Annotated in this window: 105 protein-coding genes and 1 riboswitch; of the genes, 37 read left to right on the plus strand and 68 right to left on the minus strand. The window is 69.4% G+C overall.

All coding sequences use genetic code 11. The features are described 5' to 3' along the window. Positions 1-181: 181 nt before the first annotated feature. Entirely contained in the window at positions 182-1,249 is a 1,068-nt protein-coding gene (ssd, locus tag AB0E90_RS16305) for a septum site-determining protein Ssd (RefSeq protein ID WP_360405150.1), read from the minus strand. 215 nt (positions 1,250-1,464) lie between these two features. On the opposite strand from ssd, the gene AB0E90_RS16310 reads away from it, so the two are divergent. Both AB0E90_RS16310 and AB0E90_RS16315 read left to right on the plus strand, forming a co-directional pair. After that, positions 1,465-1,833, plus strand: coding sequence for an STAS domain-containing protein (locus AB0E90_RS16310; protein ID WP_360405153.1), 369 nt, complete (start codon positions 1,465-1,467; stop codon positions 1,831-1,833). A gap of 307 nt (positions 1,834-2,140) precedes the next feature. Beyond that, complete coding sequence (locus AB0E90_RS16315) at positions 2,141-2,938, plus strand: HAD-IB family hydrolase (protein ID WP_360405156.1); 798 nt, start codon at positions 2,141-2,143, stop codon at positions 2,936-2,938. Between the two features lie 567 nt (positions 2,939-3,505). Here AB0E90_RS16315 and AB0E90_RS16320 read toward each other — a convergent pair. Together AB0E90_RS16320 and AB0E90_RS16325 are read right to left on the minus strand one after the other, a co-directional pair. After that, positions 3,506-3,982, minus strand: coding sequence for a PH domain-containing protein (locus AB0E90_RS16320; protein ID WP_360405159.1), 477 nt, complete (start codon positions 3,980-3,982; stop codon positions 3,506-3,508). Positions 3,983-4,041: 59 nt separating this feature from the next. Beyond that, on the minus strand, positions 4,042-4,773 hold the full coding sequence (locus AB0E90_RS16325; RefSeq protein ID WP_360405162.1) for an oxidoreductase: 732 nt from the start codon (positions 4,771-4,773) through the stop codon (positions 4,042-4,044). A gap of 224 nt (positions 4,774-4,997) precedes the next feature. On the opposite strand from AB0E90_RS16325, the gene acs reads away from it, so the two are divergent. The 5 genes from acs to AB0E90_RS16350 all read left to right on the plus strand — a co-directional run bounded on the left by acs (position 4,998) and on the right by AB0E90_RS16350 (position 11,687). Then, positions 4,998-6,986: an acetate--CoA ligase gene (acs, locus tag AB0E90_RS16330; RefSeq protein WP_360405165.1), complete on the plus strand. Its 1,989-nt coding sequence runs from the start codon at positions 4,998-5,000 to the stop codon at positions 6,984-6,986. A gap of 269 nt (positions 6,987-7,255) precedes the next feature. Then, on the plus strand, positions 7,256-9,589 hold the full coding sequence (locus tag AB0E90_RS16335; RefSeq protein WP_360405482.1) for an immune inhibitor A domain-containing protein: 2,334 nt from the start codon (positions 7,256-7,258) through the stop codon (positions 9,587-9,589). Positions 9,590-9,703: 114 nt separating this feature from the next. Next, complete coding sequence (locus AB0E90_RS16340; RefSeq protein WP_360405168.1) at positions 9,704-10,168, plus strand: hypothetical protein; 465 nt, start codon at positions 9,704-9,706, stop codon at positions 10,166-10,168. Positions 10,169-10,254: 86 nt separating this feature from the next. Beyond that, complete coding sequence (locus tag AB0E90_RS16345; RefSeq protein ID WP_360405171.1) at positions 10,255-10,725, plus strand: hypothetical protein; 471 nt, start codon at positions 10,255-10,257, stop codon at positions 10,723-10,725. Between the two features lie 47 nt (positions 10,726-10,772). After that, on the plus strand, positions 10,773-11,687 hold the full coding sequence (locus tag AB0E90_RS16350; RefSeq protein WP_360405174.1) for an alpha/beta hydrolase: 915 nt from the start codon (positions 10,773-10,775) through the stop codon (positions 11,685-11,687). On the opposite strand, the gene AB0E90_RS16355 is transcribed toward AB0E90_RS16350, so the two are convergent. The 5 genes from AB0E90_RS16355 to AB0E90_RS16375 all read right to left on the minus strand — a co-directional run bounded on the left by AB0E90_RS16355 (position 11,674) and on the right by AB0E90_RS16375 (position 17,007). Then, a complete protein-coding gene (locus AB0E90_RS16355; protein ID WP_360405177.1) occupies positions 11,674-12,420 on the minus strand; it encodes an MBL fold metallo-hydrolase in 747 nt (248 codons plus the stop codon). The genes AB0E90_RS16350 and AB0E90_RS16355 overlap by 14 nt on opposite strands. 9 nt (positions 12,421-12,429) lie before the next feature. After that, positions 12,430-12,795: a hypothetical protein gene (locus tag AB0E90_RS16360; protein WP_360405180.1), complete on the minus strand. Its 366-nt coding sequence runs from the start codon at positions 12,793-12,795 to the stop codon at positions 12,430-12,432. Beyond that, positions 12,792-16,049, minus strand: coding sequence for an SseB family protein (locus AB0E90_RS16365; RefSeq protein WP_360405183.1), 3,258 nt, complete (start codon positions 16,047-16,049; stop codon positions 12,792-12,794). The genes AB0E90_RS16360 and AB0E90_RS16365 overlap by 4 nt, the downstream gene beginning before the upstream one ends. A 310-nt stretch (positions 16,050-16,359) precedes the next feature. Next, on the minus strand, positions 16,360-16,656 hold the full coding sequence (locus AB0E90_RS16370) for a WXG100 family type VII secretion target (RefSeq protein WP_360405186.1): 297 nt from the start codon (positions 16,654-16,656) through the stop codon (positions 16,360-16,362). A 30-nt stretch (positions 16,657-16,686) separates the two neighbouring features. Further along, positions 16,687-17,007, minus strand: a complete 321-nt coding sequence (locus AB0E90_RS16375) for a WXG100 family type VII secretion target (RefSeq protein WP_360405189.1) — start codon at positions 17,005-17,007, stop codon at positions 16,687-16,689. 287 nt (positions 17,008-17,294) lie between these two features. Here AB0E90_RS16375 and eccE point away from each other — a divergent pair, with 287 nt between their 5' ends. The 3 genes from eccE (at position 17,295) to rarD (ending at position 20,632) form a co-directional block, all read left to right on the plus strand. Further along, positions 17,295-19,151 carry a type VII secretion protein EccE gene (gene eccE, locus AB0E90_RS16380; protein ID WP_360405192.1) on the plus strand — a complete coding sequence of 619 codons (1,857 nt, stop codon included), beginning with the start codon at positions 17,295-17,297 and terminating at the stop codon, positions 19,149-19,151. A gap of 72 nt (positions 19,152-19,223) precedes the next feature. Then, positions 19,224-19,607: a phage holin family protein gene (locus tag AB0E90_RS16385; protein ID WP_360405195.1), complete on the plus strand. Its 384-nt coding sequence runs from the start codon at positions 19,224-19,226 to the stop codon at positions 19,605-19,607. Positions 19,608-19,687: 80 nt separating this feature from the next. Beyond that, positions 19,688-20,632 (plus strand): EamA family transporter RarD, encoded by a 945-nt coding sequence (gene rarD, locus AB0E90_RS16390; RefSeq protein ID WP_360405198.1) that lies wholly within the window; start codon positions 19,688-19,690, stop codon positions 20,630-20,632. Between the two features lie 15 nt (positions 20,633-20,647). On the opposite strand, the gene AB0E90_RS16395 is transcribed toward rarD, so the two are convergent. Next, entirely contained in the window at positions 20,648-21,307 is a 660-nt protein-coding gene (locus tag AB0E90_RS16395; protein ID WP_360405202.1) for a hypothetical protein, read from the minus strand. Between the two features lie 125 nt (positions 21,308-21,432). Beyond that, positions 21,433-22,227 (minus strand): IclR family transcriptional regulator C-terminal domain-containing protein, encoded by a 795-nt coding sequence (locus AB0E90_RS16400; protein ID WP_360405205.1) that lies wholly within the window; start codon positions 22,225-22,227, stop codon positions 21,433-21,435. 161 nt (positions 22,228-22,388) lie between these two features. Between AB0E90_RS16400 and AB0E90_RS16405 the strand changes: the two genes are divergently transcribed. Next, a complete protein-coding gene (locus AB0E90_RS16405; protein WP_360405485.1) occupies positions 22,389-23,567 on the plus strand; it encodes an MFS transporter in 1,179 nt (392 codons plus the stop codon). On the opposite strand, the gene AB0E90_RS16410 is transcribed toward AB0E90_RS16405, so the two are convergent. Next, a complete protein-coding gene (locus AB0E90_RS16410) occupies positions 23,564-24,565 on the minus strand; it encodes a polyprenyl synthetase family protein (protein WP_360405488.1) in 1,002 nt (333 codons plus the stop codon). The genes AB0E90_RS16405 and AB0E90_RS16410 overlap by 4 nt on opposite strands. A gap of 217 nt (positions 24,566-24,782) precedes the next feature. On the opposite strand from AB0E90_RS16410, the gene AB0E90_RS16415 reads away from it, so the two are divergent. Beyond that, positions 24,783-25,580 (plus strand): inositol monophosphatase family protein, encoded by a 798-nt coding sequence (locus AB0E90_RS16415; protein WP_360405208.1) that lies wholly within the window; start codon positions 24,783-24,785, stop codon positions 25,578-25,580. Positions 25,581-25,806: 226 nt separating this feature from the next. Here the strand turns inward: AB0E90_RS16415 and nuoN are convergent, their stop codons facing one another. The 18 genes from nuoN to mqnC all read right to left on the minus strand — a co-directional run bounded on the left by nuoN (position 25,807) and on the right by mqnC (position 45,912). Then, on the minus strand, positions 25,807-27,339 hold the full coding sequence (gene nuoN, locus AB0E90_RS16420; RefSeq protein ID WP_360405211.1) for an NADH-quinone oxidoreductase subunit NuoN: 1,533 nt from the start codon (positions 27,337-27,339) through the stop codon (positions 25,807-25,809). 2 nt (positions 27,340-27,341) lie between these two features. Beyond that, the gene (locus tag AB0E90_RS16425) at positions 27,342-28,886 is read right to left on the minus strand and encodes an NADH-quinone oxidoreductase subunit M (RefSeq protein ID WP_360405214.1); all 1,545 of its coding nucleotides are present in this window, start codon (positions 28,884-28,886) and stop codon (positions 27,342-27,344) included. Next, positions 28,883-30,808: an NADH-quinone oxidoreductase subunit L gene (nuoL, locus tag AB0E90_RS16430; protein WP_360405217.1), complete on the minus strand. Its 1,926-nt coding sequence runs from the start codon at positions 30,806-30,808 to the stop codon at positions 28,883-28,885. The genes AB0E90_RS16425 and nuoL overlap by 4 nt, the downstream gene beginning before the upstream one ends. 12 nt (positions 30,809-30,820) lie before the next feature. Continuing rightward, complete coding sequence (gene nuoK, locus AB0E90_RS16435) at positions 30,821-31,120, minus strand: NADH-quinone oxidoreductase subunit NuoK (protein ID WP_360405220.1); 300 nt, start codon at positions 31,118-31,120, stop codon at positions 30,821-30,823. Beyond that, a complete protein-coding gene (locus tag AB0E90_RS16440) occupies positions 31,117-31,866 on the minus strand; it encodes an NADH-quinone oxidoreductase subunit J (RefSeq protein ID WP_360405223.1) in 750 nt (249 codons plus the stop codon). Before AB0E90_RS16440 ends, nuoK begins: the two co-directional genes overlap by 4 nt. Further along, positions 31,866-32,459: an NADH-quinone oxidoreductase subunit NuoI gene (nuoI, locus tag AB0E90_RS16445; RefSeq protein ID WP_360405226.1), complete on the minus strand. Its 594-nt coding sequence runs from the start codon at positions 32,457-32,459 to the stop codon at positions 31,866-31,868. Before nuoI ends, AB0E90_RS16440 begins: the two co-directional genes overlap by 1 nt. 1 nt (position 32,460) lies before the next feature. After that, the gene (gene nuoH, locus AB0E90_RS16450) at positions 32,461-33,813 is read right to left on the minus strand and encodes an NADH-quinone oxidoreductase subunit NuoH (RefSeq protein ID WP_360405491.1); all 1,353 of its coding nucleotides are present in this window, start codon (positions 33,811-33,813) and stop codon (positions 32,461-32,463) included. Between the two features lie 124 nt (positions 33,814-33,937). After that, positions 33,938-36,421: an NADH-quinone oxidoreductase subunit G gene (locus AB0E90_RS16455; RefSeq protein WP_360405229.1), complete on the minus strand. Its 2,484-nt coding sequence runs from the start codon at positions 36,419-36,421 to the stop codon at positions 33,938-33,940. Further along, a complete protein-coding gene (gene nuoF / locus AB0E90_RS16460) occupies positions 36,422-37,738 on the minus strand; it encodes an NADH-quinone oxidoreductase subunit NuoF (RefSeq protein WP_360405232.1) in 1,317 nt (438 codons plus the stop codon). Continuing rightward, positions 37,735-38,811 (minus strand): NADH-quinone oxidoreductase subunit NuoE, encoded by a 1,077-nt coding sequence (nuoE, locus tag AB0E90_RS16465; RefSeq protein ID WP_360405235.1) that lies wholly within the window; start codon positions 38,809-38,811, stop codon positions 37,735-37,737. Before nuoE ends, nuoF begins: the two co-directional genes overlap by 4 nt. Then, positions 38,812-40,137, minus strand: a complete 1,326-nt coding sequence (locus AB0E90_RS16470; protein ID WP_360405238.1) for an NADH-quinone oxidoreductase subunit D — start codon at positions 40,135-40,137, stop codon at positions 38,812-38,814. Next, positions 40,134-40,859 carry an NADH-quinone oxidoreductase subunit C gene (locus AB0E90_RS16475; RefSeq protein ID WP_360405241.1) on the minus strand — a complete coding sequence of 242 codons (726 nt, stop codon included), beginning with the start codon at positions 40,857-40,859 and terminating at the stop codon, positions 40,134-40,136. The genes AB0E90_RS16470 and AB0E90_RS16475 overlap by 4 nt, the downstream gene beginning before the upstream one ends. After that, the gene (locus AB0E90_RS16480) at positions 40,856-41,527 is read right to left on the minus strand and encodes an NADH-quinone oxidoreductase subunit B family protein (RefSeq protein WP_360405244.1); all 672 of its coding nucleotides are present in this window, start codon (positions 41,525-41,527) and stop codon (positions 40,856-40,858) included. Before AB0E90_RS16480 ends, AB0E90_RS16475 begins: the two co-directional genes overlap by 4 nt. Positions 41,528-41,533: 6 nt before the next feature. Beyond that, complete coding sequence (locus AB0E90_RS16485; protein ID WP_360405494.1) at positions 41,534-41,899, minus strand: NADH-quinone oxidoreductase subunit A; 366 nt, start codon at positions 41,897-41,899, stop codon at positions 41,534-41,536. Between the two features lie 79 nt (positions 41,900-41,978). Further along, positions 41,979-43,244: a geranylgeranyl reductase family protein gene (locus AB0E90_RS16490; protein ID WP_360405497.1), complete on the minus strand. Its 1,266-nt coding sequence runs from the start codon at positions 43,242-43,244 to the stop codon at positions 41,979-41,981. A gap of 143 nt (positions 43,245-43,387) precedes the next feature. After that, complete coding sequence (locus AB0E90_RS16495) at positions 43,388-43,666, minus strand: hypothetical protein (RefSeq protein ID WP_360405247.1); 279 nt, start codon at positions 43,664-43,666, stop codon at positions 43,388-43,390. Between the two features lie 48 nt (positions 43,667-43,714). Continuing rightward, entirely contained in the window at positions 43,715-44,410 is a 696-nt protein-coding gene (locus AB0E90_RS16500; RefSeq protein WP_360405250.1) for a demethylmenaquinone methyltransferase, read from the minus strand. Positions 44,411-44,682: 272 nt separating this feature from the next. Beyond that, positions 44,683-45,912, minus strand: a complete 1,230-nt coding sequence (gene mqnC, locus AB0E90_RS16505) for a cyclic dehypoxanthinyl futalosine synthase (protein ID WP_360405253.1) — start codon at positions 45,910-45,912, stop codon at positions 44,683-44,685. A 124-nt stretch (positions 45,913-46,036) separates the two neighbouring features. Between mqnC and AB0E90_RS16510 the strand changes: the two genes are divergently transcribed. Beyond that, positions 46,037-48,943 carry a DEAD/DEAH box helicase gene (locus AB0E90_RS16510; protein WP_360405256.1) on the plus strand — a complete coding sequence of 969 codons (2,907 nt, stop codon included), beginning with the start codon at positions 46,037-46,039 and terminating at the stop codon, positions 48,941-48,943. A gap of 1 nt (position 48,944) precedes the next feature. Beyond that, the gene (locus AB0E90_RS16515) at positions 48,945-49,790 is read left to right on the plus strand and encodes an SWIM zinc finger family protein (RefSeq protein ID WP_360405259.1); all 846 of its coding nucleotides are present in this window, start codon (positions 48,945-48,947) and stop codon (positions 49,788-49,790) included. 9 nt (positions 49,791-49,799) lie between these two features. Here AB0E90_RS16515 and AB0E90_RS16520 read toward each other — a convergent pair whose 3' ends face one another. Further along, positions 49,800-51,359 (minus strand): beta-1,3-glucanase family protein, encoded by a 1,560-nt coding sequence (locus tag AB0E90_RS16520; RefSeq protein WP_360405500.1) that lies wholly within the window; start codon positions 51,357-51,359, stop codon positions 49,800-49,802. 190 nt (positions 51,360-51,549) lie between these two features. Here AB0E90_RS16520 and AB0E90_RS16525 point away from each other — a divergent pair, with 190 nt between their 5' ends. After that, a complete protein-coding gene (locus tag AB0E90_RS16525; protein WP_360405503.1) occupies positions 51,550-52,497 on the plus strand; it encodes an aldo/keto reductase in 948 nt (315 codons plus the stop codon). A gap of 370 nt (positions 52,498-52,867) precedes the next feature. On the opposite strand, the gene AB0E90_RS16530 is transcribed toward AB0E90_RS16525, so the two are convergent. Then, a complete protein-coding gene (locus AB0E90_RS16530) occupies positions 52,868-53,719 on the minus strand; it encodes a menaquinone biosynthesis protein (RefSeq protein ID WP_360405262.1) in 852 nt (283 codons plus the stop codon). A 121-nt stretch (positions 53,720-53,840) separates the two neighbouring features. Between AB0E90_RS16530 and AB0E90_RS16535 the strand changes: the two genes are divergently transcribed. Together AB0E90_RS16535 and AB0E90_RS16540 are read left to right on the plus strand one after the other, a co-directional pair. After that, positions 53,841-55,568 carry an ATP-binding protein gene (locus AB0E90_RS16535; RefSeq protein ID WP_360405265.1) on the plus strand — a complete coding sequence of 576 codons (1,728 nt, stop codon included), beginning with the start codon at positions 53,841-53,843 and terminating at the stop codon, positions 55,566-55,568. 322 nt (positions 55,569-55,890) lie between these two features. Further along, positions 55,891-57,891: an AAA family ATPase gene (locus AB0E90_RS16540; RefSeq protein ID WP_360405268.1), complete on the plus strand. Its 2,001-nt coding sequence runs from the start codon at positions 55,891-55,893 to the stop codon at positions 57,889-57,891. On the opposite strand, the gene AB0E90_RS16545 is transcribed toward AB0E90_RS16540, so the two are convergent. After that, complete coding sequence (locus AB0E90_RS16545; RefSeq protein WP_360405271.1) at positions 57,878-58,291, minus strand: GNAT family N-acetyltransferase; 414 nt, start codon at positions 58,289-58,291, stop codon at positions 57,878-57,880. The two genes, AB0E90_RS16540 and AB0E90_RS16545, sit on opposite strands and share 14 nt — an antisense overlap. A gap of 268 nt (positions 58,292-58,559) precedes the next feature. Here AB0E90_RS16545 and AB0E90_RS16550 point away from each other — a divergent pair, with 268 nt between their 5' ends. Continuing rightward, positions 58,560-59,324, plus strand: a complete 765-nt coding sequence (locus AB0E90_RS16550; protein WP_360405274.1) for a VOC family protein — start codon at positions 58,560-58,562, stop codon at positions 59,322-59,324. An 85-nt stretch (positions 59,325-59,409) separates the two neighbouring features. Then, positions 59,410-60,237, plus strand: coding sequence for an SGNH/GDSL hydrolase family protein (locus AB0E90_RS16555; RefSeq protein WP_360405277.1), 828 nt, complete (start codon positions 59,410-59,412; stop codon positions 60,235-60,237). Here AB0E90_RS16555 and AB0E90_RS16560 read toward each other — a convergent pair. From AB0E90_RS16560 to mqnE, 6 genes are all read right to left on the minus strand, one after another. Beyond that, positions 60,234-61,079: an ABC transporter ATP-binding protein gene (locus tag AB0E90_RS16560; RefSeq protein WP_360405280.1), complete on the minus strand. Its 846-nt coding sequence runs from the start codon at positions 61,077-61,079 to the stop codon at positions 60,234-60,236. The two genes, AB0E90_RS16555 and AB0E90_RS16560, sit on opposite strands and share 4 nt — an antisense overlap. After that, a complete protein-coding gene (locus AB0E90_RS16565) occupies positions 61,076-62,149 on the minus strand; it encodes an iron ABC transporter permease (RefSeq protein WP_360405283.1) in 1,074 nt (357 codons plus the stop codon). The genes AB0E90_RS16560 and AB0E90_RS16565 overlap by 4 nt, the downstream gene beginning before the upstream one ends. Beyond that, positions 62,146-63,081 carry an ABC transporter substrate-binding protein gene (locus AB0E90_RS16570; RefSeq protein ID WP_360405286.1) on the minus strand — a complete coding sequence of 312 codons (936 nt, stop codon included), beginning with the start codon at positions 63,079-63,081 and terminating at the stop codon, positions 62,146-62,148. Before AB0E90_RS16570 ends, AB0E90_RS16565 begins: the two co-directional genes overlap by 4 nt. Before the next feature lie 118 nt (positions 63,082-63,199). After that, a riboswitch (cobalamin riboswitch) is annotated at positions 63,200-63,281 on the minus strand. A 61-nt stretch (positions 63,282-63,342) separates the two neighbouring features. Then, positions 63,343-63,648, minus strand: coding sequence for a DUF4229 domain-containing protein (locus AB0E90_RS16575; RefSeq protein WP_360405289.1), 306 nt, complete (start codon positions 63,646-63,648; stop codon positions 63,343-63,345). A gap of 9 nt (positions 63,649-63,657) precedes the next feature. Beyond that, on the minus strand, positions 63,658-64,089 hold the full coding sequence (locus tag AB0E90_RS16580) for a hypothetical protein (RefSeq protein WP_360405292.1): 432 nt from the start codon (positions 64,087-64,089) through the stop codon (positions 63,658-63,660). A gap of 26 nt (positions 64,090-64,115) precedes the next feature. Then, on the minus strand, positions 64,116-65,285 hold the full coding sequence (gene mqnE, locus AB0E90_RS16585; protein ID WP_360405295.1) for an aminofutalosine synthase MqnE: 1,170 nt from the start codon (positions 65,283-65,285) through the stop codon (positions 64,116-64,118). 274 nt (positions 65,286-65,559) lie between these two features. Between mqnE and AB0E90_RS16590 the strand changes: the two genes are divergently transcribed. From AB0E90_RS16590 to AB0E90_RS16600, 3 genes are all read left to right on the plus strand, one after another. After that, positions 65,560-67,134 (plus strand): C40 family peptidase, encoded by a 1,575-nt coding sequence (locus AB0E90_RS16590; protein WP_360405506.1) that lies wholly within the window; start codon positions 65,560-65,562, stop codon positions 67,132-67,134. 363 nt (positions 67,135-67,497) lie between these two features. After that, a complete protein-coding gene (locus AB0E90_RS16595) occupies positions 67,498-69,270 on the plus strand; it encodes a hypothetical protein (RefSeq protein WP_360405298.1) in 1,773 nt (590 codons plus the stop codon). Between the two features lie 239 nt (positions 69,271-69,509). Next, positions 69,510-71,240: a DEAD/DEAH box helicase gene (locus AB0E90_RS16600; RefSeq protein WP_360405301.1), complete on the plus strand. Its 1,731-nt coding sequence runs from the start codon at positions 69,510-69,512 to the stop codon at positions 71,238-71,240. Here the strand turns inward: AB0E90_RS16600 and AB0E90_RS16605 are convergent. Beyond that, positions 71,234-72,658 (minus strand): MDR family MFS transporter, encoded by a 1,425-nt coding sequence (locus tag AB0E90_RS16605; RefSeq protein WP_360405304.1) that lies wholly within the window; start codon positions 72,656-72,658, stop codon positions 71,234-71,236. The genes AB0E90_RS16600 and AB0E90_RS16605 overlap by 7 nt on opposite strands. Before the next feature lie 43 nt (positions 72,659-72,701). On the opposite strand from AB0E90_RS16605, the gene AB0E90_RS16610 reads away from it, so the two are divergent. Together AB0E90_RS16610 and AB0E90_RS16615 are read left to right on the plus strand one after the other, a co-directional pair. Then, the gene (locus AB0E90_RS16610) at positions 72,702-73,421 is read left to right on the plus strand and encodes a TetR/AcrR family transcriptional regulator C-terminal domain-containing protein (RefSeq protein ID WP_360405307.1); all 720 of its coding nucleotides are present in this window, start codon (positions 72,702-72,704) and stop codon (positions 73,419-73,421) included. 10 nt (positions 73,422-73,431) lie between these two features. After that, complete coding sequence (locus AB0E90_RS16615; protein ID WP_360405310.1) at positions 73,432-74,055, plus strand: putative glycolipid-binding domain-containing protein; 624 nt, start codon at positions 73,432-73,434, stop codon at positions 74,053-74,055. Here AB0E90_RS16615 and AB0E90_RS16620 read toward each other — a convergent pair. Next, entirely contained in the window at positions 74,045-74,497 is a 453-nt protein-coding gene (locus AB0E90_RS16620) for an Lrp/AsnC family transcriptional regulator (RefSeq protein WP_203804914.1), read from the minus strand. The two genes, AB0E90_RS16615 and AB0E90_RS16620, sit on opposite strands and share 11 nt — an antisense overlap. A gap of 210 nt (positions 74,498-74,707) precedes the next feature. Here AB0E90_RS16620 and AB0E90_RS16625 point away from each other — a divergent pair, with 210 nt between their 5' ends. Then, positions 74,708-74,983: a BldC family transcriptional regulator gene (locus tag AB0E90_RS16625; protein WP_360405313.1), complete on the plus strand. Its 276-nt coding sequence runs from the start codon at positions 74,708-74,710 to the stop codon at positions 74,981-74,983. Here the strand turns inward: AB0E90_RS16625 and AB0E90_RS16630 are convergent. The 5 genes from AB0E90_RS16630 to AB0E90_RS16650 form a co-directional block, all read right to left on the minus strand. Continuing rightward, entirely contained in the window at positions 74,956-75,594 is a 639-nt protein-coding gene (locus tag AB0E90_RS16630; RefSeq protein WP_360405316.1) for a UbiX family flavin prenyltransferase, read from the minus strand. The two genes, AB0E90_RS16625 and AB0E90_RS16630, sit on opposite strands and share 28 nt — an antisense overlap. Positions 75,595-75,611: 17 nt before the next feature. Further along, a complete protein-coding gene (locus AB0E90_RS16635) occupies positions 75,612-76,718 on the minus strand; it encodes a hypothetical protein (RefSeq protein ID WP_360405320.1) in 1,107 nt (368 codons plus the stop codon). Continuing rightward, a complete protein-coding gene (locus tag AB0E90_RS16640) occupies positions 76,705-77,223 on the minus strand; it encodes a SigE family RNA polymerase sigma factor (RefSeq protein ID WP_360405323.1) in 519 nt (172 codons plus the stop codon). Before AB0E90_RS16640 ends, AB0E90_RS16635 begins: the two co-directional genes overlap by 14 nt. A 229-nt stretch (positions 77,224-77,452) precedes the next feature. Beyond that, positions 77,453-78,349: a menaquinone biosynthesis prenyltransferase MqnP gene (gene mqnP, locus AB0E90_RS16645; protein WP_360405326.1), complete on the minus strand. Its 897-nt coding sequence runs from the start codon at positions 78,347-78,349 to the stop codon at positions 77,453-77,455. Continuing rightward, positions 78,346-79,806, minus strand: a complete 1,461-nt coding sequence (locus AB0E90_RS16650) for a menaquinone biosynthesis decarboxylase (RefSeq protein ID WP_360405329.1) — start codon at positions 79,804-79,806, stop codon at positions 78,346-78,348. The genes mqnP and AB0E90_RS16650 overlap by 4 nt, the downstream gene beginning before the upstream one ends. Positions 79,807-79,894: 88 nt before the next feature. Here AB0E90_RS16650 and AB0E90_RS16655 point away from each other — a divergent pair, with 88 nt between their 5' ends. Next, on the plus strand, positions 79,895-81,019 hold the full coding sequence (locus tag AB0E90_RS16655) for a hypothetical protein (RefSeq protein WP_360405332.1): 1,125 nt from the start codon (positions 79,895-79,897) through the stop codon (positions 81,017-81,019). A 31-nt stretch (positions 81,020-81,050) separates the two neighbouring features. On the opposite strand, the gene ccsB is transcribed toward AB0E90_RS16655, so the two are convergent. Genes ccsB through hemL form a run of 6 tightly spaced genes read right to left on the minus strand, consistent with a single transcriptional unit; the run spans position 81,051 to position 86,940 of the window. Beyond that, positions 81,051-82,022 (minus strand): c-type cytochrome biogenesis protein CcsB, encoded by a 972-nt coding sequence (gene ccsB, locus AB0E90_RS16660; protein WP_360405335.1) that lies wholly within the window; start codon positions 82,020-82,022, stop codon positions 81,051-81,053. After that, positions 82,022-83,611, minus strand: a complete 1,590-nt coding sequence (locus AB0E90_RS16665) for a cytochrome c biogenesis protein ResB (RefSeq protein WP_360405338.1) — start codon at positions 83,609-83,611, stop codon at positions 82,022-82,024. Before AB0E90_RS16665 ends, ccsB begins: the two co-directional genes overlap by 1 nt. Further along, positions 83,608-84,408 carry a cytochrome c biogenesis protein CcdA gene (locus tag AB0E90_RS16670; protein WP_360405341.1) on the minus strand — a complete coding sequence of 267 codons (801 nt, stop codon included), beginning with the start codon at positions 84,406-84,408 and terminating at the stop codon, positions 83,608-83,610. Before AB0E90_RS16670 ends, AB0E90_RS16665 begins: the two co-directional genes overlap by 4 nt. Further along, complete coding sequence (locus tag AB0E90_RS16675; protein WP_360405344.1) at positions 84,408-84,962, minus strand: TlpA disulfide reductase family protein; 555 nt, start codon at positions 84,960-84,962, stop codon at positions 84,408-84,410. Before AB0E90_RS16675 ends, AB0E90_RS16670 begins: the two co-directional genes overlap by 1 nt. Positions 84,963-84,964: 2 nt before the next feature. Further along, positions 84,965-85,612, minus strand: a complete 648-nt coding sequence (locus AB0E90_RS16680) for a histidine phosphatase family protein (protein WP_360405347.1) — start codon at positions 85,610-85,612, stop codon at positions 84,965-84,967. After that, the gene (gene hemL, locus AB0E90_RS16685) at positions 85,609-86,940 is read right to left on the minus strand and encodes a glutamate-1-semialdehyde 2,1-aminomutase (RefSeq protein WP_360405350.1); all 1,332 of its coding nucleotides are present in this window, start codon (positions 86,938-86,940) and stop codon (positions 85,609-85,611) included. Before hemL ends, AB0E90_RS16680 begins: the two co-directional genes overlap by 4 nt. Positions 86,941-87,074: 134 nt before the next feature. Between hemL and AB0E90_RS16690 the strand changes: the two genes are divergently transcribed. The 3 genes from AB0E90_RS16690 to AB0E90_RS16700 are packed head-to-tail and all read left to right on the plus strand — an operon-like array spanning position 87,075 to position 88,150. Continuing rightward, positions 87,075-87,404 (plus strand): STAS domain-containing protein, encoded by a 330-nt coding sequence (locus AB0E90_RS16690; protein WP_360405353.1) that lies wholly within the window; start codon positions 87,075-87,077, stop codon positions 87,402-87,404. 42 nt (positions 87,405-87,446) lie between these two features. Next, the gene (locus tag AB0E90_RS16695; protein ID WP_360405356.1) at positions 87,447-87,830 is read left to right on the plus strand and encodes a MerR family transcriptional regulator; all 384 of its coding nucleotides are present in this window, start codon (positions 87,447-87,449) and stop codon (positions 87,828-87,830) included. Then, positions 87,809-88,150: a thioredoxin domain-containing protein gene (locus AB0E90_RS16700; protein ID WP_360405359.1), complete on the plus strand. Its 342-nt coding sequence runs from the start codon at positions 87,809-87,811 to the stop codon at positions 88,148-88,150. The genes AB0E90_RS16695 and AB0E90_RS16700 overlap by 22 nt, the downstream gene beginning before the upstream one ends. On the opposite strand, the gene AB0E90_RS16705 is transcribed toward AB0E90_RS16700, so the two are convergent. Both AB0E90_RS16705 and AB0E90_RS16710 read right to left on the minus strand, forming a co-directional pair. Continuing rightward, a complete protein-coding gene (locus tag AB0E90_RS16705) occupies positions 88,147-88,695 on the minus strand; it encodes a response regulator (protein WP_360405362.1) in 549 nt (182 codons plus the stop codon). The two genes, AB0E90_RS16700 and AB0E90_RS16705, sit on opposite strands and share 4 nt — an antisense overlap. 11 nt (positions 88,696-88,706) lie before the next feature. Beyond that, on the minus strand, positions 88,707-93,095 hold the full coding sequence (locus tag AB0E90_RS16710; RefSeq protein WP_360405365.1) for a HAMP domain-containing protein: 4,389 nt from the start codon (positions 93,093-93,095) through the stop codon (positions 88,707-88,709). A 114-nt stretch (positions 93,096-93,209) separates the two neighbouring features. On the opposite strand from AB0E90_RS16710, the gene AB0E90_RS16715 reads away from it, so the two are divergent. Together AB0E90_RS16715 and AB0E90_RS16720 are read left to right on the plus strand one after the other, a co-directional pair. Then, positions 93,210-95,237 carry a SpoIIE family protein phosphatase gene (locus AB0E90_RS16715; RefSeq protein ID WP_360405368.1) on the plus strand — a complete coding sequence of 676 codons (2,028 nt, stop codon included), beginning with the start codon at positions 93,210-93,212 and terminating at the stop codon, positions 95,235-95,237. A gap of 28 nt (positions 95,238-95,265) precedes the next feature. Next, positions 95,266-95,877 carry a dihydrofolate reductase family protein gene (locus AB0E90_RS16720; protein ID WP_360405371.1) on the plus strand — a complete coding sequence of 204 codons (612 nt, stop codon included), beginning with the start codon at positions 95,266-95,268 and terminating at the stop codon, positions 95,875-95,877. Here AB0E90_RS16720 and AB0E90_RS16725 read toward each other — a convergent pair. Further along, positions 95,874-97,001, minus strand: coding sequence for an FAD-binding oxidoreductase (locus tag AB0E90_RS16725; RefSeq protein WP_360405374.1), 1,128 nt, complete (start codon positions 96,999-97,001; stop codon positions 95,874-95,876). The genes AB0E90_RS16720 and AB0E90_RS16725 overlap by 4 nt on opposite strands. Positions 97,002-97,120: 119 nt before the next feature. On the opposite strand from AB0E90_RS16725, the gene AB0E90_RS16730 reads away from it, so the two are divergent. Further along, on the plus strand, positions 97,121-99,199 hold the full coding sequence (locus tag AB0E90_RS16730; protein ID WP_360405377.1) for a S9 family peptidase: 2,079 nt from the start codon (positions 97,121-97,123) through the stop codon (positions 99,197-99,199). Here the strand turns inward: AB0E90_RS16730 and AB0E90_RS16735 are convergent. The 9 genes from AB0E90_RS16735 to AB0E90_RS16775 all read right to left on the minus strand — a co-directional run bounded on the left by AB0E90_RS16735 (position 99,185) and on the right by AB0E90_RS16775 (position 107,514). Then, positions 99,185-100,666 carry an FtsX-like permease family protein gene (locus tag AB0E90_RS16735; RefSeq protein WP_360405380.1) on the minus strand — a complete coding sequence of 494 codons (1,482 nt, stop codon included), beginning with the start codon at positions 100,664-100,666 and terminating at the stop codon, positions 99,185-99,187. The genes AB0E90_RS16730 and AB0E90_RS16735 overlap by 15 nt on opposite strands. Then, positions 100,663-101,346: an ABC transporter ATP-binding protein gene (locus tag AB0E90_RS16740; RefSeq protein WP_360405383.1), complete on the minus strand. Its 684-nt coding sequence runs from the start codon at positions 101,344-101,346 to the stop codon at positions 100,663-100,665. Before AB0E90_RS16740 ends, AB0E90_RS16735 begins: the two co-directional genes overlap by 4 nt. Further along, on the minus strand, positions 101,346-101,873 hold the full coding sequence (locus AB0E90_RS16745) for a PadR family transcriptional regulator (protein WP_360405386.1): 528 nt from the start codon (positions 101,871-101,873) through the stop codon (positions 101,346-101,348). Before AB0E90_RS16745 ends, AB0E90_RS16740 begins: the two co-directional genes overlap by 1 nt. 64 nt (positions 101,874-101,937) lie before the next feature. Further along, positions 101,938-103,467 (minus strand): SpoIIE family protein phosphatase, encoded by a 1,530-nt coding sequence (locus tag AB0E90_RS16750; protein ID WP_360405389.1) that lies wholly within the window; start codon positions 103,465-103,467, stop codon positions 101,938-101,940. Then, positions 103,464-104,786 (minus strand): ATP-binding protein, encoded by a 1,323-nt coding sequence (locus AB0E90_RS16755; RefSeq protein WP_360405509.1) that lies wholly within the window; start codon positions 104,784-104,786, stop codon positions 103,464-103,466. Before AB0E90_RS16755 ends, AB0E90_RS16750 begins: the two co-directional genes overlap by 4 nt. A 35-nt stretch (positions 104,787-104,821) precedes the next feature. Further along, the gene (locus AB0E90_RS16760) at positions 104,822-105,850 is read right to left on the minus strand and encodes a SpoIIE family protein phosphatase (RefSeq protein WP_360405392.1); all 1,029 of its coding nucleotides are present in this window, start codon (positions 105,848-105,850) and stop codon (positions 104,822-104,824) included. Beyond that, a complete protein-coding gene (locus AB0E90_RS16765) occupies positions 105,847-106,251 on the minus strand; it encodes an ATP-binding protein (RefSeq protein ID WP_360405394.1) in 405 nt (134 codons plus the stop codon). The genes AB0E90_RS16760 and AB0E90_RS16765 overlap by 4 nt, the downstream gene beginning before the upstream one ends. Next, positions 106,248-106,673, minus strand: a complete 426-nt coding sequence (locus AB0E90_RS16770) for an STAS domain-containing protein (RefSeq protein WP_360405397.1) — start codon at positions 106,671-106,673, stop codon at positions 106,248-106,250. Before AB0E90_RS16770 ends, AB0E90_RS16765 begins: the two co-directional genes overlap by 4 nt. 1 nt (position 106,674) lies before the next feature. After that, positions 106,675-107,514, minus strand: a complete 840-nt coding sequence (locus tag AB0E90_RS16775) for an STAS domain-containing protein (protein ID WP_360405400.1) — start codon at positions 107,512-107,514, stop codon at positions 106,675-106,677. Between the two features lie 161 nt (positions 107,515-107,675). Between AB0E90_RS16775 and AB0E90_RS16780 the strand changes: the two genes are divergently transcribed. From AB0E90_RS16780 to AB0E90_RS16790, 3 genes are all read left to right on the plus strand, one after another. Further along, positions 107,676-108,029, plus strand: coding sequence for an STAS domain-containing protein (locus AB0E90_RS16780; RefSeq protein WP_360405403.1), 354 nt, complete (start codon positions 107,676-107,678; stop codon positions 108,027-108,029). Between the two features lie 100 nt (positions 108,030-108,129). Further along, on the plus strand, positions 108,130-108,582 hold the full coding sequence (mscL, locus tag AB0E90_RS16785) for a large conductance mechanosensitive channel protein MscL (RefSeq protein ID WP_360405512.1): 453 nt from the start codon (positions 108,130-108,132) through the stop codon (positions 108,580-108,582). Positions 108,583-108,646: 64 nt separating this feature from the next. Further along, positions 108,647-108,880 (plus strand): hypothetical protein, encoded by a 234-nt coding sequence (locus AB0E90_RS16790; protein ID WP_360405406.1) that lies wholly within the window; start codon positions 108,647-108,649, stop codon positions 108,878-108,880. Here the strand turns inward: AB0E90_RS16790 and AB0E90_RS16795 are convergent. Beyond that, complete coding sequence (locus AB0E90_RS16795; protein WP_360405409.1) at positions 108,877-109,647, minus strand: zf-HC2 domain-containing protein; 771 nt, start codon at positions 109,645-109,647, stop codon at positions 108,877-108,879. The genes AB0E90_RS16790 and AB0E90_RS16795 overlap by 4 nt on opposite strands. Positions 109,648-109,702: 55 nt before the next feature. Continuing rightward, positions 109,703-110,341 carry a CGNR zinc finger domain-containing protein gene (locus AB0E90_RS16800; protein WP_360405412.1) on the minus strand — a complete coding sequence of 213 codons (639 nt, stop codon included), beginning with the start codon at positions 110,339-110,341 and terminating at the stop codon, positions 109,703-109,705. Positions 110,342-110,503: 162 nt separating this feature from the next. On the opposite strand from AB0E90_RS16800, the gene AB0E90_RS16805 reads away from it, so the two are divergent. Further along, positions 110,504-111,322 (plus strand): L,D-transpeptidase family protein, encoded by an 819-nt coding sequence (locus tag AB0E90_RS16805; RefSeq protein ID WP_360405415.1) that lies wholly within the window; start codon positions 110,504-110,506, stop codon positions 111,320-111,322. Here the strand turns inward: AB0E90_RS16805 and sthA are convergent. Together sthA and AB0E90_RS16815 are read right to left on the minus strand one after the other, a co-directional pair. Then, a complete protein-coding gene (sthA, locus tag AB0E90_RS16810) occupies positions 111,319-112,722 on the minus strand; it encodes a Si-specific NAD(P)(+) transhydrogenase (RefSeq protein ID WP_360405418.1) in 1,404 nt (467 codons plus the stop codon). The genes AB0E90_RS16805 and sthA overlap by 4 nt on opposite strands. 64 nt (positions 112,723-112,786) lie before the next feature. After that, positions 112,787-113,194 carry a hypothetical protein gene (locus AB0E90_RS16815; protein WP_360405421.1) on the minus strand — a complete coding sequence of 136 codons (408 nt, stop codon included), beginning with the start codon at positions 113,192-113,194 and terminating at the stop codon, positions 112,787-112,789. A gap of 133 nt (positions 113,195-113,327) precedes the next feature. On the opposite strand from AB0E90_RS16815, the gene AB0E90_RS16820 reads away from it, so the two are divergent. Next, on the plus strand, positions 113,328-114,020 hold the full coding sequence (locus AB0E90_RS16820) for an MFS transporter (RefSeq protein ID WP_360405424.1): 693 nt from the start codon (positions 113,328-113,330) through the stop codon (positions 114,018-114,020). Here AB0E90_RS16820 and AB0E90_RS16825 read toward each other — a convergent pair. Beyond that, positions 114,008-115,261, minus strand: a complete 1,254-nt coding sequence (locus tag AB0E90_RS16825; protein ID WP_360405427.1) for a cellulose-binding domain-containing protein — start codon at positions 115,259-115,261, stop codon at positions 114,008-114,010. The two genes, AB0E90_RS16820 and AB0E90_RS16825, sit on opposite strands and share 13 nt — an antisense overlap. Positions 115,262-115,343 lie beyond the last annotated feature (82 nt).

A 115,343-nucleotide genomic window follows, 5' to 3' on the forward strand; every position in this document is an offset into this window, starting at 1 on the left:
ACGTCATGCCGAGCCCTCCTTAGGCATGCTCTTCTGGCCCTCGCCTGCGGCCTCGGCGAACAGGTTGCGGAAGTGCCGCTCGGTGCAGGCGGTCATGCCGAGCCCTCCTTAGGCATGCTCTTCTGGCCCTCGCCTGCGGCCTCGGCGAACAGGTTGCGGAAGTGCCGCTCGGTGCAGGCGGTCATGCCGTCGCCGGGCTCTCGCTGAACAGATCTCGGAGCAGCCGCCGGCACAGTTCGGCCAGCGGGCCCTTGCCGGTGGCGGCGGGTGGGGCGCCGCGTTCCATTGCCTGGCACATCGCCGGCTCCGGCCGCAGTGAACCGGCCAGGGGCAGATGAAGGGCCGCCGCGATGTCGCGGGCCTTCAACCGGCCGGGTGCCGGACCGCGCACCACCACCGACAGCTCGTCGCGGTGGAAGCGGATCGTCTGGGCGATCCGGGCCGCGCCCGCGGTCGCCCGCAGCTCGGCCGGAACGATCAGCACCGCCCGGTCGGCGGACTGCAGCGCCAGCACGGAAGCGTCGTCCAACTGCCGAGGTAGGTCCGTGATGATCACGTCACGACCGCGACGGCCGGCGTCGAGGGTGGCGGCCATCGCCTCGCCGGGCACGACCGGCGACTCGTCCCGGGCGAACGACAGCAGCACCAGGTCACCGCGGTGCGGCAAGGCGCGCAGCAGGCTGGGCGGGTCGACCCGGCCGCCGGCGCCGGTGAGGGCGGGCCAGCGCAGGCCGTCGATCCGCTCCCAGCCGAGCAGCAGGTCGAGGCCGCCGCCGAGCGGGTCGGCGTCGACGAGCAGAGTGCGGTGCCCGGACGAGACCGAGGTGATGGCGAGCCCACCGGCGAGGATGCTGGCGCCCGCGCCGCCGCTGCCGCCGATCACGGCGAGAATCCGGCCCAGCGGCCGGCCCTGGTCCTCGGCGAAGCGGTCGACCAGCCACGGCTCGCCGTCGGGCAGCATGCACGCCTCGACCGGCCGCAGTTGGAGGATCGCGTCGGGCACATCGGGTGGCCAGGACCGGCTGCCGACCACCACGACCCGGGAGCGGCGCGGTAATCGGGCGGCCGAGCAGGCGACGGCCTGGTCGGCGCCGATGACCACGAGCGGGGCCGAGCTGTATCGGGAGCGGGCCGCGGCCGGATCGGCGGCCACCACGACCTCGGTGCCACCGGCGGCCGCGAGCCGGAGCAGATCGTCGAGCAGGTCGGGGTCGGCGGTCACGACGAGTGGCAGGTGCGGGACGGGCATCGTGGCTCCAACTCGGCGTCGGTCAGGTGAGGCGCCCACCTTCGCGGCGTCGCGTCGGGCCGGGCAACGCCGCGGCCGACTGCCTGTGGATAACTCGCGGTTCTGTGGATAACTCCCGCCCAGCAAGTCGATCTGCTACGCGAAAGGGAAACGAGGGGAGTGAAACTCGATGCGGTTGGGTATGTTCGGCCGCACACAGACCGATGGGGTTTTGCATGGAAAGCTCAATCCAACGCACGCGCGCCGACGACGAGACGGCCACGGTCACCGTGCACGGAGAGATCGACTTCGCGAATTGCGATGAGCTGGCCGCGTGCATGCGCGAGGCCGTCGAGGAATGGTCCCCGCAACTACTGCGGGTCGATCTGCACGACGCCACGTTCATCGATTCGACCGGCTTGGGCGCCCTCATCGAGGGTTACAAGGCAGCCGTCGGCGCCGAGAGCCGCTTTACAGTCGTAAATCCGACACTTGCCTTTCGCCGCGTGCTCGACGTGACCGGCCTGTCGGACTTGTTCGGACTGAGCGTCATCGAAGAGCAGACCTTGGAGCAACCCGAAACCGCGCAGGCGACAGGCGCATAGGGAACGACCCCCGTCGGGGGAGACGGGGGCCGTCCGAGGATTCGGCTCCGGGGGGGTCGAGCCGAATCGACTCGGTGATCGCGGGGGGCGCAATCACCGAGGGTTCAGGTGCTTGAACGCGATCGTGCAACATGAATCCCGATCGCAACAGGACTAGCATGCCTCACGGAACCGCACCCGTCGAGTACCGATTGTTGCTCACTGCGAACGTGCTGCCCGTCTGACCGATTTCACAGCGCGTCACCGCCGTCGCCCCGGCGCGCCGGGGAACGCGCCGGGGCGCGACTTCCGGCTACACTTTCGGCCCGTGGGCCGCAGCGCCGCGTTTTTCGACCTCGACAAGACCGTCATCGCCAAGTCCAGCGCGCTGGCCTTCGGACGGCCGTTCTATCGTGACGGCCTCATCAGCCGCCGTGATGTCGTCAAATCCGCTTACGCACAGCTGATGTTCCGGCTGGGTGGCGGCGGCGACGAACAGGCCATGGCCCGCACCCGTGACTACCTGGCCGCGCTGACCAAAGGCTGGCGCGTCGAGCAGGTGCAGCAGATCGTCGCGGAAACGCTGAACGAGCTCATCAACCCGTATGTCTATGCCGAGGCGGCCACGCTCATCAGCGAGCATCAGGCGGCCGGCCGAGACGTGGTCCTGGTGTCGGCGTCGGGCGACGAAATGGTCCGCCCGATCGGTGCGCTCCTCGGCATCACCGACGTCATCGCCACTCGCATGAGCATCGTCGACGGTCGATACAGCGGAGAAATCGAGTTCTATGCGGCCGGCCCCAACAAGGTGGTCGGCGTCGAGGAGTTGGCCGCATCGCGCGGTTACCAGCTGGCCGACTGCTACGCGTACTCCGATTCCGCGAGCGACCTTCCGCTGCTGGAGGCGGTCGGTCATCCGAGTGCGGTGAACCCCGATCGCCCACTGCGCCGGGCCGCCATCGAAAACGGCTGGCCGATTCTCGATTTCCGCAATCCGATCCCGGTCGGGAAACGGCTTCGAGACCGCCCGGCCGTCCCGGTGGCCGCCGCTCTGGGCGTCGGCGTGGGCGCCGCAATCGGCTTCGTCCTCTACGCCCGCCACCGCCGTTCCCGAGCCCTCGCCTGAGGCATTCCAAACCGACTGCAAACCCTTCGGAAGTACGCGGTGGACAAGCCCCCGCCGCTTCGCCCGGGCCGGTTGCAACTCACCCTCCGCGCGCCGCCGTCGGGCGGCCCGCGACAAGACCGAGGCCCGGAGCCAAGCGGCCAAAGGTCGGACGTAGCCGCGCAGTGAGCAGCGCGAATGGCTTTGGTCTGACTAATCTGAAACGCCAGATTTGCCGGGCTGAAGCCCTGGCGATCAAGCCGCGACGGGCGTAGAAAGAAACGGCGAGACCGGAAGCGGAAGACCTGGAGCAAGCGGGCCTGATCGAGAGAAAAGGCCTGGCCAGGAGATCGGGAGACAGGCACGTCGAGGGTCGGGATACCTGACTTGTCGGCGGTGCGGGCCACCCGGTCGCGGCGGACGGATCTCGCGCACGGCCACCGGGAACCCACGCGCGATCAGCCACGGCAGGCACGTTGCGACGGGACCTCAGCCGAGAGGCTTGTGGACTGTCGACAACGACTCAGGTGCACGCTTGATAGCCCGGTCCGGACGCGCATAGCCGGCGCCCCTCGCGGGACGCCGGCTCTACGCGTTCAGGGCTTCCAGATGCCGGGAGCGCAGCTCCTGATAGACGGCCCGGAAGACGCTGGGGCGGGCGTGGAAGTCGACGCCCTTGGCCCAGAGCTCGGTGTTCACCGTCGAGCCGTCACGGCGGTCCAGCAGCACGGTCATGCCCGACTCGATCTCGAACGGGCCGACCCGGTGGGTGGCCCGATGCAGCCGCACATGCGCGATGTCGTGCCAGCGGAGTGTGCGCGATCGGATCAGGCCGTGGATGCGCAGACCCTCGGCGCCGACGTAGGCGCCCATCTGCAGGATCCGGTGGGCGCCGATCACCCACACGGCCGCCATCGCGCAACCGACCAACCGGACGCCGTGCCCGGCCAGATCGAACTGACGAATGGTGGCCCAGGTCAGGAAAGCCAACGCGACCGCCTCCCAGGCGATCACCAGCCAGCGACCGGGGCCGGGAGTGTAAGGGCGGGTGAAGGTCTCGTCCACTCGAGCGAGTATTCCAGCGGTCGGGCGGGCCCGGACATCCCCAAACAAGGTCTGACCATTCAGACAGACGCCAGTACGCCATCACCGATGCGGCTGATCTCCTCCGCGGCCACCGTGACCGCCGAGGCGTAGTGCCGCAGCCACGAGCGAACCCCGTCCGGGGTGCCGGTGGCGTAGGCGCCGGCCGATCCGACGTACTCCGGCTCGCGCTCGCGGTGTCCGACCTCGACCGCCACCAGGCCTCTCGGGTCGAAGCCACGGTTGATCAGGGTGAGCCGGGCGGCCGCCCGGGCCACCACGCCGGCCGGGCCGGCGAACGGGCGCAGCGTGATCAGCTCGGCGTGCACGATCGCGGCCAGCAGCAGCGGCGGGGTCCGGTCGTTGCCCGCCACCAGCGCGGACAGCGCGTCGATCCGCTCGGCGCCACCGGTCAGCCGGCCCAGGTCGTCGGCCGGCACCACCCCGCGGGCGGCCAGCACGTGCAGTTTGGCCAGGGCCTGGCGGGGAGCGCGGGGCCACAGGTCGACCAGGCCGCCGATGCCCTCAGCGACCCGCAGAGCGCCCTGGACGACCGGATCGGTGACCGTGCCACCGCGTACATCATCAAGGTCGTAAGCGTTGCCCTCCAGCGCCGCGCTCGCCACCGCTGCTCGCAGGCTGGCCTCGGCGGCCACCTGGCCGCCGTGCCGCCGCAGCGCCCGATGCCGCATGGCGGCATCCACCCGGTCACGGGCCTCGGCCAGGGCCGGAGCGACGTCAGCAAGATCAAGCAACGGTGCGAGAGGGTCCACCCGAACACCGTAGCCGGAAAAAGGCTGGAAACATGGGGTGCGCAAACGGGCTCACAACTGGCAAGATTCGCGCAGTATCAAGCACCAACCGGTCATCCAGCGCGCCCATCGGACCACCGGGCGCGCTGGTCGACAGCAATTCTCGCCGGTCGTCACCGGCGGAACTAGTGTCAACAACGAAGCCCCGGTCACGCATTGAAGAGCAGTGAAGAGGAGCCGCCCTCATGAGCGATAGGACCCTGGAGAACCTCTCTTCGGAGACGCGGACGTTCCCGCCGCCGGAACAGTTGGCCGCGAACGCGAACGTCAAAGCCGGGGAATATGAGGAGGCCGCCACCGACCGGCTCGCCTATTGGGCGAAGCAGGCCGACCGCCTCACCTGGGCCAAGCGCTGGGACGAGATCCTCGACTGGTCCAACCCCCCGTTCGCGAAGTGGTTCATCGGCGGTGAGCTGAACGTCGCGTACAACTGCGTCGATCGGCACGTCGAGGCCGGTCACGGCGACAAGGTCGCGATCCACTGGGAGGGCGAGCCCGGCGACACCCGCACGATCACGTACGCCGATCTGCTCAAGTCGGTCAGCCAGGCCGCCAACACGCTCACCGAACTGGGCGTGAACGCCGGCGACCGGGTCGCGATCTACCTGCCGATGATCCCGGAGGCCGCGGTCGCGATGCTGGCCTGCGCCCGGATCGGCGCCACCCACAGCGTCGTGTTCGGCGGCTTCTCGGTCGACGCGCTCTCCACCCGGATCCAGGACGCCGACGCGAAACTGGTCATCACCGCGGACGGCGGTTACCGGCGGGGCAAGCCGTCGGCGCTGAAGCCGACCGTCGACGAGGCCGTCGCGCAGTGCCCCAGCATCGAGAACGTGCTGGTCGTGCGCCGCACCGGGCAGGACGTCGCCTGGACGGACAAGGACAAGTGGTGGCACGAGACGGTCGAGCAGGCCAGCGTCGAGCACAAGGCGCAGCCGTTCGACAGCGAGCACCCGCTGTTCATCCTCTACACGTCGGGCACCACCGGTAAGCCGAAGGGCATTCTGCACACCACCGGCGGTTACCTGACCCAGACGTCGTACACGCACAACGCGGTCTTCGATCTGAAGCCGGAGAGCGACGTCTACTGGTGCACGGCCGACATCGGCTGGGTCACCGGCCACTCGTACATCGTCTACGGCCCGCTCTCCAACGGCGCCACCCAGGTGATGTACGAGGGGACGCCGGACACCCCAGGTCGCGACCGGTTCTGGCAGATCGTCGACAAGTACAAGGTGTCGATCCTCTACACCGCCCCCACCCTGATCCGCACGATGATGAAGTGGGGCGACGACATCCCGGCCGGTTACGACCTGTCGTCGCTGCGCATTCTGGGCAGCGTGGGCGAGCCGATCAACCCGGAGGCCTGGATCTGGTACCGGAAGAACATCGGCCACGACAACACTCCGGTCGTGGACACCTGGTGGCAGACCGAGACCGGCGCCGTGATGATCTCGCCACTGCCCGGCGTGACCGCGTCGAAGCCGGGGTCGGCGATGACTCCGCTGCCCGGCATCTCCGCCGATGTGGTCGATGACACCGCTGAATCCGTACCCAATGGTGGTGGTGGGTTCCTGGTTCTGCGCGAGCCGTGGCCGTCGATGTTGCGCACCATCTGGGGCGACGACAAGCGGTTCCTCGAGACTTACTGGTCGCGGTTCGGCGCGGGCGCCGGCCAGGGCGACGAGTGGATCTACTTCGCCGGCGACGGCGCGAAGCGGGACGACGACGGCTCGCTCTGGCTGCTCGGCCGGGTCGACGACGTCATGCTCATCTCGGGTCACAACATCTCCACCACCGAGGTGGAGTCGGCCCTGGTGTCGCACCCCTCGGTGGCCGAGTCGGCGGTGGTCGGCGCGACCGACCCGACCACCGGCCAGGCGATCGTGGCGTTCGTGATCCCACGCGGCAATGTGGACACTTCAGACAATAAGGGCGAGGAGCTCACCGTCGAGCTGCGCAACCACGTGGCCAAGAAGCTCGGCCCGATCGCCAAGCCGCGCCAGATCATGCTGGTGGCCGAGCTCCCGAAGACCCGCTCCGGCAAGATCATGCGGCGGCTGCTGAAGGACGTTGCCGAGCACCGCTCGCTCGGCGATGTGACCACGCTGCAGGATTCGGCAGTGATGGATCTCATTTCGGCCGGGATGAATACGGCAAAGTCCGAAGACTGACCTTATTTCGGACTACAACAGCCGGTGACGCGCAAAGCGTCACCGGCTTTTGTCCTTTATGCCGGTCCTCGTGTTATGACCAGGGCATAGTTTGTAACTGATCTCTATCGATTCACTGTGCGCACGCCGTGCATCGCTGTGTTTGCATACGTTTACCTCCAGCCCCGAATCCCGGGGCCGTTTTTTATGCCGGGCCCACCCCTGCGCCCGGCCATATAACGGAGGTATGCGTGGTGCGCAAGGTGGTCGCAGGACTGCTTGGCGCCGCGATGGTCACCAGCGTCGGAGTTCTGCTCCCCGCGGTGGCTCAGGCGGCACCCCCGGTTGATCCGGCTCCAGCGGCGAGCTCCCGCGAGAAGTCGGCTCCCGCCATCGACGATCTGCCCAACCCGCTGGAGGACAAGCGCCGCGCACTGCGCGAGCAGGCGGTGTCCGATGTGGTCAGCGGCAAGGCGAAGCCGATCGAGAAGAACGGCAGCAAGGTCGTCAAGGTCGGGCACACCAAGGGCGGTCCCGGCAAGAACGGCAAGGACCAGTACGTCGAACTCGACAACCAGCGCACCGACCGGATCTTCGTGATCCTGGCCGAGTTCGGTAACGAGCGGTCACCCAGCTACCCCGACGTCGACTCGGACCCGGCCACGCCCGGTCCGTCCACGTTCGAGGGTCCGCTGAACAACTCGATCCCCCAGCCCGACCGGACCAAGGACAACTCCACGGTCTGGCAGGCGGACTATTCCCCCGACTTCTACCGCAACCAGTACTTCGGCACTGGCGCGAACACCGAGTCGGTCAAGAAATACTTCGAGGCGCAGTCGTCCGGCCGGTACAGCGTCGACGGCGAGGTCACCGACTGGGTCAAGGTGCAGTACAACGAGGCCCGCTACGGCCGCGACGTCTGCGGAAGCCACGTCTGCACCAACGTGTGGGCGCTGGTTCGCGACGCCGCCAACAAGTGGGTCGCCGACCAGCAGGCCGCCGGCCGCTCCGAGGCCGACATCACCGCCGACCTGAAGTCGTTCGACCAGTACGACCGGTACGACTTCGACGGCGACGGCAACTTCAACGAGCCGGACGGTTACATCGACCACTTCCAGATCGTCCACGCCGGCGGCGACCAGGCCGACGGTGACCCGCAACAGGGTGAGGACGCCATCTGGAGCCACCGGTGGTACGCGTACTCCACGCTCCAGGGCACCGCGGGCCCGTCGGGCAACCTGCTCGGCGGAACCCAGATCGGCAACTCCGGCATCTGGATCGGTGACTACACCATCCAGCCGGAGAACGGCGGCCTCAGCGTCTTCGTGCACGAGTACACGCACGACCTCGGCCTGCCGGACGACTACGACACCAGCGGCCTGGGCGACAACAACAACGAGTACTGGACGCTGATGGCGCAGAGCCGTCTCGGCGCAGCCGGCGACCAGGCCATCGGCACCCACCCGGGTGACCTCGGCGCCTGGAACAAGCTCCAGCTCGGCTGGCTCAACTACACCGCGGTGGACGCCGGTAAGAAGAAGGTCGTCCAGCTCGGCCCGGAAGAGTTCAACTCCAAGAAGTCGCAGGCCGTCGTCGTGAACCTGCCGCCCAAGGAGGTCACCACCGATCTGGGCACGCCGTTCGCCGGAACCAAGCAGTATTTCTCCGGCAACGCGGACGGTCTCAACACCACCGCGACCAAGGACATCGACCTGACCGGCAAGACCTCCGGCAGCGTCAGCGTCAAGGGCCGCTACAACATCGAGCAGGACTACGACTACCTCTACTTCGAGGCGTCGGCGGACAACGGCACCACCTGGACGCCGCTGAACGGCACGGTCGACGGTGCTCCGCTGCCGGTCGACGCGAGCGACGTGCCCGCGCTGACCGGTGACTCGGGCGGCGCGTGGAAGGACGTCTCGATCCCGCTGGACGCCTACGCGGGCAAGGCGATCAAGTTCCGCCTGCACTACATCACCGACGGTGGTGTCTCGGCCGGCGGCTTCTTCGGCGACGAGCTCACGGTGATCGCGGACGGCGCCACGGTTTCGGTCGACGGCGCCGAGGCCACCCCGACCTGGACCCTCGCGGGCTGGTCGGTCGTCGGGTCGAGCGTGACCAACGACTACGCGCACTACTACATCGCGGGCAACCGCAGCTACACCTCGTACGACAAGTACCTGGCGACCGGCCCGTACAACTTCGGCTGGCCGTCCACGAAGCCGGACTGGGTGGAGCACTACAACTACCAGACCGGTCTGCTGATCTCGTACTGGGACACCTCGCAGGCCGACAACAACACCAACGAGCACCCGGGTGAGGGTCGCAACCTCTACATCGACGCGCACCCGAAGCCGTTCAACAACGTCAACGGCGTCCCGTTCCGGTCGCGTGTCCAGGTCTATGACGCTCCGTTCAGCCTGTACCCGACCGACGGCATGCTGCTGCACGTGGACGGCAAGCCCTCGGTGGTCTGGCCGCAGCTCCCGTCGCCGGTCTTCAACGACAAGTCGACGTACTACTACGACACGCTGCCGAACCAGGGCGTCAAGCTGCCCAAGGTCGGCGTCAAGATCGGTGTCGTCAGCCAGAGCGGCACGTCCATGACGGTTGCCGTTTCCTGACACCTGCACCATCCAGCGACAGCGCCCGGGGAGTGATCTCCCCGGGCGCTGTCCCTTTTCGAGGAACGTCACGCGCCGCCCGCGCGTCTGATGAGGTGCGCTTTGGAGGTGCTCATGAACGGCAAGATGTTGGTCGCGGTGGCGGTGACGGCCGCGTTGGCCGGGTGCGGTGCTCAGGACGTACACACGGAAAGCGGTGCTTCTCCCCCAGCTGTTGAGTCGGCCTCGCCGGAGACGTCCTCGTCTCCGGCCGTTTCGTCCTCGTCGCGTCCGGCAACGGCGACCACGACGGCGACTGGCGGCATTCCGGCCAGCCCGCGGCCGAGCGGTCCGCCCAAGGGCCCGACCGATCAGATCAAAACCACGGCCTGGGTGGTGGGCACGGTGACGGCGGACAGTTCCGGTCCGTGCTACGGCCTGGAGACCGATGACGGTACGCAATACGCGCTGTACGCCGCGAATGGCCCGAAGCTCACCAAAGCTTCCCGAATCCGGATCAAGACCGGGCTCATGAAGGCCAAGATGTACTGCGGCCCCGGCCGCGCCGTGGAAATGGTCTCGTCCGAGCCGGTGCGCTGACGTGAATCCCGCTAGCCTTTACCGCCGCGACACGTTCACGGGGGTAGATGTCATTGCGCAGGTCAATCTCGATCGCCATGGTCTCGGTGGCGGTAATCGCCGGCTGTTCACACGACAAGCCGGAAAAATCTGACGTCGGGTCGGCGCCGATCGCCCAGCCCGGCATCAGCGCCGCATCCGCCGGGGCTGATCCGGCCGTCGTGCCGCTTCCCGGCCAGTCGGCCGGCGCGGTGGCCGTCGTGCCGGGGAACACGGCTGCTCCGGCCACGACCCGGGCCCGCGTCACCGCGACGCCGTCCCACCCGGCCAACCTGCCCACGCGCAACGCCGCCGCACTGCAGAACGCCTGGATCACCGCGACCGTCACCCGGGGCGGCAACGGGCCCTGCTACACCCTCACCACCAGCGCCGGCGTGACCTACTCGGCGTACTCCACGCAGGGGATCCAGTTGGCCGACGGGGCCCACGTGCGCGCCCGGATCACGCCCGGCACGACTCCCCTCAACTGTGGTTCGGGACGCCCGGCCCGGCTGGAGCGTGTCCAACTCGCCGGGTGAGCCGACGCGACGGCCCCGGCTCGACCCGAGCGCCTAGTCTTGTGGCCATGGTTGACGAGTCGAGTGTCCTGGTGGAGGGCCCCTGGACGCACCGTTTCGTCGGCGCGAACGGCAGCCGCTTCCACGTCGTCGAGGCAGGCACCGGCCCGCTCGTGCTGTTCCTGCACGGCTTCCCCGAGTTCTGGTGGGCGTGGCACGACGTGATGACCCGGGTCGCCGACGCCGGCTTCCGGGCCGTCGCCATCGACCTGCGCGGTTACGGCGCCAGTGACAAGCCCCCGCGCGGCTACGACGGCTACACCATGGCCGCCGACGTCACCGGCGTGATCCGCGCGCTCGGCGAGCGCTCCGCGATGATCGTCGGCGCCGGTGCGGGCGGCATGATCGGCTGGGCGGCCGCCGCCTTCCACCCCAAGCTCGTCAGCCGGCTGGTCGTCCTCGGCGCCGCGCATCCGCTGCGACTGCGAGCGGCCCTCTTCGCCGACCCGCGGGGCCAACTGGCCGCCTCGTCGACGGTGCTGCGCTTCCAGGTCCCCCGCTACGAACATGTCCTCACCCGCGACAACGCGGCGCTGGTCGGCGAGCTGATGACCCAGTGGACCGGCCCCACGTGGCGGCAGACGGCCGAATTCACCGAGTACGTCGATCGATGCCGGGAAGCCATGCAGATCCCGCAGGCGGCGTTCTGCGCTCTCGAGGCGTACCGCTGGGTGGCCCGCAGCGCCCTTCGCCTGCAGGGCTACCGGTTCGTGAAGCTCATGCAGCACCCGCTGATCACGCCGACGCTCCAGCTGCACGGCGCACTCGACACCGCCACGCTCCCGCGCACCGCCCAGGGCTCCGGCCGTTACGTGATCGCGCCCTACGAGTGGCGCCTGATCCCGGACGCCGGCCACTTCCTCCACCAGGAGGCCCCCGACGTGGTCACCGGCGAGATCCTCCGCTGGCTCAAGACCTCCTGAGCAGGTACGCCTGGGCCAGCTGGCGCAGGCGGGCGCGGTCGAAGCTGTGCCCGTGGCCGGGATGGACCACGGACACGTCGAGGCCGGCGAGAAACTCCATGCTTCGCCGGTAGGCCGGCACGTCGGAGTTCGGCAGGTCGTCGATCAGGCCGCCGTCGTAGATGATGTCGCCGGAGAACAGGGTGCCGGTGCGCTCCTCCAGCAGGGCGATGCTGCCCGGCGTGTGGCCGGGAAGGTGCAGCACGGTCAGGACCCGCCCGCCCAGGTCGACGCGGTCGCCGTCGTCGAGCGTGCGCCTCACGGTCATCGGTTCGACGCGGTAGGCAGCCGGGTCGTAGCCGGGGCCGGGCAGCATGTCGATCATGAGCTCCGGCACCGGCTCGCCCGCGGCGTCGATCCCGAGCTTCTCGTAGAGCTCCGGCCCGAACAGGCTGGCCGGCACGCCCGCCGCCAAGAGCTCCGCCTCGGCGGGGTGAGCGGCCCGGTCGGCGAACTCCGGCGCCCCGCCGACATGGTCCAGGTGCGCGTGGGTGAGCAGGACCATCGGGTCGCGCTCGAACAGGCCGGGGATCGCCTCCCGCAAGGCGACCACACCGAGCCCGGCGTCGATCACGATGTCCCGATCGTCGCCGCGCAACCACCAGAGGTTCGCCGACAGCAGTTCGTTGACGTGCGGTTCCGAGATCCGGACTACGCCGACACCCGCGTCGGCCTGCGAGTACCAGTCAGCCATGTCTGACCGCTAGATGCGCTGTTCGTGCAGGTCGGAGACCTCGTGGGCCGGCGCCCACGACTGGTAGACGCCGTAGTCGAACTCCTCCAGGCCCAGCTGCCGGGCCACCGGGGCGCGGCCGCCGGTGTATTCCACCCGCAACCAGTTGTCGGCCTCGCCGAGCACCAGGAACGGCGCGCCACGCCACACGCACATGGTGCGCACGTAGACCAGCTCGTCGTACTCCTCGGGGGTCAGCACCCGCACGTAGCGACCCGGCTTGATCTCCTCGAAGCCGTCGGCCGGCTGGGTGCTGTAGATCCGCACGTCGTCGCCGTCCGGAACGGCGTCGAACTCGTGGCCCTGCCAGGTCACCACGTAACCGTCGCGAATCACTGCTCACCCACCCGGCGCCACTGCGGACCGTCGTTGTCGAAGATCGCGATCATGTGCTCGGAGCCGTCCGCGTCGATGCGCCACAACTGGGCGCCGTGCGGCAGGCGGACACTGTCCACCTTGAACTCGGCGACCACGTCGCGGCTCTCACCGGGCGCAAACCCGTTGCCCCGGAACGGCGGCCGCTCGATCACCCAGCCGTCCATCGCCTTGAGCGCCTGCTCGTTCTGCCCACCGTAGGGAATCCGGTACAGGCTGGGCCGGTAGGCCGGCCAGCGCAGAACGTAGGCCTCCTTGGCCTCCGACTGGTGCGGCGAACCGTCGTAGGTGAGCCCGAGCGCGCCGAACAACTCGGCCGGCGTGCGCAGATGCTCGACCTCGGTGGCCCGGTGCACGAACCCGGCCACCCGGTCGTAACCGCGCTCCAAGTAATAGTCGACCTGCTCGGGCGGCAGCGTCTTCTGCATGACCGTGGCGTGCTGGGCGTCGTCGTTGACCGGGGCCGGCGCCGGGATCGGCTCGTCTTGCTCGTCGTGCTCGCCGTCGGCGCCCAGCCCGGCCTCGGCGGCCCAGCTGGCCAGCGCGATCACCTGCGGGCCCGGGTAACGGGCGCCGACCGGGGTGCGCGGGTTGACCGCGAACGACCACGACGGGTCCGGCCAGTTGCGGATCAGCTCGTAGAACCGGACGCTCACCGTGCGGGTCGGCTCGGCGAAGTGCTCGGCCAGCCGGTCCTTGCTGGTGAAGACGACCAGGAACTGCTCGCCGTCGATCTCTTCGGTGCGGAACGCGAAGCCGGACTCGCCGGGTGCGCTGCCGGGCCGCGAGTGGTTCGCGACCGGGACGAGCACCGTGGCCAGCAGCAGCGTCGACAGGAACCGGTCGGTGCTGCCCGCCTCGGCCGCGTCGTACAGGTCCCGCTCGACCTCGTTGGCCGGCACGAACGGCTCGGCCGACGGGTTCTGCGCCGGCATCGCGCCGGACATGACCGGGCGGCCCACCGGCGGCACCGGCATGGCGCCGCGCACCTCCAGCGGCGGCTGCTCGGTGTCGAAGCGGGCGGGCCGGTCGCTGCCGGGCGAACCCGGGATGACCGGCGGGCTCATGCCGGGCCGGGCCGGAGCGCCCTGCGCCGCGGCGGTCGCGGCCCGCTCGGCCGGTGTCTTGAACGCCGGGAACGACGTCATCGGCGCTGCCTGCTCGCCGGCCGAGGCCGCCTGGCGACGTGGCAGCGGAGTGCCGAAGCCGGGCGCGGGCTGGTCGGCCACGCCGGACCGCTGCGCGGCGGCGGCCTGCGGGGACGCCGGACCCTGCGGGAAGCCGCTGGCGCCCGATTCCGCGGACGGCTGGCGGCGCGGCAGTTCCGGAAGCGCCGGGGCGGGTGGCGGAGTGGCGGCGGCGCCGGCCCAGCGCGGGTCGACCGGCGGCTCGTCGAGCGGGCGGCCGGCGATGTGCTCGGGCACCGGCGGGGTGTTCGCCATCGGTGTGCGCACCGGCAGCCCACTCGGGCTCTGCAGCGATCCACGCGGGTCCGGATGATCGCGCGGGTCCTGCTGACCACGAAGATCCTGCTGGCCGCGCGGGTCCTGCTGGCCACGAAGATCCTGCTGGCCGCGCGGGTCCTGCTGGCCACGAAGATCCTGCTGGCCGCGCGGGTCCTGCTGACCACGAAGATCCTGCTGGGCACGCATGTCCTGGTGGCCGCGGGTGGCTTCGCCGAGGCGGGAGCCGGGCCGGCCGCCGTCGGCAGCCGCGGGCTGCTCGCCCGGGATGGACGGTGGGCGGTAGGCCGAGGGGACCGACGACGGGCCGGCCGACACCGGGCCGGCCGACACCGGGCCGGCCGACACCGGGCCGGCCGACACCGGCACCGCGGAAACCGGGCCGGACGGCGGCGTGCGTGACGGTAGACCGCTCGGCATCACGCCGCTCGGCGTGCGCACCGGCAGCCCGCCTGGGCCGATCTGCGGCTTCTCGGGTTGCTGGGCCGCGGCCGGCGGTGCGGCGAACGGTGCCGGTGCCGCCGATGGTTGCGGCGACGCAGCGGGCTGCGGATCGGCGCCCGGAGCCGGCTGCTCGTCGGCGGCCGGGAAGTAGGGCATCTGGTTGGCGGCAGCCGCCTGCGCGTATCCGGGCGGACCGCCGAGGGCGGACGAGGAACCACCGGACCCGGCGCCACTCGCGGCCGGCGCGATGACCGGAGGCGCACTGATCGGCTGCGGATAACCCGCCGGCGGAGCACTGCTGGGCCGCGGGTAACCGGCCGAGGCACTGCTGGGCTGCGAATAACCCACCGGAGCGCTGCTGGGCTGCGGATAGTCAGCGGCCGGAGCGCTGGTCGGCTGGCCATAGCCGGCCGGCGGCTGGCCATAGCCGGCGGCTGCCTGGCCGTAACCGGCGGGCGGCTGGCCGTAGCCCGCCGGGGGCTGGCCATAGCCGGCCGGCGGCTGGCCGTAACCGGCCGGCGGCTGGCCGTAACCGGCCGGCGGCTGGCCGTAACCGGCCGGGGGCGCGCTGTTCGGCTGCGGATTGCCGGCCGGCGGAGCGCTGCTGGGCGCCGGGTCGTTCGCCGCCGTTACGCCCGAGGCGCCGGCGGTCCGCTGCGGGAGCCCGGACGGCGAGAGATCGACCGGGCCCAGGTCGGCCGGTGGCTGCTGACCGGCCATGGCCGGCGCGGCACTGATGGGCTGCTGCGGGAAGGCCGCCGGCGGGTTCTGCCCCAGCGCGACCGGCTCGTGGGTCGGGCCACCGGGCCCGGCGCCATCGCCCTGCTGCGCGGCGGCCGCGTTGGCGGCCATCGCGGCCGAGTGCAGATCTTGGATGCGCGAGGCCGACGGCGCCTTCTCGCGGCCGGGGCCACGGGTGGGCAGTCGCAGGTCACCGCGGGACAGCTGGGCGACGAACCAGGCCGGAAGGTAACCCTCGATCGGCAGGCCCGGGTTTACCGCCAGCCACCACTCGAGGTTCGGCCAGGTGTTGGCCAGCTCGGCGTAGGCCACGCGACGGGCCGAGCCGGTGTAGTCGGCCAGGCACGACTGCAGCGCACCCGACGAAGTGAAGGCCAGCACGTGAGTGCGGCCGCCGGTGCTCCAGGTGCCCCAGCCGAGCGGCGCGAGGCCCGCGAGAGCATCGGCCGAGACCGGCAAAAATAGGTCAACCCCGGACAGGATGCGGAAATACGACTCTTGGTCGTCCGTTCGCAACGCATCCCGCATAGCGGACTCGGCGTCCGTAGCCGGTTCCCACTCGGACACGTCCACCTCTCCCCACCGCGCGACGAGGCCATCTCAACGCGTACAACCTACAAGGTCAGGCGGCGATCACAATGGGCGGCGGTGCGCAGACCGATAAGTGTTGTGTACGGCGCCCTCGGTATGACACCCGAAGCGGTCCGGCAGCGCAAATCGGTCGCTGGGCGCGATCATTTAAGCACTGATCGTAGTCCCGGTGGTCAATTTGGCCAGTACGCGATCGGGGGACATCAAACACGTAAGAACGGACTAAACGGAAACGGTCGGCGCAGCCGCGTGGGCTGGTCCGACCGTTTCGCCGTCGAGCAGGGCCTTACGAGAACCGGTTGGTCGCCTGCTTCTCGGTGTGGATGTAATCCTGGGCGGACTCGTCGACCGCCTTCTTGATGTTCGACAGGATCTGCTGCAGGTCCTGCGAGGCGTTCTGCCACTTGGTCTGCCGGGCTGCGTAGGCCTGCTTGGCCTCGCCGTCCCAGGTCCCCGACAGCCGCGCGCCGTCGCGCTCGAGCTGGCTGAGCGAGTTCTGAAGCTTGCTGACTGCCTTTGCGATGTCGCCACTCGCGCCCTGCAGCGCGGCGAAGTTGACGAGCAGTGTGCCGTCACCGGCCATGATCTTTACTTCCTTCCCCGTGTCCGGGCGTCAGAGCGGCAGGCTGAAGCTGCCACCGCTGCTGGTCAGCTTGCTGGCGGCGCTCGTGTCGGTCGAGTCGTAGTTGATGCCCGAGGCACGGATCGACTCGGCGGTCTCGGCGAGCGCCTGGTTGAGCTGCTTCAGGTCCGACTCGTACTGAACCTTGACCTGCTCGAACGCCTGGGCGCCCATGCCCTTCCAGGCACTGGTGAGGTGCGACAGCTCGGTCATGAGCTGGCTCAGCATGGTCTGGAGCTCTTGGTTGACCGTGTCGAAGTTCTGCGCGGCCTTCGCCATCTCGTGCGCTTGAGCTTGCGTCTGTCCGGCCACCCGGACTTCACCCCGCTTTCTTGTTCGGTTGCCGAAACGCCGGGAGCCCTCATAGGGTCCGTTGCATCGACATGGACCACCACGTTAGCCCGGCCGCCCAACCGAGGCGGCAGGCCGCGATGGGCCGCCTGTTGCCTTCTGTCTGTTGCTGACGGTAGCGACCCGGGTCAATCTGCGATACCCCGTCATCGGGACCTGTGGATAACCTCGCACCCCCTGCGGCGGCCCGCGAAGCCATACGATGGGCCCCGCACGAGGTGGAACACGGGGAAGGACCGGTGGGCGCAGTGACGGTGGGAGTGGCGGACGGCCGGGACTACCGCGATCTCTCCGGCCGGGGGAAGCCGTTACCCAAGGTCAAGACCAGGCCGGTCCGGGGTGGACGGTTGCTCGGCGTTCGCGCGACTCAACTGGTCGGCACCCAGGTCGCCCTGGTGGCGCTGCTGATCGGCGCGATCAACGGCCCGGTCGCCCTGGCCGCCGGGGCCGTGCTGGCGCTGGCGATCCTGGCGCTGACCTGGCTGCGGATGCGTGGCCGCTGGGTCTTCCAGTGGATCGGTGTCGCGATCCGCTTCGGCAGCCGGCGGCACACCGCACCGGCCGACCCCGCGCCGGCGGCTCTGCTCGAGTTCGTCGCGCCCGGCTCCAGAGTGGAGCAGGTCGAGATGGCCGGCGACCCGGCCGCCGTGATCGTCAACGGGCTCGGCCTCACCGCCGTGCTCGAGCTGGGCGACCCGGCCGGCCTGCTCGCCGAGGAGGCGGCCGAGCTGCCCTCCCCGGCCTCGCTCCTTCCGGCGGCCGGCGCCGACCATCCGCCGGTCGTCATCCAGTTGCTGCTGGCCGGCACCCCGGCGCCGTCGCTGCGAGCCGGCTCCGGCACCCCGGCCAACTCCTATCGCCAGCTCACCGAGGGCCGCCTGCTCGGGCACAGCCGCGCGCTGCTGGCCGTGCGGGTGCTGCGGGCCGAGGGCTGGGCCGACGAGGAGCTGTTGCGCGCGCTCTCCGGCCTGGTCCGCAAGCTCACCCGGCGACTTTCGGCGATGCCGGCCCGGCCGCTCGGCGAGGCCGCGGCGCTTCGGGTGCTGACCGAGCTGGCGCACGACGAGGGCGCCGGCCCGGCCCAGGAGACCTGGCCCGGTCTGCGGGTCGGCGGCCTGGCGCAGACCACGTTCCGGCTGGTCCGCTGGCCCGACATGCGGGTCGAGACGTCCCGCCGGCTGGTGACGCGGATGCTCACCCTCCCCGCCGCGGCCACCACGGTGTCACTGACCGCCGGTCCGCGCCCGGCCGCCGGGCCCACCCCGGTCGACCTGACCGTCCGGCTGGCCGCGCCCGAGCCGACCTCGCTGGGCATTGCCGGGCAGGCGCTGCGCAAGGTGGTCGCCGCCGAGCACGCGCACGTCCGCCGGCTCGACGGCGAACACCTGGCCGGCCTGGCCGCCACCCTGCCACTCGGCAGCGGCGAGCCCACGATCGTGCCCGGCCTGCCGCCCGACGGCGTCTACCCGGCCGAGAAGACCGACGGGCTCAACCTGCCGGTCGGCACGTCCGGCCTGATGCTCGGCCGCAACCGGCACGGCAACCCGGTGGTGGTCCGGCTGTTCCGCCCCGAGCAGACCCGCGCGCTGCTGATCGGCGGTGTCCGCTGCGCCCAGCTGGTCGCGCTGCGGGCGATGGCGCTCGGCGCCCGGGTGGTCGTGCAGACCGCCCGCCCGCAGGCCTGGGAGCCGTTCGTCCGGGGCGCCGCGGTGCCCGGCGAGGCGATCGCGGTGGTTCCACCCGGCCGGCCGATCGAGGTCGCTCCCGGCTCGGCCCTGCACCCGCTGCTGGTCGTGGTCGACGTCGGCCCGGTCGGCGCCGATCCCCGGCCCGGCGCGGGCTGGCAGGCCAGCCTCGTGGTGCGTGACGAGTTCAGCGCGGCCGACGTCGACGTCGCGTCCCGGGCCGACGTGCTGTTCGTGCAGCCGCTGCGCCCGGAGGAGTCCACGCTGCTGGCCGGCACGCTCGGCCTCGGCGAGGTGGGCCAGTGGCTGACCCGCATCCGGCCCGACATGGTCGGCGTGGTCAACCGCCGCGCGGTGCGCTGGGCGGCCCTGGCGCAGACCCCGATCGAGGGCCAACTGATCGGCCCGGTGACGAGATAAGCAGGGAGTAACGCAAAAGATCGGCGTGGTGCCATATCCGGCAGTGGCATGATCGTGGCACCATCGCTGGCCATGGGAATCCTCATCCGGCTGGTGATCACCGCCGTTTCGCTGTGGATCTCGACCCTCGTGATCAGCGGGATCGAGCTGACCACTGATTCGGTCTCCAAGAAGATCATCACGCTGCTGGTCGTCGCGGCCATCTTCGGCATCGTCAACGCGGTGCTCCGCCCGATCATCAAGGTGGTCGGCTGCGGGCTGTACGTGTTGACGCTCGGCCTCATCGCGATCGTCGTCAACGGCCTGCTGTTCATGCTGACCAGTTGGATCGCCGGCGAGTTCGACCTGCCGTTCCACGTGGCCGACTTCTGGCCGAGCGCGGTCCTCGGCGCCCTGCTCGTCGGGGTGGTGAGCTGGCTGCTCAACATGCTGGTCCCGGACGGCTCCGACGACTGATCCTCGGCAAGACCGCGCCGCTCCCGTGAGCTGAACCATATGCAAGGACCGTTTCGATGGAACGGCCTTACCGTGTGGGCATGAGCGAGGAGCGGCGCGGCTATCTGTACGGCCTGACGGCGTACGTGATGTGGGGTTTCTTCCCGATCTATTTCAAGATGCTGCGCCCGGCCTCCCCGCTCGAGATCCTCGCGCACCGGGTCATCTGGTCGGTGGTGTTCGTCGCCCTGCTGCTGAGCGCCATGCGCAACTGGCGCTTCCTGACCCGGGTGCTGCGCTCGCCCCGGCTGTTCGGCGGCATCTCACTGGCCGCGGTGCTCATCGCGATCAACTGGGGCACGTACATCTACGGCGTCAACTCGTCGCGGGTCGTCGAGACTGCGCTCGGCTACTTCATCACCCCGCTGCTGCTGGTGCTCCTCGGCGTGACCGTGCAGCACGAGCGGCTACGGCCCTGGCAGTGGGCCGCGGTGGCGGTGGGTGGCATCGCGGTCGCGGTGCTGACCGTCGACTACGGCCGGCTGCCCTACATCGCGCTGCTGCTGGCCGCCAGCTTCGGCACCTACAGCCTGGTCAAGAAGCGGCTGTCGCTCCCGCCCGCCGAGGGCCTGTTCGTCGAGTCCTCGGTGCTGGCCGTCCCGGCGCTGGTCTACGTGGCCTGGCTGACCACCGCCGGGGACGCGAAGTTCGGCCATGTGTCGACGTCGCACACCGTGCTGATGGTGCTTTCCGGGATCGCCACCGCCGTACCCCTGCTGCTTTTCGCGGCGGCCGCCAACCGGGTCTCGATGACCGGAATCGGCATCCTGCAGTACGTGGCGCCGATCCTGCAGCTCGCCGTCGGCATCCTGATCTACCACGAGCCGATGCCGCCGGCCCGCCTCGCCGGGTTCGGCCTGGTCTGGCTGGCGCTGGTCATCTTCACCACGGACGCCATTCGACAGGCGCGGAAGACCCGCAAAGGAACGGCGACCGGACCGACGGCCGCCACCGTCGAACCGGTCACCGCACTGCCACCCCGCTGACCCGGAATCAGGGAGTCAGGGGACGTCGTAGGCGAGCATCGGCGTGCCGTCGAACCGCACCAGCTCGAGCCGGGTGAGGCTGCCCTGCCCGAAGTGGGTCGCCCCGTCCATCTCGAACTTGCCGCCGGGCGCTGCCTGCCAGGAGCCGACCTGCTCCTGTTCGTTGTCCCGCCCGTACGCGATCAGCCGGAACGAGGACGGCTCGCTGCCGCTGTAGGCGCACTGGAGGTCGAGCTTCGTGCCCCCGGCCGTGCTGGCCATCCGCACGCTGGCGGTGACCGGCGAGGCGCCCTCGACCCGGGTCATCGCGACGGCCGGCCCGAGCGGCGTGCCGGCCGGTGTGCCGCCCCGAGCGAAGGCCAGCACGCCGATCCCGATCAACCCGACCAGGATCACGGCTGCGGCGGTGCTCAGTAGGCGTACACCAAAGGTCTTCCGGCGTTTGCGACGCCCGCCGGAAGGCGCCGCCGAGGCCGCCATGTCCCGCAGCGAGGCGCCCGGATGATCCCCGGCCGTCAGGGTCGGGTCGAGAAGTTTCGCGAATTCCTTGGCGTCCAGGCGGTTGAGCAGATCGGGCAGCGCCGAGATGTCGGCAACCGCTTCCCGGCAGAACGAGCAGGTCGCGAGGTGGCGCTCGTAGGCAGCGCGCTCGGCGGCCGAGAGGGCACCCAACACATACGCCCCGTCATCGTGCTCATGCTCACAGTGCACCCTGTCACCACCCTCCGCTGACCTCCCGCGTGCAACGTGTTCTACGTGGCCGGGCTGCGGGAGGTTCAACGGAGTCTTAGACCTGCATGTCAGGCTGTGGCGGACTCGCCTGCGGAGAGCGCTTCCGCGACACTGCGGGCGGCCGAGGTGAGCTTGGCCCGCACGACCCGCGCCGAAGTGAGCATCTCGGCCGCCGGCAGCGAGCAGGCAAGCACCAGCCGGCGCTCGATGTCACGGTCGGCGACCACCAGCACGGCCGCACACGCGAGGCCCTGCTTGAACTGACCCATCTCGATCTGCATGCCGCGTCGCTCGCCGGCCGCCAGGTCGGCCTCGAGGGCTTCGGGCGTGAGCAGGGTGGCCGGGGTGAACTGGCGCATGCCGTAGTCGCGCAGGTAGCGCGCCCGCTGATCGGGAGTGAGGGTGGCCAGCAGCGCCTTGCCGAGCGCGGTGGCATGGCCGCCCTCGTCGAAGCCGGGCGCCATGTCGTCGACGAACGGCGAACGGGCGCCCTCCGCCGACGCGGTCACCGCGATCCGGCCGCCGACGAAGCGGCCGAGGTAGTGCGTATAGCCGGTGTCGAGGGCAGCACGACGCAGCGCCTCGCCGACCGCAGGCGGGCCGCGAAACGCCGAGACGAGCTCTCGGTACCGATCGGCAATTTCCAGACCGACGATGTACGTGCCGTCCTCTCGGCGGATCACGTAACCCTCGTACGCCAGGGTGCGGACAAGGTGGTACGTCGTGGCGACGGTCAACTCGCACCGCCGCGCTATCTGCTTCACGGTGAGTCCGCGCGGGGCGCGGCCGACCGACTCGAGGACGCGCAACGCGCGTGACACGCTCCGAATCAGATCGGACGGCTCCGCCAGGGGGTCGCGCACAGCTACCTCCGACGCCAGGGACTTACACCATATGAATAATCTTCCGCCGACGGAATGCCAAAACCATGTGGATCTCGATCGATTTACACAACGCGTGTGGTCATTTGCACTCAACGCGCTCGGATGCATTCTGCGGGCCTAGTCTGCGGGAGGTGGGCTCGATCAAGATCAACGCGGCCGGAAACGCATCGACCAGCGTGAACGTCGTGAAACCGTTGCGCGCGGTGACCGGCGCGCTCACCACGACGATCGCGGTCTCCATCCCGGTGTTCCTGGTCGGCGGTCTCGCCGTGCAGATCGGCGACGAGCTCAACTTCTCCCCGGCCGGCCTCGGGCTGGCCGTCTCGGCCTACTTCGGCGCCAGCGCGCTCGCCTCGATCCCGGCCGGTTGGCTGGTCGAACGCTTCGGCGCCGCCCGGATCTCCCGGCTCGGCATCGCGCTCGCCGCGACGTCGCTCCTCGGCATCGCGGCGGCCGCGAATGCACTGCGGAGTCTCATCGCGATCCTGGCCCTCGGCGCCGCCGCGAACGCGATGGGGCAGCTCGCCAGCAACACCAGCCTGTCCCGGCACGTGCCACCCGGCCGGCAGGGCCTGTCGTTCGGCGTGAAGCAGGCCGCAATCCCGGTGAGCACGCTGCTGGCGGGCGCGGCCGTGCCGGTGGTGGCTCTGACCGTCGGCTGGCGGTGGGCCTTCGTCCTGGCCGGTCTCCTGGCGTTGGTAGCCGCGCTGACGGTGCCGAGCGAGGGATCCCGGCCACCGATGACCGACAGATCCGAAAAGCGGGCGACCGGGGCGCTCGTCGTCGTCGGGCTGGCCGCTACGCTCGCGGCCGCGTCGGCCAACGCCCTCGGCACCTTTCTGGTCGACTCGGCCGTCGTCCGCGGCATCGCACCCGGCGCGGCCGGCCTCTCGCTCACCCTGGGCAGCGCGGTCTGCGTGGCCGCCCGGATCACCGGCGGCTGGCAGGCCGACCGCCGACCGGGCCGGCAGGTCGGTGTCATCGCCGGGCTGCTCGCCTGCGGCGCCGCCGGGCTCGTCCTGCTGGCTGTGCCCGGCCCGGTGCCGCTCGTGGCCGGCGTCGTCCTCGGCTTCGGTTTCGGCTGGGCCTGGCCCGGCCTGATGAATTTCGCCGTGGTCCGGTTGCACCCGCAGGCGCCGGCCGCCGCCACCTCGATCACCCAGACCGGCGTCTACGCCGGTGGTTGCGTGGGGCCGCTCGGCCTCGGCTCGGTCGCCACCTTCGCCGGTTACTCCGCCATGTGGCTCACCGCTGCGGGCGCGATGATCGCCGCGGCCGGCCTGATGCTGCTCGGCAGCCGCCTGCTAGAACGCCACTAGCTGGTGCGGTCGGCGATGTAGTCGCAAAGCGCCTCCATCGCGCGCTTCGCCTCGCCGGCCGGCAGCGGGGCCAACTGCGCCCGCGCCTCCTCGGCGTAGTTGCGAACCGTTTCCCGCGCCCGCTTCATCGCCGCCGACTCGCGCAGCAGCGCCAGCGCCTCGGCATGCAGGTCGTCGTCGGTGATCGGGCCGGTCGCGAGGATCTCGCGCAGCCGCACCGCGGACGCATCGGCGTTGTCGTCGTCGGCCAGCGCATAGAGCACCGGCAGCGTCGGCACGCCCTCGCGCAGGTCGGTGCCCGGCGTCTTGCCCGACTGCACCGACTCGGAGGTGATGTCGAGCAGATCGTCGGAGAGCTGGAAGGCGATGCCGATCGTCTCGCCATAGCCGGCGAGCGCCTCGACCATCTCCGGCGCCGCGCCCGAGAACAGGCCGCCGAACCGCGCCGACGTCGCGATCAGCGACGCCGTCTTTTCCGTGATGACATGCAGGTAGTGCTCGATCGGGTCCATCCCGCGCGCGCCGACCGTCTCGGCGATCTGGCCGTGCACCAGCCGCGAGAACGTGCGCGCCTGCAATCGGACGGCCTCCGGGCCGAGCGAGGCGGCGATGTCTGACGCGCAGGCGAACAGGTAGTCGCCGACCAGGATCGCCACCGAGTTGCCCCAGCGGGAATTGGCACTCGGCGCACCCCGGCGGACCGGCGCCTCATCCATGACGTCGTCGTGATAAAGCGTGGCAAGGTGGGTCAACTCCACCACATTTGCCGCCGCCACGATGTCGGCCGCCTCGGGGTTGCCGAACTGCGCGCCCAACGCCACCAACAGCGGCCGGAAGCGTTTCCCGCCGGCATCGGCGAGATGCCGCGCAGCCTCGGCCACCAGCGGATCGGCGCTGGCCACGTTGGCCCGAAGCGCCTCCTCCACAGCGGCCATCGTCGCCGTGACCGACGCATCGACCGCAGGGTCGACGTCGAGGCCAAGCGATGACAGCGTCATATCACCGGTGCTTACCACGCTTTCACGATGCCATATGGGTCCGACCCTTCCGGGATCAGGGGGCACAAGATCAAAAACTTTTTTCGGTACGGCGTGGACCGGCCCCGTCCGCACCGCCCGGCTGAGTCGCGGGTCACCCTCCGCGACCGGCCGCCGGGCGGGCCCGCCGGGTTTCGGCCCGCCCCGATCACTTCCGGCCACCGCCTACGCTGCGATCATGTCGATCGAAGATCATGAGCTGGCCATCGCCGCGGCCGGAGCCGGAGCCACCGTCGTGCGCGCCCGTTTCGGGCAACAGCTGTCCCGGGTGGACAAGGGTGCCGGCGACTTCGCCACCGAGGCCGACATCGAGGCGGAGAAGGCGATCCTCGAGGTCCTGCGGGCCGGCCGCCCCGCCGACGCCGTGCTCGGCGAGGAGTCCGGCCGGACCGGCTCGGGCGAGCGCACCTGGCTGGTCGACCCGCTGTGCGGAACGCTGAACTTCGCCGCCCGCACCACGATGGTCGCGGTCAACGTGGCCCTGCGCAGCGGCCCGGACATCCTGGCCGCGGCCAGCGCCGACCCGTTCGGCGAGGAGGTCTTCTGGACCGGCGGCGCCGGGGCCTTCCGCCGCCACGGCGGCCGCGACGAGCCGCTGCTGCCGTCCGGCGGATCCCGCCTGGTCGACCTCAACCTCGACCCGCCGTTCCCGAGCGCGCCCGGCTTCCGCGCGGTGAACCTGCTGGCCGATCCCGAGTTCGGCACGGCGTTCAGCCCGCGCGTGCTCTCCACGACCCTGCCGCTGGCGTGGGTGGCCGCCGGCCGTCGAGCCGGCTATCTCTCCGACGGCCACCGCGATTGGACCGTCCACTCGGCCGCCGGCATCGCCCTGTGCCGCGCCGCCGGCTGCGTGGTGACCGACCTCTCCGGCGAACCCTTGCACAGCGCCTCCCGCGGCCTGCTGGCCGCCGCCGACCCCCGGACTCACGCGGCATTCCTGGCGTTGATCACCAAGACGGCAAACTTCCGCGACTGACTCCCGGGCTCTTTCCTGGCCGCGGCGCGGGGTCCAGCCGGAGCTGCTGGCGATCAGTTTCGGGCAGGCCCTCGGCGTACACAAGGCTGGTTGTCGGGGGTCTCGAGCCTGGTCTTGGCTCGGATGTGGTGGTGAACACGTCAAGCGGGTCGGCCGGCAGCGGTGGCCTGACCATGCGCAGCGGGCCCCGGCGAGAACGCCGGGGCCCGCTGCGAAAACCGAACAGCTAGCGGATGAACTGGGCCGCGTCGCGACTCAGGTCGATCAGCGGGGCCGGGGCTACGCCGAGGGCGAAGGTGGCGAGCACGCCGATCGTCAGCGCCGCGGCCGTCATGAAGCCGGGGATCGAGACCGTCGGGGTGGACTCGCCCGGCTCGTTCAGCCAGAGCAGCACGACGACCCGCAGGTACGGGAAGGCGATCAGCATGCTCGAGATGACACCGAAGATGACCAGCCAGGTCTGGCCGCCCTCGACGGCCGCCCCGAAGACCGCGAACTTGGCGGTGAAACCACTGGTCAGCGGGATACCGGCGAAGGCCAGCAGGATGAACGAGAAGGCCATCGCGAACAGTGGGCTCTTGCGGCCCAGCCCGGCCCAGCGGGACAGGTGGGTCGCTTCGCCGTCCGCGTCGCGGACCAGCGTGATGATGCCGAATGCGGCGAGGACCGAGAAGCCGTACGCCACCAGGTAGAACATCGTGCTGCTCAGACCCTCCTTGTTGAGCGCCAGGGCACCCACCAGGAGGTAGCCGGCGTTCGCGACGGAGGAGTAGGCGAGCAGCCGCTTCATGTCGGTCTGGGTCACCGCGAGAACGGCGCCGACCAGCATGGTCAGCACCGCGATCACGCCGAGGACCGGCTGGAAGTCCCAGCGGACGCCCTCGAACGACACGTACAGCACCCGGAGCAGGGCGCCGAACGCGGCGACCTTGGTGCAGGCCGCCATCAGCGCGGTGATCGGCGTGGGCGCACCCTGGTAAACGTCCGGCGTCCACACGTGGAACGGCGCCAGCGCGGCCTTGAAGAGCAGGCCGATCGCGACGAGCGCCAGGCCGGCGTAGAGCAGGACCTCACTGCGCTGCGGGTTGGCGACCGCGGTGTGCACGTCGCCGAGCTTGATGCTGCCCGAGAAGCCGTAGATCAGGGCCACCCCGAACAGGAAGAACGCCGACGCGTACGAACCGAGCAGGAAGTACTTGAGCGCGGCCTCCTGGCTGAGCAGGCGACGCCGGCGGGCGAGCGCACACAGCAGGTAGAGCGGCAGCGAGAAGACCTCGAGCGCCACGAACATGGTCAGCAGGTCGTTCGCCGACACGAACAGCAGCATGCCGCCGAGCGCGAACAGCGTCAGCGGGTAGACCTCGGTCGCGCCCGGCTGGTCGCCGGCCTGCCGCAGGTCCTTCTGCGAGCCGACCGTGATCGCCGCCTGGGAGACGAACGCGCCGCCCTTCTCCACCGTCCGCTCGCCGATCAACATCAGCGAGACGGCGCCGAGCGCCAGGATGGAGCCCTGCAGGAACAGGGTGGGCCCGTCGACCGCGACCGCGCCGCCGATGGTGATCTTCCGGGTGCCGTGCTCGACGACCACGGCGACGAACGACGCCACGATCGCGATGAACGACAGCCCCAGCTGTACGGCGTGCCGGGATCGGCGCGGAACGAGCGCCTCCACCAGGATGCCGACGCAGGCGACCCCGAAGAGGATCAACATGGGCGAGAGCGCGCCGTAGTCGATCGTGGGAAGTTTGAGGTCTGCCATGGCTAGCGAGCCACCCCTCCGTTAGCAGTGACCGCCGTCGGTCCCGGATCGGTCGTCCCGACGTCCTGCATGGTCGCCTCGACCGCCGGGTTGATCACATCCGTAACCGGCTTCGGATAGAAGCCGAGCAGCAGGAGCAGCAGGATCAGTGGCGCGACCACGACCTTCTCCCGCAGCGTGATGTCCTTGCGCATGGCCGGCACCTTTTCGAGAGCCGGGTTGAGCGTGCCCTGGGTAGTGCGCTGCACCATCCAGAGGACGTACGCGGCGGCCAGCACGATGCCCACTGTCGCGATCACGGCGTACGCCTTGTGCACCGTGAACGTGCCGATCAGCACCAGGAACTCGCTGACGAACGGCGCCGTCCCGGGCAGGGCCAGCGAGGCGAGACCGGCGAAGAACAGCACCCCAGCCAGGACCGGCGTGAGCTTGCCCGCCCCACCGAAGTCGCTGACCAGGCTGGAGCCGCGCCGGGCCACGTACATACCGACCACGATGAACAGCAGGCCGGTGGCCAGACCGTGGTTGACCATGTAGAGCACCGAGCCGGTGCCACCCTGCGTGGTGAAGGCGAAGATGCCGATGCCGATGAAACCGAAGTGCGCGATCGACGTGTACGACACCAGGCGCTTCAGGTCGTTCTGCCCGATCGCCAGCAGCGCCGCGTAGAGGATGCCGATGACCGCCAGGACCAGCGCGGCCGGCGCGAACCAGCGGGACGCCTCCGGGAACAGCGGGAGGCAGTAGCGCAGGATGCCGAACGTGCCGACCTTGTCCATCACGCCGACGAGCAGCGCGGCCGCACCGGCGGGCGCGGCGCCACCGGCGTCCGGCAGCCAGGTGTGGAACGGGAAGAACGGCGCCTTGATCGCGAAGGCCACGAAGAAGCCGAGGAACAGCCAGCGCGAGGTGTTCTGGTCGATCGAGGAGACCGACTGGAGCAGGTGCGTGAAGTCGAAGGTGTGCCCGCCGACCACCCACAGCCCGATCACCGAGGCCAGCATGAACAGGCCGCCGACCAGGCTGTAGAGGAAGAACTTGACCGCCGCGTACTGCCGCCGGGCCCCGCCGAACGATCCGATGATGAAGTACATCGGGATCAGCATGACCTCGAAGAACACGTAGAACAGGAAGATGTCGGCGGCGGCGAAGACGCCGATCATGGTGAACTCGAACGCCAGCAGCAGGGCGAAGTAGACCGGCGCCGAGCGCTTGTCGTCGCCGTCCACGTCGTGCCAGGACGCGAGGATCACGACCGGTGTGAGCACCGCGATCAGCATCAGCATGACCAGCGCGATGCCGTCGGCGGCGAACGTGAAGCGGGCGTCCCACGAGGGGATCCACTGGTACGACTCGTGGAACTGGAAGCGGTCCCCGCCGACCTTGAAGGCGATCCACATGAAGATGCTGAGCACCAGCACGACGAGCGACCAGGCCAGCGCGACGGTCTTGGCGAGTTCCGACTTGCGTCGCGGAATCGCCGCCACCACGACCGCGCCCACCAGCGGGAGCAGGGTCAGGATGGAGAGAAAGGGAAAGTCACTCACGCCAACCACCCCAGCTGGATTGCAAGGAAGGCGCCGACCACGAGCACGGCACCAGTGAGCATGGAGAGGGCGTACGAGCGAACGAATCCGGTCTGCAGTCTCCGTAGTCGTCCGGAGCCGCCACCGACGCCGGCCGCAATACCGTTGACCAGACCGTCGATGCCCTTGTTGTCGAGGTAGACCAGAGCGCGGGTCAGGTAGATACCGGGGCGCTCGAACACCGCCTCGTTGAACGCGTCGGTGTAGAGGTTGCGCCGCGCGGCGGTGACGACCGCTCCGGCCGGTTGCTCCTGCAGGGCGGTGCCCTTGCTGAACAGCGCCCAGGCGAGGCCGGCGCCGGCGACCGACACGACCAGCACCAGGATCGAGATCAGGTACTTGTTCATGACCGGGTCGTGCTCGCCCTCACCGGTGACCGGCGCGAGCCACTCCGGGATCGCCGAGTGCCGGCTGATCAGGAAGCCGACCACGATCGAGCCGAGCGCCAGGAGCATCAGCGGCACGGTCATGATGAACGGCGACTCGTGCGGGTGCTTGTTCTGCTCGGTGTAGCGCTCCGGCCCGTGGAACGTCAGCACGAACAGCCGCGTCATGTAGAACGCGGTCAGTCCGGCGCCGAGCAGCGCGGCCGTGCCGAACAGCCAGGACGTCCAGTCACCGCGGGAGTAGGCGGCCTCGATGATCGGGTCCTTGGAGAAGAAGCCGGACAGCGGCGGGATACCGATGATCGCGAGCCAGCCCATCATGAAGGTGAGCCAGGTCCACCTCATGTGCTTGTGCAGGCCACCGAACCGGCGGATGTCTTCCTCGTCATGCATGCCGTGCATGACCGAGCCGGCGCCGAGGAACATGTTGGCCTTGAAGAAGCCGTGCGCCAGCAGGTGGATGATCGCCAGGGCGTACGCCCCGCCGCCGAGCCCGACGCCGAGGAACATGTAGCCGATCTGGCTGACCGTCGACCAGGCCAGGACCCGCTTGATGCCGTCCTTCGCCGAGCCGATGATGCAGCCCATCAGCAGGGTGAACGCACCGACGCTGACCACGATCGTCTGCAGCGCGTGGTTGGCCGAGAAGATGTGGTTGGAGCGGGCGATCAGGTAGACGCCCGCGGTCACCATGGTCGCGGCGTGGATGAGGGCGGAGACCGGGGTCGGGCCCTCCATCGCGTCCGGCAACCAGGCCTGCAGCGGGAACTGACCGGACTTACCGGCGGCGCCGAGCAGCAGCAGCAGGCCGAGGATCAGCACCGTGGTGCCGGACAGCGCGCTGACCCCGTTGAAGACGTCCGAGAATTGAGTGCTGCCGAGCGTCGAGAACATCAGGAAGATGGCGATCGCCAGGCCGGTGTCGCCGACCCGGTTCATCAGGAACGCCTTCTTACCGGCGGTGGCCGCGGCCGGCCGGTTGTACCAGAAGCTGATCAGCAGGTACGAGGCGAGACCCACGCCCTCCCAGCCGAAGTACAGCATCACGTAGTTGTTGCCGAGGACCAGCAGGAGCATGGCCGCGACGAACAGGTTGAAGTAGCCGAAGAACTTGCGGCGTCCCGGGTCGTGCTCCATGTAGCCGACCGCGTACAGGTGGATCAGCGAGCCGACACCCGTGATCAGAAGGACGAAGACGCCGGACAGCGGATCGAAGAGCAGGCCGAAGTCGACGTGCAACTTTCCGACCGCGATGAAGTCCCACATGCTCAGCTCGGCGGAGCGGTGCGCCGCGTCGAGACTGCCGAGCTTGATGAAGAAAATCAGCCCAAGCACGAAGGAGGCCGCCACCGCGAGAACGCCGAGCCAGTGGCCCCATTTGTCGGCACGTTTGCCGAGAAAGAGCAGGATGGCAGCGCTCGCGAGCGGAATGGCCACCAATAGCCAGATTCCGCTCAACGTTCCCGTCGCTTGGGCAAACTCCACTGACTGTTCCACGTGAAGGCCCCTTTAGTACTTGAGGAGGTTCGCGTCGTCGACGCTCGCGGAGCGACGAGTCCGGAAGATCGACATGATGATGGCGAGGCCCACCACGACCTCGGCTGCCGCAACGACCATCACGAAGAACGAGATGATCTGGCCGTCGAGGCCGCCGTTGATGCGGCTGAAGGTGATGAACGCCAGGTTCGCGGCGTTGAGCATGAGCTCGATGCACATGAACAACACGATCGCGTTGCGGCGGATGAGCACCCCGGCTGCGCCGATGGTGAACAGGATCGCCGCAAGGACGAGGTAGTAGTCGGGAGTCACTTCTCGGTTCCCTTCGGAGCCGCCTCTTGGGCAGTCAGCTCACGCACGGGCAGGATCGGCGAGATCGTGCGCTCCGACCCGTTGCCGTCCGGCAGCCGGCCCGGCGCCGCCACCGACATGGTGTTGGCGTAGACGCCCGGGCCCGCCTTCGCACCCGGGTAGTTGCCCGGGCGGAAACGCTGGGTCATCCGCACGATCTGGTTGATCTTCTCGCCCTGTGCCTGCTCGACGTGGGCCAGCACCATCGCGCCGACAGCCGCCGTGATCAGCAGGGCCGAGGTGACCTCGAACGCGAAGACGTAGCGGGTGAACAGCAGGGCCGCCAAGCCCTGCACGTTGCCACCGGAGGCCTTGTTGGCCTCGGTCAGGCCGACGACCGGAGTGTCGCCGAGCGCCCGCGCCAGGCCCGTCCCGACCAGGATGGCGAAGCCGACGCCGAGCACGACCGCCGCGATCCGCTGGCCGCGGAGCGTCTCGATCAGCGAGTCGGAGGCATCCCGGCCGACCAGCATGATCACGAACAGGAACAGCATCATGATCGCGCCGGTGTAGACGATGATCTGCACCGCGCCGAGGAACGGCGCCGCGTTGATCACGTAGATGAAGCCCAGCGAGAGCATCGTCTGGACGAGCCAGAGCGCGGAGTGGATCGCGTTGCGGGCGATCACCATGCCGAGGGCGCCGACCACGGCGATCGTGGCGAGGATCCAGAAGCCGACCGCCTCAGCGGTGGAGACGTGGTTCATCAGACGGTCTCCTTCGCGGCATCGCCGGAACCGTCGGTGACGTCGTTGGTCGCCCAAGGCGCTCGCTCGGCGCCCTTCGACGTGCCCGGGTTGGTCAGCGCACCGAGGTAGTAGTCCTTGTCGGTGTCGCCCAGGCGCATCGGGTGCGGCGGCTGCTCCATGCCCGGCAGCAGCGGCATCAGCAGGTCTTCCTTCGTAAAGATCAGGTCCTGCCGGCTGTCGCGGGCCAGCTCGTACTCGTTGCTCATGGTCAGCGAACGGGTCGGGCAGGCTTCGATGCACAGGCCGCAGAAGATGCAGCGAGCGTAGTTGATCTGGTAGATGCTCGCGTACCGCTCACCGGGCGAGAAGCGCTGCTCGTCGGTGTTGTCCCCGCCCTCGACGTAGATCGCGTCGGCCGGGCAGGCCCAGGCGCACAGCTCGCAGCCGATGCACTTCTCCAGGCCGTCCGGGTGCCGGTTGAGGATGTGCCGGCCGTGATAGCGCGGCGCCGGCATCGGCGGCGAGAACGGATAGTCGGTCGTGACGACCTTGCGGAACATGTGCGCGAAGGTCACCCCGAAGCCCTTGAAAGAGCCGGTGAATGTCCCCACGTCACACCTCCTTGTTTTCGGAATCGCCGCCGACAGTGGCGGGGGTGCGTTCGGCCACCGCGCGGCGGGCCCGCGGGCTCGGGGGTACCTGCAGATCCAGCGGGGGCACGGGGAAGCTGCCCGGTGGCCGGGAGGCGAGCTGCTCCTCGAGGGAGAGCTGGCGTTCCTTCTTGGGGCTGGGCCAGAACATGGCCACCAGCAGGACGACGACCACGAGACCGCCGATGCTGAGCCACTTGGCCCGATCGGACATCTCGTTGTTCGCGACCTTCACGTAGGACAGGAAGAGGATCCACACCAGGCTGACCGGGATGAGGACCTTCCATCCGAAGCGCATGAACTGGTCGTAGCGCATGCGGGGCAGCGTCGCCCGCAGCCAGATGAAGCCGAACAGGAAGATCAGGATCTTGACGAAGAACCAGATCAGCCCGAACCAGCCGGCGTTGGCGCCGTGCCAGACCGCGGTGATCGGCCATGGTGCACGCCACCCACCGAGGAAGAGGGTGGTACAAAACGCCGAGACAGTGATCATGTTGATGTACTCGGCGAGATAGAACATCGCGAACTTGAACGACGAGTATTCCGTCTGGAAACCGCCGACCAGCTCGGACTCGGCCTCGGGGAGGTCGAACGGCGCCCGGTTGGTCTCACCGACCGCCGCGATCATGTAGATGATGAAGCTCGGGAAGAGCAGCACCGCGTACCAGCTCGGCGTGGTGAGCTCCATGCCGAACAGGTGGAACGGGTTGCCCTCGGCCTGGGCCTTGACGATCTGTGAGGTGCTCATCGTGCCGGCGGTCATGAAGACCGCGACGATCGAGAGACCCATCGCGACCTCGTACGAAATCATCTGCGCGCTGGACCGGAGACCACCCAGCAGCGGGTAGGTCGAACCGGACGCCCAGCCGGCCAGCACTACGCCGTAAACGCTCATCGAGGAGCAGGCCAGCAGCACGAGCACCGAGACCGGCACGTCGGTGAGCTGCAGCGCGGTCTTGTGACCGAACACGCTCACCACGCCGCCGAACGGGATCACCGAGAACGCGGTGAACGCGGTCGTACAGGAGATCACCGGAGCGATGAAGTAGACCACCTTGTCGGCGGTCTTCGGGATGATCTCCTCCTTGAACGGCAGCTTCATGCCGTCCATGAGGCTCTGCAACCAGCCGCCCGGACCGACCTGGTTGGGGCCGGGCCGGACCGCCATCCGGGCCACGACCTTGCGCTCGTAGACGATCGTGAAAAGCGTCAACAGCAGCAGGAGCACGAAGACCGCGAGCAGCTTGATCAGCGTGATCCACCAGACGTCGTTCTCGAACGTCTGCAGCGAAGGGTCCTGGGCATGCGCCAGGATCATCGATTTCATGCTGTGCCCCCCACGTCATGCCTTCCCGGCCCTTGCTTCGCTGCGGTGCAGTCAGTCATGACAAAGGCCCCCCACGTCATGCCTTCCCGGCCCTTGCTTCGCTGCGGTGCAGTCAGTCATGACGAGTCCCCTCGGCGAGGATCGGGCCAGGCTTACCGGCCGTGAGTCGGACCACCGAACCCGAAGGGACGCCGAGGCTGCGACGAATGCTTGAGCCCGGCGAGTTGGTGGGAAGCCACACCACCTGCGGGGGCAGGTCGGTGATCGCGGCTGGAAGCGTGACGCCGCCCCGATCGGTGCTGACGGTGACCGCGTCACCTTCGGCGACGCCGAGCGACTCGGCCAGGTCCTTGCCGATCAGCACCAGCGACGGCCGGGCCGTGCCCTTCAGCACGTCGTCGCCGTCGAGCAGCGAACCTTGATCGACCAGGTGGTGCCAGCTGGCGAGCACGGCCTCGTTCGTGCCGGGCTTCGCGAGAGAGCCGGCGCCGACCGTGGGCAGTGCCGGGCGGCTCGCCTTGCTCGCCGGCATGGTGCCCAGCTCGCGACGGATCGTCGCCACGTCGCCGGTGCCGAGCGTGACGTCGAGCAGTGCCGCGATCGCCTCGAGCACCCGGCCGTCGGTCATGGCCGTGGTCGGCAGCACCGTCGGGAAGGACCGGAGCCGGCCCTCCCAGTCCATGAACGTGCCGGACTTCTCCTGCGCCGGGGCCACCGGCAGCACCACGTCGGCCCGGCGGGTCACCGCGCTGCCGCGGATCTCAAGGCTGACCACGAAGCCCGCGTTGTCGAGGGCCTGCTCGGCCAGGCGCGGGTCGGCCAGGTCACCCGGATCGACGCCGGCGACCAGCAGGCCGCCGAGCGTGCCGTCCGCGGCCGCCGCGATGATCGCGTCGGTGTCCCGGCCGGTCGTGCTGGGCAGAGCGCCGGCCTCGACCTTCCAGGCCAGCGAAAGCTCGGCGCGGGCGGCCGGGTCGGCAACCGGGCGACCGCCCGGAAGCAGGTTGGGCAGGCAGCCGGCGTCGACCGCACCCCGGTCGCCGGCCCGGCGCGGCACCCACGCGAGGCGAGCACCGGTGCGTTCGCTCAGCGCGGCCGCGGCGGACAGGCCACCCGGCACGCTCGCCAGGCGCTCACCGACGATCAGCAGCGCGCCCGGCGTGCCGAGCGCGGCGGCGACCGCCGCGTCCTCGGCGAGGATCTTGGCTTCCTCGCCCGGTGCGGCGGCGACGAGCGCCGCGCGGATCTTGATGAAACCCCGGGTGAGGTACGGGGCGATGGCCGTGACCTGGAGCTTGCGCTTGTTGGTCGCCTTGCGCAGCCGCAGGAAGAGGATCGGGCACTCCTCCTCCGGCTCGAGCCCGACGATGACCGCCGCCGGCGCGTTCTCCACGTCTTCGTAGGTGACGTCGGAGATCCCGCCGGCCACCGCGGACGCCAGGAAGTCGGCCTCCTCGACGCTCAACGGACGGGCCCGGAAGTCGATGTCGTTGGTGCCGAGCGCGATCCGGGCGAACTTGGCGTACGCGTACGCGTCCTCCACCGTCAGCCGACCACCGGTGAGCACCCCGACGCCGCCGGCCGCCTTGGCCGCCTTGAGGCCCTCCGCCGCCGTGACCAGGGCCTCGCTCCAGGAGGCTTCCCGCAGCGCACCGGTCTTGGCGTCGCGGATCAGCGGGTTCATGATCCGGTCGTTGGCGGAGGCGTAGCGGAAGCCCCACCGGCCCTTGTCGCAGTTCCACTCCTCGTTGACCGCCGGGTCGTCGCCGGCCAGGCGCCGGAGCACCTTGCCGCGGCGGTGGTCGGCACGCATCGAGCAGCCGGCCGCGCAGTGCTCGCACGCGGTGGGCGTGGAGACCAGGTCGAACGGGCGGGCCCGGAAGCGGTACTGCTCGCCGGTGAGTGCGCCCACCGGGCAGATCTGGATGGTGTTGCCGGAGAAGTACGAATTGAAGGCGACGTCACCCTCGCCGTCGCCGGCCTGCCCGTCGCCGGTGCCGGTGCCGCCGAAGAAGTCGTCCCGGTAGACGTTGATCTGCTCGCCCGACGAGCGGTCCATCAGGTCGATGAACTTGTCGCCGGCGATCTCCTCGGAGAACCGGGTGCAGCGCTGGCACAGGATGCACCGCTCGCGGTCGAGCAGCACCTGGCTGGAGATGTGGATCGGCTTCTCGTACTCCCGCTTGTGCTCGTGGAAGCGGGAGTCGACCCGGCCGTTGGACATCGCCTGGTTCTGCAGCGGGCACTCGCCGCCCTTGTCGCAGGTCGGGCAATCCAGCGGGTGGTTGGCCAGGAGAAGCTCCATGATGCCGTGCTGGGCCTTGTCCGCGACCTCGCTGGTGAGCTGGGTGTGCACCACCATGCCCTCGGCGACGGTCTGCGTGCAGGACGCGACCGGCTTGCGCTGGCCCTCGACCTCGACCAGGCACTGGCGGCAGGCGCCGGCCGGGGCGAGCAGCGGGTGGTCGCAGAACCGCGGGATGGCGATGCCCATCCGCTCGGCCACCCGGATGACCAGCTCACCCTTCTCGGCGGTGACCTCGATCCCGTCGATGGTGAGCGCGACCGCATCGGTCTTCTTCGCTACGTCGGTCATTTAGTGCGCTCCAACCAGGGCCTTGGCGGACAGCCGCGGAGCTGTCCGGCCCTCGATGTAGTCCAGGTAGTCCTGACGGAAGTAGTTCAGCGTGGACATGACCGGGGTGGCCGCGCCGTCACCCAGGCCGCAGAACGACCGGCCGAAGATGTTGTTCGCGGTGTCCAGCAGAGTGTCGAGGTCGGCGTGGGTGCCCTCGCCGGACAGGATCCGGCGGTAGGTGCGGACCATCCAATAGTTGCCCTCGCGGCACGGGGTGCACTTGCCACACGACTCGTGGTGGTAGAACTCCAGCCACCGCCAGGTCGCATAGACCGGGCAGTCCTGATCGCTGAAGATCTGCATGGCCGTGGTGCCGAGGAGTGACCCCTGGGCGGCGACGCCCTCGAAGTCCATCGGGGTGTCGATGTGCTCGGCGGTCAGCAGCGGCGTCGACGAGCCGCCCGGCGTCCAGAACTTCAGGTTGTGGCCGGGCTTCATGCCGCCGGCCAGCTCGATCAGCTCGCGCAGGGTGATGCCGAGCCCGCACTCGTACTGGCCCGGGTTGACGACCCGACCGGAGAGCGAATAGATCATCGGCCCGGTCGACTTCTCGGTGCCCATGCTCTTCCACCAGTCGGCGCCGCCGAGCACGATGTACGGCACGCTGGCGATGGTGCCGACGTTGTTGACCACGGTCGGGCTCGCGTAGAGGCCGGCGATGGCCGGGAAGGGCGGACGCAGCCGGGGCTGGCCGCGGAAGCCCTCGAGGGAGTCGAGCAGCGCGGTTTCCTCGCCGCAGATGTACGCGCCGGCGCCACTGTGCACGACCAGGTCGAGGTCGAAACCGGAGCCGAGGATGTCCGTGCCGAGGTAGCCCTTGGCGTACGCCTGGTTGACCGCGCTGCGCAGCCGGCGTGCGGCGTGCACCGCCTCGCCACGGATGTAGATGAACGCGCGGTTGGCCCGGATCGCGTACGACGCGATGATGATGCCCTCGACCAGCGAGTGCGGGTCGTAGGTCATCAGGGGCAGGTCCTTGCAGGTGCCGGGCTCGCCCTCGTCCGCGTTGACGACCAGGTAGTGCGGCTTGCCGTCGCCCTGCGGGATGAAGCCCCACTTGAGACCGGTCGGGAAGCCGGCGCCGCCGCGGCCGCGCAAACCCGAGTCCTTCACCAGCTGGATCAGGTCGTCGGGGTGCACGTCCAGGGCCTTGCGGAGGGCGGCGTAGCCGTCCAGCCGCTCGTAGACGTCGATCTTCCAGGCGTCCGGCGACAGCCAGCGCTTGGTGAGGACAGGGGTGAGCTTTTCGAGAATCTCACGCCTTGGCTGAGTCACTTCTGCTCCTCGGTGCCGACGCTGTCGCCGGCCGGCTTGCCGTCACCGGCGGGCTGATGGGTCGCGACCCCGGAGGCCTCGGCGGAATTCGACGGGGCCGGCGTCCCGGCCTTGGTGGTTCCGGCCTTGTCCGGCGTGGAGCCGGTGGGGTTGCGGGCCTCGGCCGTGCGCACCTCCGGGTCCTTCGCGTCCCCGGCCCCGGTCGGCTTGCCGGCGTTCCGGTGCTCGCTGACCTTCTCGGCGACGGCGCCCGCCGCGGCCTTGACCGCGCTCGTCGCCTTTTCCGCCACCGTCGCCACCGCGCCCTTGTTCTCCTCGCGGGAAGAGGACTTGGTCTCCTCGCGGGGAGCGGGCTTGGTCTTGGTGATCGGGGCGTCCAGGTTGAAGTTCGGCACCGCGATTCCGTGCTGATCGGCCAGGGTCACGCCGCGCAGTGTGGGCGCACCGGCCGGACCGTCGGCGACCGCACCGTCGCGCTCGTCGGCGAAGCCCGCCAGCTGGTGCTGCATGTCCTTGAGCGAGCAGACCCGGGCACCCCGCGACGGGGTGGGCCGGCCGCCCTTGCGCAGCTGCTCGACCAGGTCGATGGCCGCCTCCGGGGTGGCCTCGTCGACGGCGAAGTCGTAGTTGACCGTCACCACCGGCGCGTAGTCACAGGCCGCCAGGCACTCGGCGTGCTCCACAGTAATCTGCCCGTCGGCCGTGGTCTGGCCGTTGCCGACCCCCAGGTGTTCGGTCAGTCGGTCGTAGACCTCCTGGCCGCCCATCATGTTGCACAGCGTGTTGGTGCAGACGCTGACCAGGTATTCGCCGGTGGGCTTGCGCTTGTACATGGTGTAGAACGTGGCGACCGCGCCGACCTGGGCCTTGTTGATGCCCAGCACCTCGGCGCAGAACGCGACACCGTTCGGGCTGACCTGGCCCTCCTCGGTCTGCACCAGGTGCAGCAGCGGGAGCAGAGCCGAGCGGCCGCGACCCTCGGGGTAGCGCGCGATGATCTCGAGCGCCGGACCGAGGAGCTTGGCCGCAAGGGGCGCGGCTGCCGGGGAGAACTCAATAGCGGTATCGGACATTTAGCGGTCACACCCACCCATCACGGGGTCCAGGGACGCGCCGCCGGCGATGACGTCGGCCAGCAGCGCACCTTCGGCCATCGCGGGGATGGCCTGGAGGTTCACGAAGCTCGGATCGCGCATGTGGACCCGGTAGGGATGGGTGCCGCCGTCCGAGACCACGTGCACACCGAGCTCGCCACGCGGGTGCTCGAGGCCGATGTAGACCTGGCCCGGCGGGACCCGGAAGCCCTCGGTCACGAGCTTGAAGTGGTGGATCAGCGACTCCATCGACTGACCCATGATCTTGGCCACGTGCTCGAGGGAATTACCCATTCCGTCGACGCCGACCGCGAGCTGCGCCGGCCAGGCGATCTTCTTGTCCGCGATGAAGATCGGGCCGGGCTTGAGCCGGTCGACCGCCTGCTCAACGATCTTGAGCGACTCCCGCATCTCGGCCATCCGCACCTGGTAGCGGCCCCACACGTCGGCGGTGGTCGCGGTCGGCACGTCGAACTCGTAGTCCTCGTAGCCGCAGTACGGCATGGTCTTGCGCAGGTCCCAGGCCAGTCCGGCGGAACGCAGCACCGGGCCGGTGATGCCGAGAGCCAGACAGCCGGTGACGTCCAGAACCCCGACACCCTGGGTCCGCTGCTGCCAGATGATCTGGCCGGACAGCATGGCCTCGTACTCCTTGAGCTTCTTCGGCATGTAGACGAGGAAGTCGCGGATCTTCTTGATCGCCGACTGGGGGATGTCCTGCGCGACGCCGCCGGGGCGGATGTACGCGTGGTTCATCCGCAGGCCGGTCGTCTCCTCGAAGATGTCCAGGATGTACTCACGCTCGCGGAAGCCGTACAGCATCATCGAGATCGCGCCGAGCTCCAAGCCCGTGGTGCCGATCCAGACGAGATGCGAGGCGATCCGATTGAGCTCCATGAACAGGACCCGGATGGTCTGGGCCCGCTCGGTGATCTGGTCGGTGATGCCCAGCAGCTTTTCTACCCCGAGGCAGTAAGCGGTCTCGTTGAACAGCGGCGCCAGATAATCGGCCCGGGTCACGAACGTGGTGCCCTGAGTCCAGTTGCGGTACTCGAGGTTCTTCTCGATGCCGGTGTGCAGGTAACCGATGACCGGACGGGCCTCGGTGACCGTCTCACCCTCGAGTTCCAGCACGAGCCGGAGCACGCCGTGCGTCGACGGGTGCTGCGGGCCCATGTTGACGACGATCTTCTCGTTCGAGAGCGGATCGATGCTGCCGGTGATCGTGTCCCAGTCGCCACCGGTGACCGTGAAGACGCGGCCCTCGGTGGTGTCGCGTTCGGTTGCGTAGCCCGATGAAGTCACTGGTAAACCCTCCGCTGGTCAGGAGGCGGAATCTCGGCGCCCTTGTACTCGACGGGCACGCCGCCGAGCGGGTAGTCCTTGAGCTGCGGGTGACCCTCCCAGTCGTCCGGCATGAGGATCCGGGTGAGGTTGGGATGGCCGGTGAAGATGACACCGAACATGTCGTACGCCTCCCGCTCCTGCCAGTCGGCAGTCGGGTAGACGTTGGTCACGCTGGGCAGGCTGCCGCCGGCCGGCACGGCCGCCTCGAGGCGAACGCGACGGCGGTACGTCATCGAGGTCAGCTCGTACACCACGTGCAGGCGGCGGGCATCGCTGTTGAGGTAGTCCACGCCGGAGACCGACGAGCACAGCTCGAAGCGCAGCCCCGCGTCGTCCCGCATGATCTGGGCGACCTCGGCGATCCTCTCCGGCACGATGTGGAGGGTCAGCTCGCCCCGGTCGACGACGACCTTCTCGATCGCGTCGCCGAAGCCCGGATAGGCCTCCTCGAGCGCATCGGTGACCTCGTCGAAGTAACCGCCGTAGGGCTTGGGGCTGCCGATCACCTCGGCCCGGCGCCGGACGAGACCGCCGAAGCCGGAGACGTCACCGGAGCCCTGGATGCCGAACATGCCCTTGTCGGGGCTGGACGGCGTCTGAGCCGGTGCATCGATGTCGGCGCCGACCGGCGCGGCGTTCACCGGGACCCCACCCGTCGAGTTACTGGGATCGATGCTCACTTGCCGTCCTCCCGCATGTGCGGCGCCAGCTTCATCCAGTTCTCGATGCGCAGCTGCTCCTCGCGGCCTTCCTTGACGGCCTGCGTCCACTCGGCCCGGCGGGTCTTGTCGGCCCGGTAGGAGGAGGGCATCGCACCGGGAGCGACGATCGGCATCTGACCTGCGGCCTTGCGCGCCTCGAGCATCTTGCGGCCGTTCGGGCCGAGCGGCGTGGCCATGACCTTCTCGCGCATCTTGAGGATGGCGTCGATCAGCATCTCCGGCCGCGGCGGGCAGCCCGGCAGGTAGACGTCGACCGGAACGATGTGGTCCACACCCTGCACAATCGCGTAGTTGTTGAACATCCCGCCGGACGATGCGCAAACGCCCATCGAAATGACCGACCGCGGCTCGGGCATCTGGTCGTAGATCTGGCGCACCACCGGGGCCATCTTCTGGCTCACCCGACCCGCGACGATCATGAGATCGGCCTGGCGCGGCGAGGCCCGGAAGACCTCCATGCCCCAGCGGCCGAGGTCGTAGTGGGGGGCGCCGGCGGCCATCATCTCGATGGCGCAGCAGGCGAGCCCGAAGGTCGCACCCCAGAACGACGACTTGCGGGCAAAGTTGGACAGCTTTTCGACGGACGTCAGCAGGATGCCTGCGGGCAGCTTCTCTTCGATTCCCATGTCAGATCAGTCCCAGTTAAGGCCGCCGCGTCGCCACACGTACGTGTAGGCGATGAAGACGGTGACGATGAACAGGACCATTTCCACGAAGCCGAACACGCCCAGTGACCCGAAGGACACGGCCCACGGGTACAGGAAGATGGTCTCGATGTCGAAGACGATGAACAGCATCGCCGTCAGGTAGAACTTCACCGGGAACCGGCCGCCGCCGACCGGCTGCGGCGCGGGCTCGATGCCGCACTCGTACGCGTCGAGTTTCGCGCGGTTGTAGCGATGCGGACCGACGATCGGCGCGATCCCCACCGAGAACAGCCCGAAGAGCGCGCCCAAGATCAAGAGCCCGAGGATCGGGACGTACGGGTTGAGATGCATCATCTCTCCTGCTCGACTGTTAGCGGCTTCACACTATTAATCCGATTCAGCCTTGCGTCGACCGGGGGTCCCCATGTAGTCATACGGCCGGCGCCACCTTGGTCAGACCATTGATGATCCGGTCCATCGCGTCGCCGCCTCGCGGATCGGTGAGGTTGGCCAGCAGCTTCAGCACGAACCGCATCAACGTGGGGTGCGGCATCCCGTGCTTGGTGGCGAGTCGCATGACCTGTGGGTTACCGATCAACTTCACGAATACCCCACCGAGGCGGTAATAGCCGCCGAACCGCAGGCTCAGCTCGGCCGGGTAGGCCCGGAGAGCGCGTTCACGGTCGGCGCCGGCGGGCCGGGCGAGCGCCTGGACAGCGACCTCCGCGGCCAGTTCGCCGGACTCCATGGCGTACGCGATGCCCTCGCCGTTCATCGGGTTGACCATGCCGCCCGAGTCGCCGACCAGCATCATTCCCCGCGTGTAGTGCGGCACGCGGTTGAAGCCCATGGGCAGCGCGGCGCCGAGAATCGGGCCGTCGGCATTTTCCTCGCCGCGCATCCCCCACTCCTCGGGAGTGCCGGCCAGCCAGTCGGTCAGCAGCGTGCGGTAGTTGGTCTTGCCGAAGGCATCCGACGAGTTCAGGATGCCGAGACCGACGTTGACCCGGCCTTCGCCGAGGCCGAAGATCCAGCCGTACCCGGGGAGCAGTGAGTTGTCGACCGCGCTGCGCAGCTCGAGCCACGACTCCAGATAGTCGTCGTCGGCGCGCAGCGGCGACTGGTAATAACGGCGGACCGCCACGCCGATGGGGCGGTCGTCGCGCTTGGCCAGGCCCATGGCCAGCGGAATCTTGCCGGAGACGCCGTCCGCGGCGATCACCAGCGGAGCGCGGTATTCCACCGGCTCCTTATCCGGGCCGACCTTCGCCGACACGCCGACAGCCCGGCCCTCGTCGTCGAGGATCGGCCCGCTGACGTTGACGCCCGTGCGCAGCAGCGCGCCGGCCTCGATCGCGCGCTGGGCGAGCATGTCGTCGAAGTCGAGCCGGGTGCGCACCAGGCCGTAGTTCGGGAAGCTGGCCAGGTCGGGCCAGTCGAGTTCGAGCCGGACCCCGCCGCCGATCACCCGCAGACCCTTGTTGTGCAGCCAGCCCGCCTTCTCGGAGGTGTCCACACCCATCCGGACGAGCTGTCGCACCGCCCGCGGGGTCAGTCCGTCGCCACAGACCTTCTCGCGGGGAAACTCGGTTTTTTCGAGCAGCAGCACGCGCAGTCCGTGCCGCGCCATGTGGTAGGCCGCCGCGGAGCCCCCCGGCCCCGCACCGACCACGATTACATCTGCCTCATCGCCAATCGGGTCTGACGGTCCAGCGGGCCCAGTTGTTGCTTGGCCTTGCACGGCACACCTCCGTCTCGTGCGGGCTCGTGAAACACTTCACAAGCACGCCCAGATCGGAGTCTAAGACGGTCATCGAAACCCGTTCGGGTTAGGCAACCCTAACTGTTCGAAGCCGGTGAAATGCCCGATCCGCTCTCCGTCAAGGACCCTTCTGTTCCGTTGGACGACTCTTGGTCCAGGTATTCCCGAAACGTACCGCCCATCGCCTTGTCAAGAGCGGCGATCAGCTCATCTACTAGGTCCTGAGCCAGTTCCGGATCCTGCGCGGCCACCATCCGGATGCGCGCGGCCAGCTCCATGCCGCGCCGCTCGCCCGCTTCGCCCTCGTCGATGGCGATGTCGATGTCGGTGTCCTCAAGATGCCCGAAGGTCGTCATAGCGGCAGCAAAACAGTTTTCGCCGCCATTGTTGGGCGAACGCCCGATTTATACCCGAGTGGCACGATGGAGCGCGACAATACCCCCGGAAAGGTCACGCCAGCCGACTCGGGTCCACGGCCCGGACGAACCAATCTTCTCGGCCAGGGCGGCTTGGTCCGGCCACGCGCGAATCGATTCCGCGAGATAGACGTACGCGTCGGGATTGCTCGACACCGCACGGGCCACGGCCGGCAGCGACCGCATCAGGTACTGCAGATAAACAGTGCGGAACGCCGGGTTCAACGGGTGGCTGAACTCGCAGACGACCAGCCGGCCACCCGGTCGCGTGACCCGGCCGAGCTCACGCAGCGCCCCCTCGTTGTCCACCACGTTGCGCAGCGCGAAGGAGATCGTCACCGCGTCGAAGGTGGCGTCCGCGAACGGCAGCCGGAGAGCGTCACCGGCCAGCAGCGGAACCGCCCGGCCCGCGTGCCGCCCAGCTCGCAGCATGCCGATCGACAGGTCGGCGCCGACCGCGAACGCCCCGGAGCGGGACAGTTCCTCGGTCGAGACGCCGGTGCCGGCGCCCACGTCCAGAACCCGCTCGCCGGGGCGCAGCCCGAGCGCGGCCCGGGTCGCCCGCCGCCAGCCCCGGTCCTGACCGAAGGAGAGAACAGTGTTGGTGAGGTCGTACCGCTTGGCCACGCCGTCGAACATCTCGGCGACCTCGTGCGGCTGCTTGTCCAGATCTGCGCGCGTCACAGCTAGAACTCTCTCACCGAGAGAAACAGAACGGGCGAGATGGGTGACCATCTCGCCCGTGCCTTATGCGTTATATAAACGACCGCCATCGGTCGGGTCCGCGGAGTCAAGCGCGCGCTTGACGTTCCAAGGAAGTTCTCAGACTTACGCGAGGAACGTAACCAGCGGGAACAGTGTGGGATAGAGGTTTACGTCCCTCGTTACGAAGCAGCAATGCCCCCCACGCCGCTTACCCGATCCCTACCTGACCGAACGGCCGATCCGACCCCCCACTACTTGGCGTCAACCAGCGGTAGCGTCTTGCGATCGGGCATCGCGATCGACGAGAAGTGAGAGACGACACGGTCGTCGGTCGGGTCGTCGGCCTCGGTCCGGTGCACCTGCAGGTGGCGATAGAGAGTGTCGCGCCACGCCGGGATGCGGTCGGCGGTGCGGATCATCCAGATCAGCTCGTGCAGGTTGGAGCGATGCCGGGCGCCGGCCGAGGAGATCACGTTCTCCTCCAGCATGATCGAGCCGAGGTCGTCGACGCCCAGGTGCAGCGCCAGCTGGCCGACGTCCTTACCGGTGGTCAACCAGGACGCCTGCAGGTGCGCGATGTTGTCGAAGAACAGCCGGGACACCGCGATGAACCGCAGGTATTCCATCGTGGTGGCCTGGGTGCGGCCCTTGAGATGGTTGTTCTCCGGCTGGTAGGTCCACGGGATGAACGCCCGGAAGCCGCCCACCTGGCTCGCGGTCTCGACGGCGTCGTCGCGGTAGCCGTTGGCCACCGCGAGGTCCTGGCAGTCGCGGATCATCCGGATGTGCTCGATGCGCTCGGCGTTCGTCTCGCCGGTGCCCATCATCATGGTCGCGGTCGAGGACAGCCCGTTGCGGTGCGCGATCGTCATGACCTCGATCCAGCGCTCGCCGCTCTCCTTCAGCGGGGCGATCGCCTTGCGCGGCCGCTGCGGCAGCATCTCCGCGCCGGCGCCGGCGATCGAGTCGAGCCCGGCCGCCTTGATCCGCAGGATCGCCTCCTCGATCGAGACGCCATCGACCTTGGCCATGTGCAGGATCTCGCTGGGGCCGATCGAGTGGATCACGAGCTGCGGGTACGCCTCTTTGACCCCGGCGAACAGCGACTCGTAATAGGCCACGCCGAACTCGGGGTGGTGGCCGCCCTGCAGCATCACCTGGGTGGCGCCGAGGTCGATCGCCTCGCCGCACCGCCGCAGGATCTCCTCCATCGGGTGCGCCCAGCCGTCCTTGTGCTTGGGGGCGCGGAAGAAGGCGCAGAACTTGCAGGCCGTGACACACACGTTCGTGTAGTTGATGTTGCGGTCGATGAGGTAGGTGACGATGCCGTCCGGGAAACGGCGGCGCCGGACCGCGTCGGCGGCCTCGCCCAGCGCGTGGAACGGCGCGTCGGTGTAGAGCAGCAACGCCTCCTCGGGCGTGATCCGCCCACCGTCGGCCGCCCGCTGCAGGATGCTGTCGATCTCCGGATTAGCGGTCACGCTGTCGAGACTACGTCCCGGGTCAGGCACTCGGCAGCGGCGAGGGTCACTGACTTGAGTGGCGTGGCTTCGCGCCTCGAGCCTCCACGTCGTTACTCTCGATGCGGTCGTTCAGGGGGTGGGCGTGCTCGTCATACAGGCCGGCTGGGTGCCGGGCGGGGATCGGCCGGGCCGGTTGGCGCTCTGGGCCGAGGATCTTTCCGATCTGGCCGGCGTCATCGACCTCGACGGCGACGCCGAGACCCTGACGCTCAAACTGCCCGGCACCACCCGTGGGCCGGTGCCGCCGGCTGATCTGGCCACCACCCGCGCGGTCAAACTTCGCTCCTACGACGTGCCGGCGCTCCTGGTCCGGGACGGCGAGGCACTGGCCACGCTCACGGGCGCGGACGACGCCGGCGACGAGTGGCTGGCCGGGCCGTCGCTGCGCTACCTCGGCGTACTGGCCGGATTTGCCTTTGATCTGGCCCGGCGCGGCCGGATGTTGCCGCAGTTGGTGAACGAGGGCGGGGTGCCGGCCGCGCGCTGGCGCCCGGTGATCACCGGCGGCGATGCGGCCACCTATCGCGACTTCGCCGCGGGCATGCCGCCGGTGGTCCGCGCGACCGGCGCCGGCCTGGGCCGCACCCTGCGGGACGCGCTCAACGTGCTGGTCGACTCGGCCGCGCGCACCCTCATGCCGGAACGGCTGCTGCGTGGCGCCCGGCCGGGCCCGAAAGCTGAGCTCAGCGACCGCTGGGTCTCGGCGCTCACCGCGGACGACCCGACGCTGCCCGGAGCGCGGGCCGAGGACGTTCGAAAGCTGGGCGCCGCCCTGGGCGACTGGATGCGGGCGGCGAACGACGCGAACGGGCCGGTCCGGGTCAGTTTCCGGCTGAGCGAGCCGCAACCGGGCGAGGACGACTGGGGTCTCGAGTTCGCCCTGCAGTCGGCCGAGGACTCGGCCCTCTATCTGCCGGCCACCGAGGTCTGGGAGGGCGGCCGCTTCCCCGGGATGCCGGCGCGACCGGACGAGACGCTGCTGGCCGGGCTGGGCCGGGCGGTGCGGCTCTTCCCGCTGTTGCACACGGCGCTCGGCGACCAGCAGCCGGCCACGATGACGCTGGACACCGGCGAGGCGCACGACTTCCTCCGCCAAGCGGCGCCGCTGCTGCAGGCGGCCGGCTTCGGCGTGCAGTTGCCGACCTGGGCCGGCCGCAAGGGGGTCGGCCTGAAGCTGACCACCCGGTCCAAGTCCTCGCCGCAGAGTCGCGCGGTCGCATCCAGCGGGTTCGGTCTGGAAGAGATCGTCTCGTTCCGGATCGACCTGGTCATCGGGGAGAGCGCGGTCACCGCCGAGGAGCTGGCCGAGCTGGCCCGGCTCAAGGTGCCGCTGGTGCGGGTGCGCGGCCAGTGGGTGGAGCTGGACGATCGGCAGCTCAAGGCCGCGCTCAAGGCGGTCGGCCGGCGCCGCGAGGGCGAGCTGACCGCCGGCGAGGTGCTGCAGCAGGTGATCGACGGCGGCGAGGAGGACCTGCCGATCGTCGAGGTGGACGCGGACGGGATGCTCGGCGACCTGATCTCCGGGCAGGCGGCCGAGCGGCTCACCCCGATCGGCACGCCGCCGGGCTTCCAGGGGACGCTCCGCCCGTACCAGGAGCGGGGTTTGTCCTGGCTGCATTTCCTGGGCCGGCTCGGCCTGGGCGGGATCCTCGCCGACGACATGGGTCTCGGCAAGACGGCGCAGACGCTGTCGCTGCTCCTCCAGGAGCGGATTGATCATCAACCTCAGCCCACCCTGCTCATCTGCCCAATGTCGCTGGTCAGCAACTGGCAGAAGGAAGCCGCGCGATTTGCCCCCCAAATCCGGACTTATATTCATCATGGAGGCGAGCGGCGGCGCACGGACGTGGATCAGGACGTCGACTTGGTGATCACCACTTACGGCACCGCGGTTCGCGACCTGAATACCCTTAAATCCGGCAAGTGGGAGCGGGTCGTCTGTGATGAAGCGCAGGCGATCAAGAACAGCGGCACCCGCCAGGCCCAGGCGGTGCGCGCCATCCCGTCCCGCACCCGCATCGCCCTGACCGGCACGCCGGTCGAGAACCACCTTGCCGAACTGTGGTCCATCATGGACTTTTGCAACCCCGGGCTGCTGGGTCCGGCGAAGCGATTCCGCAAACGCTTTCAAGAGCCGATCGAGGTACGCCAGGACGAACTCGCCGCCGAGGCGCTGAAACGGGCGACCGGCCCGTTCGTGCTGCGTCGCCTCAAGACCGACAAGTCGATCATCTCGGACCTGCCGGAGAAGAACGAGATGAAGGTCTGGTGCACGCTCACGCCCGAGCAGGCCACGCTCTACCAGGCCGTGGTCGAGGACATGATGGCCACGATCGAGAGCACCGAGGGCATCGAGCGCCGGGGCAACGTGCTGGCCGCGATGACCAAGCTCAAGCAGGTCTGCAACCACCCGGTCCACCTGCTCAAGGACGCCTCCCGGTTGCCCGGCCGCTCCGGCAAGCTGGCCCGCCTCGAGGAACTGGCCGCCGAGATCGTCGAGGACGGCGACAAGGCGCTGATCTTCACCCAGTACGCCGAGTGGGGCACGATCCTGCAGCCCTACCTGGCCGCCCACCTCGACCGGCCGGTGCTGTGGCTCCACGGTGGACTGTCGAAGGCCAAGCGGGACGCGTTGGTCGAGGAGTTCCAGACCAGCGACGAGCCGATGCTCTTCCTTCTCTCCCTCAAGGCGGCCGGCACCGGTCTCAACCTGACCGCCGCGAACCACGTCGTCCACTTTGATCGGTGGTGGAACCCGGCGGTCGAGGACCAGGCCACCGACCGCGCGTTCCGGATCGGACAGTCGCGCGACGTGCAGGTCCGCAAGTTCATCTGCACCGGCACGCTGGAGGAGAAGATCGACGCGATGATCGAGCGGAAGAAGGCGCTCGCCTCATCGGTGGTCGGCACCGGCGAGGGCTGGATCACCGACCTCGGCACCGATCAGCTGCGCGAACTCTTCGAACTCGACCTGGCGGGGGTGCGCTGAGATGCCGTTCGACCGCGACGGGAAGTTCTACGAGGCCGGCAAGACGATCGAGGTCGACGGCGGGCTCGCGGTGCGGGCCAAGCGCGGCAAGATCGGCGAACGCTGGTGGTCACGACGCTTCGTCGACGTGCTGGAACGCGTCTGCGACGGCGGACGGCTGGCCCGCGGGCGGGCTTACGCCCGAAAGGGCCAGGTCATGGACTTCCATCTCACGGCGGGGAAGGTGACGGCCCGGGTGCAGGGTTCGCGCCCGCAGCCGTACGCGGTGGAAGTCACGATCGCCGCCTTCGACGAGACACAGTGGACCTCGTTGACCGAGGCGCTCGGGAGTCGGGCCCTCTATCGGGCCGCACTGTTGGCCGGCGAGATGCCGCAGGAGATCGTCGAGGTCTTCGACGAACACGGCCTGCCGTTGTTTCCCGACAATTTGGACATTCGCTGCAACTGTCCAGATTGGGGAGTGCCGTGCAAACACGGCTCAGCCGTCCTTTATGTACTCGCCGAGGCGTTCGACGACGACCCGTTCCTGGTGCTGGCGTGGCGCGGGCGCGATCGGGAGGCGCTGCTCGGCGCGCTGCGCGGCACGCCGGAACCGGTCGAGACGGTGGATCCGCTGGCGGTGGAGGAGACTCCGCTCGAGGAACGGCTCGCCGACTACTACTCCCCCGGCCTTTCACTGGGCCGGCTGCGCGAACGCCCGTCACGCGTCACCGCCCCGCCCGAGCTCCTGCTGCGCGCCCTCGACGGGCCGCCGGTGCGGGTGCGGCACATCCCACTGGTCGACCTGCTCAAGTCGGCCTACCGCGAACTGGCGGAGCCGCCGTCCACGGTGGACGGCGGCTCCTAGATACCACGGTCAGCCCTGACGCCACTTCTGGTTCGAGGTGCCGGCGCAGTCCCACAACTGCAACTGCGCGCCGTCGTTGGCGTTCAGCCCGACGATGTCCACGCACTTGTTGGCCTGTGGGTTGACCAGGTCACCGGCGCTGCTCAGCACGAACTGCTGGGCTCCGGTGCCGTTGCAGGTGTAGAGCTGTATCGCGGCGCCGTTCGCGGTCGAGCCGGACGCCACATCCGCGCACTTGCCGCTCGGGCTCACCAGCGCACCGCCGGAGAATGACCACTTCTGCGCGTTGGTGCCGTTGCAGGTCCACATCTGGAGCCGCACGCCGTCGGTGAAGTTCGAGTTCGGCACGTCGATGCACTTGCTGTTCAGCGAGCTGATCAGCGCGGACCCGGTGGCCGGCGGGGTGGTTCCGCCACCGCCGCCGGTGAACGGCGAGAGCACGATCCCGGCCGAGCGCGGGTCACCGTCGTTGACCAGCGACTCGAAGTTGGCGACATCATCGAAGGCGAAAGCGTACGCCTTGCCGTCGGTCATGTTGGCGTGGATGACCTTGGCGTACACATTGGTCGGACTGTTCTGGTAGAACTGCGCCGCGTTGCTGCTCGGCTGGGTGTCGACGGTGCCGAGCGTGCCGCGGTTGAGCGCGGCGCAAAGCGTCCGCGAGATCGGGCCGACGACCAGGTCGTTCGGTGCCGGCAGATCGCCGTCGCAGCCCCACACGCTGGCCGAGGACGGCTTGTTGAAGGACGCCACGGTGGCGCCCGACGAGTTGGTGAAGTTCATGACGTTGCCCGACGTGCGCCCGAAATACTTGGTGTTGGGCTGATCCCCGAACGGAACCACGGTCAAAGTCTTGCTGCTGTACGCGTTCCACGCGCTCGAGATGTACGAGTCGAGGTAGTTCGCGCTCAACAGACCCGAGCCGGCCGCCTTGCCGGGTGAGAGCACCCGCAGCACGGTCCCGTCGGAGCGGGTGTAGACGGTGTTCGCCCAGCCCGACGTGCCCTTGATCGTGTTGATCACGTTGGTGCGGCCGTTCGCGACCAGGTCGCCGGTGCGCTTGGTGACGCCGGTGCTGCCGGTCACGGTCACCGCGTGCGGCACCGCGAACATGTCCACCTGCGAGCTGTTCAGCCACAGGCCGGCGTCGTTGTAGGTGAACTCGCTCCAGTCGAACAGGATGTTGTAGTTGGCGTCGCCGGAGGCCCAGGGCGCCGGCTGCACGAGTCCGTCCGGGGTCAGGAAGAACTTGAGCTTCTCGCCGAACGAGAAGTAGACCCGGCCGGAGAAGCCACGCGGGAAGTTGATCGTGGTGCTGCCACCGTTACCGGCGCCGGCGATCGCGACGTCCGGCGCGGGCGACGGCGGGAGCTGCCCGCCGCTCCACGCGGTGAACGTGCCGCCCTGGTTGACGTAACCGAGGCGGCCGGAGGAGAGCTGCACACCGATGACGTACAGGTAGACCGCGTCGCCGCGGCCGGTGCTGTTGGTGACGGTGACCGGGAGAAGGTTGGGACCGACGGCTTGCGCCGCCGGCGGGGAGACGGCCGCGGCGACCGGGATGGTCATGGCCAGCGCGGCGAGAGCACGCAGGACGGTACGCACGGGGAACACCTCTTTCCGTGGGGATATTCGGAAGGGGAGAGCGCTCTCACAGGGTGAGTTTTGTTAACAAGGTGTGTCAATAGACGGTTACGGATGTCCGGTGTGCGCGGGCAAACGACGCGACAAACGGGCATAGCATCGGATCATGAGTGAGATGAGCTACCGGCGGCTGGGCACCTCGGGCCTCGTCGTGTCGGCCGTCGGGATCGGCTGCAACAACTTCGGGCGCAAGCTCGACGAGGACGGCACCAAGGAGGTGGTGGACGCGGCGATCGAGGCCGGGATCACCCTCTTCGACACCGCCGACATCTACGGCACCCCGCACGGCGCCTCCGAGGAATGCCTCGGCGCGGCCCTCAAGGGCAAGCGGGACGACGTGGTGGTGGCGACCAAGTTCGGCATGGACATGGAGGGGCTGAACGGGAAGGACTTCGACGCCCGCGGCTCCCGGCGCTACCTCATGCGCGCGGTCGAGGCGTCACTGCGCCGGCTGCAGACCGACTACATCGACCTCTACCAGCTGCACCAGCCCGACGAGTCGACCCCGATCGAGGAGACGCTGGCCGCCCTCGACGACCTGGTCCGCGCGGGCAAGGTGCGCTACGTCGGCAACTCCAACTTCTCCGGCTGGCAGATCGCCGACGCCGACTGGACCGCCCGAGCGGCCGGCCACACCCCGTTCATCAGCGCCCAGAACCGCTACAGCCTGCTGCAGCGCTACGTCGAGGACGAGGTCGCGCCGGCCTGCGAGCAGTTCGGGCTCGGTCTGCTGCCGTTCTTCCCGCTCGACTCCGGCCTGCTGACCGGCAAATACTCGCGCGGCGAGCGTGCGCCGGTCGGCACCCGGCTCTCCCAGGACCGCTACCAGCGGGTGCTGGCCGACGCCGACTGGGACACGATCGAGAAGCTGACCGCGTTCGGCGAGGAGCGCGGGCACAGCCTGCTCGACGTCGCGATCTCCGGCCTGGCCGCCCGCCCCGCCGTGGCCAGCGTCATCGCCGGCGCCACCAACGCAGCCCAGGTACAGGCAAACGCGGCCGCCGGCACCTGGGAACTAACCGCCGACGACGTAGCCGCCCTGGACACAGTGCTAAACGGCTGAGACCCCAGGTCTTGGACCGCCCTGGCGCCGACGTTTGCCGGCGCGCCCGACGCAGGGAACTGCCCCAAAGGCCTTGGGCCACCCTGGTGTCCACGTTCTCCAGAGGTCTTGGGCCACCCTGGTGTCTACGTTTCCCAGAGGTCTTGGGCCGCCCCTGGTGTCTACGTTTTCCAGAGGCCCCGACTCACGGAACTACCCGCGATTGCCCCGTTGATGAGGAGGCAGCCGATTTCCCGACGCCGCGGGGTGTGCGGCGTTGGGAAATCGGCTGCCTCCTCATCAACTCCCAGGGGCAATCGCCCGCTGAGCGCAGCGAAGCCATTCAGCTCAGCACCCACCCCAGCCCCGCACCAGTGAGCACACCCCCTGATCAAACTTCCGCGAAGACGGGCCCACCCTCAGGCAAGGCGGGAACTTCGCCACGAGCCGCGGCCCGGCGGGCAAACTCCCGCAACCCCGCGATCTGCCGATCACCGAGCGAAAAGTCCAAGGCCCGGAAGTACGCCGCCAGGGTCTCCGCGTCGAATGGTTCCCAGCGCGCGGCCGCCGCGGCGACCTCGTCCAGTTCGCCCAGGCACAGGTCGCGGGAACGCTGGAACGCCTCGTGCACGTCCTTGACCGCCCCCGGATGCGCAGCCGCGTAATCCCTACGAACCGCCCAAACCGCAAACACCATCGGCAGCCCGGTCCAGTCCCGCCAGGCCTGCCCCAGATCGGTAACGGTGAGCCCGAGGCGAGGCGCCTCATACATGGCCCGCAACGCCGGATCCCCGATCAGCACCCCGGCGTCCGCCTCCATCAGCATCTGGGCGAGCTCAGGCGGGCACCGAAAGTATTCGGGTTCAGCGTGGTAACGCTCAGCGAGGAGCATCTGAGCCAGCAGCACCCCGGTACGCGAGGTCGACCCGAGCGCCACCGGCCGCCCGTCGAGCTCGTCAAGCGGCCGCGTAGAGATCAGATTGACCGAGAGAACCGGCCCGTCACTGCCAACCGCGAGATTGGGCAGCAGAAGCAGCTCGTCAGCGTGGCGAAGATATTCGACCAGCGTGATCGGCCCGATGTCGAGATCACCGGCGACGAGCTGCTGGCTCAGCTTGTCCGGGGTGTCCTTGCGCAGATCGACGTCGAGCAGAGCGCCGGAACGCATCAGACCCCAGTAAATCGGAAGGCAATTGAGGAACTGGATGTGCCCGACCCGGGGCCGACCGGCGCTGTCGCTCATGACCTCGACGCTATCCCTCACCGAACCCAGCACACCGGCAGGTGGGGGTGCATGGTGGCGCACATCGCTCTGTAAGGGCTTGCTAAGGTCCCTTGCAAAGGTCCTTTGCAAGGGGTGACACATGGACAAGCAGCAGCTGGCTCGGCTGGTCGGTCTGCTTCGCCGCTCCGGCAGCGACCTCTGCGATGTGGAGGTGAAAGCGGCCGGCGGCGGCCTCCCGAAGTCTCTGCGCGACACCTTGAGCGCCTTCAGCAATGACCGCGGCGGCACGGTGATCTTGGGACTCGACGAAAGGGACGAATTCCGGCCGGCCGCCGGATTCGACGCCGCCAAGATATCCAGTGCGCTCGCCTCGGCATGCAACGACGACCTCCAGCCACCGGTACGCATCGAAATCGAGATCGTCGAGTTCGAGGATGCGCGGATCGTCGTCGCCGAGATCAGTGAACTCGACCCCCGCTTCAAGCCTTGTTTCGTGTCGGCACGGGGCGAATACAACGGCTCGTTCAAACGCGGCGGCGATGGCGATCGGCGGCTGACTGACTTCGAGATCCACCTCCTGCATACGAATCGCGGGCAGCCGGAGGACGATCGTCAGCCAGTCGCCGGCGCCACGCTTGCCGATCTCGACGCCACCGAGACGCAGGTGCTGGCGGCACGCGTCCGCCAACGCCAACCGCGCACCTTCGCCAACCTCGACGAATCTCAGATCCTGCGCAGACTCAACGTCATCAGCGAGGATCCGAACGGCGTTGTCCGCCCTACCCTGGGCGGACTGTTGGCCCTCGGCACGTATCCCCAACAGTTCTTTCCCCAGCTCAATGCCACCCTCATCGCATATCCGGGCACCTCGACCCAGGACGTCCCGGCCAACGGCCCGCGCTTTCTCGACAACCGGTCGTTCGACGGCCCGATCCCGGTGATCGTGGACGAAGTCGTAACAGCGGTGCTGCGCAACACCTCGGTGCGCTCCTTCGTCGACGGAAGCGGCCGGACCGATCTCTACGACTATCCGGCCGAGGTCGTTCGCGAAGCCGTTGCCAACGCCCTGCTGCACCGCGACTACTCGACCTATTCGCGCGGAACGCCCGTCCAGATCACGCTCTACGCGGACCGTCTGGTGATCGCCAATCCAGGCGGCCTGTTCGGCGCCGTGACCGAGGATGACCTGGGCGACGAGGGCGTTACGTCGAGCCGCAATCCGGTGTTGGCGAAGCTCCTTCAGGACATCCGGCTCCCGGATACCGGCCGGTTGGTCTGCGAGAACCGGGCCAGCGGAATTCCGACCATGCTTCGTGAACTCCGCCGAGCGGGCTCACCTCCGCCTGAGTTCCACAATCGGATCACCAGATTCAAGGTGATGCTTCCGCGCCACGCTCTCCTGGACGACGCGACGATGGCTTGGATAGACGGCCTGGGGCAAAGCGGTCTGACCACTTCACAGCATCTTGCGCTGGCGGAGATGCGCACCGGCCGAACGGTCACCGTTGGCACCATGCGCAACCTTGGCCTCGAAGCACACCGAGCCACTTCCGAGTTGTCCGACCTGGTGAATCGCGGAGTCGCCGTACGCGTAGGTGAGCGACGGCACGCACGGTACGTACTCGTGCCGGAGGCCAGCGAGTTGACTCCGAGCCGACTCGAGGGCACCGCTGAGGAGTTGGTGTGGGGCGCCCTGGCCGGCGGAACCGAACTCAGCCGTCGAGACATCGAACAGCGCACCGGGCTGAGCTATATGAAAGTGCTCCGAGCCCTCAAGGTGCTCGAGGAGACTGGCCGGGTGGTTCCGACGACGCCTGGAAGCTCACCGCTGCGCAGGTACCGGCGCAGCGGTCCGGGGCTGTGGTGACTCCAGAGGCGACTTGATGGTGGAGCGTCGCGCGACCGGAAATGCCGCCAGGCAGACCAGAAGGCCGACAGAGGCCGCCGCAGCGACCAGCCATCGCGGGTCGAAGCGCTCGACCAGTGGACCGGCCGCCGCCATGCCACCCATTCTTCACGGTGGCCTCGGCGATAAATCGGTGGACAGGAAGTGGCTGGGGCGTAACGTGGATGGTCGCTTCGACGGCCGTGGTGAGCATGCACCGCAGCGGGCGTCCTTCGCGCCGAGCGCCGGTGGCCGGCCTTGGAAACGCGAGCATCCCTGGTCCAGCTGAGCTTGAGGATGAACCGTGCCTGCATTTGACCTGGACACCGAACTCGCTGCCGAACGACACCATCTGATCGAGTCCCGCGCCGCGCTCGGGCGGATGCGCGGCCGCGCCGAGGCGCTCTACTCCACCGGTGACAAGGTCGCCGGAGATGCGTTCACGGCCGAGATGCTTGGCCGGCACATGGCCCGCCGGGTGCTGGAGCTGGCCGACGACCCCACCACGCCGCTGTTCTTCGGGCGGCTCGACATCGAGGAGTCGGCCTACCACGTGGGGCGCCGGCACGTGACCGACGACGCCGGCGAGCCGATGGTGCTCGACTGGCGAGCGCCGTTGTCCCGGTCGTTCTATCGGGCCAGCGTGCGCGACCCGCAGGGGGTGTCGACCCGGCGCCGGTTCGGCTTCGTCAAAGGTGAGCTGACCAGCTTCGAGGACGAGCATCTCGACCGCGGCGAGGAGCTGGGCACGAGCAGCCGGATCCTGACCGCGGAGATCGAGCGGCCGCGCGTCGGGCCGATGCGGGACATCGTGGCGACGATCCAGCCCGAGCAGGACGAGTTGGTGCGGGCCGACCTCGGCGATTCGATCTGCGTGCAGGGCGCGCCGGGCACCGGTAAGACCGCGGTGGGCCTGCACCGGGCGGCGTTCCTGCTCTACCTGCACCGGGAGCGGCTGCGGCGGTCGGGCGTCCTGATCGTCGGGCCGAACACGGCGTTCCTGTCGTACATCTCGGCGGTGTTGCCTGCCCTCGGCGAGGTCGAGGTCAAGCAGGCCACCGTGGACGGCCTGGTGGCGCGGGTGCCGATAAAAGCGACAGACACCGAAAAAGCAACCAACATCAAACATGACGTACGAATGGCCGAAGTGCTCCGCCGGGCCCTGTGGCGGCGGATCGGTAAGCCGACTGCACCGATCATGGTCTCGGACGGCTCGTACCGCTGGCGGATCGATCCGGAGCCGCTGCGCCGGATCGTCGACGAGGCGCGGCGCGAGGGTCTGCCCTACGGCGTGGGGCGTGCGAGGGTCGAAGCAAGGGTGGTCGGCCTGCTGCAGCGCCAGTCGGAATACCGCACCGGCAACTCACCCGGCGAGACCTGGCTGCGCAAGATGGCCAAAGTCGCGCCGGTGAAGGACTTTCTCGAGGCGGCCTGGCCGGCCGTAACGCCCGAGGCATTGGTGCTGGAGGTGCTGCTCGATCCGGCCGACGAGGTGCTCACCGCCGAGGAGCAGGACGCGATCCGCTGGACCAAGGCGCCCAAGACCGCCAAGTCGGCGAAGTTCAGCGCGGCCGACCTGCTGCTGATCGACGAGGCGGCCGGCCTGCTGGACCGGGAGACCAGTTTCGGCCACGTGGTGGTGGACGAGGCACAGGACCTGTCGCCGATGCAGGCGCGGGCGATCGCCCGGCGCAGCGAGCACGGCTCGATCACGCTGCTCGGCGACCTGGCCCAGGGCACCGCGCCGTGGGCGGCCGCGGACTGGCGGGTCACGCTCGCTCATCTCGGCAAGCCGGACGCCGCCGTGGTGCCGCTGACCATCGGGTTCCGGGTGCCGGCCGTGGTGGTCGAGCTGGCCAACCGCCTGCTGCCGTCGCTGAAGGTCGACGTGCCGGAAGCGGTGTCGCTGCGCCGCGACGGCGACCTGTCCATCGTGGCCGTGCCGGCGGACGCCGACCTGGACGCGACGACTCTGGTCGAGGTGACGGCCGCGCTCGAGCACGAGGGCTCGGTCGCGGTGATCGCGGCGGACACCGCGGTGGCCCGGCTGAGTGCGCATCTGGCGGCGGCCGGGATCGAGAGCGCGACGCCCGACGACGTCGATTCCGAGGCGCGGGTCACGGTGGTGCCGGCCACGATGGTCAAGGGCCTGGAGTACGACCATGTGGTCGTCCACGAGCCGGCCGACATCGTCGACGCCGAGCCGCGCGGCCTCAACCGCCTCTACGTGGTGCTGACCCGGGCGGTGTCACGACTCTCGGTCGTACACCAGAAGCCGTTGCCGGAAGCCCTCACAGCGGTTTGACCCACCTGGACCATTCCGCCTGGCGGCGATAGCCGCCGGCGGACCAGGCGCCGTGCGCATCCGCGTTGCCGTCGAGCACCATCGCGTCGGCGCGGGTGCCACCGAGCGCCCGGAACCGTTCCTCGGCGGCCTCGATGAGAACCCGGCCGATCCCCTGCCGGCGTCGCGAGGGCGCGACCGCGAGGCGGTAGAGGTGGCAGCGCCAGCCGTCCCAGCCGGCAATCACTGTCCCGACGATCTCGCCGCCGTCGACCGCGACGATGAGCGCGTCGGGGTCTCGTTCCAACAGCGAAGCCAACGCGGCCGGCGAATCGGCCGGCCGGTTGTCGTTCTCAGCGGCCACCCCCCAGAAATCCAGGATGGGAGCCAGCTCATCGGCGCGCGCCGTTCGCAAGATCATGAGACCGAGCCTACTTTTCCGGCCGAATGGGGCCCGCTTTCGTGCGGACCGTTGCGCCCCATTTGCCGACCGGTGGATCGGTTCGTCTGAGGTGGGCGGCCATTGGCGAATACCCGTTGCAAGCCGGCTCGGTTGTGTCACTTTTCACATCGACGATTGCCCTGGCTGGGGTGGCTTTGTCGGCCTATCGGCGCGACGCGGGTCGTCGATTCAGCTAAAACATTGACACTTAAAGTGGATTAAAGGTTCGCGGTGCAACTATTCGAAGATGACCACCGCATCGACGCCCGGCTTTCCCACCTGGGTTGACCTGGGAACCGCCGATCTCGCGGGTGCGACTCGCTTCTACTGCGGACTGTTCAGTTGGACGGCTGACGTGGCCGGCGAGGAATTCGGCGGATACACCACTTTTCTTCTCAACGGCCGCCCGGTGGCCGGCGCCGGCCCGCTGTACGGCGAGGGCCAGCCCACCGCGTGGAGCACCTACATCGCCACGCCCGACGCCGACGCGATCGCCGACCGGGTGCTCGCGGCCGGCGGCAAGGTCCTGGTGGCGCCGTTCGACGTGCTCGACCAGGGCCGGATGGCGGCATTCCTCGACCCGTCCGGGGCGCCGTTCAGCGTCTGGCAGGCCGGCACCATGCGCGGCGCCGCGATCTTCGACGTGCCGGGCTCGCTGACCTGGAACGAGCTGAACACCCGCGACCTGGACGGGTCGGCAGCGTTCTACGGATCGGTGTTCGGCTGGCAGTTCCGGCACAGCACGATGGGCGCGCTGCCGTACCTGGTGGCCAAGCTGAACGAGACGCCGATCTGTGGCATCCAGCCGATGGCGGTGCCCGACTGGCCGGCCGACATGCCCGCGCACTGGATGATCTATTTCGCGGTGCAGGATTGCGATCGCTCGGCGGGGCACGCGCAGGCGCTCGGCGGGCAGGTCCTAAGACCACCCACAAACCTTTCGATCGGCCGGTACGCCGTGCTCGAGGACCCGCAGGGCGGCATGTTCGCCATCCTGGCCGCACAGAGGTAAGCGCTTGCCCCAGACATAGATGGGTGTCACTCTTTTCGGCGTGCGCCGCGACCGTCCTCGCGGCGCCGCCGAACTGGAGGCCCCCATGAAAAAGCTCCGCTGGCTCGTCGCTCTCGCCCTGCTCATCCCCCTGAACCTGGTCGGGGTGTCATTCATCGACGGCCCCGCCTGCGCCTCGACCCCACGTGAGGCAGCGGCCGCCGCCGCCCCGGTCAACGTCTGGCTCGCCGGCGACTCGACGATGGCCAACCCCAGCTCCACCTGCCCGGTCGGCTGGGGCAGTCAGTTCGGGGCGCTGTTCAACTCCGGCGCCGCGGTCAAGAACCTGGCCGTCGCCGGGCGCAGCATCCAGACGTGGCTCTACGAGGGCAACGTCACCAGCACCAAGGATTCGAGCGGTGAGTGCGTGCTCAGCTCCACCACGTATTCGACCCGCTGGCAGCAGATGCTCACCGGCATGGTCGCCGGCGACTATCTGTTCATCCAGTTCGGCATCAACGACGGCGACACGAACTGCCCCCGGCACGTCGGCACCGCCCGTTACCAGCAGCTGATGACGATGATGGCCCAGGCGGCGCTGGCCCGCGGCGCGCACCCGGTGCTGCTGACCGCGGTCGCGGCGATCACCTGCTCGGGCTCGACCGCCGTGAAGAACCGCGGCTTCGTCACGCAGACGACCGCGGCTGGCTCGGCCACCGGCTCGCCGGTGATCGATCTGCAGACACTGAGCGTGTCGTACTACAACTCCGTCAAGCTCTGCCCGAACAACGGCGACTACACCTCGGGCGCGGTCGGCGCATTCTTCTGCAACGACCACACCCACTTCGAGACGTACGGCGCCCAGCAGATCGCTCGTCTGGTAGCCAGTGCGCTGCGCAGCCAGAACATTCCGCTGGCGGCCTATCTGCTCTAGCCGCGCACCGGGACCACGAGCGGACCGTGCTCGCCCTCGATGACCCGCACTCGCACGCGGTAGTGCTCGGCCAGGTTCTCCTCGGTCAGCACCGTTGCCGGCGGGCCGGATGCCACCACCCGGCCCGCCGACAGCAACACGATGCGGTCGGCATATTCGCCGGCGGTCGTCAGGTCGTGCATGGTCGCCAGCACCGTGAGCCCCCGTTCGGCCCGCAGCCGGTCGACCAGCTCGAGCACTTCCTGCTGATGCCCGATGTCGAGCGCGCTGGTCGGCTCGTCCAGCAGCAGGATGCGGGCCCCCTGGGCGAGCGCCCGCGCGAGAAAGACCCGCTGCCGCTCACCGCCGCTGAGCGTGTCGAGCCGCCGGCCGGCAAACCGTTCGAGATCGAGCGCTTCGAGCACCTCATCGACGGCGGCCAGGTCCGCGGCCGACTCACGGCCGAGGGGCGGCACATAGGGCGTACGCCCGAGCAGCACGTAGTCGAAGACCCGCATCGCCGACGGAACCACCGGCGCCTGGGTAACGGTGGCGACGGTCTTGGCCCGCTCCCGCCGGGGCAACCGCTCGACGGCCGTCCCACCGAGCTCGACCGTCCCGTCAAAGGGCAGCAGCCCACCGATGGCCCGCAGCGCCGTCGACTTCCCGGCCCCGTTGGGCCCGATGACCGTGACCCACTCCCCGTTCGCCACCTCGAGATCAATGCCGTCCACGATGAGCGCCCGCTCGAGCCGAACCCGAAGCCCCCGAACAAAGACCGCCGGCCGCAGCGGCCCGGCCCCGGCGACGCCCGCGCCCGCCGAGCCCGGCCCACCGCCCACCGCGCTGAGGTCGCGTTTCATGGGGCGGCCGTTCGGGTGGTGCGCAGGACGACGATGAAGAACGGAGCGCCGAAGAACGCGGTCACCACGCCGATCGGGATCTCGGCGGCACCGCCCGCGGTGCGCGCCAGCAGGTCGGCCAGGGCCAGGAACGCGCCGCCGAACAGGAACGACAGCGGCAGGATCGAGCGGTAGCTCGGACCTGCCAGCAGGCGCATCGTGTGCGGGACGATGATGCCGACGAAGCCGATCAGGCCGGACACCGACACCGCGGCGGCCGTGCCGAGCGACGCCGCGACGATCAGCAGGTAACGGCTGCGCTGCGGGTGCAGGCCCAGACCCGTCGCCTCCTCGTCGCCGACGGTCAGGACGTCAAGCTCGCGGCGCTGGGACAGGACGATCGCGCCGGTCACCGCGGCGTACGGGAGGATCAGCAGCACGTCGTGCCAGCCCGCCGTCGCGAGGCGCCCCAGCAGCCACGAATAGACCTCGCGCAGGGTGTCGACGTGCTGCTGCATGACGTACGTCTGAGCCGCCGCAAGAAACGACGAGACCGCAACCCCCGCCAGGATGAGTGTGGCCGGTGAGCGGTCGCGGCCGCCGGCCGCGCCGAGAAGCCAGGTCAGCGCGACAGCGATGAGCGCGCCCGCGAACGCCGCGAACGGCACGCCGAACGGCAGGTTCGCGGTGGCCTCGCCGGCCGTCGAGCGGAAGGCGATCACCATGGTCACGCCGAGTCCGGCGCCGGCGGCCACCCCCAGCAGGTGCGGATCGGCCAGCGGGTTGCGGAAGACGCCCTGGTAGGCGGCGCCGGCCAGAGCCAGCATGCTGCCCACCAGGAGGCCGAGAATCACCCGGGGCAGGCGCAACTCGGTGACGATCGCGATGTCCCGCTCGGAAAGACCGCTGTGTAGGCGTACACCCGGAATGAGATTGAGCAGCTCGGCCGCGACGCCGGCCGGCGGGAGCGAGACCGAGCCGAAGGCGAGGCCCGCGACCAGCGCCAGCAGCACCGCGAGCAGGCCCGCCAGAAGCCAGATCGGCCGAAGGCCGGCGGGCCGGGTGCCCACTCGCTCCCGCGGCAGGGTCACGCCGGGACCTTGGCCACCGCATCAGCAACGGCCTGAACCAGATCGACGGTACGCGGTCCCCAGCGCGACGCGATGTCGTCGTCGAGGCCGTAGATCTGACCGGCCTTGACCGCGGTGATGGTGTTCCAGCCCTTGCGCGCCGCGACCGTCTGCGCGCTCTGCTGGCAGCACTTGCTGTCGGCCAGGAAGATCGTGTCCGGGTTCGCCTTGATCAGCGCTTCCGCGGAGAGCTGCGGGTAACCGCCCTTGGCGCCGTCCGGGTCGGCGGCGTCGGCCACATTGACCAGGCCGAACAGTGCGAAGACCGAGCCGACGAACGTTTTCGAGGTCACCGAGTAGAACGTCGGGTCAAGCTCGTAGTAGTAGCTGAGCTTCGTCGCCCGGGCCGGCACCTCCTTCACGATCTTGTCGATCTGGCTGACCATCTGCTGGTGCAGCGCCTCGGCCTCGGCCTGGTGCCCGGTGAGCGTGCCGAGCTCGCCGATCTCCTGGTAGCTGTCGTCCACGCTGGTCGCGGCCGGGGTCAGGAACACCGGGATCTTCAGCGTGGTCAGCTGCGCCACGATCTTGTCGACGTCGTTGGACATCACCACGAGGTCGGGGTTCTTGGCCGCGATCGCCTCGGCGTTCGGCTTGAACCCGGACAGGTCGGTCTTGGGCGCGTCGGCCGGATAGTTCGACTGGTCGTCGACCGCCACCACCTGCGACCCGGCGCCGATCGCGTAGAGCATCTCGGTGCCGCTCGGGGTCAGCGAGACGATCCGCTCGGGTCGCTTGTCGAGCGTCACATCGCCGACCGCGACCGGATAGGACGCCGCCGCGGAGGCGCTGGGCGCGGTGGTGGAGGCGTTGTCCTGGGTGTCATCCCCGCCGCACCCGCCGGCGAACAGCAGCGCGGCAGCGGTCACGACGGCAGTGAGCACACGTTTCATGAGGGGTCCTCCGGTCGGCTCGGCTTGTGGTGCTTCGCCGACAGGACCGAATGCGAACCGTCCCGCCCGCGATGCGCCCCTCTCCGAGAGCGCTTCTTCGCGACCGGCGCCCAGGCGACCTGGCTCGTCCTCCGCCCAGGGGCTCCACCCGAGGGACGGAAGGCATCACAGTTGCGGGACAGCGCCGGTTTCCCACCGGCTTCGCTGAGACGCGGTCCCCCGCACGCTATCCCACGGGTTGGACCGGACCCGCGCCGGTTCCTACTTCTCCTCAGCGGCCTCGACCGGGGTCGGGTCGACGCGGTCGCCGGCGGCTGCGGCTTCCTCGTCGCCGGCCAGGGCGGCGCGCAGGCGCTCCTTCTCCCGGGTGTGGCGGGAGGCGGCGCCGGCCAGTTGTTCGCCCATCCGGTTGCGCCAGTCGGCCAGCAGGAAGTACGACAAGATTGCCGAGACGAGCAGCGCGATCATGGCTTTGACCAGGATGTTCAGCGGGAGTGGCAGGAGCAGCACGAACATCAGCACGAACAGGCCCAGGCGGCCCAGGGTGTACTTGACTGCGGGACTCATCTCTCCCTCTCAACCCGCGCGGTGGCTCAGCCACCGGAGGCCGTAGAACCAGACCAGGCAATAGACGACGGTGAAGCTGCCGGCCCCGACCAGACCGCTGACCAGCTGGGGAAAGGCCGGCGCCACCAGGCCGACGAGGCTCAGGCCCACCGCCACGCCGAAGCCGGCGCCCAGCACGGCCACCACGACGCGATAGGGGCCGTGCTCGTGGGCGGCGCGGAACTCCTCGGTGAACAGCCAGAGCGGCAGGATCAGCGCGAGCCAGCCGCTCGTGTGGCCGAACTCGGACGCCCGGAAGAGCGCCAGGATCGCCTCGAAGCCGAGCAGCAGGACAGCACCGATCACCAGGCCGGCCAGCGCCGTGCCCAGCAGATCACCGATGGTGGCCAGGCGCCCGCTGGGGTCGCGGCGCGGGCGCCGCTCACTCTTGGTCTCGGTCATGACCCCACGAGGGTACGCCGTGCCGATCAGGCCCAGACTGTTGCCGGTTCGGCGCGGCGGGACGCGAGTGACGGGGCCTTCTCGTACTCCCGGACCACCTCGTAGCGCGTGTTGCGCTCGACCGGCTGGAAGCCGGCGTCCCAGATGACCTCGAGCAGGTCGTCGCGGTGCATGGTGTTCGGCGTGCCATACGAGTCGGCGTCGTGGGTGATCTTGTATTCCACGACCGAGCCGTCCAGGTCGTCGGCCCCGAAGTTCAGCGAAAGCTGGGCGACCGACAGTCCGTGCATGACCCAGAAGTTCTTGATGTGCGGCACGTTGTCGAACATCAGCCGGGAGACCGCGAACGTCTTCAGCGACTCGGCCGGCGCGGCCATCGTGGTGCGCTCCTGGATCCGGTTGCGGATCTTGCCGTCCTGCGAGTCGACGAAGTCGTGCTGGTAGCGCAGCGGGATGAAGACCGCGAAGCCGCCGGTCTCGTCCTGCAGCTCGCGCAGCCGCATCACGTGGTCGACCCGGTGCCGGGGCTCCTCGATGTGGCCGTAGAGCATCGTGGCCGGCGTCTTCATCCCCTTCTCATGAGCGAGGCGGTGGATGCGCGACCAGTCTTCCCAGTGACAGTTGTGGTCGACGATGTGCTGCCGGACCTCCCAGTCGAAGATCTCGGCGCCACCGCCGGTCAGCGACTCGAGGCCGGCATCCATCAGCTCGTCGAGGATCTCGCTCGCCGGCAGGCCGCTGATCTTCTCGAACCACTGGACCTCGGTCGCGGTGAAGCACTTGAGCTTGACGTTGGGCAGCGCGGCCTTGAGCTCGCGCAGCACCTTGGGGTAATAGCGCCACGGCAGGGTCGGATGCAGGCCGTTGACGATGTGCAGCTCGGTGAGCTGCTCGTCCTCCATCTCCTTGGCCTTGCGCACGGCCTCGTCGATGCGCATCGTGTACGCATCCTTTTCGCCGGGTTTGCGCTGAAAGGAACAATAAGCGCAGCTTGCCGAGCAGACGTTGGTCAGATTGAGGTGGCGGTTGACGTTGAACATCACCCGCTCGCCGTTCATCTCGGTTCGCTTGTGGTGGGCCAGGCGACCGAGCCAGGCGAGGTCGTCCGTCTCGTACAGCGCGACGCCGTCCTCGCGGGTCAGTCGTTCACCTGCATAGACCTTGGCCTCGAGCTCACGTTTACGCCCGGCATCCATCTGTGCCCCTTCCTTTTAGCCCGCGTTGAGCCTACGTCCCACCCCCGACCAGATCCCGGCCGCAGGGTTTCGAGGCGGCCCAGCTCACGATGTCGGACTTGGGATTCCCAGCCTTCTTTCATCTCTGATCAATCGACAGCCGTATGAGCTATGAGGTAAGCCTTTAGGGGGACGAGAAGTGGCGAGAATTTTCGTCACGGACGGGGAGCGCATGGCTACTGCACGTTACGGAGACCGGCGAAATGTCACGGTCCGCCCTTGGTGGCGCCCCGTGATGTATTCCGCTGCCGTCACCGCCGCCATCGCCGCCCTGTTCAACCCCGTCCCGGCCCTGGCCGCGCCGACCGTGCCGCTGGCACCGGTCGCCCCCGCCGTCCCCGACGCCGGCTCCCGGCCGATGGCGCTCGGCACCCTCGTGATGCCCGGCCAGACCGCCGCCGTGCCGACCGTGTCGCCCACTCTCATCGGCTCCGCCACCAGCCCGGTGCTGCAGCAGATCGAGAAGGGCCGCGCCGCGATCGCCACCATGGGCGACGACCTGATCCAGCTCGGCCAGGACCGCGATCTCGCCAAGACCCAGTTCACGACGACCGAGCAGCGCTACACCTCGGCCGCCGCGACCCTGCAGGACGCACGCTCCGCCGCCTCCGACGCCGCCGCCCAGTCGATGCTCGAGGCGGCCGCCCAGCTGCCCGGCGCCTACGACCCGGGCCTGTCCGGCCTCGACGACCTCGCCCGCCTTCAGCGCGGCGACGTCTCCACCGAGCAGGCCGCGGCTCGTCAGATCGACTCCGCCGAGACGTCCGTCCAGCTCGCGCTCGACGAGGAGACCCTCGCCAAGAAGCACTGGGACGACCTGATCGGGCGCTACGGCAAGCTCAACACCCAGCTCAACCAGAAGCAGTCGGCCCAGCAGAAACTCGAGCTGGCCCACGTCGACGAGCTGGCCGCGGCCGAGACGTCCGAGACCGCCGCCGACAGCGCGCTCGGCGCGCAATACCTGGCGGGCGCCGAGGCCGGCCGCGGCGCCGACCCGCGCGCGATCCAGGCGCTGACGTTCGCGCTGGCCCAGCGCGGCGACCCGTACGTGTGGTCCGAGGAAGGCCCGAACCAGTACGACTGCTCCGGTTTGATGTATGCGGCGTACCACTCGGTCGGCTTCCCGCTGACCCGCGTCTCCCGCGACCAGTACTGGCAGACCCGCAACAAGGTCGTCGACCGCTACTCCCTGCTCCCCGGCGACCTGCTGTTCTTCAGCTACTCCAACAGCTGGCGCGGCATCCACCACGTCGCGATGTACGCGGGCAACGGCATGATGGTCGAGGCCCCGCGCACCGGTCTCAACGTGCGCCTCACCCCGGTCCGCTGGTCGCGGCTCTTCCAGGCCACCCGGATCTTCGGTTCGGTCGAGGGCGTCACCGAGGGGCCGGCGCTCGGCGCCCCCGACCCGGAGCCGGCGACCACGACTGGCCCGGGGACCGGCACCACGACCAACCCGGGGACGGGCGGCACGACCAGCCCGACCAGCCCGACCACGCCGGCCACCTCGAAGCCGACGACGACGCCGACGACCAAGCCGACGACCACCCCCACCACGGCGCCCACCACGGCTCCGACGACGGCTCCGACGACGGCTCCCACGACGGCTCCCACGACGGCTCCGACCACTGAGCCGACGCCGACCCCGGAGACTCCGGTTCCGACCACCACAACGCCGGAGACCGGGGACACCGGCGAGACCACTAAGCCGACGACCGGCTCCACCTCGGCGAGCGCGACGAAGGAGACGACCTCCGCCAGCTCCGCTCAGTCGGCGTCGTCATCCTCGGCGTCCGCGTCGGCGGACTGAGCCGCTCGTCCACGTCGACCACCGGCTCGGAAAGATCGCCTTTTCCGGTGGTAACTGGCTGGTCGCACGACTGGCCCGGTTGGTGCCAGGTGTGTTCACGAGCGCGGATATGGCACGGTAGGGGCAGCGCCCGACGTCCGAAACGTCGGCACGCGGTCGGGAGGGTTCATGGAAGAGCGGCAGGCGACACCGGACGGCAACGGCACCAGGCCGGCTGCCGGTGACGACCAGGAGGCGTACGCTCCTCCGCCGCCCCCAGCGCCTGGTGCTCTGTGGGCGCCGGCGACCGGCACCGCCTCCCCGGCAGCGTCCAGCTCAGCCTCCTCCGCGGCTTCCCCGGCGGACGGCTCAGGCTCTCCGACTGTGTCCGGCTCGGCTTCCCCGGCGAACGGCACGACCTTCTCGGCGGCCGCGGCACCAGCTTCGTTCGACCGGCCCGGCAGCGCGCCCGTGAGTGGCGCCGCCAGCGGCCGGGCCACGGTAGGCCGGCCCACCGGTTCGGTGAGCGCCTCCGCGCCCGTGTCGGCCAAGCCGGCCACCGCATCCGCGTCCGCGCCGGTCTCCGCCCCGGGCGGCGCTTCAGCGCCGGCCAGCGCGGCGCCCGCATCTCCCGCCGAGCCGGGCCGGGTCACCGGATCCGCGCGTCCGGTCAACCCCGCCGACAAGCTGGTGCCCGAGCGGATCGACGGCTCCTCCCGCCAGCTGCCCACCGCGCCGGGTGCCGGCGCGGCCCGGGCCTCGGTGCCGGGTGCGATCAGCGCCGATCCGGCCGCGGTGCGCGCCGCGACGTGGCCGAGCGGCCAAGCCAAGGTCTACGGCGGTCGTCCGGCCGAGTCCTCCTCGACCCCGAAACCGGCAGTCTCCTCGACGTCGATCGGCACGGCCTCGGTCTCGGTCAAGCGACCCGCGGACGTCCCACCCGCGACCGAGACGGCCCCGCCGGCCAAGCCCGAACTGGACGAGACCAAGCTCAGCGAAACCAGCCCGGCTGAGACCAAGCTGGGCGTGACCAAGCCGGACCGACCCGAGCTGGGCCACCCCGAGCTGGCCGAGACCAAGCTCGGCGAAGCCAAGCCGGCCGAGCTCACGCTCGGCGCGACCGAGCCGGGCCAACCCGAGCTGGGCGCGACCGAGCCGCCGCAGCCGAGCGATCCCACGCCCGCCGATCCCGAGCCGGCCCGCCCCGTGCCCGGCGAGCCGAAGCCGGCCGATCCGGAGCCAGGCGAGCCGAAGCCAGGCGAGCCGGAACCCGAACCGGCCAAGCCCGAGCCGCCGCGCCCGGTCCCAACGCCGCCGAGCCGGCCCGATCCGCCCAAGCCCGGCCCGTTCGATCCGACCACGCCGTTCCCCGCCCCGGTGCCGACGCCGTTCCCGACACCACAGCCGAGCCCGTTCCCGGCGCCCGTCCCGGCACCCAGTCCGGCTCCGGCGCCGAGTCCGACGCCGCCCGGCCCGGTTCCTCCCGGCCCCGGCCCCTCACCCGTACCTCCGGGCCCGGGCCCCTCACCCGTACCTCCGGGCCCGGGTCCGTCGCCGGTGCCCCCGGGTCCGGGACCGTCGCCGGTGCCGCCAGGCCCGGGGCCGAGCCCGATCCCCGGCCCGCCGCAGCCGCTGATCCTGCCGCCGCCCACCATCGCGGAGGCATCGCCGGGCCTGCCGTCGTACACCGTGCCGCCGGCCGCGGCATCCCGGCCGACGGTCACGCCGGCCCCGGCCAACCCGTATGGGGTAGCCGGTCCGGCCGCAAATACCCAGCCGTTCGGTGTATCTCCGACGCCGACTGCCCAGGTCAACCGCCCACCGGCCTACCCCGCCGGTTTCGATCCGAACGCCACCGCACCGGTGCCTCAGCAGCGCGGCCAGGTGACCGGTCCGGGCGGAACCGTGTACGGCGGTTACGAGACAATCGACACAACAATGCCGGTCTCGATGAGCGCTGTGGAGAACTCAGGATCGCTCACCGGGCATATCCTTGCGCAGGGCTGGCGGGACGAGATCATCGACCGCCGGCGCAGCAATCTCAAGGTCGTCGTGGCAATGCTGGTGGTCCTGGGACTGCTGGTCGCGGTGAGCCTTGTTTTCATGCTCACAGCGGGCAGCGCCTTCACCGGAATGCTGGGAGACCTGTTCGCCTGAGTTTGTCGGATAGCGCCGGTGCACCTATCCTTGCGAGGTTGCGCCCAGGGTGAGGCTGCCCACTACCGAGGCGGAATGCGGTCGGCGTGCCAAACGTTGAGCCGTACACTTATGACAGTTACTGAAGCGGCGTGCCGACACGGTGCACGCCACGGGCGTTCTTGCGGGCATTACAGCGTCAGGCTCTCAGCAGCCGCGGCGGGCCATTCGCGAGCATGCGCCCCCGTAGAGAGGTTCTCTTGACCACTTTCGCTGACCCCAGCACGTTCCCGTCCGTTTTCGAAACTCCCGCTCCTGCCACCGAAGAGTCTGCAGTCGAAGTGACTGAGACCGCCGCAGAGACGGGAACAGCTGCCGAGGCTGAGACCCCCGCAGTGATCGAAACCCCCACCCAGAGCTTCGGCGACCTCGGCCTGCCGGCTGAGCTCGTGCGCGTGCTCTCCCGTGAGGGCATCTCGGCGCCGTTCGAGATCCAGTCCGCGACCATCCCGGATGCTCTGGCCGGCCGCGACGTTCTCGGCCGCGGCCAGACCGGCTCCGGCAAGACCCTGGCGTTCGGCCTGCCGCTGCTGGCCCGCGTCGCGCAGGGCGGCCGCGCCAAGCCGCACCACCCGAAGGCCCTGATCATGGTGCCGACCCGCGAGCTGGCCATGCAGGTGGCCGACGCGCTGCAGCCCCTGGGCCGCTCGGTCGGCGTGTTCCTGAAGACCGCAGTCGGCGGCGTGCCGTACGACCGGCAGATGGACGCGCTCCGTCGCGGCGTCGAGGTCATCGTGGCCACGCCGGGTCGTCTCGGCGACCTGATCGAGCGGGGCGCGTGCAACCTCGACGAGGTTGAGGTCACCGTTCTGGACGAGGCCGACCAGATGGCTGACATGGGCTTCCTGCCCGAGGTCACCGAGCTGCTGGCCAAGACCCCGGAGCACGCGCAGCGCCTGCTGTTCTCGGCCACTCTCGACGGTGACGTCGACACCCTGGTCAAGCGCTTCATGCACGACCCGGTCACGCACTCGACCGATCCGTCCGAGGCCAGCGTGTCCACGATGGATCACCACCTGCTGCTGATCCCGCCGCAGGAGAAGTTCCCGATCACCGCGGCGATCGCCAACCGGACGGGCAAGACCATCGTCTTCGCCCGCACCCAGATGGGCGTCGACCGGCTGGTGGAGCAGCTGCGCCAGGTCGGTGTCCGAGCGGGCGCCCTGCACGGTGGCAAGACGCAGCGGGTTCGCACCCGCACGCTGGCCGAGTTCAAGGAAGGCCGCACGAACGTGCTGGTGGCCACCGACGTGGCGGCCCGTGGCATCCACGTCGACGGCATCTCGCTGGTCGTGCACGTCGACCCGCCGAAGGACCCGAAGGACTACCTGCACCGCGCCGGCCGTACGGCTCGGGCCGGCGAGTCCGGTGCGGTGGTGACGCTGGTTCTGCCGAAGCAGCGGCGCAGCACGCAGGCGATGATGGGCAAGGCCGGTGTCGCGCCGGCCGAGGTTCGGGTGCGTCTCGGTGACGAGAAGCTCGCCGAGGTCACCGGGGCCCGCGAGCCCAGTGGTATCCCGGTGCCGGAAGAGCCGGAGCAGCGCCGCGAGCGTGGCGACCGGCCGCGTGGTCGCTTCGGCGACCGCCCGCAGCGTTCCTACGGTGACCGGCCGCAGCGCACGTACGGTGACCGGCCTCGCAGTGAGGGTGACCGGCCGCAGCGTTCCTACGGTGACCGGCCGCAGCGTCCGTACGCTGACCGGCCCGAGCGCCAGGACCGCCCGACCGGCGGCGACCGCCCGACCGGCGACCGCCCGACCGGCGACCGGACCTTCGCGGACCGGCCCCGGACAGGTGGCGGCGAGCGTGGCACGTTCCAGCCCCGCAACGGCGAGCGCACCGGCGGTTTCCGCCGGGACAACCAGCGCAGCGACCGTCGCGAGGGCACCGGCGCCCGCTTCGGCACGGCTCGCCCGGCACGCACCTACTGATCAAGCGACATCTCGGAATGCCCCGGCGCGGTTCGCGCCGGGGCATTTTGTTGCGCTCGGCGGAACAGCAGGACCGGGACCAGCATCAGGGCCGAGGCACCGGCTGACCACCAGAAGGCGTGGCCGAAGGCGTCACCGAGCTCGGCGAGGTCCCGAGCGCCGGCTGCGCCACGCTGCAGTGACACCGCCAGGGCGGCGATCCCGAACGAGCCTCCGACCTGCTGGAACACACGCACCGCGGTGGTGGCGTGCGGCAGCGATTCGCGGGGCAGACCGCCGAAGATGCTGGACTGGGCGGGCACCAGGACCGCCCCGAAGCCCAGCCCGCCGAGCGCGATGAGCGGGGCCAGCACCCACTGACTGGTGCCGGCCGAGAGCTGGGTGAGGGCTAGAGCCACCCCGAGCAGCAGCAGCGAGCCGGTCAGGGCCACTGGGCGTACGCCATAGCGGTTGGTGAGCCGCCCGGCGAAGGTCAGGGAGAGCGCCGAGCCGACCCCGTTGGGCGCCATGAGCAGCCCCGCATGCAGCGGGGTGAAGCCGTGAACCTCCTGGTAGTAGAGCGGGATCAGCAGCAGGGTCCCGAGCAGCGCCACCATCCCGAGGAACATCAGCGCCGCGGCCGCCGCGAAGTTGCGACTGCGGAACAGCCGCAGGTCGACGATCGGCTCGGCCGCTCGCAACGCGTGCACCACGAACCAGGCCAGCAACCCGATGCCGGCGGCGAGGGCGAGCACGGTGGCCGCGCCGAAGCCGCCGTCCGCACCGGCCCGCGACAGGCCCCAGACGATGTCCACGAGGGCCGGGGAGAGCAGCGCCAGACCGAGCAGGTCGAGGCGGGCGGGGCGGTCGATGTGTTCGGCCGGCATGACGCGCACCGCCGCCCACGCCGCCACGGCGCAGAGCGGCAGGTTGACCAGGAAGATCCAGCGCCAGCCCGGTCCGTCGGTGAGCACCCCGCCGAGCACCGGGCCGAGCACCGGCCCGAGCAGCAGCGGAACGCCGACCAGCGCCATCGCCGGCCCGAGCTGCCGGCCGGCGCGGCGGGCGACGATCGTCTGGAACAGCGGCATCAGCATGCCGCCGCCCATCCCCTGGATGGCGCGCATCGCGATGAGGCTGCCGGCCGACCAGGCCAGTCCGCAGAGCAACGAGCCGAGGGTGAACAGCGCCAGCGAGGTGAGCCAGGCGGTTCGGCCGCCGAATCGGTTGATCGCCCAGCCGGCGACCGGGATCACCGCCGCCATCGCCAGCAGGTACGCGGTGCTGACCCACTGAACGGTGCTGAGGTCGGTGTGGAAGTCACGCCGGAAGCTCTCCAGCGCGATGTTGACCATTGTGGAGTCCATCTGGACCAGGAAGACGCCCAGCAGGGTGGCGCCGATGAGAGCGAGCAACTTCGGCGATACGGTGTACGACATGCGATACACCGTATCGCGTGTCGTACACCGTTACGATGGCCACGTGACGGAGACCCGTGGGCCGCTCTGGACCCGCCCGGCAGCGACCAAGCCCGAACGGCTCACCCGCGAGACGGTCGTCGCCCGCGCGGTCGAGCTCGCCGACCAGGAAGGGCTCAAGGCCGTCTCGGTGCGCCGGATCGCCACCGAGCTGTCCGCCCGGCCGATGAGCCTCTATTCGTTTTTCGAGCGCAAGGAAGACCTGGTCGACCTGATGGTCGACCAGGTGCTGGGCGAGATGCTGCTCGACGAGATGCCGCCGGGCGACTGGCGTGACGCGCTGCGGGCCGTGCTCCACCGGCAGATCGAGGTCGGGCGCCGGCATCCCTGGGTGATGAGCGTGTTCGGCGAGCGAGCGCCGATCGGCCCGCAGGCGGCCCGGCACGCCGAGCAGTCGTTCCAGGCGATCGCGAGTCTGCGGCTCCCGCCGGGACAGGCGCTGAAGCTGCTGCACGTCGTCGACACGTACATGTGGGGCTTCATCACGCTGAGCGGGCAGGAGCAGGCGGCGCGGCAGCGCGACGGGCTGACCGAGCAGGAGTGGCGGGCGTCGACCGACGCGTACTTCGCCGAGATCACCGCCGGCGGCGAACTGCCGCACCTGGCCGAGGCCGGTCGAGGCGGCCTGCTCCGCGGTGCCGCCGAAGACTGGAAGGACGACTTCGACGACGGCCTCAGGTGGCTTCTGGACGGCTTCGCGCACAATCTCCGGCCGGAAGGGTAGAGGTAGAGCTATGCCGCTGCCTGACTCGCTCTTCTGGGAACGCAAGGATGCAACCGGGGTCGAGCACGCCCTCATCGACGCGCGGAACGGCCTCTATGCCCGAGGCACGGTCCTGGTGGTCAAACCGATCGCCTACACCTGTCGCTACGAGTTGCGGACCGATCCGGCTTGGGCCAGCGCTCATCTCGACGTCACCACCGAGGGCGCCGGCTGGACCCGCAGCGTCCGCCTGGAGCTGGCCGCCCGCCGATGGCGCGTGGTGACCGCCGAGCAGGGCGACCTCGATGCGGTGCTGTCGGCCGCCGGGCACGCCCGCGCCGGTCTGCCCGGCATCGAGGACCCGGACCAGTTGTTCGGGGTGCACGACGTCGATCTCGGCGGCTCGCCGCTGACCAACACGTTGCCGATCCGCCGGCTCGAACTGCTCAAGGCCGAGGTCAACGTGTCTCATCGGATCAGTGCCGCGCTGGTGCTGGTGCCCAGCCTCGAAGTGATGCAGGTCGACCAAATTTATACGCCGCTGGATAACGGCCGGGTGCGCTACGCGAGCGAGACGTTCAGCGCGGACCTCACCGTGGACGATGACGGTTTCGTCGTGGACTATCCGGGACTCGCCAAGCAAATCACGAGCTGAGGCCGGGCTGGGGGCGGTTCTCCCACTTGGTGCTCAGCGCGATTGCGGTGCGGGTGGACGCCACCCCGGGCGTGCGGTTGATCCGCACGATCAGCTGCTCCAGCTCGGCGATCGTGCCGACCCGCACGGTGAGCTGGTAGGACTCCACTCCGGCCATGAAGTAGCAGCTCTCCACCTCGGGCATCGCCCGCACCGCGGCGAGCACGTCGTCGGTGTCGGCGCCGGAGTCCTCGATGATGCCGATCAGCGCGGTGACCCCGAGACCGAGCGCTTCGTGGTCGACGTCGGCGCGGTAGCCGCGGATGGTCCCGGCCGCCTCGAGCTTGCCGACCCGCTCATGCACGGCCGGCGCGGACAGCCCGACCTTGCGGGCCAGCTCGGCGTACGAGGAGCGGGCATTCTCCCGTAGCAGGTCGATCAGCCGGAGGTCGATGGAGTCCATAGCTCAGACCCTAATCGGGTGGCAGATACCTACTCACGCCCGGTAGCGACGAATCGTCGGCAGGATAACGATCACTGTCGCAATTAGGGCTTTTTCCGCATTCCAGGGACTCGGTTCCGGGGCAATGCTCTAATGGCTTTACGTCCCGATCGAGCAAGCCGACACTCACCGTGATCACGGCCGCTCCAAGACCGACGCGAGGAGGGGGTTGTGGACACTGGAGATCGTCTGCTGACACCGGGCGAGGTGGCCGCGCTGTTCCGCGTCGACCCCAAAACGGTCACGCGTTGGGCCGCCGCCGGGCGTATCGGCAGCATCCGCACTCCGGGTGGCCACCGCCGATTCCGCGAGTCCGAGGTGCGCGCTCTGCTTGAGGGCGACGGTGTCGTCGAGGAAATGCGCGAGGACGACGCCGCTAATCGCCCCCGCAATACCGGTCCGAGCAATCCGGGGATGGGTTACGGCCCACCCAACGGCTTGCGCTGAGCATTCAGCTCACCCTTCCAACGGGTCAAAAGCGTGTTGGGTACGCCGAGAGCGTCCAGCACCTTTCCCGCGACGAAGTCAATGAGCTGCTGAGCGGTCGCTTCAGCCCCGGCACTGTAGAAGCCGGGGCTGGCGGGCAACACGACCGCACCGGCATCGTGCAATGCGATCAGGTGCTCGAGGTGGCTGCGGGTGACCGGGGTTTCCCGGGGCACCACGACCGTACGGCGGCGCTCTTTGAGGTTGACCTCGGCGGCCCGTTGCAGCAGATCCTTGGAGAGCCCGATGGCGATGCCCGCACAGGCCGCCGTGCTCGCCGGCACCACCACCATGCCTTTGGCCGGATAGGAACCGCTGCTCGGCCCGGCGGCCAGATCACCGGCCGGCCAGTAGTTGAGGTCGCCCAGATCCCGGCCGAGCCACCCGGAGACGTCGTCCTTCCAATGCGCGTCCCGCACGGTGGCACCGGTCTCGTCGAGCAGGGTGAGCCGGGCCGCGCGGGAGACGACCAGATCGACCGACTCGCCCGCATCAAGCAGGGCAGTCAAAACAGCTTTGGCGTACGGCGTCCCGGAGGCTCCCGAGACACCGACGACCCATGGTTCACGCATACCTCAAGTGTGCCCGCTCATGCGCCGCCCACCTGCGCGCTCACCGGGAATCCGGTGTTCGCCGGCAGCCAGGTGGCCGGCTTCCCGACGTCGCCGAATCGCGCGCCCTCGAGCAACTTGCGGACCTCGTTGTCGTCCAGTGCGCTGGGCGCGAACACATCGAGCACATACTTGCCGCCGGGTAGGAAGACGTAGCAGTGCCGGCCCATCTTCTCGACCGGCATGCCCTTGATCACGGTCGGCGTCGGACAGATCACCCCCGGCCGCGGCGCACCGTGGTCGGACGCGACCGCCGGGGCCAGCCAGAGCAGAAGACCCCGGCTGCCCTTCTGGGTGCGCGGGTCGGGGTCGGGCTTGCCGAGCCGGGCGGCGGCCTCGTCGGCCGGCACCAGTTGCGCCGACGACAGTTGCCCTGAACTGAACCGCCCACTGACCTCGATCACCCGGTAGTCCGGCGGAACGTACGACGTTCCGAAGGCGATCATCACCGGCTGCGGCGTGCCGGGCTCCAGGGCTTCGGCCACTTGGCGCAGCTCGTTGGGGGTGAGAGCCCACTTGGCGGGACCGTCGGCACGCACCGTGATCAGGGCCATCGCGTCGTCCGCGTACTCCCAGAGCAGCATCGGCGCCCCGTCGGCGTCGACCCGGAAGGCCGGCCGCCCGTGGATCGCGGTCGTCGCGGTGATCTGCGCGCCGTCGAGTGTGCTCCGCGGGTCGATGCCGGGCCGGTAGAGGGTGACCTCGCCCTCCTGCGCGTCCGGCTGACCGCCCTTCTTCTCGATCATCGCGGTCTCGCCGGAGACGTTCCAGCGGTAGGGATCCTCGACCCGCAGCTTGCCGGTCGTGAAGGCGTGCAGCGTGTAGGTAAGGCTGGGACCCTGGAAGGCCGGCGACGGCGCGATCGACGGTGACGGCTCGGCCGGCAGCGAGGGAGACGGACCGGACGCCAGGCCGGTGAGCTGCGGCACCCCGATCGCGGCCGCCACCGCCACCACGGCCAGGGCCGCCACTCCGGTCCGGCGGCGGCGCCGCAGGCGTTTCCCGGCCAGCACCGCGTCCTCGACGTCGTAGCGCGCCGGTGGTGCCTCGGCACGCACGTCGTCCAACTGATCAGACAGCTTCATAGCGGACCTCCGTGTCGATGCCCGGTTCGGCGCCAAGGATCTTGCGGAGCTTCTCGAGGCCGCGGTACGTGTACGCCTTGACCGTCCCCTCGGGGCAGCGCAGCGCGGCCGCCGTCTGCGGCACGCTGAGCCCTTCCAGGAAGCGCAGCACCAGCACCGCCCGATGCTTGACCGGCACCCGCAGCAGCGCCTCGCGCAGCCGCAGCCGGTCGTCGACGGCCGGAATCACGTCCACCGCCGGGAGCTCCGGCATCGCGTGGCTGTTCGACTGCTCGCGGCGCCACCACGGGCGCCGGGTCTCGTCGATGGCGGCCCGCACCACGGCGGTCCGTGCGTACGCGTCGTGGTTATCGATCCGGCCCCACTTCACATACAGCCGGGCCAGGGCGGCGAGAACCGCGTCCTCGGCCAGCTGCCAGTCCCCGCACGTGAGGTACGCGAGGCCGCGCAGCGAATCCATCTGCGCGGCCACGAACTCACGGAACTCGGCCTCGTTGTCGCTCACGCGGATTAGACGCACCCCCCGCCGAGAACGGTTACACCTTTGGCACCGTGACCTCCCGCTCGGCGCTCAGCCGGAAGCCCTCGGCAATCGCTCGCAGCTGGGCGCTCGTCAGGGCGGAATGCGGGAACGGCTGCAACACGGCCGTTGCCCCGTCCGCGTGATGACCACCGGCGCCGGCAGCTTGAGCGGCTGCGGGTGGTCGGAACGCCGGACGGCGATGGGCCGCGCGTTACAAGAGAATCAAATCAAGGAGAGCGAAGACGAACAGCGCGATGCCGACGAAGCCGTTGGCGGTGAAGAACGCCCGGTTGACCTTGGAGAGGTCGTTCTCGGTGACGACCACGTGCTGGTAGGTGAACGCGGCCGCGGTCAGCGCGAGCCCGATCCACCAGAGCCAGCTCAGGCCGACCAGCGCGCCGAACCAGACGAAGAGCGCGAACGTCACCACGTGCGTCGCCGTGGAGATCCGCAGGGCGTTGCGCACGCCCCAGCGGGCCGGGGTGGAGTGCACCCCGATCTGCCGGTCGATCTCGACGTCCTGGCAGGCGTAGATGATGTCGAAGCCGCCGATCCACAGGCCGACCGCGACGCCGAGCAGCCAGGCCGGCCCGGAGCCGGAAAAGGTGCCGGTGATGCCCAGCCAGGCGCCCACCGGCGCCACCGCCTGGGCGAGCGCGAGGATGTAATGCGGGTAGTTGGTGAACCTCTTCCCGTACGGATAGATCACCAGCGGGATCACCGCGAGCGGGAAGAGCACCAGGCAGAGCCAGTTGAGCAGGCCGGCCGCGAGGGCCATGACCACCAGCGAGACGATCGCGCCGGTCCAGGCGGTGCGCGGGCTGACCGCCCCGGTCACCAGCTCACGGTTCTGCGTGCGCGGGTTGAGCGCGTCGATCTTGCGGTCGAGGATGCGGTTGGCCGCCATCGCGAACGTCCGCCCGGAGACCATCGCGATCGTGATCAGCAACAGGTCCAGCCAGTGGATCCCGGTATTTTCCCGATCAAGGGCGACGAACGCCGAGAGGTACGCGAACGGCAGCGCGAAGACGGAGTGCTCGATCGCGACCAGACGCAGGAACGATTTGACCTTGCCCGGTTTCTCCGGAACCGCCGCGACCGCCGTCATATCCCGTATTCCTTCCACCGCTTGTCCACCAGGGCGACCACCTCGGGTGACATGACCATCTCGTCCGGCCAGCCCCGGTCGTAGCCCTCGCTGGGCAGCTTACGGGTGGCGTCGAGACCCGCCTTACCGCCCCAGAACTGCTGGTAGGAGGCGTGGTCGAGGTGGTCGACCGGGCCCTGGGTGACCAGCAGGTCGTGGTCGTAGTCGACGTTGCCGAACGCCCGGAACGCCACCTCGGCGTAGTCGTGCACGTCGCAGTCCTCGTCGACGACAACGATGAGCTTCGTCAGCGACATAAGGTGCGCGCCCCAGATCGCGTTCATGATCTTCTGCGCGTGCTTGGGGTAGCGCTTGCGGATCGAGACGATCACGCAGTTGTGGAAGACTCCGGCGGCTGGCATGTCGTAGTCGACGATGTCCGGGATCAGCATCTTCAGCAGCGGGAGGAAGATCCGCTCGGTGGCCTTGCCCAGGCCGTGGTCCTCCTGCGGCGGCTTGGACGTGATGATCGAGTGGTAGACCGGCTTCTTGCGCATGGTCATCGTCTCGATGTGCAGCACCGGGAACGGCTCGACCGGCGTGTAGAACCCGGTGTGGTCGCCGAACGGCCCCTCCGGGTGCCGCTCGCCCGGCTCCAGGTAACCCTCGAGGATGACCTGGGCGTGCGCCGGGACCTGCAGCGGCACGGTCAGGCAGTCGACCATCTCGACCCGCTCGCCGCGCAGGAAGCCGGCGAACAGGTATTCGTCGATGTCGGACGGCAGCGGTGCGCTGGCCGCGTAGCTGACGACCGGGTCGCAGCCGATCGCCACGGCCACCGGCAACCGCTCACCGAGGCGCTCGGCCACCGCGTGGTGCGCGGTCGAGTCCTTGTGGATCTGCCAGTGCATGCCCAGGGTGTTCTTCGAGTGCTGCTGCAGGCGGTAGAGACCGAGGTTGCGCTTGCCGGTCTCCGGGTGCTTGGTGTGGGTCAGCCCGAAGTTGTGGAAGACGCCGCCGTCCTCGGGCCAGACCTGCAGGCCGGGCAGCAGGTTCAAGTCGACCTCGTCGCCCTTGAGCACCACTTCCTGGCAGGGTGCGGTCTTCACCTTCTTCGGCGGCAACGACTTGAGCTGCAGCGCCTTGCCGATGCCCTCGCGGATGCCGGAGAAGCCGACCGGGAGCTCCGGCTTGATCAGCGCGCCGATCCGGTCGCCGACCTCGTCGAGCGAGTCGACGCCGAGCGCCATCGCCATCCGCTTCTCGGTGCCGAACAGGTTGATCGCCACCGGCATGTCGCCGCGGGTGGGCCGTTCGAAAAGCAGGGCCGGTCCGCCGGCTCGGACGGTGCGGGTGACCACCTCGCTGATCTCCAGCGTCGGGTCGGCCGGGACCGTGACCCGGCGCAGCTCACCGGCCTTCTCGAGGGCGTCGAGGAAGCTCTGCAGATCGTCGTACGGAAACCCACGAGGCGCCATGGATACCAGTGTTCACCACCGATCGGTGTGACCTACGCCCGGGCGATCACCGTCACTCAACGTGTCCGGTTCGCGTTGAGGTGGGCGATTGCTCCCACAGGTCGGCGAGGTGCTCGTGCAGGTCCGGAAAGCAACGCGCTGGGGCGCGCTAACCGCCCTCGGCGTCCTCGTGGCGATCACGGCGGTCACTGCACCGGCCGCCTCGGCGCCGCGAGTGGTCGCCAAGCCCACGCCGGCCGTGCGCTCCGCCGTGCCGCTTCCGCCCTGTCCCGCCGGACGCGCCTCGACCCGGCCTCCCACCGCACCGGCCGGGCCCGGCACACCCGGCGCGTGCCGGGCCGGCGGACGCATCGTCGAGTCCGGAGTCCAGCTCAGCAGACCGGTGAGCGGCGTTACCCCGAGTGGGTACCACCACCTCGGCGCGAACTCGGCCGGCGAGTGGAGCGGCGTCTCCGGGCGGATCTCCGTGGTGGACGCCTCGATCCGGCCGGGCAGCTACGACTTCATCGCCGCGCGGTTCATGGCCAAGCGGAACATGGGCGGCGGCCAGATCTCCTGGCTCGAGGCCGGCTGGGCGAAGACCGGCTGGGCCAGCCCCACCCGTCAGCACATCTACACGTTCAACACCAACACCCGCACCTGGCAGTTCTACGACCAGTACACACTGCGGCCGGGCGACCGGGTCTGGATCGACCTGCACAGCGACGCCAACGGCGTATGGGCCGCCTGGCTGTGGTGGAGCAACCGGTGGAACCTGCTCACCGCCCAGCGGCTGCCGATCGGGCCGAGCGCCATGATCGAGCAGTACGTCGAGGTGCACGTCGACTCCAGCCGGCCGACCCGGGTCGACGTGCCCGAGGTGACCGTCGACAACGTGCAGCTGCGGCCGGCCGACGGTGGTGCGGCGCGCTACTGGCGGGCCGACGTGCCCACGCTCACCGGCTACGACGCGGGTCAACAGCAGCGCACCGGCGGCTTCTGCCTGAACTGGGTCAACCGCTACGACACCTGGACGGCCGGCGACTGCTCCGACGGAGTGGCCGGTGGCACCGCGCGGCCGATGATTCCGGGCGAGGCCGACGTCGTACCCCCGTCGTCGTCGCCCAGCGCAACCCCGGCGCCGACCGTGACCGTGACGCCGAGCCCGAGCGTCTCGGTGTCGCCGACGGCAACCCGCCGGCCGTCGCTGCTGGGCGGCCTTCTCGGTGGCTGAGCTGAATACCGCTGGGCTACATACCGCCGGGCTACATGCCGCCGGCGTTGGCGTACGAGTGCAGGCCGCTGAAGAACAGGTTGACGCCGAACAGGTTCATCAGCATCGTCGCGAACCCGAGCAGGGCAATCCAGGTCGCCACCGTGCGCTTGACGCTCGGAGTGGCCCGGGCGTGCAGGTAACCGGCGTAGACGACCCAGGAGATGAACGCCCAGACCTCTTTGGGGTCCCAGTTCCAGTAACGGCCCCAGGACGCCTCGGCCCAGATCGGCCCGGCGATCAGCGCACCGAACGTGAACAGCGGGAACGCGAATGCGTGCAGCCGGAAGGTGAGCCGCTCGAGCATGATCGCGTCCGGCACGTTGCGGCCGAGCGAGTACGGGAAGCGGCGCTTGCCCTTGTCGTACCCGTCCCGGATCAGGAACATCGTGGCCGGCACCGCGCCGATCAGCAGGATGCCGGAGGCCAGAATGATCGTCGAGACGTGGATGATGAACCAGTACGACTGGAGGGCCGGGACCAGCGGCCCGACCGGGGTGTAGGCGATCATGCCGGCGGCGCCGAGCAGCACCACCAGGGCCAGCGAGGCGAAGAGGCCGATGTGCCGCAGAGCCGGGCGGCGAATTAGCACGCCCGTCCACACCGCCGAGCCGACGAAGGTCGCCGACAGGATGTACTCGTACATGTTGCCCCAGGGCATCCGGTCGGCGGCGATGCCGCGGGTGACCAGGGTGCCGAGGTGCAGCAGGAGGCCCAGCAGGTTGAAGACGACCGCGGCCCGGCCGGTCCACTCGGCCCGCCGGTCCTTCGGGACGACAACCGGCGGCTGTTCTTCCAAAGACTCGATAGGGGCCCCGGCGCCGACCAGCTGGCGGGCGGGACGAGCCGCCGCCTTGCCGATGTGGCTCTTGCTGCCGAAGGCGTACTCGCCGGCGTAGAGCACCATCGCGACCAGGTACGCCAGGACGGTGAAGCCCATCAGTTGGTTCGACAACTCCGCCATCACGGATTCCCTTCCTCGGCGGCCTTCACCAGCCCGGTGAACTCATCGGCGAAACCGGGATAGTCGGTGCGTGGCAGCCCACCGGCCGTCAACAACGTACCGCTGCCCTTCTCGGACGAAGCTGGCAGGGCGCGGAACCAGACCCGCCGGCGGTGCCCGCCCAGCGACAGCATCAGGCCGATCAGCCCGATAACCGCACCGATCAGGATCAGCGACTGCGTCGGGTCGTAGCGGATCGCCAGCGTCGCGTACGGCCTGGTGCCGACGAACTCCAGCTTGGTGCCGTCGTCCAGGGTCCAGGTCTCGCCGACCTTCAGCTCGTGCGGCCGCGCGCCACTCACGTTCTTCAGGTCGCCGGTCGCGATCTGCCCCTGGTCGAGAGAGTAGACCGAGCCGGGCGTGCCCACGTCCAGACCGAGATCACCGCGGTAGGCGGTGAGGAAGATGGCCGGCGCGTTCTCGGCCGGGAACGTCGAGGTCGCACCGGTGCCGACGGTCGGCAGGTAGCGGCCCTCGAAGCCCATCTGCAGCGACGAGTCGCGCTTGTCGGTCTTGGGGTCGATGTTCACGTCGGGGAACTGGGCCACGCCCTCGCTGGTGAACATGCTGTCGACCGGCAGGAACGGCACGGTCTTGAGCTGCGATTCGCCGAACCGGTCGGTGTAGCGCAGGGTGACCGCGTAGCCGTGGCCGATCAGGTGCACGTTCGCGTGGTGCAGTCGCAGCGGGTCGTTGACGGTGAACTCGCGGCTCTTGACCGGGCCGTCGTCCTCGCTGACGCCCACCGTCGCCTCGAAACTCTTCGGCTGACCGGTTTCCTGGTAGCTGGCCTCGAACCGGTTGAGCGTCAAGCAGAAGTTGGGCAGGTCGGCGGCGTCCACCCGAGGACCGAGCGTCGAGTCGTCGTATTGCGCGAGGGTGTCGCAGAAGCCCTGGTCGGCGCCGGCCACCAGGATGCGGTTGCCGTGCCAGCCGTACCAGTGCCCGAAACCCACCCCGATCAGCACCGCGAGCAGCGCGAAGTGGAAGAACAGGTTGCCGGTCTCCTTGAGGTGGCCCTTCTCGGCGGAGACCGTCCAACTGCCGTCCTCGTGCTCGCGCACCTTCGTGCGGAAGCGCCGTTTCCGCAGCATACGAGCCAGGTCTGTGGGTCCGCCGTCATACGAGATGTCCGATGCGTGCTGAGGAAGCCGCTCCAGCCGGCTGGGCGCCTCCGGCGGGGCCAGGCGCAGCGACCGCACGTGGTCGCGCAGGCGGGGCACGACACAGCCGATCAGCGAGGTGAACAGCAGCAGATAGATCGAGGCGAACCAGGGCGACCCGTACACCTCGAAGCCGCCGAGCCGCTCCAGCCACGGCGCCAGCTGCGGGTGCGCCGCGTAGTACTCGGTGACGCGCTGCGAGTCGACCGCGCGCTGCGGGAAGATCGAGCCCGGGATGGCGGCGATGGCGAGCAGGAAGAGCAGGACCAACGCCGTACGCATGCTGGTGAGCTGGCGCCACGAGTTGCGCAACAGGGCCCACAGTCGATGGCCCGGCCGAGGCGGCGGAGCCGCAGCCGGTGCCGGACGTTCCTCCACGACGGTCACAGCAGCGTGCCCCCGCTGAAGTTGAAGGTGGTCAGCAGCCAGACCAGGAAGTGGTTCCACCCGCCGGTGACCAGCGCGATCCCGACCGCGATGAGCAGCACGCCGCCGATCCGGGTCACCCAGCGACTGTTGCGGCGGATCGCCTTGAAGACCCCGAGCAGCCGCCGGAAGAAGAGCCCGAACAGCACGAACGGAATACCGAGACCGAGGCTGTACGCGAGGGCAAGGGTGACCGCTCGACTCGTCTGGCCGCTCGCGGTGGCCAGCCCGACCACCGCGGCCAGGGTCGGGCCGGTGCACGGAAGCCAGGAGAGCGCGAAGATCCCGCCGAGGATCGGGGCGCCGGCCAGCCCGACCGCCGGCAGCTTGCTGATCCGCATCTCCCGCTGCAGGCCGGGGATCCAGCCCAGGTAGCCGAGACCGAGGACGATCACCACCACGCCGAGCACGATGTTGAGCGCGTCGATGTGGCTCTTGAGCGTGAAGCCGATGTTCGCCACCAGCGTCACCAGCAGGGTGAACACGATCGCGAAGCCGAGCACGAAGAGGACGGTGCCGGCCAGAACGCGGCCCTTTACCGACCGCCGGGTGGCCACTGCAACGTCGCCGCCGTCCTCCTGTTCGCGGCGGTCGTCGAGGTCCGAGCCGGCCAGGCCGGTCACGTAGGAGAGATAACCCGGCACCAGCGGCAGCACGCACGGGGAGAGGATGCTGACCAGTCCGGCAAGGGCCGCGACCGCGATCGCCAGCACCAGCGGCCCGCTGCCGGCGATGTGCGCGAACTGGGTCTCTTCCATCAGGCCGCCGTCTCCGCGGCGATCTTCTCCACCAGCGGCTGCAACTGGTCGTAGGTGGTGGCGGCGCGCATGGCGACCGCGATCCGGCCCTGCCGATCGAGGATCAGCGTGGCGGGCGTGCTGGTCTGGGTCACGTCGAACTTCAGCGCGACCTTGCCCTCGAAATCGTAGATGCTGGGGTACGTCACCCGGCCGCGCTCGAACGCCTTGGCCGAATCCTTGTCGTCGCGCGAGTTGACCCCGATGAAGCTGACACCCTTGGCCTTGGTGGCCTGGTAGGTCCTCTCCAGGTCGTCGGCCTCGGCCCGGCACGGCGCGCACCACGAGCCCCAGAAGTTGACCACCACGACCTTGCCGCGGTCCTGCGCGACGTCGTACTTCCCGCCGTCGAGCAGGTCGCCGGTGACGTCCTTGACCTGCGGCCGCTGGGCCGGCGTGCACTCCACCACGGTGCCGATGGTGGTGCACTTCTTGGCCCAATTTTCCCCGCCGCACCCGGCCAGGACGGTCGCGGTGAGCGCGGCGACGGCCAGGACGATGGCGGGGCGGCGCATGGTCAAGCTCCCTTGGCGGTCTTGGCCGACGCGGACAGGGCCACCAGGTGCGCGGCCGGCTCGGAGTAGTCGATGCCGACCACCGTCGACCCCTCGAACCGGATCGAGGTGAGACTGGCCAGCCCGCACTGGCGGCGGCGCGGGTCGTGCCAGAGGCGCTTCTTCTCCACATACCGCCGGAGGGTCCAGATCGGCAGTTGGTGCGAGACGCAGACCGCCTCGTGGCCCTCGGCGGCGACCCGGGCCGACTGCACGGCCGCGAACATCCGCTGGGCGATCTGCAGGTAGGGCTCGCCCCAGGACGGGGTGATCGGGTCGCGCAGCACCCACCAGTGCCGCGGGTTGGTCAGCGCGCCGTCGCCGACGCCAACCGTCTTGCCCTCGAAGTAGTTGGCGCTCTCGATCAGCCGGGTGTCGCTGGCAACGTCGAGCTTGAACTCGGCGGCGATCGGGGCAGCCGTCTCCTGGGCGCGTTCCAGCGGGCTGGCCACGACGTACGTGATGTCCCGCGCGGCCAGCGACTCGGCCGCGGCCTTGGCCATCTGCACGCCCAGCTCGGAGAGGTGGAAGTTGGGCAGCCGCCCGTACAGCACCTTGGTGGGGTTGAAGACCTCGCCGTGCCGCAGCACGTGCACCGTGGTTCTACTCATGCTGCCGCCCTTGCCGCGTGCGGGAGTGCCGCCGCTATCTGCTCCAGCGCCTCGTCGTCGATCGCCGTCGACACGAACCACGACTCGAACGCGCTCGGCGGCAGATAGACGCCGCGCGCGAGCATCTCGTGGAAGAACCCCTTGAACGCGGCCGCATTCTGCGTCTTCGCCGAGTCGTAGTCGACGACCTCGTTCTCGGTGAAGAAAATCGAGAACATATTGCCCGCGTACGCCAACCGGTGCGCAACGCCCTGTTCGGACAGCGCCGCCGACGCGAGCGCGCCGATCGTCGCGGACAACTCGTCGAGCCGCTTGTAGACCGCGTCGTCGGCCAGCCGCAGCGAGGCGAGGCCGGCCGCACAGGCCAGCGGGTTACCGGAGAGCGTGCCGGCCTGATAGACCGGGCCGGCCGGGGCCAGCCGCGACATGATCTCGTGACGCCCGCCGAACGCGGCCGCGGGCAGGCCGCCGCCCATCACCTTGCCGAAGGTGAACAGGTCGGCGTCGACCGGGTCGAGCCCGGCCCAGCCACCCGGCGAGACGCGAAAGCCGGTCATCACCTCGTCGACGATCAGCAGCGCGCCGTGCGCGTGAGCGATCTCGGCGAGACGCTGGTTGAAACCGTCACGCGGGGCGACCACGCCCATGTTGCCGGCCGCGGCCTCGGTGATGATCGCGGCGATCTCGGCACCGTCGGCCGCGAACGCGGCCTCGACCGCGGCCACGTCGTTGTAAGGCAGCACGATCGTCTCGGCGGTCGTCGCGCCGGTGACGCCGGGCGAGTCGGGCAGGCCCAGGGTGGCCACGCCGGAGCCGGCCGCGGCGAGCAGCGCGTCCACGTGGCCGTGGTAGCAGCCGGCGAACTTCACGATCTTGGCGCGGCCGGTGAAGCCGCGGGCCAGCCGGATCGCCGTCATGGTGGCCTCGGTGCCGGAGTTGACCAGGCGGACCGCGTCGATCGGCGTGCGCCGGATGATCTCCTCGGCCAGGTCGACCTCGCCGGCCGTGGGCGTGCCGAAGCTGGTGCCGCGGGCGGCGGCCTCCTGCACGGCGGCCACGATCTCCGGGTGCGCGTGGCCGTGGATCAGCGGGCCCCACGAGCAGACCAGGTCGACATAGCGCCGGCCGTCGGCGTCGGTGAGCCATGCACCTTTGCCGGACGACATGAATCGGGGCGTCCCACCGACCGCTCGGAACGCACGCACGGGTGAATTGACCCCGCCGGGCACGATGGCGCTGGCGCGGTCGAACAGGGCCTGGGAGACCGGGGCGTCCTGCGGGTACGGGAGGCCCTCGGCGCGGTATGAGGTGGTCACAGCGTCTCCCATTCTGACAGCGGCTCCCCTTGGCCATCTCAAGAGGGTTGTTCACGTCGTGCGTGCGTCACACCAGCATGTCCGGAACGACCGGGTCCGCGTGCGCCCGGCGGGCAGATCCACACCACGGGCGATAGGCTGAACTCGTGGAGCGGCCGGAGTTGACCATCGAGGTCGAGCGTGCCCCCGACGAGGTCGTGCTGCACCTCGCCGGGGAGATTGACGTGCTCACGGTCACCAACCTCTCCGCCATCGTCAATGAGACCCTGATCGAGCCGCCACCCCGCATAGTGCTCGACATGGCGGGTGTCACATTCTGCGATTCGCAGGGTCTCGGCACCCTCGTGGTGCTCAGCCGCAAGGCCCAGCACGCCCGCGCCGTGCTCTCCCTGACCAACGTCGGCGAGTTCCTGATGCGCGTCCTCGACATCACCGGCCTGCGCAGCGCCCTGATGATCAGCTCGGTCGCGCCCTAAAGGGTTGCCTTGACGCCGGTGTGAAGGCCTACCGTCGGCGACATGTTGATCGGCGAGCTGGCTTCACGCGCGGGAACCAGCACCAGGACCCTGCGGTACTACGAAGAGCAGGGCCTCGTGCGCCCGCAGCGAGACAGCAACGGCTATCGGCAGTACGACGATGCCGAGCTGCGCGTGGTGCACGAGATCCGGTCGCTGCTCGCGGTCGGTTTCGGGCTCGACGACATCAAACCCTTCGTCGCGTGCCTGCGCGCCGGTAACTCCTCGGGACACGTGTGCCCCGACTCGGTCGTGGTGCTGCGTCGAAAGCTCGCCGAGGTCGACGGCTATCTTTCGCAGCTCACCGAGATCCGGCAGCAGTTGCAGACGCAGCTGACCCAAGCCGTCGAACACCGGGAGACCCGATGCTGGACCTCATCACCCTGACCGACACCACCTTCGCCGAGACCGTGCTCGGCTCCGATCTGCCGTTCGTCGTCGACTTCTGGGCGGACTGGTGCCCGCCGTGCCGCCCGATGGCGCAGACCCTGGCCGAGCTGGCGCCGGAGTTCGAGGGGCAGTTGCGGATCGGCAAGATCAACGCCGACGAGAACCCGGAGACCACACGGTCCTACCGGATCATGTCGATGCCGACGCTGCTGTTCTTCACCGGCGGCATCGTGACCGCGACCCTGGTCGGCGCCCGCCCGAAGTCGATCCTGCGCTCCGCGCTGACCAACGCCGTCACGCCTTACGTGAACCGCTAACTGCCCCAGCGGGCCTTCTCCAGCAGGGCCAGCGCCTCGGCCGCGGCCTGCTCGCCGCCGGCACGCAGCACCCGGGCCGCCTCGTCGACCGTCTCGGTCAGGCGCTGCCACTGCGCGTCCCGCTCGCGGGTCGCGTCGCCCTGGGCCTTGAGCTGCTGGGTCTTGGTCCACAGCTCGACGAAGATGGACACCTTGGCCCGCAGCACCCACGGGTCGAACGGCTTCGTCAGGTAGTCGACCGCGCCGACCGCGTAACCCCGCAGCGCAAGCTGCGCATCGCGGTCGGCCGCGGTCAGGAACAGGATGGGTACGTGCCGGGTGCGTTCCCGCCGCTTGATGTGGCTGGCCGTCTCGAAACCGTCCATGTTGGGCATCTGCGCGTCGAGCAGGATGACCGCGAAGTCGTCGGTCAGCAGCTGCTTGAGCGCGGCCTCGCCGCTCTCGACGGCGACCGGTGTCACCGGGAGGCCCTGGAGGATGGCCTCCAGGGCGAGCAGGTTGTCCTTGCGGTCGTCGACCAGCAGGGCCTTGGCGCGATCCGCCACTCCCCTACCCCCTATCCGCGCTCCGGTTCGATGGTCCTGTCGGCGTTCACCCAGCGGGCCATCAGCTCGATCAGCTCGTCCAGGTCGACCGGCTTGGTGATGTAGTCGCTCGCGCCGGCGGCGAGGGCTGATTCCCGGTCACCGGGCATTGCCTTCGCGGTTAGGAACACTACCGGCAGGTCCCGGAAGCGCTGATTGCGGCGGATCCCCCGAGTCGTCTCATAACCGTCCTGGTCGGGCATCATCGCGTCCATCAGCACGATGTCGACCTCCGGGTGCTCAGCCAGAATGCGGACGCCGTCGACCCCGTTGTCGGAGTAGAGAACGTTCAGGCCGTGCATCTCGAGGGCGCTGGTCAGGGCGAACACGTTGCGCACGTCGTCGTCGACGATCAGCACGGTGGCGCCGTCGAGCTGGCGGCCGGCCGCGCTGATGTGCCCCTCCAACTCGGCCCGCGGCGTGATCACGGGCAGATCCATCAGCGGCATGTTCATCGACTGCATCGGCCGCACCACCACTGTGGTCGACGGCTCGGAGGGCAGTGCGAACATCGGCGCCGACTCCGGGGTCAGCGAGTCCGGAACGTACAGCGTGAACGTCGAGCCCTCGCCCGGGATCGACGACACCACGATCGTGCCGCCGAGCAGGGCCGCGAACTCGCGACTGATCGACAGGCCGAGGCCGGTGCCGCCGTATTTCCGGGTGGTGGTGCCGTCGGCCTGCTGGAACGGCTCGAAGATGATCGCCAGCTTCTCGTCGGAGATGCCGATGCCGGTGTCAGTGACCGCGAACGCCACCACCTGGCCGGCCTTCGACAGCGCCGGCATGTCGAAGTCGGTGTTCGGCGGCGCCGCGAAGATGCTCAGCGTCACCGAACCGGAGTCGGTGAACTTGACCGCGTTGGAGAGCAGGTTGCGCAGGATCTGCTGGAGCCGCTGACCGTCGGTGACGATCGAGGCCGGCAGACCGGAGGCCACCGCCACCCGGAAGTCGAGGTTCTTCTCCTCGGCCTGCGGCAGGAACGCCTGCTCGACGTAGGACCGGATGCCGTCGAAGTCGATCTGGTCGACGTCCACGTCCATCCGCCCTGCCTCGATCTTGGCGAGGTCAAGGATGTCGTCGATCAGCGAGAGCAGGTCGGAGCCGGCACTGTGGATCGTGCGGGCGAACTCGATCTGCTTCTCGGAGAGGTTCTGCTCGCTGTTGTCGGCGAGCAGACGAGCCAGGAGCAGGAGCGAGTTCAGCGGCGTACGCAATTCGTGGCTCATGTTGGCCAGGAACTCGGACTTGTAGGCGCTCGCCCGGGACAGCTGCTGCGCCTTCTCCTCGAGGCCGAGCCGGGCCTGCTCGATCTCCCGGTTCTTCGTCTCGATGTTCGCCTTCTGCTCGCTGAGCAGTTGCGCCTTGTCCTCCAGCTCGGCGTTGGTGCGCTGGAGCTCGGCCGACTGGTCCTGCATCTCGCGAGCCAGCCGCTGCGACTGGGAGAGCAGCTCCTCCGTACGCCGGTTGGCCTGGATCGTGTTGAGAGCGACGCCGATCGTGGCGACCAGCCGCTCGAGGAACGTCAGATGCAGCCCGGAGAATGCAGCGACGGAGGCGAACTCGATGACGCCGAGCATCTCGCCCTCGAACAGCACCGGCAGCACGACCAGGTCGTTCGGCGGCATCGACATGAGTCCGGAGCGCATGGTCAGGATGCCGTCGTGGGTGGCCCGCACCCGGATCGTCCGTCGCGAGACCGCGGCCTGCCCGACCAGGCCCTCGCCCGGCCCGAACGTCACCTCGTGGTTGCGGGCGACGTAGCCGTAGGAGGCGGCGAGCCGCAGACGCATGACCGCCTGCTCGTTGTCGACCAGGAAGAATGCGCCGAGCTGGGCGTCGACCAGCGGCGTCACCTCGGTCATGATCATGCGGCAGACCTCGCCGAGATCGCGCTGGCCCTGCAGCAGGCCACCGATGCGGGCCAGGTTGGAGTCGAGCCAGCCCTGCTCGGCGTTCGCTTTGGTCGTCTCGCGCAGCGTGACGATCATCTGGTTGATGTTGTCCTTGAGCTCGGCGACCTCGCCCTGGGCCACGACAGCGATGCTCTGGGTCAGGTCACCGCGGGTCACGGCGGTGGACACCTCGGCGATCGCGCGCAGCTGGGTGGTCAGCGTCGAGGCGAGCTGGTTCACGTTGTCGGTGAGGTCCTGCCACGTACCCGAAACGCCCTTGACCTGGGCCTGACCGCCGAGCTTGCCCTCCACGCCGACCTCCCGGCCGACCCGGGTGACCTCGGTGGCGAACGACGAGAGCTGGTCGACCATCGTGTTGACGGTGTCCTTGAGCTCGAGGATCTCGCCGCGGGCGTCGACCGTGATCTTCTGCGACAGATCGCCCTTGGCCACCGCGGTGGTCACCGAGGCGATGTTGCGGACCTGGGCGGTCAGGTTGGACGCCATGTAGTTCACGTTGTCGGTCAGGTCGCGCCAGGTGCCGGCCACGCCCCGCACCTGCGCCTGCCCGCCGAGCTTGCCCTCCGAGCCCACCTCGCGGGCGACTCGGGTGACCTCGTCGGCGAACGACGACAGCTGGTCGACCATGGTGTTCACGGTGTTCTTCAGCTCGAGAATCTCGCCCTGCGCGTCGACCGTGATCTTCTGCGACAGGTCACCCTTGGCGACCGCCGTCGAGACCTGGGCGATGTTTCGCACCTGGGCGGTCAGGTTGGAGGCCATCGAGTTCACGTTGTCGGTCAGGTCGCGCCAGGTGCCGGCCACGCCCCGCACCTGCGCCTGACCGCCGAGCTTGCCCTCGGTGCCCACCTCGCGGGCCACCCGGGTCACCTCGTCGGCGAACGACGACAACTGGTCGACCATCGTGTTGACCGTGGTCTTCAGCTCGAGGATCTCGCCGCGGGCGTCGACCGTGATCTTCTGCGACAGGTCGCCCTTGGCCACCGCGGTGGTCACCGAGGAGATGTTGCGCACCTGGCTGGTCAGGTTCGACGCCATGTAGTTCACGTTGTCGGTGAGGTCCCGCCACGTACCGGAAACGCCTTTGACTTGGGCCTGACCGCCCAGCTTGCCCTCCGAGCCCACCTCGCGGGCCACCCGGGTCACCTCGTCGGCAAAGCTCGAAAGCTGATCCACCATCGTGTTCACGGTGTCCTTCAGCTCGGCAATCTCGCCCTTGGCGTCGACCGTGATCTTCTGCGAGAGGTCGCCCTTCGCCACCGCGGTCGAGACCTGGGCGATGTTCCGCACCTGATCGGTGAGGTTGTTGGCGAGTTGGTTCACGTTCTCCGTCAGGTCCCGCCACGTACCGGAGACGCCGCGGACCTGCGCCTGACCGCCGAGCTTGCCCTCGGTGCCCACGTCGCGGGCCACCCGGGTCACCTCGTCGGCGAACGACGACAGCTGATCCACCATCGTGTTGACGGTGTCCTTGAGCTCGAGGATCTCGCCCTGCGCGGCCACCGTGATCTTCTGCGACAGGTCGCCCTTCGCCACCGCGGTCGAGACCTGGGCGATGTTGCGCACCTGGCTCGTCAGGTTGGTCGCCATCGAGTTCACCGAGTCGGTGAGGTCCTTCCAGGTGCCAGCGACGTTGGGCACGTCGGCCTGGCCGCCCAGCTTGCCCTCTGTGCCCACCTCGCGGGCCACCCTCGTCACCTGCTCGGCGAACAGCCGCAGGGTGTCGGTCAGACCGTTCATGGTGTCGGCCAGCTCGGCCACCTCGCCGCGCGCCGAAACGGTGATCTTCTGGGACAGGTCACCGCGGGCCACCGCCGTCGCCACCTGCGAGATCGAGCGCACCTGGTGGGTCAGGTTGGACGCCATCAGGTTCACCGAGTCGGTGAGGTCCTTCCAGGTGCCGGCCACGCCCCGCACGTCGGCCTGACCGCCCAGCTCGCCCTCGGTGCCCACCTCGCGGGCCACCCGGGTGACCTCGTCGGCGAACGACGACAGCTGGTCCACCATCGTGTTGACCGTGCGGCCGATGCGCAGGAATTCACCCCGAAGTGGTCGGCCGTCCATTTCCAGCGCCATGTGCTGCGAAAGGTCACCTTCCGCAACCGCCACGATGACCCGGGAGATCTCGGTGGTCGGCCGGCCCAGATCGTCGATCAGGGAGTTGACCGAGCGGACGCTGTCCGCCCACGAGCCGTCCAGGCCTTCGTCGTCGAGCCGCTCGGTGAGCCGGCCGTCGCGACCGACGATCCGGCTGATCCGGCGTAGGTCGAGATTTTGTCGTTCCTGCAGGGAAACGACCTCGTTGAACGCGTCGGCGACCTCGCCGGCCGCGCCGCTTCGGCGCGGCAGCCGGACCTTGAGATCTCCGCGGCGCACGCGCCGCAGAGCCTCAGCGAGCTCGCCGAGGAGGGCGGCCTCGTCGTGGGCTTCTTTTGCCGCAGTCATGCCTGTCCTAACTCCCTGTCCAACTGCCCGAGCACCCCATCCTCCCTCGCCCGACCGGGTCAATGCGAGAGACGACTTTGTGCATCCCCCCGCCGACAGGAGAGGATGCATGGCGTGTCAGCTTCGGAAATCGCGGCAGACGGCCTCGTCCGGCGGGTCCGGCTGCCCAACGACCGGCGCACGCCGGCCGCGGCCCGGGCGCTGGTCCGCTCAGTGCTCGAGGACGCCGGGCTCGACACGCTGCTCAACGAAGCGCTGCTGCTCACCACCGAGCTGTCCACCAACGCCGTGGTGCATGCCAACACCGAGCTGGACATCGAGGTCAGCGCCGACCAGACCGGCCTGACCGTGACGGTGACCGACTTCGCGCCCGGCCCGGTCGAACAGCTGGCGGTCGGCCCGCGCAACGAGAGCGTGGACATCGGCGAGGTGGCCGAGCGCGGCCGTGGCCTGCTGCTGGTCGACCACTTCGCGTCGCGCTGGGGAACCGTGCACGAAGGCACCGGCAAGGGCGTCTGGTTTCGTCTCGAGGGGCACACCTCGACCGAGACGACCACCGCCATGGTGCCGGCCACCAACGTCGTCGAGGCCGGCACGCCGAGCGTGGGCGCGCTGACCGCGCTGCTGCAGATCAACCCGGAGCGGCAGACCGACGAGGCGCTGGCCGAGTTCGCCACCGACCTGTTGTCCCGGCTCGCCCGGCTGACCGGCGCGGCCGGCGGTGTGGTGCGGCTCGACCGTGGCGACGGCGGCGGGCGGCAGCTCCTGGCGCGGCACGGCCGGCCGCCCCGCGAGGACGCCGACACGATCGTGGTGCCGCTGGCGGTGCATCGTCCGTACTCGGGTGAGCTGGAGCTGGACGCGGCCCCGACCGGTTACGCCCAGCCGCTCGCCACGATCGTCGCCGAGCGGTTCTCGCTGCACCTGGAAAATGACCGGCTGCGCCGCACCGACCTGCGCCGGCAGACCTGGCTGACCTTCCTGGCCGAGGCCAGCGAGCTGCTCGCCCAGTCGCTCGACGTCAACCTCACGATGGCGCTGATCCCGCAGCTGGTGGTCCCCCGGCTGGGCCAGTGGTGCGCGGTGCACACCACCGACACGTGGGGCCGGCTGCAACTGGCCGCGGCCACCCATGCCGACGAGGGCGCCCTGCCGCAGCTGCACGAGACCCTCGCCGACACCGGCCCCGACTCGGTCCTGGCCCGGCTCGAGGAGGCCTCCCGGCTCGGCACCCAGGTCATGTTCGGCACCCCATCCGAGGGCTTCGCGGTGCCGTTAACTGCCCGAGGCACCCGGCTCGGCACCCTCGCGGTGGGGCGGCACCCCCGGCATCGGCACGACGCCGACGAGGTCGCCGTCCTCGAGGACGTGGCTCGCCGCGCCGCCCTGGCCATCGACAACGCCCGCATCCACGACGAGCGCCACAAGGTCGCCCGCACCCTGCAGGCGTCGCTGCTGCCACCGGCCCTGCCCAAGGTCGAGGGGGTCGGCTTCGCCGCGGAATACGTGCCGACCGGCTCCGAGGTGGGCGGCGACTTCTACGACGTGGTGCCCTTCGGCGACGACACCTGGCTGGTCGTGGTCGGCGACGTGTCCGGCAAGGGCGTCCAGGCGGCCACCGTGACCGGCCTGGTCCGCGACGTGATCCGCATCCTGGTCGACGACGGCAAGCCGATGACCGAGATCCTCTGCCGGGTCAACCGCACGCTGGTGCAGCGGGGCGGCGGGCGTTACTGCACGCTGGCGATGGCCTCGGTGCGGCGCGAGCCGGACGGCACTCTGGTGGTGTGCCTGCACCTGGCCGGGCACGACCGGGCGGTGCTGGTGCGGGCGGACGGCAAGGCCTCGTTCGTCGGCGAGGGCGGCACCGCGCTGGGCCTGCTCGAGACGATCTCCTCGCCGGACGTCGAGGTGCGGCTCGGCGCCGGCGATTCGCTGATCTTCTATACCGACGGGGTGACCGAGCGGCGCCGCGGGCGCGAGTTGTTCGGCACGACCCGGCTGCGCGAGGCGGCCGGCCCGCTGGCCGGCTATCCGGCCGACGTGATGGCGGCCCGGTTGCGCTCCATCACGATCAACTTCTCGGTCGAGGAACCACGGGACGATATCGCGATCCTGGTTCTCCGGAATGACGCCGGTTAGCCCCTTTTGAAGCCATAAAGTGGCTCATATGGCGAAGACTCAGTACTACACGGCGACGAGTATCGACGGGTACACCGCCGACGAGAAAAAATCTCTCGACTGGCTGTTCGACGTCGACGGGGGCAACGAGAACCCGTTCGGTGGCTTCATCGCCGGCGTGGGTGCGTTCGCCATGGGCGCCAACACGTACGAGTGGGTCCTCAAGAACGACAACGTCATGGCGCAGCCGAGCAACTGGCACGACCTCTACGGTGACCGGCCCTGCTGGGTCTTCACTCACCGGGATCTGCCGCCGGTGCCGGACGCCAACGTCTTCATGGTCAGCGGCGACGTGCGCCGCGTGCACGAGGCCATGCTGGTCGCGGCCAAGGGCGGAAACGTCTGGTTGGTCGGCGGCGGTGACCTGGTCGGCCAGTTCGTCGACCAGGGCCTGCTCGACGAGATCATCCTGGGCATCGCCCCGGTGTTGCTGGGCAGCGGAACGCCACTGCTGCCCCGGCACCTGAGCTCCCGCCAGCTGGTGCTGACCGGCAACGCCCAGGTGGGCCGTTTCGCCTATCTCACCTACGCCGTCGGCAGCGAGCCCATCCCGACGCGGCACCCGTCCGGTCGCATCCGGGTGCCGGTCGTTTCTTCTTAGAAGCAGTCGGGCCGGGCGGCCATCTCCAGGTCGGCAGCCAGCTCGGGCGGGGCCGTGATGATGACGGCCTGGCCGCCGCGAGCCATCTGGACGTGCCGCAGGGTCTCCATGATGCTCTCGATCCGGTCGGCCGGCAGGCTGCCCGGCAGCACCGCGTGCACGTTGCCGAGGCCGGCCGAGCCGCGCATCGGCACCGGGACACCGGCCACATCGGCCAGCGAATAGACCATGGCGGGCAGGTCGGCCGCGGATGCCGACAGACGCAGCGCCACGTCAGCCGGACCGAACGGGTAGCGACCCCACCACAGCGGCGCGGTCGGCGCCGCGACGGCGGCCGGACCCCAGGCGGCAATGAGACGCTCGGCGCGCTCGGCGACGTCACCCTCGTCGCCCTCGATCAGCGCGGCCAGCGTGCCCTCCCCCTCGGCCGGCAGGTCGGTCTCGATCGCGACCGGCTGGAAGTCACCCGCGGGGGCAGTCAGTTTGCCCAGCTCGGCGGGGCTGTTGAGCGGAACCGTCACCCACCGGCGCGCGGCCGGCAGCGGCTGGAGCCGGATCACCGCCGAGGTGATCACTCCGGCGATCTCGGCGAGGCCGGGCCGCCCCTCCTCGCCGTCGGACTCGCCCAGCGCACCGGCTGGGTCGGCGTAGCTCACCCGGTCGACGTGCTCGGCCGGGGTGCGGAAGTGATAGCGCAGCGGGCCGGACTCGTTGACCGCGAGCATGCCGCCGAGCGTGGCCGTGCGGGACGGCGGGTCGACCGGCAGGCGCTGGCCGCGCAGAGCCAGAGCGGCCTGCAGCGCACGCACCGGAGTGCCGGTGGCGACCTCGACGGTGCGGGCCTCGACGTCATGGCTCCACAGGCCACTGAGGCGACCGCTGTCGAGGAGCAGATCGACGCGCTCCCGACGCGGGCCCCAATTGATTTTGCTGCCGGATCCGCGCGGCAGGACCGAGAGTCCCTCGTCAGCCGCGAGTCGCAGGACGTCACCGACGGCCTGGGCGGTCGCGGGAACCGCGACGTGCCCGGCACGGTGACCACCGACGGCGTCGATCGAGCGCGCCGCCCGCGCATAGTCCGGGCCACAGATGTCCACAAGAGCATCGAAAAAGTGCGTACTCACTGATGGTCCCCGATGATCACGGCCGTAAGATCGTCCACTCTGGCACATCGTACACATGTTCGAACGCGCACGGGTCAGTCGAGGCTTGAAAAGCCGGTCCGCCCGGTAACGTTGCTCCCGTGACGACCGATACGCCCGACAGCCCGCCCACCGTCCGCGCGGTGCCCAGCGAGCGCACCTTCCACGGCGACACCGTGACCGACGAATATGCCTGGCTCGCCGATAAGGAAAACCCGGAGACGATCGCCTACCTGAAGGCCGAGAACGCCTGGACCGACACGGCGACCTCGCACCTGGCCGGGTTGCGCGACACGGTTTTCCAGGAGATCAAGAGCCGCACCCAGGAGACCGACCTCTCGGTGCCCAGCCGCAAGGGCGGCTATTGGTATTACACGCGCACGGTCGAGGGCAAGCAGTACGGCATTCAGTGCCGGGTCGCCGTGCAGCCGGGCGAGACCGACCCGCCGATGAGCGAGGACAAGCCGGGCGAGGAAGTGCTGCTCGACGGCAACGAGCTAGCCGAGGGCAAGGACTTCTTCGCGCTCGGCACGTTCGACGTCAGCCCCGACGGCAACTGGCTGGCCTACTCGACCGACTTCGACGGCGACGAGCGCTTCACCCTGCGCGTGAAAAACCTGGTGACCGGCGAGGTGCTGGCCGACGAAGTGCCCGACACGTTCTACGGCACCGCCTGGTCGGCCGACGACAGCGCGCTGTTCTACATCACGGTTGACGAGGCCTGGCGGCCGCACCGCGTCTGGCGGCACACCGTCGGCCGGCCGGCCAGTGACGACGTCCAGGTCTTCGAGGAACCGGACGAGCGCTTCTGGGTCGGTGTCGAGCTCACCCGCAGTGAGAAGTTCATCGTCATCGACACGCAGAGCAAGCTGACCTCCGAGGTGCGGGTCATCCCGTCCGACACCCCGACCGCCGAGCCGACCCTGGTCGCGCCGCGCGAGCAGGGCGTCGAATATTCGATCGAGCACCACGGCCACCGCTTCCTGATCCTGCACAACAAGGACGCCGAAGACTTCGCGCTGGCGTACACGTCGGCCGACGCCCCCGGCGACTGGGTCGAGCTGATCGCGCACGAGCCGGGCACCCGGCTGGAGTCGGTGGACGCGTTCGCCCGGCACATCGTGATCTCGCAGCGCCGCGAGGGCCTGACCGGCCTGCGGGTGATGGGCGACGGCAGCACCGATTTCTACGACATGGAGTTCCCCGAGCCGCTGTTCAGCGTCGGCCTGGGCGGCAACCCGGAATATGAGACCGGTTCGGTCCGGATCAGCTACACCTCGCTGGTCACCCCCGACTCGGTCTACGACGTCGACCTGGTGACCCGGCAGATGACGCTGCGTAAGCGCAAGCCGGTGCTCGGCGGTTACGACCCGGCCGACTACGAGCAGTTCCGTGAGTGGGCCCGGGCCACTGACGGCACCAAGATCCCGATCTCGATCGTGGCTCGCAAGGGCGTCGAGAAAAACGCGCCCGCCGTGATCTACGGCTACGGGTCGTACGAGCACAGCATCGACCCGTACTTCTCGATTGCCCGCCTGTCCCTGCTCGACCGGGGCGTCGTCTTCGCCATCGCACACGTGCGCGGCGGCGGCGAGATGGGCCGGAGGTGGTACGAGGACGGCAAGATGCTCACCAAGAAGAACACCTTCACCGACTTCGTGGCCTGCGCCCAGGCCCTGGTCACGAAGGGCTGGACGACTGCCGACAAGTTGGTCGCCCGGGGCGGTTCGGCCGGCGGCCTGCTGATGGGCGCGATCGCCAACATCGCGCCGGAAGACTTCGCCGGCATCGTGGCCCAGGTGCCGTTCGTCGACCCGCTGACCTCCATCCTCGACCCGTCGCTGCCGCTGACGGTGACCGAGTGGGAGGAGTGGGGCAACCCGATCGAGTCGGCCGAGGTCTACGCCTACATGAAGGCCTACAGCCCGTATGAAAACGTCGCGAAGTTGAGCTACCCCAAGATCCTGGCGGTGACCAGCCTCAACGACACCCGGGTGCTCTACCACGAGCCGGCCAAGTGGGTCGCCCGGCTGCGTGCGGTCGCCCCCGACGGCGACTACCTGCTCAAAACCGAGATGGGCGCCGGCCACGGCGGCCCGAGCGGCCGCTACGACTCCTGGAAAGAGGAGGCGTTCGTGGCCGCCTGGACCCTGGACGTGCTCGGGCTAGCCCGCTCTTAGCTCCTCGAGGTCGGTGCTGGCCCGCAACACCACCAGGCCGGCACCGACCGCGACGAGCACCGCGAGCAGCGCACCTCCGCCGAGCAGGCTCAACGAGGCCCACGGGATCGGCACGTGCAGGACCTGGGCCATCTCCGGGTGCAGCGGCGCCACACAATCCGGATAACCCGCGGCCACACAGTCCCGGAACTCGTAACCCACCGGAATCTCCGACTCGATCAGCCGGACCAGAGCGTCACCGGCGGCGAGCGCCAGCAGCAGGGCGGGAACGATCGGCGTCAGCGTCTGCCAGGCGACCGCGGCGGCGAGGGTACGCCGTGGCACGCCGGTCGCGGTCAGGGCGGCGTAGGTCCGCCGCCGCGCGACGATGCTCTCGGCCAGCGCGACCAGCACGCCCGCGGCCGCGACCACCGAGGCGAGCGCGACCGCGACCATGACCAGCCGGACCGCGCCGTAGTAGAACTCCGGATCGTCCGGCGCGCCGATCCCGCCGTCGGTCGGGTTCATCATCGCGTTGAAGATGTCGAAGGAGCGGAACTCGGTGGCCAGCAACTCCCGGTAGGCAAGCGCCACCGCCCCCGCCATCACGGCGGTGAGCAGCGCGGCCATCGTGCGGCTGCCGTTCCACGGATCGGTGATCAGCCGCTGCCCGGCGAGCATCGTGGCCGGCCCGCGCCCGTAGCGCCGCAGCAGCCGCCCGGCGGTGTGGGAGAGCCAGGCGGTGCCGAGCACCACCCCCGCCATGGTCAGCACGACTCCGCTGCCGAGGAACAGATAGATCGTGTTCTTGGACCAGGTCAGGTGCTCGGCGAGCTGGCCCGGGATGCCGAAGAGCACGAGACCGGCCACGATCAGCAGGCCCGGCCAGGGCCGCGGCCCACGCGTACGCACCCGGCGCACCACGCCCAGCGGGGTGACGATGACCTGGCGCATCAGCACCGCCCCGATGATCGCGGCCAGCACCGGCACCAGCAGCACGAGCACCACCAGCACCGGCGCCGGCGGCAGCACGTCGGCCGGCAGCACGCGCCGTCCGTCGAAGTCACGACGATCAAGAACATGCCGGCCGATGAGGTACGCCGCCAGCGCCGTCACCGACCCCAGCAGGCTCGCCACCGCCGTCTCCGCGATGGCGATCAGCACCGACTGCCGCGGGGTGGCGCCGGCCAGCCGGATGGCGGACAGCCGCCGGTCGCGGGCCGGCGCACCGAGCCGGATGCACTGCCCGGCCAGCGCGAGGACCGGGAACGAGACCAGGATCAGCGTCGCGGCCACACCGGGACGCAGGCCGGGCTCGATGAGCAGCGGATTGGTATACCGGTCGGCCCAGCCATGGATGGACAGGACAGTGGCCGCGCAGAGCATGGCCGCGGTGGCGAGCAGGGCGCTCAGGCCGGTCAGGACGGTCCGCAGCAGATCGGTGCGGCTTCCCGCCACCGCGAGCCGGGCCAGGGTCGACGGTGTCACCGGGCCAGCCCCAGGCCGGACGGGTCGAGCGCGCCGTCGCGCAGCACGATCTCCCGGTCCGCGTACGCCGCCACCGACGCCTCGTGCGTGACCAGCAGGACGGCGGTGCCCTGTTCGCGCGCGACCCGGACGATGTGGCCCAGCACCTGCTCGCCGGTGAGCACGTCGAGCGCGCCGGTCGGCTCGTCGGCGAACAGCACCCGCGGCTGGGTGACCAGCGCCCGGGCGGTGGCGCAGCGCTGCTGCTGACCGCCGGACATGGTGCCGGGCCGCTGCTCGGCGAGGTCGGCGACGCCGAGCCGGTCGAGCCACTCGGCCGCGACCTGCCGTGCCTCTCGCCGCCCCGAACCGGCGAGAAGCAGCGGCAGCGCGACGTTCTCCACCGCGGTGAGCTCGGGCACCAGTTGCCCGAACTGGAACAGCACGCCGAACTCGCTGCGCCGCAGCCGGGACCGGGCCGCCTCGGACCACAGCCCGATGTTCTGCTCGCGGTAGGTGACCGTGCCGGAATCCGGCCGCAGGATGCCGGCCAGGCAGTGCAGCAGCGTGGACTTGCCGCAACCGCTCGGCCCGGTGACCGCGACGATCTCGCCCTCGGCCACGTCCAGGTCGATGCCGCGCAGCGCCGGGGTGGCGCCGTAGTTCCGGGTGATCCCGGCTCCGCTCAACAAAGCGCTCATCAGTTCTTCCCCACTTCGGCGACCCGCGCGAGGGTGGTTTCCAGCCAGCGCAGGTCGGCGTCGAGATGCCGGATGGCGTAGTCGGCGGCGATGACGTCGCCGACGCTCGCATCGGGCGTGGACTTCGCGGTGGTGAGCTCGCGCATGCGGCTCATGTGGGCGGCCCGCTGGGCGACCAGGTAGTCGCGGGCCCGGGCGGCGCCGGCCGCGAGCAGCGCGACCACCACCTTGCTGAAAATCTCGCTGGTCACGTGCGGCGCGGGCGGCTCGACGGCGGCCAACCAGGTGTCCAGGTGGTGGCGGCCCTCGTCGGTCAGCTCGTAGGAGGTGCGGTCCGGCCCGCCGTCGCGGTCCTGACCGGACTCGGTGACGTAGCCATCCCGCTCGAGCCGGCCCAGCGTGGCATAGACCTGCCCGTAGGCCAGCGGTTTGGCCCGGGGCAGGTTGTCGTCGTGTGCCCGCTTCAGGTCATATCCGTGCCGTGGGCCGTCCGCGAGCAGTCCGAGTAGGACGTGGGCGGTGGACATGACGGCAACTATTCACTGAATGAATAGCTGCCGTCAAGAGACCCGCCGCTGGAGGCGGGAAATGTCAGGCGCGGCGCAGAGCGACCACGGCGATGTCGTCCGCCTGTGGTCCGGTGCCGGCCAGTTGCAGCACCAGGCGCTGGCAGAAGTCGTCCAGACTCGGCTCGACCTCGACCGATGCCCTCGACAGCGCCCCCAGGCCGACGTCGATGTCGGCGTCCCGGCGCTCGACCAGGCCGTCGGTGTAGAGCACGAGGGTGCCGCCCGGCGGGATGGTGAACTCCAGGTCGGCCGGGCGGGGCGCGTTGATGCCGAGCAGCGGGCCGCGCGGCTGCAGGAAGGCCACGCCCTCATCCGTACGCAACAGGGGTGGCAGGTGGCCGGCGCTGGCCAGCCGGACCGCGCCCGTCGCCGGGTCGAGGGTGAGCAGGCACAGGGTGGCCGAGTCGGCCGGCAGCACCGTCCGCATGAAGCGGTTGACCAGCTCGATGACCGTGCCCGGCGGATGGCCCTCCACCGCGTAGGCCCGGACCGCGTGCCGCACCTCGGCCATCACCGTGGCCGCGTGCAGCGAGTGACCGGCCACGTCGCCGATCGCCACCAGCAGCCGCCCGTCCAGCATGGTCAGCTCGTAGAAGTCGCCGCCCACCTCGGTCTGTGCCGAAGCCGGCTCGTAACGCACCGCCATCTTCACGCCGGGTACGTCGGGCAGCCGCGACTGCAGCAGGCTGCGCTGCAGCGTCACCGCGATCCGATGCTCCTCGTCGTACGAGCGTTGCGCCTCCACCGCCGCGGCGATCGCCTGGGAGAGCTGCCGCAGCACCGGGAAGCCCGGATTTTGCGTGCTGCCCGCCACCGCCACGTAGACCGGCGGCCGGTCGATGCGCAGCCGGGCCGCGGCCACCGCCACCGATTCGCCCTCGGGCCAGTCGATGAGGTCCCAGTCGGCCGGGTCGTCGGTGCGCACCAGCGAGCCCACCGCCGCGCCCCGCTCGGCCGGCGACCACGGCTGCACCACCGGCGGCGAGCCGACCGCGGCCAGGCTCTCGCCGTCCACCGTGTCGGCGACGACGACCACCGGACCGCCGAAGATGTCGTGCGCGCCGGCCGCGGCCGCCTGGAGCAGCTCGGGCAGCGTGGACGACGAGTTGATCGCCAGGGTGGTCTCGGCCAGCCGCATCATCCGGGCGGCGAGCGACTCGGCGCGCTGGCGGGCCGAGTAGTAGCGCAGCACCGCCTGGCAGGTGGCGATCAGCTCGTCCGGTTCGATCGGCTCCACCAGGTAGGCGTCCGCGCCCCGGTTGAGCCCCTGGGTGCGGTCGACCACGTCCACCGCGTGCGCGGACACGTGGATGACCGGCAGCGCGCCCAGCTGGGGATCGGTCTTGATCTGCTCGCAGACGTCGAAGCCGCTCATGTCCGGCAGTTTCACGTCCAGCACCACGAGGTCGACCCCGGAGCCGGGCAGCATCCGCAGCGCCTCACCGCCGGTCTCCGCCTGCTGGACCGTGAACCCGGCCCGAGTCAGCCAGCTGACCAGCAGGTATCGCTTGGTGGCGCTGTCGTCGACGACGAGCAACGTGGCCGGCGTCATGATCGACTCGCGGGTAGTCGCACGGTGAACGTACTGCCCCGGCCGACCTCGGACTCGACCCGCAGCCCGCCACCGAGGATGCCAACCAGGCGACGTGCGTACGGCAGACCCAGCCCGGTGCCCTTGCCGGTGATCGCGCGACTGCGCGGCACCTGGTAGAACTCCTCGAAGATCCGCTCATGCAGCTCGGGCGGGATGCCGGTCCCGGTGTCGGCCACGGTGAACTCGACGTCGTCGTCTACCGCTCGCGCGGCCAGTCGCACCGATCCCTCGACGGTGAACTTGATCGCATTGGTCAGCAGGTTACGCAGCACCCGAGCGAGCAGCACCTCGTCAGACGGCATCGAGGGCACCGTCGGCTCCTCCACCACGAACTCGACCTCGGGCCGGGTGGCGAGCGGCCGCAGCGTGCCGCGCAGTTGCCCGAACAGCGCCCGCAGATCGACCTCGGCCCATTCCGGCTCGATCCGCCCGGCCTCCGCCTTGGCCAGGTCGAGCAGGTCGTTGACCAGGGTCAGCAGGTCGCCGGCGGACGAACTGATCAGCTCGACCTGGCGGCGCTGCTCGCCGGCCAGCGGTTCCGATGCCGGGTCGTTGAGCAGCCGGGCCAGTCCGATCACCGCCGTCACCGGGGCACGCAGCTCGTGGCTCACGTTCGCCAGGAACCGGCTCTTCGCCTCGCTGGCCATGCGCAGCTGCTCCGATTTCTCGTCCAGCTCGGCATAAAGGGCCACCACCCCGCGGTTGGTCTCCTCCAGCTCCTGGGAGAGCTGGTTGTAGAGAGCCATCACGCCACGGTTGGTCTCCTCCAGCTCGGCATTGAGCCGAGCCAGGTCGTCACGCTGCGCCCGCACTTCGTCCAGGGCCGCGATGAGCTGCTGGTTCTGCACACTCAGCTCATCGAATGGGGTTCCCGGGACATGCTGGGCCAGCCCGGCGCGGATCTCGTCCATGCGTTCCGGGGTCAGCCTCGGCGCACTCGCCGGCAACCGTCGGGCCATCGAAACAACGGTACCTGTTTCACCGTCACCGACCTCCAATGTATCGACCAATCGGCCCACCTGGCCGAGTTGCGGTGTCATTTCGGCGGCACCCCCGGGGAAGGGGTTCAGCACCGTCACACGCAACCTTGGTACCCGATCGAGCTCCGCCTCGAACACCACGTCGGCGGCCTGGCCGGCGGCCACCACCACCCGGGCCACCTCGCTGAGCGCGGTAGCCAGCCGGGTCTGGTCCTGCTGTTCCATGCCGACCGCCCGGGCCACCTCACGGCCCAGCTGGCGCACCACGAAGACGTCCTGCTCGACCCGCATGCGCATGCGCATCAGCGGTTCCGGAACGCGGCCGTCGGCGCTCACGGCAACCTGGCTACCACGACGCCCGCGTCGTCGCGACGGGTTCCCGCGTCCCGCAGCACGGTCGCGGCGATCACCGTGTTCGACCGGAACTGCAGGCCCGGATAGTCGGCCAGGTTCCAGCGATCCACGACGCCGTCGCTGTGCATCAGCACGAACGCGTCCGGGCCGATCGGATAGTCGTACTCGCGGATCTGGCGGCGCTGGTGCCCGGCGATGCCGGGCAGCGAGATCATGCCGCGCCGGCTGCCCGGGGAGATCACCGTACCGGAGATGTTGCCGAGCCCCGCGTACCGCACCAGGCCGGCCTTCGGGTCGAGTTCGGCCACGGCCAGGGCCGCGCCGCGGGTGTGGTTGAGCTTGCGGTGCAGCGCCTCGACGACGGCGGCGGGCGGCACCGGCGGGGCGTCGAAGAACGCGCGGACCGCCTCGTGCGACGCTGCCGCGGCCAGGCCGCCGTGCCCCAGCCCGTCGCACATCAGCACCTGATACCGGCCGTCCGCCTCGCGGACGGCGTAGGCGTCACCGCTGATCGACTCGCCGGCCAACGGGCGGGTAAGCCCCGCCGCCCAGACCGGCGGAGGCGGGTCGGCCGGCCAGACCTGGGCGACGAGCATGGTTCCCTTGCCGGGTACGGAGTGAAGGTCCGACCACGAGGCCTGGCGCACGATCGAGCCGAGCCCGATGCCGAGGGTGCCGGCCGTGGAATGCCCGTCGCCGATTGCCCGCTCCAGATCGGCCATGCCCGGCCCTTGGTCCATCGCGATGATCTCGACACCGGCCTGCAACTCCGTGCGGACCGTCCGGACCAGGAGAATGCCCTGGTCGGCATGCTTGACGAGGTTACTGGCCGCCTCGGCGGTGACGATCGACAGGTCGGCGATGCGATTTCCCGGCAGGCCCAGCTGCTCGGCGAGACGCTCGGCCGCGCGGCGGGCAGCGGAAGCATTCGCGGCGGCCTCCACCCGGAACCAGGCGCCCCCGTCCAGGAGCCCTTCGGGCAGCTGCGCCACCGTGCCTCCGCTCATCGGCACCACTTGGTAATGGTGATAGTGGTGCCTTGGTCGACCTCGGTCACGATGTCGAACTCGTCGACCAGCCGGCGCGCGCCGCTCAACCCTAGCCCCATGCCACCGCCGGTGGTGTAACCGTCGGTGAGGGCCAGGCCGAGATCGGCAATACCCGGGCCCTGGTCCGCGAAAACGATGCGGATGCCCTGACGCCGACCGTTGGCTACCCGAATGACCTCGGCCGATCCGCCACCGCCGTAGACGAGCGTGTTGCGGGCCAACTCGCTGGCCGCGGTGACCAGCTTGGTCTGGTCGACGAGGGAAAGCTTCACCGCCACGGCGACTGTTCGCACGAGCTGGCGGACCCGGACGACGTCCTGATCCGAAATGATCTCGAGACGCTCCCCCGGTTCGGTCACGACACGGGTACCGCGGGCGTTTCGACCTCGTCGTCGTCCTCGTCGTCGTCCTGGTCGCCGTACTCCTCCGCTCGGTGCCGGGCCAGCAGGTCCATGCCGAGCTCGACGTTCAGGGCGGTGCGGATGCCGGGCAACGACAGGCCCAGCTCGACCAAGGTGATCGCCACCGCCGGGCGCATGCCGACCACGACAGTCTCGGCGTCCAGCACCCGGGAGATGGAGGCGATGGTGGCCAGCGTGCGGCCGACGAACGAGTCGACGATGTCCAGCGCGCTGATGTCGATGATCACGCCGTGGCAGCCGGTGGACACGATCCGGTCGGCGAGATCTTCCTGCAGCTGCAGGGCGACCTGGTCCTCCATGTCGATCTGAATGGAGACCAGCAGGATGTCACCGATCTTGAGGACCGGGACCCGCTCCACCTCAGCGCTCCCTGGGCTTGCGGGAACCGCTCTTGTTGAGCACGTAACGAAGCGCGTCGGCCAGCGAGGCCTTCGTCGCGATGTCGCCGAACTCGATGCCCAGCGCCACGATCGTCTGGGCGATCTGCGGGCGGATGCCGGAGATGATGCAGTCCGCGCCCATCAGCCGGGCGGCCACCACGGTCTTGAGGATGTGCTGGGCGACCTGGGTGTCGACGGCCGGCACACCGGTGATGTCGATGATCGCGTACGGCGAGCCGGTGTCGACCAGGGTCTGCAGCAGTCGCTCCATGACCACCTGGGCCCGCGCCGAGTCGAGCGTGCCGACCAGCGGAACCGCGACCACGCCGTCCCACAGCTTCACCACCGGGGTGGACAGCTCGAGCAGCTGCTCGGCCTGGTCGGCGATCAGCTCCTCACGCACCCGCACGTAACTGTCGAAGGTGAACAGCGCGGCAGCGTCGATGAAGGCCGAGAACGCGACGTAATCCCGCAGGGTCTCGGCATTTTCGCCGAGCGACTGGAACAGCGCCTCCTTGAAGGCGAAGACACTGACCGCCGTCTCGGTGGTCGAGAAGCCCTGGCGGGCCCGGTTGCCGGACAGCTCGGTGAGCTGCGCCCGCAGCTCGGCAGCAGACTCGTGAGTCAGGTCGATGGCTCCACCGCCCAGCGCCAGCTGGAAACCCTTGAACAGGTCCGCGGTCTGCCGCTGCAGCTCGGCGCGACTCAGCCGGCCGCGCAGACTCTCGGCCACTCGATCGCTCCACAAGCCGACCAGAGCGTCCTGATTTCCGTCGAGCAGGACGGCGAACCGACTCGCCTCTTCCACACTCAGCGCCACCGCTGCCTCCAGACTTCACTCCACGAACGGGCGGACTCTACCACCGCAAGGTCAGTTGGTTGCTGTGCGTCAAATACTCGGCAAGGTCACAAACGCCGAGCCCCATCCTGCCGATCAGACCACACCTGGAGTACCGTTCTGCCCATACCTGGAGGTCCTGAATGTCCCTGACGGTACAAACCGAACAGCGCGCCGACATGGTCGTCGTGGCGGTCGCCGGTGAGCTCGACATGGCCACCGCGCCGCAGTTGCAGGACCAGATCAGCGACCTGCTCGAAAAGGGTCGCACGCGTCTGGTCTTCGACCTCTCCGAGGTCTCGTTCTGCGACTCCACCGGCCTGTCGGTCTTCGTGCGCGCCAAGAACAGCACCGACGACGCCGGTGGCACCGTCCGGCTGGCCGCGCCACAGCGCGGAGTGCTGCGCATTCTCGAGGTCAGTGGCCTGGTCGAGGTGCTGCGCACCTACCCCACGGTCGACGAGGCCGTGACGGCCCAGGAACCGGCGCTCGACTGACTTCCTCCGACGACCGGTTCGGCGTAGTTTGTCGCCGACCGGTGGTGGGAACCTGCTGCCGGACGGACCCCTCCGGCACGTGGGAGCGCTCGTGAGCAAGATCCTCCAAGGCTTCAAAGACTTCATCATGCGCGGCAACGTTGTCGACCTCGCGGTCGGCATCGTCATCGGCGCCGCGTTCACCGCCGTGGTGACCGCCTTCACCGAAGGTTTCATCAAGCCGCTGATCCAGCTGCTGGGTGGCGGCACCGGCACCGGCGCCGGCAAGTGGAAGGCCGCCGACGGCGTCTATTTCGACTACTCGTCCTTCCTCAACGCGATCATCACCTTCCTGATCACGGCGGCCGTCCTCTACTTCCTGGTGGTCATGCCGCTGAACTACCTCGCCGAGCGCCGCCGCCGCGGCGAGGAGCCGCCGCCGAAGGCCCCGGCCGAGGACATCGTCCTGCTCACCCAGATCCGGGACCTGCTGGCCCAGAACTCCACCACCGCCCAGGCCCGCGGCAGCGCGATCGACGAGCTCCGCCGCCGTGACCAGGAGCCACCGCGCTGACACGCAGCGAAAAAGATCATTCAGCCCGGGTACGGTTCGAACAAATGTTCGATACAGTGCCCGGATGGAGCAGCGTAAGCACTGGTGGAACGGCAAGTGGGGGCGCATCGCGCGCAAGGATGTCTACCTGCGAGTGAGCGGCGACCAGTGGTATGTGGAGCAGCGCGCGGGCGGCGCCGACGGGGTCTCGCACTTCTTCGAGTACGCCGACGAGGAAGCCGCCCTGGACACCGTCCGCGCGTTGCTCACCGGCCCGGACGATTGGCGCGAGCTCTCCGTCCGGCCCCCCGCCCGCTAAGCAGCCCGCTGCTCGTCGTGCTCCGCGGTCATCGGCCCGCGGGGCACCAGCCGCAGCCCGGGCCGCATCACCGGCGCCACCTCGTCCTCGAACTTGGCTCGCCACCCCGACCAGCCGCTGTCGACACGAGCGCCGGGCGGTGCCGCAAACCCGCCCGGGATCCGGGTCAGCGCCACCACCAGCAGATAACCGAGGATGACGAACCCGTGGCTGATCAGCCGCGCGGAGTCGACCCGGTCACCGGTGAGGTCGTTGACGGAGAGCAGAAGCAGCATCCCGACGAACGCGGTGAGCATCGGCACGAGGCCGGAGGGCCGGGTGCGCCGTAGCGCGATGAAGAGATAGCCGGCCCCGACCGCCACGTTCCAGGCGGCCGACTCGTGCCAGAGATGCCCCGACGTGGCGCCGGCGCCGATGTGGTCGTGCACGCCCGCGACCCCGCCGCCGATCTGGTCGAGCCCGAGGATGAGCTGCACCGCCCCGACCGCCGCCAGCGCGACGTAGAGCCCGGTGGCCAGCGCGGGCCGCTGCCATCGCTTCCGCGGCTCGGCGACCGCCGGCGGCAGGGCGGCGAGAATGGCCGCGCTGAGGTCGGGGGCGACCCCCACTCCCGTGCGGGTCAGCCGATTGACGGTGGCCGCGCGGTCCAGCCACTCCTGGCACCCGGCACACCCCGCTAGGTGCTCATCGACCAGCGGCCGCACGGCCGGGTCGTCCTCGCCGTCCAGCTGCGCAGACAGCATCTCGCGCCACCGCTCACAAGCCATATCCCCATAGTCGCGCGGCCGCGCCCGGAAGTTCCCACCGCCACCGCGTGTCCGGTCAGCGGAAGTTGGGCGGGCCGCCCACGACCGGTGGCCGGGACTGGCCGCCGCTGCCGCCCATCAGCCGCTTGCGCTCCCGGAAAGCCCGCAGGTTGGCGGTATTTCCGCAGGTGGAGACGTCGTGCCAGACACCGCTGTTGTTACGGGAGGTGTCGAAGAAGGCGGCCCGGCAGTCGCCGTTGTGGCACAGCTTCAGGCGCGGCCACAAGCCGGCCTGCTGGGCCAGCAGTGCCTCGGCCCACAGCGCCGACGCCAGCCAGCGGGTGCCGCGGCCGGTCGGGACCATGCGCACCCAGCCATCCGCGTCCGGCACCAGGCTGACCGGCACGTCGGCCGGCGGCAGCGCGCCGTCCAGGCCCTCGTTGCCGGCAGCCAGGATCACGTTTTCGAACGTCGTGCGGAGCCGGCGCAGCGACCGCAGATCACTCGACGAGATGAGCAGCGTGGGGGCGGGCAGGCCGGACACCCGGGACCAGGTGGCGATCGCCTCGCTGAGCCAGCGCTGGGCGTCATCCGCCATCACCAGCAGGTCAGAGCCGTAGTGCATCGTCGCGCGGGTGTTCAGCAGCTCCTGCACGAGCGCGAGCCCGGCGGGGGCCTCACGTACGCCGTGCCGGGCGCTGGCCATCCATGACATAAGCGAAGGGTACTTGACTCTTTTTCATGACGCCGCCCACCACTCGTTCGATCCATGCACGTGATCGTCCCCACACGTGTCACAGGTGCGATGCGAATGAGCCGTCCGCTGGTCATTGTGAATGGTTTTCGGCAATGATCCTGTTAGGGACGGGAGGAATGCATGATGCGCAAGGCTCTGACGCTGACGGTCGCGCTCGCGGCGACGCTGGCGCTCGCCACCGGCTGCGATTCCGGCGATTCCGGCGATAACCGGGCGGAAGCCCCGACCGTGGAGCCGTCGCAGGCACCCAGCGTGGAGTCGCCCAGTGCGGAGTCACCCAGCGCGGCGCCCAGCGCGCCGGCCGAAACCCCGACCCCCACCCCCACGCCGGCCAAGAAGCTCAAGATCGGTAACAAGGGCGCCGACGTGCTGGCCGTGCAGAAGCGGCTCGTCGAGCTCGGCTACTGGATCGCCAAGGCGGACGGCAACTTCGGCAACACCACCCAGCAGGCGGTGTTCGCGCTGCAGAAAGCGGCCGGCATCGGCCGCGACGGCACGGTCGGCCCCAAGACGCAGAAGGCGCTCGACGACGGCATCCGCCCGACCGCGAAGTCGGCGGCGGGCAGCGGCTACCTGGTCGAGATCAACCTGAAGAAGCAGCTGCTCATGCTGGTCAAGGACGGCCAGGTGGTGACCACGCTGAACACTTCGACCGGGTCGAACGAAAACTATGTCTACGAGGGTGAGACCTACCTCGCCGACACCCCGACCGGCCACTTCAAGGTCGGCCGGCAGATCGACGGCACCCGCCACGGACCGCTCGGCGACCTGTGGCGCCCGAAGTACTTCAACGGCGGCATCGCCGTGCACGGCTCGCCGAGCATCCCGCCCTACGCCGCCTCACACGGCTGCGCCCGGCTGTCGAACGCCGCAATGAACTGGATCTGGGCGACCGACAAGATCCCGCTGAAGACGAAGGTCTGGGTCTACCGGTCCTAGCCGTCGATCCGGGTGATATTGCGGATCTTGTTGGAGGCGTCGAGGGCGGCCACCTTGTAGGCCTCCGACAGGGTCGGGTAATTGAAGACCGCGTCGATCAGGTAATCGATCGTGCCGCCGCAGCCCATCACCGCCTGGCCGATGTGCACGATCTCGGTGGCGGCGGTGCCGAAGACGTGCACGCCGAGCAGCTTGCCGTCCTCCGGGGCGACCAGCAGCTTGAGCATGCCGTAGGAGTCGCCGACGATCTGACCGCGGGCCAGCTCCCGGTAACGCGCGATGCCCACCTCGAACGGCGTCGCCGAGTCGGTCAGCTCGTCCTCGGTCTTACCGACGAAGCTGATCTCGGGGATCGTGTAGATGCCGATCGGCTGCAGCGAGCCGATCGCGCGGACCGGTTCGCCGCAGGCGTGGTGCGCGGCCAGGCGGCCCTGCTCCATCGAGGTGGAGGCGAGCGCCGGGAAGCCGATCACGTCGCCGACGGCGTAGATGTTCTCCACCGCGGTGCGGTAGTTGAGGTCGACCTCGATCCGGCCACGCCGGTCGGCGGCGAGCCCGGCCGCCTCGAGGTTGAGGTCGTCGGTCTGCCCCTGGCGCCCGGCGGAATACATCACGGTGTCGGCGACGATCTTCTTGCCGCTTTTGAGGATGCAGAGCGCCGCGGTCGAGTGCCTCTCGACCGCGGCCACCTCCTCGCCGAAGCGGAACGTCACGCTCAGGTCGCGCAGGTGGTATTTCAGCGACTCGATGATCTCGTCGTCACAGAAGTCGAGCATCTGATCGCGGCGCTCGACCACGGTGACCTTGGTGCCGAGGGCGGCGAACATCGAGGCATATTCCATGCCGATGACGCCGGCGCCGACCACGACCATGCTGCGCGGCACGGCTTCCAGGTTGATCACGCCGTCGGAGTCGACGATCGTCCGGTCGTCGAAGTCCACACTGTCCGGCCGGGCCGGTCGCGTACCCGCCGCGATGATGACCTTGTCGGCCGTCACCTTGGTTTCCCGGCCGTCGCCGCCGTTGACCCACAGCGAGTGCGCGTCGGCGAAGCGGGCCGTGCCGGTCAGCATCACGATGTGGTTGCGGGCGAGCTGGTTGCGGATGACGTCGGTCTGCCGGGCGATCACGTGCTGGGTGCGAGCCGCGAGGTCGCTCACCGTGATGTCGTCCTTAACCCGGTAGCTCGAACCGTAGAGATCGCGCTGGCTCAGGCCGGTCAGATAGAGAACGGCCTCGCGCAGGGTCTTCGACGGAACGGTGCCGGTGTTGATGCAGACGCCGCCGATCATGTCGCGGCGGTCCACTATGCCGACGCGGCGGCCCAGCTTCGACGCGGCGATCGCGGCCTTCTGCCCACTCGGCCCGGAACCCAGGACCAACAGGTCGTAGTCATACACATCGCTAAGAGTCGCAGTGCGGGCGCGGCCGGTCTACCGGCCTGATCGGCTTTTTTCACGCTGTTCACACACCGGCCGCAACCGGCTGCCGCCGCGCCGGCGGCCAGGACGTTCCGTAGAGCTCCGCGCAGAGCACCACGCTCAGCCATGGCACCCACGGACCGCTCAGCACCAGCGGCACGTCCCGGCCGCGCACGTCCAGCGCCACCGACCACTCACCCGGCAACGGCTGGACGGCGGTGAACTGCCAGAGCGGGAACTCCTCACCGACGATCAGCCGCTGGTTGGTGATCACCGCGATGCGCCGCTCCCGCCGGTCGACCGTGACCGGGAACCAGCCGTACTGCTTCTCCGCCGGTCGCAGCGCGATCGTCGGCGCGACCGCATGGGGCCGCCCGCCGCGCTGCACATAACCGGCCAGCATGTTGCGGGCCCGGAAGCCCGCACTCATCTGATCGGTGCCGTACTCCATCACGCCTCTTCTCCGATCTGGACAGACCGCCCCCGTTGCGGCCCACGCCCCCGATCCTGACGCGTCGACTCGGCCCTGACCAGCGAATACCCACCCCTGGGGGTGCGTTCTGACCGATCCGGCTACCCCCTGCGTGAACCATTCCAAGCAATTGCTTGACGTCCATCCAAGACCGGGCGCGACGGCTGCGGCTCCGCACGTCTTGCGCGACTGGCTTGCGGGTACGCGATCAGCCGTCTCCACCCGCACGCTACGGACGCTCCTGATCTTCACGTTGTGCACCGGCGTCGACGAAGCGATCATGATGACGTTGATGGCGCCCTTTGTCCGCGACGTGCTGCACGGCGGCGCCCAGATCTACGGCACGATCATGGCGGTGCAGGCGGTCGGCGGGCTGGCCGGCGGTGCGCTCGCCACCCTGCTCGGCCACCGGATCCCGCCGCGACTGCTGCTGGGCGGCGGCGCGGCCGTCTTCGGCTCACTCGACCTGGTGCTGTTCCTCTATCCGCTGATCACCACGGCGATCTGGCCGGCCTTCGTGATCATGGTGCTGGTCGGGCTGCCGGGCGCGCTGACCGTCGCCGGCGTGGCCACGGTCTTCCAGACGGCCACCGCGGACAGCCACCGCGGCCGGGTCTTCGGCGCGATCACCGCGCTGCACGCGGCCGCCATGCTGGTCGGCCTCGCGCTGGCCGGCACCCTGGCGGGCCGGGTCGGCATCGTCCCGGTGATCGCGGTGCAGGGCGCCGGCTACCTCGTGGCCGGTCTGCTGGTGCTGGCCGCGCTGCCCCGTGCAACGCGGCCCGCGCCGGTCTACCTGCCGTAACGGCTCTTCAGGTGCCGCCACCAGTCGCGCAGCATCCACTTGTCGAAGTCGGTGATGCTGGTGGCACTGCCGGCCTTCATGATGAAGCCCTGGCCGGGGGTCGGGTCCCAGTCGTAGAAGTCGTCCAGGCCGTAGGTGTGGCCCATCTCGTGCAACAGGATGTGGATGTTGTCGGTGGTCAGGTTGCTCATGTAGTACTCGGAGCCGATCCGCTGACCCCAGTCGCCACCGGCGCCCCCGCTGAACCCGGCGGTGAGCCAGAGCGAGTGGTCGTAGTGGTGCGACGCCCCACCCGGGCAGCCGGAGTAGTTGCCGTCCTGGTGGAAGAAGCGCCCGCACGGTGTCCCGCACTGCGGCGCGTCCTCGTTGATGTCGTTGACGTAGATGTCGACCGACGTGTCCGTCCACTCGAGCTGAGCGCGATCACGCACCGCCCAGCCGACAACCTTCACCGGCACCTGCTTGTACGGCCAGTTGTTCCAGCCCGACCCGTTGTCGAGCATCGCGTCCATCCACTTCTGGTACTGCCGCTGCAGGGCGGCCGCGACCGCATCGCGCTGCGCGGCGGTCACGTGCGCGGTCGAGTCCCACCGCACGCAGTAGTTGATCGCCCCACCCCCGGCGAACAGCTGGTCCCAGCCGTAGTTCTTGAACCCGTACAGGTCGCTGTAGGTCGACTCCTCGTGCGACCAGACCGCGGCGAGCGGCTGCACCAGGCTCGACGGCGGACTCCACGGATCACCGGTGGGCGTGGTCGTCGGGCTCGTGGTCGGCGGGGCGGTGGTCGGAGCGGTCGTCGGAGCGGTCGTCGGAGCGGTGGTAGGCGCCGTTGTGGCCGCCGCCCCAGTGCAGGCCAGGCCGTTGAACGTGAACCCGGTCGGCGCCGGATTGGAGCCGGTGAACGTGCCGGTGAAGCCGACGTTCACCGAGGCGCCGGTGGCCACCGAGCCGTTCCAGCCCGCGTTGGTCGCGGTGACCGCGCTGCCGGACTGGGTCCAGGTGGCATTCCAGCCCTGCGTGACCTTCTGGGTGGAGGTGGGGAAGCTGAAGCCCAGCGACCAGGAAGAGACCGGGTCGCCGAGGTTGGTCACGGTGACCGACCCCTGGAACCCGCCGGGCCACGAGCTGGGGACGGCGTAGTCGGCGCGGCAGCCGGCGGCCGCGTAGGCGGGTTTCAGCGCGCCTACCACCGCGAACGCGAGCACCAGGCAGGACAGAGCCCAGACGACGCGACGTCTCATCGATTTCCTCGATTCTCAAGGGATGAGAGCGGCGGGCCGAAGCCGGGGAGACGCCGCTCATGGGGGATCGGCAGACGGGGTG

It is taken from the genome of Actinoplanes sp. NPDC026619 (genome assembly GCF_040638295.1).
GTDB lineage: Bacteria > Actinomycetota > Actinomycetes > Mycobacteriales > Micromonosporaceae > Actinoplanes.

Bases quoted from the DNA above. Each gene is read 5' to 3' on its own strand.
- ssd (WP_360405150.1), bottom strand. From the start codon at position 1,249: ATGCCCGTCCCGCACCTGCCACTCGTCGTGACCGCCGACCCCGACCTG.
- AB0E90_RS16310 (WP_360405153.1), top strand. From the start codon at position 1,465: ATGGAAAGCTCAATCCAACGCACGCGCGCCGACGACGAGACGGCCACG.
- acs (WP_360405165.1), top strand. From the start codon at position 4,998: ATGAGCGATAGGACCCTGGAGAACCTCTCTTCGGAGACGCGGACGTTC.
- AB0E90_RS16335 (WP_360405482.1), top strand. From the start codon at position 7,256: ATGGTCACCAGCGTCGGAGTTCTGCTCCCCGCGGTGGCTCAGGCGGCA.
- AB0E90_RS16340 (WP_360405168.1), top strand. From the start codon at position 9,704: ATGAACGGCAAGATGTTGGTCGCGGTGGCGGTGACGGCCGCGTTGGCC.
- AB0E90_RS16350 (WP_360405174.1), top strand. From the start codon at position 10,773: ATGGTTGACGAGTCGAGTGTCCTGGTGGAGGGCCCCTGGACGCACCGT.
- AB0E90_RS16355 (WP_360405177.1), bottom strand. From the start codon at position 12,420: ATGGCTGACTGGTACTCGCAGGCCGACGCGGGTGTCGGCGTAGTCCGG.
- AB0E90_RS16370 (WP_360405186.1), bottom strand. From the start codon at position 16,656: ATGGCCGGTGACGGCACACTGCTCGTCAACTTCGCCGCGCTGCAGGGC.
- AB0E90_RS16385 (WP_360405195.1), top strand. From the start codon at position 19,224: ATGGGAATCCTCATCCGGCTGGTGATCACCGCCGTTTCGCTGTGGATC.
- rarD (WP_360405198.1), top strand. From the start codon at position 19,688: ATGAGCGAGGAGCGGCGCGGCTATCTGTACGGCCTGACGGCGTACGTG.
- AB0E90_RS16410 (WP_360405488.1), bottom strand. From the start codon at position 24,565: ATGACGCTGTCATCGCTTGGCCTCGACGTCGACCCTGCGGTCGATGCG.
- AB0E90_RS16415 (WP_360405208.1), top strand. From the start codon at position 24,783: ATGTCGATCGAAGATCATGAGCTGGCCATCGCCGCGGCCGGAGCCGGA.
- nuoN (WP_360405211.1), bottom strand. From the start codon at position 27,339: ATGGCAGACCTCAAACTTCCCACGATCGACTACGGCGCGCTCTCGCCC.
- AB0E90_RS16440 (WP_360405223.1), bottom strand. From the start codon at position 31,866: ATGAACCACGTCTCCACCGCTGAGGCGGTCGGCTTCTGGATCCTCGCC.
- AB0E90_RS16455 (WP_360405229.1), bottom strand. From the start codon at position 36,421: ATGACCGACGTAGCGAAGAAGACCGATGCGGTCGCGCTCACCATCGAC.
- nuoE (WP_360405235.1), bottom strand. From the start codon at position 38,811: ATGTCCGATACCGCTATTGAGTTCTCCCCGGCAGCCGCGCCCCTTGCG.
- AB0E90_RS16480 (WP_360405244.1), bottom strand. From the start codon at position 41,527: ATGGGAATCGAAGAGAAGCTGCCCGCAGGCATCCTGCTGACGTCCGTC.
- AB0E90_RS16485 (WP_360405494.1), bottom strand. From the start codon at position 41,899: ATGCATCTCAACCCGTACGTCCCGATCCTCGGGCTCTTGATCTTGGGC.
- AB0E90_RS16495 (WP_360405247.1), bottom strand. From the start codon at position 43,666: ATGACGACCTTCGGGCATCTTGAGGACACCGACATCGACATCGCCATC.
- AB0E90_RS16515 (WP_360405259.1), top strand. From the start codon at position 48,945: ATGCCGTTCGACCGCGACGGGAAGTTCTACGAGGCCGGCAAGACGATC.
- AB0E90_RS16520 (WP_360405500.1), bottom strand. From the start codon at position 51,359: ATGACCATCCCGGTCGCCGCGGCCGTCTCCCCGCCGGCGGCGCAAGCC.
- AB0E90_RS16525 (WP_360405503.1), top strand. From the start codon at position 51,550: ATGAGCTACCGGCGGCTGGGCACCTCGGGCCTCGTCGTGTCGGCCGTC.
- AB0E90_RS16530 (WP_360405262.1), bottom strand. From the start codon at position 53,719: ATGAGCGACAGCGCCGGTCGGCCCCGGGTCGGGCACATCCAGTTCCTC.
- AB0E90_RS16535 (WP_360405265.1), top strand. From the start codon at position 53,841: ATGGACAAGCAGCAGCTGGCTCGGCTGGTCGGTCTGCTTCGCCGCTCC.
- AB0E90_RS16545 (WP_360405271.1), bottom strand. From the start codon at position 58,291: ATGATCTTGCGAACGGCGCGCGCCGATGAGCTGGCTCCCATCCTGGAT.
- AB0E90_RS16550 (WP_360405274.1), top strand. From the start codon at position 58,560: ATGACCACCGCATCGACGCCCGGCTTTCCCACCTGGGTTGACCTGGGA.
- AB0E90_RS16555 (WP_360405277.1), top strand. From the start codon at position 59,410: ATGAAAAAGCTCCGCTGGCTCGTCGCTCTCGCCCTGCTCATCCCCCTG.
- AB0E90_RS16560 (WP_360405280.1), bottom strand. From the start codon at position 61,079: ATGAAACGCGACCTCAGCGCGGTGGGCGGTGGGCCGGGCTCGGCGGGC.
- AB0E90_RS16570 (WP_360405286.1), bottom strand. From the start codon at position 63,081: ATGAAACGTGTGCTCACTGCCGTCGTGACCGCTGCCGCGCTGCTGTTC.
- AB0E90_RS16575 (WP_360405289.1), bottom strand. From the start codon at position 63,648: ATGAGTCCCGCAGTCAAGTACACCCTGGGCCGCCTGGGCCTGTTCGTG.
- AB0E90_RS16580 (WP_360405292.1), bottom strand. From the start codon at position 64,089: ATGACCGAGACCAAGAGTGAGCGGCGCCCGCGCCGCGACCCCAGCGGG.
- mqnE (WP_360405295.1), bottom strand. From the start codon at position 65,285: ATGGATGCCGGGCGTAAACGTGAGCTCGAGGCCAAGGTCTATGCAGGT.
- AB0E90_RS16590 (WP_360405506.1), top strand. From the start codon at position 65,560: ATGTATTCCGCTGCCGTCACCGCCGCCATCGCCGCCCTGTTCAACCCC.
- AB0E90_RS16605 (WP_360405304.1), bottom strand. From the start codon at position 72,658: ATGTCGTACACCGTATCGCCGAAGTTGCTCGCTCTCATCGGCGCCACC.
- AB0E90_RS16615 (WP_360405310.1), top strand. From the start codon at position 73,432: ATGCCGCTGCCTGACTCGCTCTTCTGGGAACGCAAGGATGCAACCGGG.
- AB0E90_RS16620 (WP_203804914.1), bottom strand. From the start codon at position 74,497: ATGGACTCCATCGACCTCCGGCTGATCGACCTGCTACGGGAGAATGCC.
- AB0E90_RS16630 (WP_360405316.1), bottom strand. From the start codon at position 75,594: ATGCGTGAACCATGGGTCGTCGGTGTCTCGGGAGCCTCCGGGACGCCG.
- AB0E90_RS16635 (WP_360405320.1), bottom strand. From the start codon at position 76,718: ATGAAGCTGTCTGATCAGTTGGACGACGTGCGTGCCGAGGCACCACCG.
- mqnP (WP_360405326.1), bottom strand. From the start codon at position 78,349: ATGACGGCGGTCGCGGCGGTTCCGGAGAAACCGGGCAAGGTCAAATCG.
- AB0E90_RS16650 (WP_360405329.1), bottom strand. From the start codon at position 79,806: ATGGCGCCTCGTGGGTTTCCGTACGACGATCTGCAGAGCTTCCTCGAC.
- ccsB (WP_360405335.1), bottom strand. From the start codon at position 82,022: ATGGCGGAGTTGTCGAACCAACTGATGGGCTTCACCGTCCTGGCGTAC.
- AB0E90_RS16670 (WP_360405341.1), bottom strand. From the start codon at position 84,408: ATGGAAGAGACCCAGTTCGCGCACATCGCCGGCAGCGGGCCGCTGGTG.
- AB0E90_RS16675 (WP_360405344.1), bottom strand. From the start codon at position 84,962: ATGCGCCGCCCCGCCATCGTCCTGGCCGTCGCCGCGCTCACCGCGACC.
- AB0E90_RS16680 (WP_360405347.1), bottom strand. From the start codon at position 85,612: ATGAGTAGAACCACGGTGCACGTGCTGCGGCACGGCGAGGTCTTCAAC.
- hemL (WP_360405350.1), bottom strand. From the start codon at position 86,940: ATGGGAGACGCTGTGACCACCTCATACCGCGCCGAGGGCCTCCCGTAC.
- AB0E90_RS16695 (WP_360405356.1), top strand. From the start codon at position 87,447: ATGTTGATCGGCGAGCTGGCTTCACGCGCGGGAACCAGCACCAGGACC.
- AB0E90_RS16700 (WP_360405359.1), top strand. From the start codon at position 87,809: ATGCTGGACCTCATCACCCTGACCGACACCACCTTCGCCGAGACCGTG.
- AB0E90_RS16710 (WP_360405365.1), bottom strand. From the start codon at position 93,095: ATGACTGCGGCAAAAGAAGCCCACGACGAGGCCGCCCTCCTCGGCGAG.
- AB0E90_RS16720 (WP_360405371.1), top strand. From the start codon at position 95,266: ATGGCGAAGACTCAGTACTACACGGCGACGAGTATCGACGGGTACACC.
- AB0E90_RS16740 (WP_360405383.1), bottom strand. From the start codon at position 101,346: ATGAGCGCTTTGTTGAGCGGAGCCGGGATCACCCGGAACTACGGCGCC.
- AB0E90_RS16745 (WP_360405386.1), bottom strand. From the start codon at position 101,873: ATGTCCACCGCCCACGTCCTACTCGGACTGCTCGCGGACGGCCCACGG.
- AB0E90_RS16750 (WP_360405389.1), bottom strand. From the start codon at position 103,467: ATGACGCCGGCCACGTTGCTCGTCGTCGACGACAGCGCCACCAAGCGA.
- AB0E90_RS16755 (WP_360405509.1), bottom strand. From the start codon at position 104,786: ATGCGCATGCGGGTCGAGCAGGACGTCTTCGTGGTGCGCCAGCTGGGC.
- AB0E90_RS16760 (WP_360405392.1), bottom strand. From the start codon at position 105,850: ATGAGCGGAGGCACGGTGGCGCAGCTGCCCGAAGGGCTCCTGGACGGG.
- AB0E90_RS16780 (WP_360405403.1), top strand. From the start codon at position 107,676: ATGTCCCTGACGGTACAAACCGAACAGCGCGCCGACATGGTCGTCGTG.
- AB0E90_RS16790 (WP_360405406.1), top strand. From the start codon at position 108,647: ATGGAGCAGCGTAAGCACTGGTGGAACGGCAAGTGGGGGCGCATCGCG.
- AB0E90_RS16795 (WP_360405409.1), bottom strand. From the start codon at position 109,647: ATGGCTTGTGAGCGGTGGCGCGAGATGCTGTCTGCGCAGCTGGACGGC.
- AB0E90_RS16800 (WP_360405412.1), bottom strand. From the start codon at position 110,341: ATGTCATGGATGGCCAGCGCCCGGCACGGCGTACGTGAGGCCCCCGCC.
- AB0E90_RS16805 (WP_360405415.1), top strand. From the start codon at position 110,504: ATGATGCGCAAGGCTCTGACGCTGACGGTCGCGCTCGCGGCGACGCTG.
- AB0E90_RS16815 (WP_360405421.1), bottom strand. From the start codon at position 113,194: ATGGAGTACGGCACCGATCAGATGAGTGCGGGCTTCCGGGCCCGCAAC.
- AB0E90_RS16825 (WP_360405427.1), bottom strand. From the start codon at position 115,261: ATGAGACGTCGCGTCGTCTGGGCTCTGTCCTGCCTGGTGCTCGCGTTC.